This is a genomic window from Paenibacillus herberti (assembly GCF_002233675.1).
Taxonomy (GTDB): Bacteria; Bacillota; Bacilli; order Paenibacillales; family Paenibacillaceae; genus Paenibacillus_O; species Paenibacillus_O herberti.
In genome coordinates this window covers 2,077,406-2,191,937 of record NZ_NMUQ01000001.1, presented here as the reverse complement: position 1 = coordinate 2,191,937, position 114,532 = coordinate 2,077,406, and the positions used below count along the sequence as shown (strand labels likewise).

General features: G+C 51.9%; 109 protein-coding genes and 1 other RNA gene (1 of these 110 only partly in view). 79 read left to right on the top strand and 31 right to left on the bottom strand.

Annotated features, from left to right (window positions below; all coding sequences use genetic code 11):
• The 12 genes from CGZ75_RS25180 to CGZ75_RS10040 form a co-directional block, all read left to right on the top strand.
• Window positions 1–916, top strand: partial view of a discoidin domain-containing protein gene (locus tag CGZ75_RS25180; RefSeq protein ID WP_176444752.1) — the final stretch only. 3,893 nt of this gene lie to the left of the window's left edge; 916 of the gene's 4,809 nt are visible here — the last part of the coding sequence; the start codon falls outside the window, past its left edge; it ends in the stop codon at window positions 914–916.
• Between the two features lie 242 nt (window positions 917–1,158).
• Entirely contained in the window at window positions 1,159–5,052 is a 3,894-nt protein-coding gene (locus CGZ75_RS10090; protein ID WP_089524048.1) for a discoidin domain-containing protein, read from the top strand.
• Window positions 5,053–5,264: 212 nt separating this feature from the next.
• On the top strand, window positions 5,265–5,945 hold the full coding sequence (locus CGZ75_RS10085; protein WP_089524047.1) for a response regulator transcription factor: 681 nt from the start codon (window positions 5,265–5,267) through the stop codon (window positions 5,943–5,945).
• On the top strand, window positions 5,942–7,432 hold the full coding sequence (locus CGZ75_RS10080; protein ID WP_089524046.1) for a sensor histidine kinase: 1,491 nt from the start codon (window positions 5,942–5,944) through the stop codon (window positions 7,430–7,432). Before CGZ75_RS10085 ends, CGZ75_RS10080 begins: the two co-directional genes overlap by 4 nt.
• On the top strand, window positions 7,419–8,309 hold the full coding sequence (locus tag CGZ75_RS10075; RefSeq protein WP_089524045.1) for a carbohydrate ABC transporter permease: 891 nt from the start codon (window positions 7,419–7,421) through the stop codon (window positions 8,307–8,309). Before CGZ75_RS10080 ends, CGZ75_RS10075 begins: the two co-directional genes overlap by 14 nt.
• Window positions 8,310–8,348: 39 nt before the next feature.
• Complete coding sequence (locus CGZ75_RS10070) at window positions 8,349–9,275, top strand: carbohydrate ABC transporter permease (protein WP_217900051.1); 927 nt, start codon at window positions 8,349–8,351, stop codon at window positions 9,273–9,275.
• Between the two features lie 14 nt (window positions 9,276–9,289).
• Window positions 9,290–10,492 (top strand): efflux RND transporter periplasmic adaptor subunit, encoded by a 1,203-nt coding sequence (locus CGZ75_RS10065; protein ID WP_245850766.1) that lies wholly within the window; start codon window positions 9,290–9,292, stop codon window positions 10,490–10,492.
• A gap of 5 nt (window positions 10,493–10,497) precedes the next feature.
• Window positions 10,498–11,874: an ABC transporter permease gene (locus tag CGZ75_RS10060; protein ID WP_089524044.1), complete on the top strand. Its 1,377-nt coding sequence runs from the start codon at window positions 10,498–10,500 to the stop codon at window positions 11,872–11,874.
• Between the two features lie 34 nt (window positions 11,875–11,908).
• On the top strand, window positions 11,909–13,261 hold the full coding sequence (locus tag CGZ75_RS10055; protein ID WP_176444751.1) for an ABC transporter substrate-binding protein: 1,353 nt from the start codon (window positions 11,909–11,911) through the stop codon (window positions 13,259–13,261).
• Window positions 13,262–13,442: 181 nt separating this feature from the next.
• Complete coding sequence (locus CGZ75_RS10050; RefSeq protein ID WP_089524042.1) at window positions 13,443–14,822, top strand: ABC transporter substrate-binding protein; 1,380 nt, start codon at window positions 13,443–13,445, stop codon at window positions 14,820–14,822.
• 159 nt (window positions 14,823–14,981) lie between these two features.
• Window positions 14,982–17,705 (top strand): winged helix-turn-helix domain-containing protein, encoded by a 2,724-nt coding sequence (locus CGZ75_RS10045; RefSeq protein WP_089524041.1) that lies wholly within the window; start codon window positions 14,982–14,984, stop codon window positions 17,703–17,705.
• Between the two features lie 81 nt (window positions 17,706–17,786).
• On the top strand, window positions 17,787–18,701 hold the full coding sequence (locus CGZ75_RS10040) for an NAD(P)-dependent alcohol dehydrogenase (protein WP_089524040.1): 915 nt from the start codon (window positions 17,787–17,789) through the stop codon (window positions 18,699–18,701).
• Window positions 18,702–18,717: 16 nt separating this feature from the next.
• On the opposite strand, the gene CGZ75_RS10035 is transcribed toward CGZ75_RS10040, so the two are convergent.
• Window positions 18,718–19,518, bottom strand: coding sequence for an arylamine N-acetyltransferase family protein (locus CGZ75_RS10035; RefSeq protein ID WP_245850765.1), 801 nt, complete (start codon window positions 19,516–19,518; stop codon window positions 18,718–18,720).
• The gene (locus CGZ75_RS10030; protein ID WP_089524039.1) at window positions 19,518–20,501 is read right to left on the bottom strand and encodes a DMT family transporter; all 984 of its coding nucleotides are present in this window, start codon (window positions 20,499–20,501) and stop codon (window positions 19,518–19,520) included. The genes CGZ75_RS10035 and CGZ75_RS10030 overlap by 1 nt, the downstream gene beginning before the upstream one ends.
• Window positions 20,502–20,691: 190 nt before the next feature.
• Between CGZ75_RS10030 and CGZ75_RS10025 the strand changes: the two genes are divergently transcribed.
• Window positions 20,692–22,038 (top strand): aminotransferase-like domain-containing protein, encoded by a 1,347-nt coding sequence (locus tag CGZ75_RS10025; protein ID WP_089524038.1) that lies wholly within the window; start codon window positions 20,692–20,694, stop codon window positions 22,036–22,038.
• A gap of 126 nt (window positions 22,039–22,164) precedes the next feature.
• Here CGZ75_RS10025 and CGZ75_RS10020 read toward each other — a convergent pair whose 3' ends face one another.
• From CGZ75_RS10020 to CGZ75_RS09995, 6 genes are all read right to left on the bottom strand, one after another.
• Window positions 22,165–23,556: an aldehyde dehydrogenase gene (locus CGZ75_RS10020; protein ID WP_089524037.1), complete on the bottom strand. Its 1,392-nt coding sequence runs from the start codon at window positions 23,554–23,556 to the stop codon at window positions 22,165–22,167.
• On the bottom strand, window positions 23,553–23,894 hold the full coding sequence (locus CGZ75_RS10015; RefSeq protein WP_089524036.1) for an ArsR/SmtB family transcription factor: 342 nt from the start codon (window positions 23,892–23,894) through the stop codon (window positions 23,553–23,555). Before CGZ75_RS10015 ends, CGZ75_RS10020 begins: the two co-directional genes overlap by 4 nt.
• Before the next feature lie 138 nt (window positions 23,895–24,032).
• Window positions 24,033–25,106 (bottom strand): M42 family metallopeptidase, encoded by a 1,074-nt coding sequence (locus CGZ75_RS10010; RefSeq protein ID WP_089524035.1) that lies wholly within the window; start codon window positions 25,104–25,106, stop codon window positions 24,033–24,035.
• A gap of 130 nt (window positions 25,107–25,236) precedes the next feature.
• The gene (locus tag CGZ75_RS10005) at window positions 25,237–26,250 is read right to left on the bottom strand and encodes a FecCD family ABC transporter permease (RefSeq protein WP_176444750.1); all 1,014 of its coding nucleotides are present in this window, start codon (window positions 26,248–26,250) and stop codon (window positions 25,237–25,239) included.
• A complete protein-coding gene (locus CGZ75_RS10000; RefSeq protein WP_089524033.1) occupies window positions 26,250–27,266 on the bottom strand; it encodes a FecCD family ABC transporter permease in 1,017 nt (338 codons plus the stop codon). The genes CGZ75_RS10005 and CGZ75_RS10000 overlap by 1 nt, the downstream gene beginning before the upstream one ends.
• Before the next feature lie 85 nt (window positions 27,267–27,351).
• Window positions 27,352–28,329: an iron-hydroxamate ABC transporter substrate-binding protein gene (locus tag CGZ75_RS09995; protein ID WP_089524032.1), complete on the bottom strand. Its 978-nt coding sequence runs from the start codon at window positions 28,327–28,329 to the stop codon at window positions 27,352–27,354.
• Between the two features lie 240 nt (window positions 28,330–28,569).
• On the opposite strand from CGZ75_RS09995, the gene CGZ75_RS09990 reads away from it, so the two are divergent.
• Together CGZ75_RS09990 and CGZ75_RS09985 are read left to right on the top strand one after the other, a co-directional pair.
• Window positions 28,570–29,622 (top strand): NAD(P)/FAD-dependent oxidoreductase, encoded by a 1,053-nt coding sequence (locus CGZ75_RS09990; RefSeq protein WP_089524646.1) that lies wholly within the window; start codon window positions 28,570–28,572, stop codon window positions 29,620–29,622.
• A 216-nt stretch (window positions 29,623–29,838) separates the two neighbouring features.
• Window positions 29,839–31,617: a methyl-accepting chemotaxis protein gene (locus tag CGZ75_RS09985; protein ID WP_089524031.1), complete on the top strand. Its 1,779-nt coding sequence runs from the start codon at window positions 29,839–29,841 to the stop codon at window positions 31,615–31,617.
• 137 nt (window positions 31,618–31,754) lie between these two features.
• On the opposite strand, the gene CGZ75_RS09980 is transcribed toward CGZ75_RS09985, so the two are convergent.
• Window positions 31,755–31,931: a DUF6440 family protein gene (locus tag CGZ75_RS09980; RefSeq protein ID WP_176444749.1), complete on the bottom strand. Its 177-nt coding sequence runs from the start codon at window positions 31,929–31,931 to the stop codon at window positions 31,755–31,757.
• Window positions 31,932–32,279: 348 nt separating this feature from the next.
• Entirely contained in the window at window positions 32,280–33,467 is a 1,188-nt protein-coding gene (gene fabV / locus CGZ75_RS09975; protein ID WP_089524030.1) for an enoyl-ACP reductase FabV, read from the bottom strand.
• A 218-nt stretch (window positions 33,468–33,685) separates the two neighbouring features.
• Between fabV and CGZ75_RS25175 the strand changes: the two genes are divergently transcribed.
• From CGZ75_RS25175 to CGZ75_RS09955, 4 genes are all read left to right on the top strand, one after another.
• Window positions 33,686–33,832, top strand: a complete 147-nt coding sequence (locus CGZ75_RS25175; RefSeq protein ID WP_172832718.1) for a hypothetical protein — start codon at window positions 33,686–33,688, stop codon at window positions 33,830–33,832.
• A 206-nt stretch (window positions 33,833–34,038) separates the two neighbouring features.
• Window positions 34,039–34,794 (top strand): SDR family NAD(P)-dependent oxidoreductase, encoded by a 756-nt coding sequence (locus tag CGZ75_RS09970; RefSeq protein WP_089524029.1) that lies wholly within the window; start codon window positions 34,039–34,041, stop codon window positions 34,792–34,794.
• A 669-nt stretch (window positions 34,795–35,463) separates the two neighbouring features.
• Window positions 35,464–35,859: a phage holin family protein gene (locus CGZ75_RS09960; RefSeq protein ID WP_089524027.1), complete on the top strand. Its 396-nt coding sequence runs from the start codon at window positions 35,464–35,466 to the stop codon at window positions 35,857–35,859.
• Window positions 35,860–36,015: 156 nt separating this feature from the next.
• The gene (locus CGZ75_RS09955; RefSeq protein WP_089524026.1) at window positions 36,016–36,396 is read left to right on the top strand and encodes a cupredoxin domain-containing protein; all 381 of its coding nucleotides are present in this window, start codon (window positions 36,016–36,018) and stop codon (window positions 36,394–36,396) included.
• Between the two features lie 145 nt (window positions 36,397–36,541).
• Here CGZ75_RS09955 and CGZ75_RS09950 read toward each other — a convergent pair whose 3' ends face one another.
• Window positions 36,542–36,793, bottom strand: coding sequence for a hypothetical protein (locus CGZ75_RS09950; protein WP_089524025.1), 252 nt, complete (start codon window positions 36,791–36,793; stop codon window positions 36,542–36,544).
• A 151-nt stretch (window positions 36,794–36,944) separates the two neighbouring features.
• On the opposite strand from CGZ75_RS09950, the gene CGZ75_RS09945 reads away from it, so the two are divergent.
• The 5 genes from CGZ75_RS09945 to CGZ75_RS09930 all read left to right on the top strand — a co-directional run bounded on the left by CGZ75_RS09945 (window position 36,945) and on the right by CGZ75_RS09930 (window position 38,995).
• The gene (locus tag CGZ75_RS09945; protein WP_089524024.1) at window positions 36,945–37,232 is read left to right on the top strand and encodes a Dabb family protein; all 288 of its coding nucleotides are present in this window, start codon (window positions 36,945–36,947) and stop codon (window positions 37,230–37,232) included.
• A gap of 27 nt (window positions 37,233–37,259) precedes the next feature.
• The gene (locus CGZ75_RS26170) at window positions 37,260–37,385 is read left to right on the top strand and encodes a hypothetical protein (RefSeq protein ID WP_281255099.1); all 126 of its coding nucleotides are present in this window, start codon (window positions 37,260–37,262) and stop codon (window positions 37,383–37,385) included.
• 12 nt (window positions 37,386–37,397) lie between these two features.
• Window positions 37,398–37,817: a DUF86 domain-containing protein gene (locus CGZ75_RS09940; protein ID WP_089524023.1), complete on the top strand. Its 420-nt coding sequence runs from the start codon at window positions 37,398–37,400 to the stop codon at window positions 37,815–37,817.
• Window positions 37,818–38,024: 207 nt separating this feature from the next.
• Complete coding sequence (locus CGZ75_RS09935) at window positions 38,025–38,540, top strand: hypothetical protein (RefSeq protein WP_089524022.1); 516 nt, start codon at window positions 38,025–38,027, stop codon at window positions 38,538–38,540.
• Complete coding sequence (locus CGZ75_RS09930) at window positions 38,537–38,995, top strand: YtxH domain-containing protein (RefSeq protein ID WP_089524021.1); 459 nt, start codon at window positions 38,537–38,539, stop codon at window positions 38,993–38,995. Before CGZ75_RS09935 ends, CGZ75_RS09930 begins: the two co-directional genes overlap by 4 nt.
• Before the next feature lie 120 nt (window positions 38,996–39,115).
• Here the strand turns inward: CGZ75_RS09930 and CGZ75_RS09925 are convergent, their stop codons facing one another.
• The gene (locus CGZ75_RS09925; protein ID WP_245850764.1) at window positions 39,116–39,901 is read right to left on the bottom strand and encodes a helix-turn-helix transcriptional regulator; all 786 of its coding nucleotides are present in this window, start codon (window positions 39,899–39,901) and stop codon (window positions 39,116–39,118) included.
• A 138-nt stretch (window positions 39,902–40,039) separates the two neighbouring features.
• Between CGZ75_RS09925 and pyk the strand changes: the two genes are divergently transcribed.
• On the top strand, window positions 40,040–41,455 hold the full coding sequence (gene pyk, locus CGZ75_RS09920) for a pyruvate kinase (RefSeq protein ID WP_089524643.1): 1,416 nt from the start codon (window positions 40,040–40,042) through the stop codon (window positions 41,453–41,455).
• 141 nt (window positions 41,456–41,596) lie between these two features.
• Here the strand turns inward: pyk and CGZ75_RS09915 are convergent, their stop codons facing one another.
• Complete coding sequence (locus tag CGZ75_RS09915; protein ID WP_089524020.1) at window positions 41,597–42,481, bottom strand: AraC family transcriptional regulator; 885 nt, start codon at window positions 42,479–42,481, stop codon at window positions 41,597–41,599.
• Between the two features lie 68 nt (window positions 42,482–42,549).
• Between CGZ75_RS09915 and CGZ75_RS25170 the strand changes: the two genes are divergently transcribed.
• The 19 genes from CGZ75_RS25170 to CGZ75_RS09825 all read left to right on the top strand — a co-directional run bounded on the left by CGZ75_RS25170 (window position 42,550) and on the right by CGZ75_RS09825 (window position 61,972).
• Window positions 42,550–42,702 carry a hypothetical protein gene (locus tag CGZ75_RS25170; protein WP_176444748.1) on the top strand — a complete coding sequence of 51 codons (153 nt, stop codon included), beginning with the start codon at window positions 42,550–42,552 and terminating at the stop codon, window positions 42,700–42,702.
• 11 nt (window positions 42,703–42,713) lie between these two features.
• On the top strand, window positions 42,714–44,015 hold the full coding sequence (gene melA / locus CGZ75_RS09910) for an alpha-glucosidase/alpha-galactosidase (protein WP_089524019.1): 1,302 nt from the start codon (window positions 42,714–42,716) through the stop codon (window positions 44,013–44,015).
• Between the two features lie 243 nt (window positions 44,016–44,258).
• Window positions 44,259–45,806, top strand: a complete 1,548-nt coding sequence (locus tag CGZ75_RS09905) for a response regulator transcription factor (protein ID WP_089524018.1) — start codon at window positions 44,259–44,261, stop codon at window positions 45,804–45,806.
• Window positions 45,807–45,809: 3 nt separating this feature from the next.
• Window positions 45,810–47,522, top strand: coding sequence for a sensor histidine kinase (locus tag CGZ75_RS09900; RefSeq protein ID WP_089524017.1), 1,713 nt, complete (start codon window positions 45,810–45,812; stop codon window positions 47,520–47,522).
• A gap of 79 nt (window positions 47,523–47,601) precedes the next feature.
• Entirely contained in the window at window positions 47,602–48,534 is a 933-nt protein-coding gene (locus CGZ75_RS09895; RefSeq protein WP_089524016.1) for an ABC transporter permease, read from the top strand.
• Window positions 48,535–48,559: 25 nt separating this feature from the next.
• Window positions 48,560–49,444, top strand: a complete 885-nt coding sequence (locus CGZ75_RS09890; protein WP_089524015.1) for a carbohydrate ABC transporter permease — start codon at window positions 48,560–48,562, stop codon at window positions 49,442–49,444.
• Window positions 49,445–49,488: 44 nt separating this feature from the next.
• On the top strand, window positions 49,489–51,096 hold the full coding sequence (locus CGZ75_RS09885; protein WP_089524014.1) for a type 2 periplasmic-binding domain-containing protein: 1,608 nt from the start codon (window positions 49,489–49,491) through the stop codon (window positions 51,094–51,096).
• Window positions 51,097–51,115: 19 nt separating this feature from the next.
• Complete coding sequence (locus CGZ75_RS09880; RefSeq protein WP_089524013.1) at window positions 51,116–53,518, top strand: hypothetical protein; 2,403 nt, start codon at window positions 51,116–51,118, stop codon at window positions 53,516–53,518.
• Window positions 53,519–53,715: 197 nt separating this feature from the next.
• A complete protein-coding gene (locus tag CGZ75_RS09875; protein WP_089524012.1) occupies window positions 53,716–53,919 on the top strand; it encodes a zinc ribbon domain-containing protein in 204 nt (67 codons plus the stop codon).
• An 11-nt stretch (window positions 53,920–53,930) separates the two neighbouring features.
• Window positions 53,931–54,593: a hypothetical protein gene (locus CGZ75_RS09870; protein WP_089524011.1), complete on the top strand. Its 663-nt coding sequence runs from the start codon at window positions 53,931–53,933 to the stop codon at window positions 54,591–54,593.
• 192 nt (window positions 54,594–54,785) lie between these two features.
• Window positions 54,786–55,733 (top strand): ABC transporter ATP-binding protein, encoded by a 948-nt coding sequence (locus CGZ75_RS09865; RefSeq protein WP_089524010.1) that lies wholly within the window; start codon window positions 54,786–54,788, stop codon window positions 55,731–55,733.
• Window positions 55,730–56,524, top strand: a complete 795-nt coding sequence (locus CGZ75_RS09860) for an ABC transporter permease (protein WP_089524009.1) — start codon at window positions 55,730–55,732, stop codon at window positions 56,522–56,524. The genes CGZ75_RS09865 and CGZ75_RS09860 overlap by 4 nt, the downstream gene beginning before the upstream one ends.
• A gap of 77 nt (window positions 56,525–56,601) precedes the next feature.
• Window positions 56,602–57,276: a response regulator transcription factor gene (locus CGZ75_RS09855; protein WP_089524008.1), complete on the top strand. Its 675-nt coding sequence runs from the start codon at window positions 56,602–56,604 to the stop codon at window positions 57,274–57,276.
• Window positions 57,273–58,343, top strand: a complete 1,071-nt coding sequence (locus CGZ75_RS09850; protein ID WP_089524007.1) for a sensor histidine kinase — start codon at window positions 57,273–57,275, stop codon at window positions 58,341–58,343. The genes CGZ75_RS09855 and CGZ75_RS09850 overlap by 4 nt, the downstream gene beginning before the upstream one ends.
• A 124-nt stretch (window positions 58,344–58,467) precedes the next feature.
• Entirely contained in the window at window positions 58,468–59,277 is an 810-nt protein-coding gene (racE, locus tag CGZ75_RS09845) for a glutamate racemase (protein ID WP_089524642.1), read from the top strand.
• Window positions 59,278–59,451: 174 nt separating this feature from the next.
• Window positions 59,452–60,348, top strand: a complete 897-nt coding sequence (locus CGZ75_RS09840) for a M14 family metallopeptidase (protein WP_089524006.1) — start codon at window positions 59,452–59,454, stop codon at window positions 60,346–60,348.
• Window positions 60,349–61,071: 723 nt separating this feature from the next.
• Complete coding sequence (locus tag CGZ75_RS09835) at window positions 61,072–61,311, top strand: hypothetical protein (protein WP_245850763.1); 240 nt, start codon at window positions 61,072–61,074, stop codon at window positions 61,309–61,311.
• 96 nt (window positions 61,312–61,407) lie between these two features.
• Complete coding sequence (locus CGZ75_RS09830) at window positions 61,408–61,710, top strand: heme biosynthesis protein HemY (protein WP_089524004.1); 303 nt, start codon at window positions 61,408–61,410, stop codon at window positions 61,708–61,710.
• Window positions 61,711–61,714: 4 nt separating this feature from the next.
• Window positions 61,715–61,972: a YuzB family protein gene (locus CGZ75_RS09825; protein WP_089524641.1), complete on the top strand. Its 258-nt coding sequence runs from the start codon at window positions 61,715–61,717 to the stop codon at window positions 61,970–61,972.
• A 125-nt stretch (window positions 61,973–62,097) separates the two neighbouring features.
• Here the strand turns inward: CGZ75_RS09825 and CGZ75_RS09820 are convergent, their stop codons facing one another.
• Window positions 62,098–63,258 (bottom strand): THUMP domain-containing class I SAM-dependent RNA methyltransferase, encoded by a 1,161-nt coding sequence (locus CGZ75_RS09820; RefSeq protein ID WP_089524640.1) that lies wholly within the window; start codon window positions 63,256–63,258, stop codon window positions 62,098–62,100.
• Window positions 63,259–63,376: 118 nt separating this feature from the next.
• On the opposite strand from CGZ75_RS09820, the gene CGZ75_RS09815 reads away from it, so the two are divergent.
• Complete coding sequence (locus tag CGZ75_RS09815) at window positions 63,377–64,030, top strand: O-methyltransferase (protein ID WP_245850762.1); 654 nt, start codon at window positions 63,377–63,379, stop codon at window positions 64,028–64,030.
• 163 nt (window positions 64,031–64,193) lie between these two features.
• On the opposite strand, the gene CGZ75_RS09810 is transcribed toward CGZ75_RS09815, so the two are convergent.
• Window positions 64,194–65,276, bottom strand: a complete 1,083-nt coding sequence (locus CGZ75_RS09810) for a LacI family DNA-binding transcriptional regulator (RefSeq protein ID WP_089524003.1) — start codon at window positions 65,274–65,276, stop codon at window positions 64,194–64,196.
• Between the two features lie 107 nt (window positions 65,277–65,383).
• Between CGZ75_RS09810 and CGZ75_RS09805 the strand changes: the two genes are divergently transcribed.
• Window positions 65,384–68,512, top strand: coding sequence for a beta-galactosidase (locus CGZ75_RS09805; RefSeq protein WP_089524002.1), 3,129 nt, complete (start codon window positions 65,384–65,386; stop codon window positions 68,510–68,512).
• Between the two features lie 153 nt (window positions 68,513–68,665).
• Here the strand turns inward: CGZ75_RS09805 and CGZ75_RS09800 are convergent, their stop codons facing one another.
• Entirely contained in the window at window positions 68,666–68,995 is a 330-nt protein-coding gene (locus CGZ75_RS09800) for a helix-turn-helix domain-containing protein (RefSeq protein ID WP_089524001.1), read from the bottom strand.
• A gap of 162 nt (window positions 68,996–69,157) precedes the next feature.
• Window positions 69,158–72,220 (bottom strand): PAS domain S-box protein, encoded by a 3,063-nt coding sequence (locus CGZ75_RS09795; RefSeq protein ID WP_176444747.1) that lies wholly within the window; start codon window positions 72,218–72,220, stop codon window positions 69,158–69,160.
• 204 nt (window positions 72,221–72,424) lie between these two features.
• Between CGZ75_RS09795 and hemE the strand changes: the two genes are divergently transcribed.
• The 6 genes from hemE (at window position 72,425) to CGZ75_RS09765 (ending at window position 79,290) form a co-directional block, all read left to right on the top strand.
• Window positions 72,425–73,513: a uroporphyrinogen decarboxylase gene (hemE, locus tag CGZ75_RS09790; protein ID WP_089523999.1), complete on the top strand. Its 1,089-nt coding sequence runs from the start codon at window positions 72,425–72,427 to the stop codon at window positions 73,511–73,513.
• Window positions 73,506–74,444 carry a ferrochelatase gene (gene hemH, locus CGZ75_RS09785; RefSeq protein ID WP_089523998.1) on the top strand — a complete coding sequence of 313 codons (939 nt, stop codon included), beginning with the start codon at window positions 73,506–73,508 and terminating at the stop codon, window positions 74,442–74,444. The genes hemE and hemH overlap by 8 nt, the downstream gene beginning before the upstream one ends.
• Window positions 74,441–75,901: a protoporphyrinogen oxidase gene (hemG, locus tag CGZ75_RS09780; RefSeq protein WP_089523997.1), complete on the top strand. Its 1,461-nt coding sequence runs from the start codon at window positions 74,441–74,443 to the stop codon at window positions 75,899–75,901. The genes hemH and hemG overlap by 4 nt, the downstream gene beginning before the upstream one ends.
• Before the next feature lie 126 nt (window positions 75,902–76,027).
• Window positions 76,028–77,437: a CapA family protein gene (locus tag CGZ75_RS09775; RefSeq protein WP_089523996.1), complete on the top strand. Its 1,410-nt coding sequence runs from the start codon at window positions 76,028–76,030 to the stop codon at window positions 77,435–77,437.
• Window positions 77,434–78,219, top strand: coding sequence for a glycerophosphodiester phosphodiesterase (locus CGZ75_RS09770; RefSeq protein ID WP_089523995.1), 786 nt, complete (start codon window positions 77,434–77,436; stop codon window positions 78,217–78,219). The genes CGZ75_RS09775 and CGZ75_RS09770 overlap by 4 nt, the downstream gene beginning before the upstream one ends.
• Before the next feature lie 222 nt (window positions 78,220–78,441).
• The gene (locus tag CGZ75_RS09765; RefSeq protein ID WP_089524638.1) at window positions 78,442–79,290 is read left to right on the top strand and encodes a DUF92 domain-containing protein; all 849 of its coding nucleotides are present in this window, start codon (window positions 78,442–78,444) and stop codon (window positions 79,288–79,290) included.
• 130 nt (window positions 79,291–79,420) lie between these two features.
• Here CGZ75_RS09765 and pepF read toward each other — a convergent pair whose 3' ends face one another.
• From pepF to CGZ75_RS09750, 3 genes are all read right to left on the bottom strand, one after another.
• Entirely contained in the window at window positions 79,421–81,211 is a 1,791-nt protein-coding gene (gene pepF / locus CGZ75_RS09760) for an oligoendopeptidase F (RefSeq protein WP_089523994.1), read from the bottom strand.
• Window positions 81,212–81,433: 222 nt separating this feature from the next.
• Entirely contained in the window at window positions 81,434–81,613 is a 180-nt protein-coding gene (locus tag CGZ75_RS09755; RefSeq protein WP_089523993.1) for a hypothetical protein, read from the bottom strand.
• 87 nt (window positions 81,614–81,700) lie between these two features.
• Complete coding sequence (locus CGZ75_RS09750; RefSeq protein WP_089523992.1) at window positions 81,701–81,934, bottom strand: hypothetical protein; 234 nt, start codon at window positions 81,932–81,934, stop codon at window positions 81,701–81,703.
• Window positions 81,935–82,112: 178 nt separating this feature from the next.
• Here CGZ75_RS09750 and CGZ75_RS09745 point away from each other — a divergent pair, with 178 nt between their 5' ends.
• From CGZ75_RS09745 to CGZ75_RS09720, 6 genes are all read left to right on the top strand, one after another.
• Window positions 82,113–82,523 carry a methyltransferase domain-containing protein gene (locus CGZ75_RS09745; protein WP_089523991.1) on the top strand — a complete coding sequence of 137 codons (411 nt, stop codon included), beginning with the start codon at window positions 82,113–82,115 and terminating at the stop codon, window positions 82,521–82,523.
• A 115-nt stretch (window positions 82,524–82,638) separates the two neighbouring features.
• Window positions 82,639–82,836 carry a cold shock domain-containing protein gene (locus CGZ75_RS09740; RefSeq protein WP_089523990.1) on the top strand — a complete coding sequence of 66 codons (198 nt, stop codon included), beginning with the start codon at window positions 82,639–82,641 and terminating at the stop codon, window positions 82,834–82,836.
• Between the two features lie 277 nt (window positions 82,837–83,113).
• Window positions 83,114–83,431 (top strand): hypothetical protein, encoded by a 318-nt coding sequence (locus tag CGZ75_RS09735; RefSeq protein ID WP_089523989.1) that lies wholly within the window; start codon window positions 83,114–83,116, stop codon window positions 83,429–83,431.
• 23 nt (window positions 83,432–83,454) lie between these two features.
• Window positions 83,455–84,537: a tetraprenyl-beta-curcumene synthase family protein gene (locus tag CGZ75_RS09730; RefSeq protein WP_245850761.1), complete on the top strand. Its 1,083-nt coding sequence runs from the start codon at window positions 83,455–83,457 to the stop codon at window positions 84,535–84,537.
• Window positions 84,538–84,597: 60 nt separating this feature from the next.
• Window positions 84,598–85,566: a 6-phosphofructokinase gene (gene pfkA / locus CGZ75_RS09725; RefSeq protein ID WP_089523988.1), complete on the top strand. Its 969-nt coding sequence runs from the start codon at window positions 84,598–84,600 to the stop codon at window positions 85,564–85,566.
• A gap of 20 nt (window positions 85,567–85,586) precedes the next feature.
• A complete protein-coding gene (locus CGZ75_RS09720; RefSeq protein ID WP_089523987.1) occupies window positions 85,587–85,790 on the top strand; it encodes a DUF3906 family protein in 204 nt (67 codons plus the stop codon).
• 132 nt (window positions 85,791–85,922) lie between these two features.
• On the opposite strand, the gene CGZ75_RS09715 is transcribed toward CGZ75_RS09720, so the two are convergent.
• Together CGZ75_RS09715 and CGZ75_RS09705 are read right to left on the bottom strand one after the other, a co-directional pair.
• Complete coding sequence (locus CGZ75_RS09715) at window positions 85,923–87,113, bottom strand: putative glycoside hydrolase (RefSeq protein ID WP_089523986.1); 1,191 nt, start codon at window positions 87,111–87,113, stop codon at window positions 85,923–85,925.
• Between the two features lie 493 nt (window positions 87,114–87,606).
• Window positions 87,607–88,440 carry a YitT family protein gene (locus CGZ75_RS09705; protein ID WP_089523985.1) on the bottom strand — a complete coding sequence of 278 codons (834 nt, stop codon included), beginning with the start codon at window positions 88,438–88,440 and terminating at the stop codon, window positions 87,607–87,609.
• A 168-nt stretch (window positions 88,441–88,608) separates the two neighbouring features.
• Between CGZ75_RS09705 and cshA the strand changes: the two genes are divergently transcribed.
• Entirely contained in the window at window positions 88,609–90,261 is a 1,653-nt protein-coding gene (cshA, locus tag CGZ75_RS09700) for a degradosome RNA helicase CshA (RefSeq protein WP_089523984.1), read from the top strand.
• A 197-nt stretch (window positions 90,262–90,458) separates the two neighbouring features.
• Here cshA and CGZ75_RS09695 read toward each other — a convergent pair whose 3' ends face one another.
• Window positions 90,459–90,554: a sporulation protein YjcZ gene (locus CGZ75_RS09695; RefSeq protein ID WP_089523983.1), complete on the bottom strand. Its 96-nt coding sequence runs from the start codon at window positions 90,552–90,554 to the stop codon at window positions 90,459–90,461.
• A gap of 173 nt (window positions 90,555–90,727) precedes the next feature.
• On the opposite strand from CGZ75_RS09695, the gene CGZ75_RS09690 reads away from it, so the two are divergent.
• The 3 genes from CGZ75_RS09690 to CGZ75_RS09680 all read left to right on the top strand — a co-directional run bounded on the left by CGZ75_RS09690 (window position 90,728) and on the right by CGZ75_RS09680 (window position 92,266).
• Entirely contained in the window at window positions 90,728–91,507 is a 780-nt protein-coding gene (locus tag CGZ75_RS09690) for a YesL family protein (RefSeq protein ID WP_089523982.1), read from the top strand.
• Between the two features lie 77 nt (window positions 91,508–91,584).
• Window positions 91,585–91,770, top strand: a non-coding RNA gene (ssrS, locus tag CGZ75_RS09685) — 6S RNA.
• Between the two features lie 106 nt (window positions 91,771–91,876).
• Window positions 91,877–92,266 (top strand): DUF1499 domain-containing protein, encoded by a 390-nt coding sequence (locus CGZ75_RS09680; RefSeq protein WP_089523981.1) that lies wholly within the window; start codon window positions 91,877–91,879, stop codon window positions 92,264–92,266.
• A gap of 64 nt (window positions 92,267–92,330) precedes the next feature.
• Here CGZ75_RS09680 and tpx read toward each other — a convergent pair whose 3' ends face one another.
• Entirely contained in the window at window positions 92,331–92,843 is a 513-nt protein-coding gene (gene tpx, locus CGZ75_RS09675; RefSeq protein WP_089523980.1) for a thiol peroxidase, read from the bottom strand.
• A gap of 100 nt (window positions 92,844–92,943) precedes the next feature.
• On the opposite strand from tpx, the gene CGZ75_RS09670 reads away from it, so the two are divergent.
• Window positions 92,944–93,576 carry a rhomboid family intramembrane serine protease gene (locus tag CGZ75_RS09670; RefSeq protein ID WP_089523979.1) on the top strand — a complete coding sequence of 211 codons (633 nt, stop codon included), beginning with the start codon at window positions 92,944–92,946 and terminating at the stop codon, window positions 93,574–93,576.
• Between the two features lie 93 nt (window positions 93,577–93,669).
• On the opposite strand, the gene CGZ75_RS09665 is transcribed toward CGZ75_RS09670, so the two are convergent.
• Complete coding sequence (locus CGZ75_RS09665) at window positions 93,670–94,356, bottom strand: zinc metallopeptidase (protein ID WP_089523978.1); 687 nt, start codon at window positions 94,354–94,356, stop codon at window positions 93,670–93,672.
• A 31-nt stretch (window positions 94,357–94,387) separates the two neighbouring features.
• On the bottom strand, window positions 94,388–94,825 hold the full coding sequence (locus CGZ75_RS09660; RefSeq protein ID WP_089523977.1) for a MerR family transcriptional regulator: 438 nt from the start codon (window positions 94,823–94,825) through the stop codon (window positions 94,388–94,390).
• A gap of 409 nt (window positions 94,826–95,234) precedes the next feature.
• Between CGZ75_RS09660 and CGZ75_RS09655 the strand changes: the two genes are divergently transcribed.
• From CGZ75_RS09655 to CGZ75_RS09645, 3 genes are read left to right on the top strand one after another with little or no spacing between them, the layout of a single operon-like run.
• Window positions 95,235–96,593: an ammonium transporter gene (locus CGZ75_RS09655; protein ID WP_089523976.1), complete on the top strand. Its 1,359-nt coding sequence runs from the start codon at window positions 95,235–95,237 to the stop codon at window positions 96,591–96,593.
• A gap of 60 nt (window positions 96,594–96,653) precedes the next feature.
• Window positions 96,654–97,724: a DUF294 nucleotidyltransferase-like domain-containing protein gene (locus CGZ75_RS09650; RefSeq protein WP_089523975.1), complete on the top strand. Its 1,071-nt coding sequence runs from the start codon at window positions 96,654–96,656 to the stop codon at window positions 97,722–97,724.
• Between the two features lie 19 nt (window positions 97,725–97,743).
• A complete protein-coding gene (locus CGZ75_RS09645) occupies window positions 97,744–98,478 on the top strand; it encodes an exonuclease domain-containing protein (protein WP_089523974.1) in 735 nt (244 codons plus the stop codon).
• Here CGZ75_RS09645 and CGZ75_RS09640 read toward each other — a convergent pair.
• A complete protein-coding gene (locus CGZ75_RS09640; protein ID WP_089523973.1) occupies window positions 98,452–98,940 on the bottom strand; it encodes a M67 family metallopeptidase in 489 nt (162 codons plus the stop codon). The two genes, CGZ75_RS09645 and CGZ75_RS09640, sit on opposite strands and share 27 nt — an antisense overlap.
• Before the next feature lie 117 nt (window positions 98,941–99,057).
• Between CGZ75_RS09640 and CGZ75_RS09635 the strand changes: the two genes are divergently transcribed.
• Window positions 99,058–99,612, top strand: a complete 555-nt coding sequence (locus CGZ75_RS09635; protein WP_089523972.1) for a TlpA family protein disulfide reductase — start codon at window positions 99,058–99,060, stop codon at window positions 99,610–99,612.
• Between the two features lie 119 nt (window positions 99,613–99,731).
• Here the strand turns inward: CGZ75_RS09635 and cimA are convergent, their stop codons facing one another.
• Complete coding sequence (cimA, locus tag CGZ75_RS09630) at window positions 99,732–101,351, bottom strand: citramalate synthase (protein WP_089523971.1); 1,620 nt, start codon at window positions 101,349–101,351, stop codon at window positions 99,732–99,734.
• A 174-nt stretch (window positions 101,352–101,525) separates the two neighbouring features.
• On the opposite strand from cimA, the gene CGZ75_RS09625 reads away from it, so the two are divergent.
• The 3 genes from CGZ75_RS09625 to CGZ75_RS09615 all read left to right on the top strand — a co-directional run bounded on the left by CGZ75_RS09625 (window position 101,526) and on the right by CGZ75_RS09615 (window position 104,934).
• On the top strand, window positions 101,526–102,806 hold the full coding sequence (locus CGZ75_RS09625) for a DNA polymerase IV (protein ID WP_089523970.1): 1,281 nt from the start codon (window positions 101,526–101,528) through the stop codon (window positions 102,804–102,806).
• A gap of 88 nt (window positions 102,807–102,894) precedes the next feature.
• On the top strand, window positions 102,895–103,131 hold the full coding sequence (locus CGZ75_RS09620; RefSeq protein ID WP_089523969.1) for a ferredoxin: 237 nt from the start codon (window positions 102,895–102,897) through the stop codon (window positions 103,129–103,131).
• Window positions 103,132–103,287: 156 nt separating this feature from the next.
• A complete protein-coding gene (locus CGZ75_RS09615) occupies window positions 103,288–104,934 on the top strand; it encodes a L,D-transpeptidase (RefSeq protein WP_089523968.1) in 1,647 nt (548 codons plus the stop codon).
• Window positions 104,935–104,947: 13 nt separating this feature from the next.
• Here CGZ75_RS09615 and CGZ75_RS25165 read toward each other — a convergent pair whose 3' ends face one another.
• Window positions 104,948–105,088 (bottom strand): hypothetical protein, encoded by a 141-nt coding sequence (locus CGZ75_RS25165; RefSeq protein ID WP_176444746.1) that lies wholly within the window; start codon window positions 105,086–105,088, stop codon window positions 104,948–104,950.
• A gap of 186 nt (window positions 105,089–105,274) precedes the next feature.
• Here CGZ75_RS25165 and CGZ75_RS09610 point away from each other — a divergent pair, with 186 nt between their 5' ends.
• The 6 genes from CGZ75_RS09610 to CGZ75_RS09590 all read left to right on the top strand — a co-directional run bounded on the left by CGZ75_RS09610 (window position 105,275) and on the right by CGZ75_RS09590 (window position 110,434).
• The gene (locus CGZ75_RS09610; RefSeq protein WP_089523967.1) at window positions 105,275–106,372 is read left to right on the top strand and encodes a quinone-dependent dihydroorotate dehydrogenase; all 1,098 of its coding nucleotides are present in this window, start codon (window positions 105,275–105,277) and stop codon (window positions 106,370–106,372) included.
• 18 nt (window positions 106,373–106,390) lie between these two features.
• Window positions 106,391–107,209 (top strand): GTP diphosphokinase, encoded by an 819-nt coding sequence (gene yjbM / locus CGZ75_RS09605; protein ID WP_089523966.1) that lies wholly within the window; start codon window positions 106,391–106,393, stop codon window positions 107,207–107,209.
• Window positions 107,210–107,530: 321 nt separating this feature from the next.
• A complete protein-coding gene (locus tag CGZ75_RS09600; RefSeq protein ID WP_089523965.1) occupies window positions 107,531–108,664 on the top strand; it encodes an RNA-guided endonuclease InsQ/TnpB family protein in 1,134 nt (377 codons plus the stop codon).
• Window positions 108,665–108,743: 79 nt separating this feature from the next.
• Window positions 108,744–109,703, top strand: coding sequence for a pseudouridine synthase (locus tag CGZ75_RS09595; protein WP_089523964.1), 960 nt, complete (start codon window positions 108,744–108,746; stop codon window positions 109,701–109,703).
• Between the two features lie 286 nt (window positions 109,704–109,989).
• A complete protein-coding gene (locus tag CGZ75_RS25160; protein WP_176444745.1) occupies window positions 109,990–110,130 on the top strand; it encodes a hypothetical protein in 141 nt (46 codons plus the stop codon).
• Entirely contained in the window at window positions 110,093–110,434 is a 342-nt protein-coding gene (locus CGZ75_RS09590) for a CD3324 family protein (RefSeq protein ID WP_245850760.1), read from the top strand. The genes CGZ75_RS25160 and CGZ75_RS09590 overlap by 38 nt, the downstream gene beginning before the upstream one ends.
• 485 nt (window positions 110,435–110,919) lie before the next feature.
• Here the strand turns inward: CGZ75_RS09590 and yjcZ are convergent, their stop codons facing one another.
• Together yjcZ and CGZ75_RS09585 are read right to left on the bottom strand one after the other, a co-directional pair.
• The gene (yjcZ, locus tag CGZ75_RS24495; protein ID WP_141136709.1) at window positions 110,920–111,018 is read right to left on the bottom strand and encodes a sporulation protein YjcZ; all 99 of its coding nucleotides are present in this window, start codon (window positions 111,016–111,018) and stop codon (window positions 110,920–110,922) included.
• A 144-nt stretch (window positions 111,019–111,162) separates the two neighbouring features.
• Window positions 111,163–113,049 carry a DEAD/DEAH box helicase gene (locus CGZ75_RS09585; protein ID WP_089523963.1) on the bottom strand — a complete coding sequence of 629 codons (1,887 nt, stop codon included), beginning with the start codon at window positions 113,047–113,049 and terminating at the stop codon, window positions 111,163–111,165.
• 222 nt (window positions 113,050–113,271) lie between these two features.
• Between CGZ75_RS09585 and CGZ75_RS09580 the strand changes: the two genes are divergently transcribed.
• The 3 genes from CGZ75_RS09580 to CGZ75_RS09570 all read left to right on the top strand — a co-directional run bounded on the left by CGZ75_RS09580 (window position 113,272) and on the right by CGZ75_RS09570 (window position 114,515).
• Window positions 113,272–113,481, top strand: coding sequence for a YwbE family protein (locus CGZ75_RS09580; protein ID WP_089523962.1), 210 nt, complete (start codon window positions 113,272–113,274; stop codon window positions 113,479–113,481).
• Window positions 113,482–113,488: 7 nt separating this feature from the next.
• Complete coding sequence (locus tag CGZ75_RS09575; RefSeq protein ID WP_089523961.1) at window positions 113,489–113,800, top strand: hypothetical protein; 312 nt, start codon at window positions 113,489–113,491, stop codon at window positions 113,798–113,800.
• Between the two features lie 109 nt (window positions 113,801–113,909).
• Window positions 113,910–114,515 carry a nitroreductase family protein gene (locus CGZ75_RS09570; RefSeq protein ID WP_089523960.1) on the top strand — a complete coding sequence of 202 codons (606 nt, stop codon included), beginning with the start codon at window positions 113,910–113,912 and terminating at the stop codon, window positions 114,513–114,515.
• The last annotated feature ends 17 nt before the right edge of the window (window positions 114,516–114,532 follow it).

Here is a 114,532-nt window from a genome sequence, read left to right as displayed (position 1 = left end):
TGTAACAGTACCTGTTATCTCGGAAACTCCGACGACCACACCGACGCCAACACCGACAACGTCACCGACGCCAACGACGTCACCAACGCCAACACCAACGACGTCACCAACGCCAACACCGACGACGTCACCGACGCCAACGACGTCACCAACATCAGCACCGACAACGTCACCAACATCAGCGCCGACAACGTCACCGACGCCAACACCGACAACGTCACCAACGCCAGCACCGACAACAGCACCAACATCGGCGCCAACGCCAGCACCGACAACAGCACCAACATCGGCGCCAACGCCAACTCCAGCACCAACGTCGACACCAACCCCAACGCCAGCACCAACATCGGCGCCAACGGCAACCCCAACGCCGTGGACGGACTTGGATTCCGGGCATTGGGCAGCGAAGGACATTCAGAAAGCGGTTGAGCTAAACATCGTCAAGGGGTTTGCTGACGGTTCATTCAAGCCGGGGCTTGAAGCGACGAGGGGAGAGTTTGCAACCATGCTGGGCCGAGCACTTAAACTTGATGACGCATCAAACAGCTTCCCTTCATTCTCCGATCAAGCCAGCATACCGGAATGGGCCAAACCATTTGTATCTCAATTGGTTAATAAAGGGATCATTAGCGGATTCCAGGACAACACCTTCCGTACTGGACAATCAATGACTCGGGTCGAAATGATTGTCATGGTTACGAGGGCGCTGGGGATTCAGGTTGAACCAGATGCAGATTTAACGATGTTTACCGATGCCAAAGAAATACCAGAATGGGCCAAACCTTATGTCGCAGCAGCTTATAAGTCGGGTATTGTGCAAGGAAAAGAAAATGGGCAATTTGCTCCTGACGCAATTGCCACCCGAGCTGAGGCGGTCACCATGATTATGAGAATGTTGGAATTGATGAAAAAATAATCAAAAGGACGTTATACGCTAAAAGGGAGGGGACTGAGCCAAGCTCAGTTTCCTCCCTTTTTCATTAATCGGCCAGGGATTGGAAGCCCAGCCTTTAGCGCATCCCCCTAATTTTACCGAACTTTTGCCACCTTCCAAATAAAAGAGACCTAAACCGAATTTAATGTCCTTTTTTCCTTTTTGAAAGCCCTTACAATAGAGTTCGTAGCATCGCTACAACAAATTTAAGGGAGGGATCATTTATGAAAAAAAGAGCAGTGCTTTCTATGCTCTTGACGGTTGCGCTTGTGTTCGGCGCCGTCTCCCCGTTCGGGACGTCAAGGGCAGCGGCGGAAGAGCTTGCCGTCGTAACGGAGGGACAAACCAATCTTGCGCTCGGCAAGAGCGTGTCCGTATCGAGCAGTTATGTCGGCTCAGGTTGGAGCCCGGAGCGCGCCGTTGACGGCAAGCGAACTGGCATCAACACGGCAAGCGGCGACAAAGGCTGGACCAGCACACCTGCCAGCAATCCAGGAACAGAATGGCTAGCTCTCGATCTTGGAGCTTCCTACAGCATCGATAAAGTTGTGCTCTGGCCGCGCAACGACGAAGGGCAGAATATAGGGATGGGCTTCCCGGTCAGCTTTAATATTAAAGTTTCATCCGACAATACAAACTGGACAACGGTAGCGAATGCAACCAACTACCCTGCGCCTACTAGCGGCGGAGCGCAAACATTCAGCTTCAGCGCTGCCAACGCCCGTTATGTTAAGGTGGAAGGCACCGTACTATCCAAGGATGTCTACCAAATGTATGTTATGCAGCTGGCGGAAGTTGAGGTAAATCAGGTTCCGACGGTTCAGACCAATCTTGCGCTGAACAAAACGATCGAGGCGTCTTCCAGTTACATTGGTTCAGGTTGGAGACCGGAGCTTGCTGTTGACGGCGTCAAAATCGGCTCCAATACGGCAACTGGGGACAAGGGCTGGACGAGCCAGCCGAAATCAACCGCTCCCGCTTCCGAGTGGATTATGGTTGACCTTGGCTACGTGGACCGGATTGACAAAGTTGTTTTATGGCCGCGAAACGACGAAGGTCAGCATATCGGCAGCGGTTTTCCGCTTGATTTTACAGTTAAAACCTCTACGGACAAAACAACCTGGACAACTGTCGCAACAAAAACGGATTATCCGGCTCCAACACAAGGCGGAGGACAGGCAATCGGCTTTAATTCCGCTTACGCCCGTTATGTAAAAGTTGAGGCGACGGAGCTGTCCAAGGACGACTTCAATACTTATGCCATGCAGCTCGCTGAGTTCGAGGTGCTGCAGGCAATCAGCCAGTTGACCGATCAGGAAGCGGTCGACGCTGGACACCAGTGGCTGACGCTGACGGGTACGACCAATATTTATACGAATATGACTTTGCCAACATTCAGCATGGAAAATACACAGGTAACCTGGGCAAGCTCCCATCCTGCTTACTTGCGCGGCGACGGCAAACTGATGAACCGCCCGGCTTGGAATGCAGGAGCGCTTACGGTAACTTTGACTGCCACAGTGAAAAAAGGTACAGCCAGCAAAACGAAGGATTTCCCCGTGACGCTGAAGCCTTATCCGAATGTGGCTCCAGTAGCTCCGAACACGTTTAAGGTAGCTGTTTTCTGGCCTCCGACCAAAGATTACGTAAACGCGCAACAATATGACTATTTGCAAGAAGCAAACGTAAACTTCATTGAAGTGGTGGAAACGGGAGACCTCAGCTCTATCGAAATTAACGACAGAATGCTTGATTTGGCCGGAGAAAGAAATATGAAGGTCAGCGTCACGAATACAGAGGATCTTTCCAGCGTATCCGATCATGAGGTTGAGGAATTTGTGAATCACTTCAAGCCGCATCCTGCGACGGGGGGTTATTTCATCCGGGATGAACCTGTTGCGCTCAAGGATTTCCATGATTCAGCGCGGCTGTACAAAAAAGTGAAAGCGATGGACCCGACCCGCCTCGCACATTTGAATTTGCTGCCGGGTAGCGACCACTGGGCCACTTGGACAGGACTTGTCGGCGCGGAAAATATCGAGTACCTGACCTTTGATTCCTATCCGTTCGGAATTAACGGCATGGGTCAAGATTTCTACTACTTGTTGGATCGCATTCGTAAAATAGGCTTGAAAAACAATTACAAAACGGCAGGCTACCTGCAAAGCGTCGGCATCGAAAACAGACTGATTCGACCTACACCGGAAATTATCCGTTATGAAGTGTATTTGAACCTGGCTTATGGCCTGAAAAAGCTGACCTGGTTCACTTGGTGGACACCAACTGGCCGCGGCGAACCGTTCACAACGGCGATCATTACGGCGGATGGTCAAAAAACCGATCTGTTCGAGCCGGTCAAAGGGATGAACAGCGTCATGCTGAAGCTCGGCACAACGCTGCTGAACCTGGACGCAAAGGACGTATACCACTATGGCCAGATTCCAGAGAATACCGAGCAGCTTCCGTCCAGCTTCTACTTCCAGCCGGTGTCTGCTCCTAATTCCGGCGACGATATGGTGGTTTCAAACTTTGTGCACAAGGAGACCGGACGGCGTTATGTGATGGTTGTGAACAAATCAATGACCGCAAGCAAAAACTTTACATTTGCCATCAATCCTAACACCGACATTAATGCCGTTACCGAGGTGTCCAATCAAACGGGCGCCGAAGTAGCCACAAACTTCAATCCGGCCACTTCCCAGCTGTCGGCAAGCTTCCTTCCTGGCGAGGGCAGACTGTACGCTATGCCGGATACGTTTATCCGCCACTATCCTGCGCAAGCGGATGTGTCGCAGCTGACCAATCCTTCGCCGGATAATCTGGCTTTTGGCAAAAAGGCGGTTGGAAGCAGCGATACAGGTGTGGAGTGGGGCTGGAATGCGCCATTTGCCATCGACGGCAAGCGCAACTCTACACAGGCTTCCTACGGATGGAGCAATTCGCTGGATCTTGGCGTCAATCACACGGAGTGGATCTCGATCGACCTGGGCTCTACCGGGCAAATCGGCGCGGTCAGCCTGTTTCCGAGAATGGATCAAGGGCATGAAGGCACCGGTTTCCCCGTTGATTTCAACATTCAAGTATCAAACGACAATGTGAACTGGACGACCGTGCATACGACCCAGAACTACACAGAAAAACCGGCGACAAGACGGAATATTACGTTCCCATCCGTCAACGCCAGATATGTCAAGGTCGAAGCAACTGGATTGGGAAGGGATAATTACAATAACTTCCGTATCCAGTTCGCCGAGGTTGAAGTGTATAAGGATGCTGCAGGATTCTCCAATTTGAGAGCGAAGCAGCTGCCATCCGACCTATACGTCGGCGCGCAAAGCACGCTGACCCTGGGACGCCTGCAGACGGACGGAACTCTGCAAGCGATTAGCGGCCAAGCGACTTTCAGCAGCAGCAATGCTTCTGTTGCCACGGTTAACGCTCAAGGCGTAGTGACGGGAGTTGCCGCAGGAACCGCGACAATTGCCGTTACGGTGCCAGGTGTAAGCGGTGGAACGGAAACGAAAAACTTCCCGGTGACGGTGCGACAATCCGCAGCGCCTTGGAGCGTCAGCTTCATCGGAGGAGCCGATGGGAAAGCAGATGTGCAGCCAAACGGAAGTTACCGCATTGAGGCTACCGGCAGTGGTATCGGTCAATCAAGCGAGCAGTTTGTGTATGTGAACAAAGCGGTGAGCAATACAACGCCGGTAACGCTGACGTCTGGAATCCAGTCGCTGCGTTACGCAGGTACAGGCGCGGCGGGCTTAAGCGGAAAAACAGGAATTATGATACGCAGCGCCAGCACCACTCCTCAACCGGCTAGCGTATTATTATCCGTCAACGCCGAAGGCAGAACGGAGCTTTCGTATCGAAATGCTTCCGGCACCATTACGACAATCGCCGGCGATTATGTGAAGCTGCCTGTTGAGCTGAGGTTGGAGAAACAAGGAAATACAGTGACAGGGTATTATAAAAAAGGAACGGCATGGGTTCCGATCAAAAGCAATGCCGCGCAATCTTCTGTCACGGTGAGCTTTACAGGAACGCTGACGGGCGGTCTCGCTTCTTATTCCGGCGTTGCCGGCGCATTCAGCGACACGGTAGCATCCATATCGTAAGGTTAGCCATCCGGCTCCGGGAATCCCGGCGCCGGATTTTTTTGTATCGAAATGGACCTAACAGAGCATTGTTAATATCAATCCCGCAGCAGCAGGTGTTTATCCTTATAATGGGTTCATAAGCAATCACACAATTTCCCATAATGTTTTGATATTTTGGCTGGATTCGTTTGTTAGACTAATCCCAGGGAATGAAAAGGAGCTACATCCTCATGTATACCATCTATCTTGTTGAAGACGATTTGAACCTGAACCAAATTCTTGCTTACTATTTACAGCAAGAGGGCTGGGATGTCGTCGCGTTTATGAATGGAGAAGAAGCTAAGCAGGCTATCGACGATAAGCCGCAGCTGTGGATTCTTGATATTATGATGCCGGGAATGGACGGGTATCAGCTGCTCAAGGAAATTAAACATCACAACAGCAACATGCCGATTATTTTCATTTCGGCGCGGGACGCCGACTTGGATCGCATCGTCGGACTGGAGCTTGGCAGCGACGATTATTTGGCCAAGCCGTTTCTACCGCGTGAGCTCGTCATTCGGGCGCGCAAGCTGCTGGAGCGGATTTATGGCCAGCCCGGCCGGGATAACGCAACACTTAAAACATTTAAGGTGGCAACCTATTTAATTGAAGGGCAGGCACGAAGTGTCAAAAGCGAGCTTGGGGAAAATATTGACCTGACCGCAAGAGAATTCGACCTGCTTATGTATTTTGTACTTCATCCCGGGCAGCTGATTCAGCGGGAGCAGGTATTGAGGCAAATTTGGGGGGAGGATTTTTTTGGAACGGATCGAGTCGTCGACGACCTGATCCGGCGACTGCGCAAAAAGATGCCGGATCTTAGGCTGGAAACGGTATACGGCTCCGGTTACAGGCTGGTGAAGTCATGAAAAATTGGCCAATGGCAGTTAAGATTTGGGCGGTTTTTGCAGCGGTATTGTTATGTCTGTTCATAGCCGTGTCTTCTGTGCTGCCAACGATGCTGCGGGATTTTTTTACCAGCCAAATTTACGGCATGATTGAGGATTCGCAGCAGCCGTTCCAGAACTCAACGTTCGACCCGGTCAATGGGGTTTTAGTATCAAAAGAAGAGAACGGAAATGCTTCCATCATCGCGGCAATTCCGAGGCTGGATACGGGAACTACGAGTTCAACCCCCAACGCCGCACCGACCAGCGAAAGCCGGGCGGTGACCAAAGTGGTAGCAACCAAAATTGCGGGGCCGGACATTCGGCATCTCTATTTGAAAGAAAACACAATATATCCTTTGTTCTCCAATGAATTCGAGCTGTCCCAGGAGATCTACAACGGGATTGCGCAGAAGGCAGTTGCACAGAAAGAGGCTAAGGCGACCTACGAAGGCAGTTTCGAAGGGCAGACTCTTTTTTATGTCATTAGCAAAAATGACATCAACAGCTCCGAATGGCTCATTTCGTACACATGGGGGAGCTATCGGAACGAGCAGGCAGGAGCTTTATTCAAAAATCTGATCTGGCTGCTGATTGCGCTTATGCTGTTATGTTGGCTGCCATGCCTTTGGCTGTCCCGCTATTTGTCCAAACCGATCAACGAAATGGAAAGGCAAATGACCCGTATTGCCGACCGCGACTGGCATGAGTCGTTCGATCTGGAGCGGAGGGACGAGATCGGGCGTCTGGCCAAAGCGTTTGAAACGATGCGCCAGCGGCTCGTGCAGCAGGATCAGGCGCAGCAGTCGTATTTGCAGCATACATCCCATGAGCTGAAAACGCCCGTCATGGTCATCCACAGCTACGCCCATTCCATTAAAGAAGGGATTTATCCGAAGGGCTCCCTGGAGAGCAGCATTGAAACGATCATTTCGGAATCGGACCGGCTGGATGAGCAGATTCACAGCCTGCTGCGGCTCAACCGTCTCCAATACATCACGTCGACAACCCGCAAATCCGAGATGAAACCGCTGGAGATCAAGGAAGTACTGGAGGACGTGGTGCAGCGTCTGCGTTATAGAAGGGCGAATCTGGAATGGACGGTCGATTTACCGTCATGGACCATTCAGGGCAGCAGCGAGCAATGGAAGGTTGTATTCGAGAATATTATCGACAATGCCATTCGGTACGCTTCCAAGGAAATTAAAATTACCGCTGAAAAAGGCGCCGGCCCCCGGTCGATGACGGTTGAAATTTACAATGACGGCCCGCAGGTGGAAGAGTCGATGCTGACAAACATGTTCAACACTTTCCGCACAGGGCCGTACGGCAAATTCGGGCTTGGATTAGCCATCGTCAAACAAATTTTGAACAGCATCGGCGCGCAAATTGAAGTCGTCAATAAAAAGACCGGGGTTGCTTTCAGGATAGCGCTGCCGGAGGAGGAACCATCCGATGGAAAAGAGTAATTTCGGCCGCCGTCTCCTGCGGGTATTCCGCTCTGACGGATTGTATGCCGCCTTGTTTTTAATTCCGAGTTTGGCAGGAGTAGCCTTGTTTTTTTTCCTGCCATTCGGGATTGGCTTTTACTACTCGCTGGTGGATACGCCGATCGACGGAAAGTTGGTCGGCTTCCGCAACTATATTGATCTGCTGAGCAACAAATCCTTTAAAAGAGCGCTTTGGAATTCGTTCCTGTTCACCGCTCTATGCGTTCCGATCAATATGATCCTGTCCCTGCTGCTGGCTACCCTGCTGAACGGAAAGGTATACGGGCAGCGCTGGTTCCGCTTGGCCTTCATCTCGCCGCTCGTCATACCGGTCGCATCCGTCGTGCTGATCTGGCAAATTTTCTTCGAACGGAACGGGACGCTGAACGGCTGGCTGGAGGCTTGGGGCATGGCGCCGGTGGATTGGCTGGACAGCGGTTCGGCGTTGTATATTGCAATACTGATCTATATTTGGAAAAACGTCGGGTACAATATGCTGCTGTTTTTGGCCGGCTTGCAAAACGTCCCAGAACATCTCTATGAAGCGGCCCGGATCGACGGAGCTGGAAAATGGCGTCAATGGCGCTCGATTACGATTATTTATTTGACCCCCACCACGTTTTTTGTTTTCATCATGTCCATTATTAATTCCTTCAAGGTATTCCGCGAAACGTATATGCTTGCAGGACCTTATCCGCATCAGAGCTTGTACATGCTCCAGCATTTTATGAACAATATGTTCCAGCAGCTCGATTATCAAAAAATGACTTCCGCGGCGTTTCTAATGGCAAGCGCAATTGTTGTTATGGTTCTTGTCCTGTTTGGCGTAGAACGCCGTTTCAGCCGTTGGTTATAAACGGGCGATTCGAAGTTTGGGAAAGGAGAGTGGATCAAAATGAAATCCGGTGAAGGAATGCTGCGTGGGAAATTTGGCAGCAAACTATATAAAGGAGTGCTAACTGCTTGTTTAGCCCTGCTTGTCGTCATCTTTGTTTTTCCGATCGCGATGACAACGATCCATTCATTCAAAACGCCCGATGAAATAAAAACCGAGCTGAAGCCGGTTATTAAAAGCTCTGACGAAGAAGACCAAGAACAAAAGGATCAAATCGGGGAAGAGAGCAAGTATGTCGATTTAAAGCTAATTCCGTCCAAAGCGACGTTAAATGCCTACTATGACATTTTGCTTGCCCAGCCGCAATTTCTGCTCCTGTTCTGGAATTCGATGAAGCTGACGGTGCCGATTGTAGCCGGGCAGGTCGTCGTATCGGTGCTGGCGGCCTACGCTTTTTCACAGCTCCGATTCCGCTTGCGGGAGCCGCTATTTTTCGCTTATATCGTCGTCATGCTGATGCCCTTCCAAGTTACGCTGGTGCCGAACTACATCATGGCGAATTCGCTCGGTTTGCTTAACACGGAGTGGTCGATTATTTTGCCCGGCATATTCAGCGCATTCGGCGTGTTCCTCATGCGCCAGTTTATGCAGGTTGTCCCCTACAGCTACATTGAAGCGGCTCGCATAGACGGTGCGGGACATATGAAAATTCTGCTTATGATCGTGCTCCCTATGTGCCGCTCCGGCATGGCCGCACTTGCGGTGCTTGCCTTCATCGACAACTGGAACATGGTCGAGCAGCCGCTGATCTTTTTGAAGGATGCCATCAAACAGCCTTTATCCGTATATCTCGCTTATATTAGCGAGGATGATATCGGATTGGCGTTTGCAGCATCTGTCATCTACATGCTGCCTGCGATTCTGCTTATGCTCCATGCGGAGAAAGAGCTTGTCGAGGGCGTACAGCTATCAGGCGTTAAAGGATAGAAAGGAGAATCGATATGGAAGCAGCAGTCCCAACTGAAGAGAGATCCTCCGGCAAGTCAAAAAAGAGAAAAACAGGCGGAATCATTATCGCCTTTATTTTGATGATGCTGGTGCTGACGCTATTTTCCAATACCATTCTTGAATACTCTCTGCCTAGAGTTTCGGCCGAACGGCCGTCTTTCGGCGGCTTGACCTATAAAGTTAACGGTTCCGGCACGGTGGAAACGGCGGAAGAGGTCAAAGTGATGTCGGAATACGGTTCATGGCCTGTGGAAGAAGTGGAAGTGAAAGTAGACGACAAAGTCAAAAAGGGCCAGGTGCTCGTTCGCTTCGATACGTCGGATACGGAAGAGCAGATTGAGACGGAGCAGCTGAACTATAAGAAGCAGGGGATTGCTCTGGAAAAGCTGCAAACTAGCTACAAAGAAGCAAAGCTGATTTTTGACGACAAACTGGCTGCCGGAATTAGGCGCGACATGGAGAGTGCCCAGCTTGATCTGGACGCTCAAAAACGCAAAATCGACCGGCTGCGGGAGGAAATCAGCGAGTATTCGGTGCTGACCTCTTCCGAGGAAGGCACAGTCACCGAAGTTCTTGCCGCAGTCGGAGCAACTGTCGCTCCCGGCACGGCCGTTGTCAGTCTCAAAAAGGCGGCGACAAGCTTGGAATTCAAAGCGGATGTAACCAATGAACAAGCGAAGTATTTGAAAGTCGGAGACAGTATTAACATTAAGTTTCCAAGTCTGAATGATGCCAAAATCGAGGTTAAAATCAAGTCCATTGATACGAAAAAACCTGACAAACAGGGGGACGGGCAGAACTCACCAGGCGGAGGGCAGCAGGAAAACACCAACGGAAAAGAGATTGTCGCAGTCATTAAAGACAAGAGGCTTCAAGGAGGTGAGGCAGGGGATTTTGAATGGTCGAAAAAGGCAGAGTCGGAGGAGGACGCGAAAATCCTCGTTCCAAACAGCGCCATTCGGGAAAGCAATGAAGACGGCAAATTTGTCTATGTTGTCTCCGAAAAAGAAGGCTCGCTTGGCAAGGAGTACTACATTCGCAAAGTAAAGCTGACCATCGAGAGCTCTGATGCCGAATTTACGGAGGTCAAAGAAGGAGTCAGCCCGGCCGATTTTGTCGTCACCTCCAGCAATAAACCGGTCGAGGCGGGCAAAAGGGTATTGGTATCCAACGAAGAGGACAACGGATCGGAGTGAGGACAATGCGCTTAGCTACCTTTCTGGTGGCCATCGGCATGCTGCTGATGAGCTTCAGCAGCGTGTTTTCCGAAGCCGCCGTCATGGCATGGCAGCAGTCGGGCGGAACGGTCGGCTCCGAACGATTTTCTCTTAAAGCGGGTTCCGTCCCCGGCCCAAGCGGGACTGCCGGATTTACCGACAAAGAAGCAAACAAGTTGATTGAGGCCTGGAAAGGAAGCGCCGCCTATTCCATGAAAGGCAAACTTTCCTTAAAGGCTGGCAATCGGCAAATGGAGGTCGAGGCTGCTGGGATCGGGGGAAATTTCACCGATTTTACGTCCATTTTGCTGGACAGAGGCAGCATGATTTCGGAAGGTTCCATGGAAAGAAGGGATCAGGTCGTTGTCATAAGCGACAGGCTGGCCGAATACCTGTTCGGATCAACGGATGTGCTAGGCAAAGAAATATCCATTCAGAACACGAAGCTTCGGATCATCGGCATTTATCGTTCCGAGGACAGCTTGATGGAATGGATGACCAAAGGCGTTAAACCGGAGGCTCTCCTGCCATCAAGCATGTTTACCGCTTTAAGCCCGGAATCGCGGGTAGGAACGATTCTGCTCGAGGCGTCCGGGGATGCGCTGTTAATCGGTGAGTTGGAAGTAAATACAACGCTGAGGAATCTTAAGCTGCCTATGAATGAGTATAAGGTCGCCATAGGCGAAAAAAGCTTCCGGCTGATCCAGCAGCTGCCCCGCCTGCTTCCGGCACTTATGGGTTTAATCGTCCTTGTGCTGGGCTTGATGTGGATGCGCAGGGTAGCCGGCAGCACATACAGCCGGATGAAGTCAGCGCTGCAGGTCGGGGATTCCGACGAAGTAATGAAACGGGAAAGGCCGTATATGCTGAAGCAAGTACTGGCATTCATTGCAATTGGGGTCAGCACAGGCGGTCTGGTGCTGCTCGCCCGGTTCTCACCTTTTATCCCGGCTGAATTTATTCCTGACCGATGGATCGATTTAAGCTTTTTCAGACAGAAGTTGTTCCAGCATTGGCAGGAGCAGCCACCTTTCTTCTCGCAAATTCTTCCCTATCAATTGATGGAGAACAGGCTTAATTCTTATATTCCGATCGTTACAACGTCTGGTCTGCTGCTCGGTCTGCCCTTATTCCTGCTCGGAATTCGCGAATGGCGCATGATTGCGCTACCGCTGAGGGACCGCTTTATCCGTTTGTTCTACTGTATCGCCGTGTGTTATTTGGCGCTTGGTTTGGCGCTATTGCTTGTCGGACTGCCGCAGTTTATTTCTCCTAGTTTGTGGATCACGCTATTCGGATTTTGCTTGTTCGCAGCGGCTTATCCACAACCGAATCGAAAGGATGATTATTTTGAACATTAAAGCGAATAGAAAAAAAGGATTGGCCCTATGTTTTATGGCGAGTTTAATTGCTTTGTCGGCTTGCAGCTCCGGTGCAAACACACCGGCTTCCGGTTCCTCGAACAATGGCACAAGCGGAGAGCAGAACTCCGGCGGAAACGAATCGGGTTCAAAAGTCATTACCGTGTCGGTCGTCACATCCAACCGTTTTCTGGAGCTTGCGAAAGAGAAGTATGAAGCCGCTAATCCAGGCGTTAAAATCGAGCTGAAACAGTCCTACGTTCCTCCGCAACAACAAGCGGGATCGATGACGATGTACGCGTTCGGATACGATCCGGTAGCGGTTGAGAAACATGTGGCAACAGTAAACGCGGAGCTGATGAACGGGAACGCCTCTGACCTCATTATGGTGGACACGCTAGCCTATGCCAAATATGCGGATAAAAAGCTGCTCGCCAATCTGCAGGCCTATATGAATAAAGAAAAAGGTTTTAATGAAGAAGACTACTACATGAATATTTTCGATGCGCTCAAATACAAGGACGGCCTTTATGCCATTGCTCCAAACGTAGTGACGAACCAATGGTTTGGCAATACGGATCGCATCAAGGACTTAAAGCTTGATCCGAATTCATGGACCTGGGCGCAATTTTCCGAAAAGCTGGGCGAGCTTGCCAAAAAAGGCGGTGATCCTATCATGGGGTACACTCCGCCGGAGATGCTGCTTAGCGATCGAATCGGGGAAAACCTGGAACAGTATATTAATTGGAATGAAAAGAAAGCCGGCTTCGACACTCCTGAATTCATCGCTTTGTTGAATGAAATTAAAGCTTATTTTGACAACAAGATTATCCAGGAGCCCCAGCAGACAGCTGGAGGCGTGGGCAAAGCGATCAAAATGGGCGAAAGCATGAAAATGAAAGAAGCTTTTATTAATTTGAAGCTTCAGCGGTTTGATTCGCTTAACTTCGGTCAGATGGTGTTTGAAAAGCCGGAACTGTTTGTTCCACCTACCGAGGATGGCAGCAAGGGAAGCTCGTTTACAGCCGGCATGCTGCTCGCGATGAACGAAAAGTCGAAAAATAAAGATGGAGCCTGGGATTTCCTCCAATTCCTCCTGTCGGAGGAAATGCAGACCGCGCCGGATCTCGGAGGGCTGCCTGTCAACAAAAAAGCGGCGGAATCCCAAATCGACGCTATGACAAAGGCGGGAGAAAACCCGTTAACGCCGGAACTAGCCGAAAAAGCTAAAGAAATTGTGCCGAAGATGCAGCGTTTTGGCGGTATCGAGCCTAAGATCAACGATATTGTGAAGGAAGAAACGGCGTTGTTCTTTAAAGGTGAAAAATCTGCCGAGGACGTTGTCAAGTCTCTGCAAAACAAAGTGACTCTATACATGGAAGAATAGTTCTTATAGGAGAAAGCCGGCTGTGGACAATTGTTCGCGATCCGGTTTTTTCCATTTTGGCGCGGATCATGCATCACCACAATTTCCCACAATGCTTTCATCTTTATACCGTAATCATTCGCTAGAATAGCTCCAGGGACTCAATTGAATTTCAGTTAAAGAATGAAAGGATGGGGCATATATGAACGTAAAAACTTGGAGCAAAAGAGGTATATTCGTAGGTTCAAGTGCAGCGCTTCTTGCGCTTTCGGCATGTTCATCCAGCGTAGGATCCACCGGAGGGAACACGGCTGCCAATGAACAAAAAAACACGTCTGACCCCGGTTCCGGAGGGAAACAGGCCATCACGATGTCGGTCGTCTCAACGAACCGTTTCTTGCAGCAGGCCGAAGAGAAGTTCGAGGCGGCAAATCTGGACATTGACATTCAAATTAAAGAGTCGCATATCGTCCCTCAGGATGGTACGGGTAGAATGTCCATTCGCGGCGGCTACGACCCTGCCGCCATTGAGAAGCATGTAACAACCGTTAACGCGGAGCTAATGAACGGAAACGCCTCCGATATTATCGCGGTGGATACACTGGCCTATAGCAAATATGCGGATAAAGGCCTGTTGGCCGACTTGACGGACTATATGAGGAAGCTTAACGCAGAGGATTATTACATAAATGTGTTCGACAGTCTGAAATATAAGGATAAGCTGTACACAATCACGCCTGGCGTCTCCACCGGTCTTTGGTTCGGCAATAAAGAGCGGATTGAGGGGATGAACCTGGATCCAAAAGCTTGGACATGGGATCAGTTCGGGGAAAAGATGGGCGAGCTTGCGAAGGCGGGCGGAGACCCTGTCGTGCAGTGGATGCCTGTGGATATGCTTCTGCTCGACCGCGTTAGCGCCGAAGCGGAGAAGTTCATTAATTTGAGCGACAAAAAAGCAAGTTTTGAAGACAAGGCGTTTATTGACCTGCTGAACCAAATCAAATCATTCTATGACCAGAAAATATTCCAGGAGCCCGAGATGACAGGAGGCGTATCTAAGGCTGTGAAAATCGGCGAGAAATTGAGCCGTAAGGAAGCCTTTATCTCTTCTGCCTTTATGGATATTTCTTCGGTTTCGCTAGGACAAATGATGTTTGATCAATCGCAAATCTTTTCCCCGCCCAAAAGTGGCTCGGCCGAGGGAAATTCTTTTAAGCCAACTATTCTGCTTTCCATTAATAATAAGTCCGAAAAGAAAGAGGCTGCTTGGAAGTTCCTGCAGTTCTTGCTTTCGGAAGAAATGCAGTCGTCACGGGAGCTAGGCGGACTGCCAATCAATAAAAAAGCGGTAGACGGGCAAGTCAAAGCGTTGGAGCAGACGGAAGGCGCGTTCAAACCGACTGCTGAGGATGTTGAGATGACAAAAGGGCTTTTAGCGGATCTAAAACGCTCCGGCACCATTGATCCTAAAATTGAAACCATTATAAAGGAGGAAACGGCGCCGTTTTTTGAAGGCCAGAAGTCGGCTGAGGATGCCGCTAAATCCATTCAAAATAAAGTTACTCTGTATTTGGAGGAATAATCGAACTTATACCTGCTCAATCCGTGCTGCTTTATTAAGCCGGGTTGAGTTTTTTTGTGTGTGGATAATGCGGGGAAGGGAACGATGGTCGATCTGTCAAACTGTATAACATAGTTCACTATAAGCTGTCATGGACAGCGCAGAATGGTGGTCATCTATATGTCCGTCCCTCTAATACCAACGAAGTTATATATTCCTACGGTGCGGCCAAAAACAATTTCTCGTCCTCAGCTGTTCCAGAGACTGAGCGAGGGACTGGATGGCAAATTGACACTGATTACAGCTCCTGCGGGTTTTGGTAAAACAACGCTTGTAAGCGGATGGGTCGCCGATTACGGACTTCCGAGCGCATGGCTGTCGCTTGACGAAAGGGATAATGAACCTGCGCGTTTCCTCTCTTATATGTGTGCAGCGTTTCAATCGATTCCTGTGGAACTGAGTATAGGGGCGCTTCAAGCTGGTCAACCGCTGCCAATTGAGCCGATCATGTCCCTTATGATGCAAAAGCTTGCTGAAGTCCCGCATAAATTTTTGCTTGTCCTTGACGATTACCATCGGATTGATTCCGAAGAGATTGATGCCGTGATCGTTTTTTTGTTGACGCATATGCCGGCGCAGATGCATCTGATCATTGCCACCCGAGAGAAGCCGGGATTTCCGCTTGCTCGGCTGCGTGCAGGAAATCTATTGAATGAGCTTGGTGTGGAGCATTTGCGATTCACGAATGACGAGACGACCGTTTTTTTCAGGGAAGCGATGGGTTTGGAATCCGTTGCAGCGGAAGATATTACTCTGCTACAGCTTCGTACAGAAGGTTGGGTTGCTGCTTTGCAGCTAGCTGCGCTCTCCATGCAAGGGCAAACGGGCGTTTCTGGGTATATGCAATCTTTTACCGGAAGTCATCCCTACCTCGCCGATTATTTGCTTGAAGAGGTATTGAAGCAGCAATCCGAGTTTGTTCAGACTTTTTTGCTGCGTACATCGATTCTCGATCGGATATGCGGATCGTTATGTGAAGCGATCGTTCAGGATCAGCAAGGGGCTTTTCCTACGTCAGGGCAAGCAATGCTGGAGGAGCTGGAACGCGCCAATTTATTTCTGGTTCCGCTAGATAATGAGCGGCGCTGGTATCGTTATCATCATCTTTTTGCGGAAATGCTGCGACAACGGCTGCAGGCCAGAATGGGGGAAGGCGGTCGAGAAATAGCTGAACTCCACATCCTTGCCAGTCAATGGTACGAAAAAAACGGGCTGGAAGTAGAAGCGTTTCATCACGCGGTCCTTGCCGAGGATATAGAACGCGCTGCCCGCTTGGCGGAAGGCGAGGGCCTGTTTTTGCCCTTTCGCGGCGAAATAACCCCCGTTGTAAAGTGGTTGGAGTCACTTTCCAAAGTAGAGCTGGACCGCAGACCTGTTTTATGGGTGATGCATGCTTCCGCATTGCTCATGACGGGCGGCCTATCGGGTGTTGAATCAAAGTTGCAAGCTGCCGAGCGCGTTTTGCAGAGCAGCATGCAGGACGCGAAGGGCAGAGATCTGATTGGGCATTGTGCTTCTATACGAGCAACGCTGGCCGTTAGCAGACATCAAGCCTCAACGATTCTGACTGAGTCTCGTCGTGCCTTGCACTATCTATCCCCCGACAACCTGCCTGTTCGCACGGCGACAACTTGGACGATGGGATATGCTCATCAGCTTCAGGGAGATCGGGTGGAAGCCGGCAGAGCCTATGCCGAAGCGCTTTCCAGCAGTCAGAGGATCGGACATGCTGTAATCTCTGTTATGGCTATGCTTGGCTTAGGACAATTACAAGAAGGGGATAATCAGCCTTTTGAAGCGGCGGATACATACCGCTCGGTACTGGAGCTGGCAGGAACTCCGCCGCTACCGGCTGCGTGTGAAGCCTATTTTGGCTTGGCGCGGATTCACTATGAATGGAACGACTTGGATACCGCTATGCAGCATGCTGGGATGAGTATCCAGTTGGCTCGTCAGCTGGAGCACACCGACCGCGTCGTAGCGGCGGAGCTGCTGCTGGCAAGATTGAAGCTCGCTAAGGGGAAGATCATCGATGCGGCAGCCCTTGTAGCGAAAGCGGAGAATTCTGCACACCGACATCATTTTGCTCATCAATTGCCTGCTATTGCAAGTGTAAAAATTAGGGTGCTGCTGCAGCATGGCGATCTTGTTGCGGCTGCCATTCTCGCTAGCGAGCATGAGCTTCGGCTAAGCGAGGCTTGTGTTTATGTTGCGGCGGGAGATCATTTCGCAGCGGCGGAAATTCTAGTGGCATTGAGAAGCGAATTAGAAGCAAAGGAATTGCAGGATGAGCTTCTCAAGGTCAACGTGGCGCTGGCCGTTGTGTTGTATGTGCTGGGCGATAAGCCGAAGGCGTTGAAAGCGCTCCGAGCTTCGCTGATGTTGGGTGAGCCTGGCGGTTATAAACGTCTTTTTGTCGATGAAGGCGCTCCGATGCGCCAGCTGCTGCAAGAAGCCGCAGCTGGCGGAATGCAGTCGGATTATATCGAGGAGCTGCTAGGTGTATTTGATGCGGAGCAGCAGAGCGAGGACCGATTGGGAGCGCAGCCGACTCAGCAGCAGAGCGAGAGCAGAACGGAGAAGCAACTGACTCGGCAGCAGGGCGAGAGCTGGTTGGAGGCACAGTCGACTCATGTTGATGAGCTGCTGCTGGAGCCGTTAAGCGGGCGGGAGCTGGAAGTGCTGCGGCTCATCGCCCAAGGGCTTTCCAACCTTGAAATCAGCGAGCAGTTGTTCATTGCGTTGACTACGGTAAAAGGGCATAATCGGGTTATTTTTGAAAAGTTGCAGGTCAAACGGCGAACCGAAGCGGTGGCGCGCGCCCGCAAATATGGCCTGTTGTGAAGGTTAAACCATACTTTAGTAGCTGTAGAAAGGGAGCTCATGAAAGTTATACTGATTGCAAACTGAGGCTGGAGGAAACTCATGAAAGCAATCATATGTACGAAATACGGCTCACCGGATGTTCTGCAGCTGAAAGAGGTCGAAAAACCAACGCCGAAAAACAATGAAGTGCTGGTGAAGGTTCATGCAACAACCGTCAGTACAGGAGACTGCAGAGTTCGCGGTTGTAGAAGTCCTTTTTTATACTGGATTCCTATGCGATTGTTTCTAGGCATCAGAAAACCACGGAATCCCATTCTAGGCACGGAATTGGCGGGAGAGGTGGAGGCAGTCGGCAAGGACGTAAAGCGCTTCAAAAAAGGTGATTCCGTTTTTGCCTTGAATGGCATGCGTTTTGGCGCTCATGCCGAGTACAGCTGTCTGCCTGAGGACTCGGCATTGGCCTTGAAGCCGATGAATATGACGTATGAGGAAGCGGCAGCCATTCCTTTTGGCGGGACGACAGCCCTGTATTTTCTACGGAAAGGAAAGGTTCGCCACGGACATAAAGTGCTTATATATGGAGCTTCCGGGTCGGTAGGAACGTTAGCGGTGCAGCTGGCCAAGTATTACGGTGCTGAAGTTACCGGGGTATGCAGTGCTGCGAATGCTGAATTGGTGAAATCTCTGGGAGCGGATCAGGTTATTGACTACACAACAGAAGATTTTACGGATCAGAAGATGCGTTACGATCTTATTTTTGATGCCGTCGGAAAGACCACAAAAGCCAAATGCCAGAAAGCATTGGCTCCGAATGGTTCCTTCGTCTCGGTTGAAGGGCAAGGAATCGTAACAACGACCGCGCAGGATTTGATTTTTCTTAAGGAGCTAATAGAAGCGGGAGAGATCAATGCGGTTATCGATAATCGTTATTCATTGGAACAAGTTCGCGAGGCTCACAGGTACGTAGACGCAGGACATAAAAAAGGAAATGTAATCATCACTGTGAAGAAATAAGCACTGAATTTCGGGATTAAAGCCCGAACAAACTTAAACGTTCCCTGTATTCCGTCTCATTCAGCGGAGTCTTCTCCATTTGCCCATCGGTCCACTGAGTGAATGATTGTCGGGTTAGCGTCATGGTTCCGGTGCGGGTAAGCCTTGTTGCAAGCGGCTCCTTATTAAAAGGAGATTCTGGATGTTGCTCGATGATCTGCTGTACCTCGCGGGGCTCATCCAGGGTTGTCAGCTTCAACGTGGAGTCAAAGGCATAACCGAGTAGCCAGTCCTGATCTCTGCCCGCCAGCTTTTTCTCATATACGAAGTCGCCATAGTCAGTCTGTTCGCGGCGAAGCCGGAATTCGCCGTTCCAGGAGGAGACTTCTTCTCCTGTCAGAGGCACAGGGCGAAGCGCAAGATTTATGCCAAAGCCTGTGTCCACAATATACTGATTTCCTTCATGTATTAAAAGAACGGCGATATGCGTCCTGCCTGCAGGCGGATAACGGCCTGTTTGATGATTGTAGACAATCCCCCTTGTCATAAGGACGTCAAAGCCATTTTCGGCAAGGAAAAAGTACAGCATCGAATTGAGCTCATAACATAACCCGCCTTCTCCGCGCTTCAGCAGTTTATCAATGAGATTTTCCGTCGTAAGCGGCTCGCTTGACCGTGCAATTATGCGCAGATTCTCAAAAGGGAATGCCAGCGCTGTAGCCTCGAGCAAAGGGCCAAGATGTTCAAAGGTCAATGCACTCATATCGTCCCAGCCGATTCGTTTCCGGAAAAGCGAGTTTAGCGAATGAGTTGTTGTATTCATTGTAAATATATTCATTAGCTTTCAGCTCCTTTAGTTAATGCAGAATGTGGTCCAGCGGTGGTTGCTTTCACAGCAGTTGTTGCCGAAGCCGATGTTCGGCCAAGCAGAGCAACGCCTGCAGCTCCGGCGATAACAAGCGCAGAGCCTAGCAGCGAAGCGTCGGTCACCGGTTCTCCGAGCACGAATGTGCCAGCAGCAACAGAGACGACGGTAGCAAGATTCGAGAAGACGCTGACGACGGAGGCTTTAATTTTAGATAAGGCATAGACCGAAGTCAGCGAGGTGACCAATGAGGACAGCACCCCGAGATAGAGGATATCGATGACGAAGGAGCCGCTTGCGAGCGGCGCCGTAAATTGCGGCAGCGTGCCAGCCGCCATGTGGCGAAGCAAGGACCAACCCATGAAAAATACGAATCCTATACCTTGCAGGAGGAACAGAATTTCGGTTGTGGTGAAGCTGCGCAGCAGTGAGCGTGTCAGCACGCTGAAAAAGGCAATGGCGAGGACGGATACGAGAAGCAACAGTATACCTGTTGAACTGGAGAAGCTGACCCTGCCTTCCTTCATCATAAAAATGTACACAACTCCGGCAACAGACAGAAGGATAGACAGTTTTTGCAGGAGCGTAGTGGTTTCTTTCAGCATGAGGGACGCCAGAACAGCCGTCACAATCGGTCCGAGAGCAAACAGAACGCCGGCATCAGCTGAGGTGGACTGCTGCAACCCGAAGGTTTGAAAAATGAAAAAGCCGAGTGGATAGGATGTTGTCAACAGCAGGAGCTTGCCGACCGGCTTACCCCTATAGTTCAAGCGGAGCCAGCCAAGCGCAGCCGGAATGCATAACAAGCCGAACGAGGCGGCGAAGCGGAATGCGAGTGTATCCATTGGCGAGGCATGCAGCAGAGCCATTTTGGCGAACAGGAAGGAGAAGCCCACAAGCAGCGCGTTGACAATGGTTGAGGCGTAAGCCAGCCGAATCGGTGCAGCATCCTTCATGGTGATCCCTACTTTCAGTTACCCTGACTCATCTGTATGATGAACGGGTTGTTTTTTCTAGAATAAGGGAGAAAGGGAATGACGAAAAGCTTGATTTCAGCTTACTGTATCGGTACAGTTGAGGTATGGATTCCTGATTCCGTGGCGGAATCTGACTACAACAATAGCTTACTGATGCGGGGTGAGGCTCATGAGCAAATATGGGGAAATTTTAGCCGAATGGGAACAAAGGTTGGCTAACGGACTGGTCCGCCCCGGGCAAAAACTGCCCTCCGTGCGTAGTGCGGCGGAGCAGCATGAATGCAGCATCAGTACGGTGTTGCGCGCCTATTCGGAGCTTGAGAAGCGGCATCTGATTTATTCGATTCCTCAGAGCGGATATTATGCAGTGGGCAGGACTAGCGATGGTTCACATGAAAGCTCCACGGCTGGAGGAACGATCGACTTTGCCTCGGTGCTGCCGGATTCAGAGCTATTTCCATACCGGGATTTTCAGCATTGTCTGAATAAAGCGATCGACACCTACAGACATGGGCTGTTTCAATACGGCAGCACCAAGGGGCTAGATACGCTGCGGCGGACATTGGCTTCTCATCTTGCTTCAGACCAGGTTTACGTCGGTCCGGACCAGATTTTTGTGACAGCAGGTGTGCAGCCGACGCTTGATCTGTTAGCTCGTATGCCTTTTCCAAACGGCAAATCGACTGTGCTCGTGGAACAGCCGTCGTTCGATATCTACTTAAGATATTTGGAAGCTGAGGGTATTCCTGTTGTTGGTGTGCGGCGTGATGGGGCAGGATTAGACATGGAAGAGCTAGAGAGGCAGTTCAAGGAGGGAGATATCAAACTATTTTATACGATGTCCCGGTACCATAATCCGCTCGGAACATCGCTGAGTGGGGGGCAGAAGCGCGCTGTCGCCAAGCTGGCGGCCAAGCATGATGTTTATGTTGTGGAGGATGACTACATGGCCGATCTGGGCGAAGAGCGCAGCTTCAAGCCGATTCATGCCTGCGACCGCTCCCGGGTCATTTATTTGAAAAGCTTTTCCAAAGCCATTTTTCCGGGTCTGCGGCTTGGACTCGCGGCTTTCCCCGAACATCTGGTTGATTGGTTCGAGGAGCGCCAGCGCTATTCGGTGACCTCGCTGCTGTCGCAAGCGGCGCTTGATATCTTTTTTCGCAGCGGCATGTACGATCGCCATAAACTTCGCATTGGAAGCCGCTACGCAGCAAGGATGAAGGAAATGAACGAGGCCGTGTTGGAGCATCATGCTTCTGGAGTATTGCAGCATTCCAGCAGCGGCTCTGGAATTTACATCGCTCTGGGGCTTCCGCAAACCGTTAACCTGGAGAGGCTGACAGCACGGCTTGAGGCTAGTGGAATCGAAGCCCGCTCGGGCAAGGACTTTTACCTGCGGAGCTGGCTTGAACGGGATAAATTCCTTAGGCTCAGCATTTCCCGTGCCAATTCGTCGCAAATTCAGAACGGAGTTCGAGCGATCGTTGAAGCAGCAGTTAAGGCAAACCACTTGTGAGGGGGGAGCTTGCCTGACCGACGCTCGAGTCGGGCCAAAAGAAGCTCGATGCGCTGGAGCTGGCATCCGGAAAGAAAAAAAGCCTGAAGCGCCGGAGCTGGATCCGGGACGCCTCAGGCTTTTTGGCTAACCGAGGAAGCGCTTGATAAGCTTCAACTTCTCCGGTCCGTAAGGAGGGAACATGAAGCTGTTGCTGAGCTTGAAAGTGCGAAGCACGACACTTTTGCGATGGGAGAACAGCTCGTAGCTGTGGCGGCCGTGGTAGGCGCCGATGCCGGAATTACCAACGCCGCCAAAAGGCAGATTCGTATTGACGAGATGGGATAAGGTGTCATTGACGGAGCCGCCGCCGAAGGAGCAGCTCTCCAGCACTTTATCCGTGACATCCCCATTATCTGTGAACAAATAGAGCGCCAGCGGCTTCGGCCGGCTATTCACCAGCTTAATCGCCTCATCGATATTGTCCACCCCGATAATTGGCAATAGTGGACCAAACAATTCATCTTCCATCGATGCCGAGGAATGGAAGTCAGAATCCAGCAGCGTCGGCTCGATGTACAGCCCCTCGCGATCTCTTTTGCCGCCGAAAACGATTTGCTCTTGGTCACGAAGAAGGATGTCAGCCAGACGATCGAATTGACGCTCGTTGACGATCCGCCCGAACTCGGCCTTGGAGGGGTCTGTACCGTAAAAAGCGGTTATCGCCTCACCGAGGTGGCGGATCAGCTCTTGCTTGACACTTTTCTCCACGAGCACGTAATCTGGCGCGATGCAAGTTTGCCCGGCATTGATGAGCTTGCCCCAGATCATTCTTTGCGCGGTAATTTTCAGATCAGCCGAGCGTTCAACGATAGCCGGACTTTTTCCGCCCAGCTCCAGCGTGACTGGAACGAGATTTTTGGCCGCGGCCGCCATGACGATGCGCCCAACCGGTACGCTGCCAGTGAAGAAAATATAATCAAAGTTGGACTCGATTAGCGCCGTGACGGTTTCCTTTTCACCTTCAACAACTCGAATATAACTAGGCTCAAACGTATCCTCAATCATATCCCGCACAACGGCGGACACATGAGGCGTGTTCTCAGAAGGCTTCAGCACCGCGCAATTACCGGCGGCGATTGCACCGACGAGCGGTTCAACGAGCAGATGAAACGGATAATTAAACGGGCCGATAATAAGCACCGTGCCATATGGCTCACGGTAAATACGGCTTTTGGCCGGAAGATGGAAGAGGGATGAGCGAACCCGTTCAGGCTTAGCCCAGCGGCGCAGTTTTTTGGCCATTTCCTTGATGCTGCCCATCGTAAGACCAATTTCGGACATATAGGCTTCAGCCGGAGCTTTGTGCAAATCCTTGTACACCGCCTCGAGCAGAGGCTGTTCATATTTGCGGATGGCGTCGCCCAGCCGGTTCAGCTGAGTGATGCGGAAGTCGATGGAGCGGGTGCTGCCACTTTCAAAATAGCTTCGATGCTCTGCAAGCATCGTGTCGACATCGGCATGGGTAAGCGGGTTCATCTCTTGGCCTCCATAGGTGAAATTGAATCCGATTGGGGGGGACATTCTGCCTCAACTACGGATAACAGCTCCCTCAAAAGAGCGACAGGCTCCTCAAGGCTGAGGGAATAGTACCTCATCTTGCCACGCTGCTCACAAGTGATGAATCCCCCCTGAAGCAGCAGCTTGAGATGATGAGATACGGCGGGACGGCTGATGCTGAGCCGGGCGGTCAGCTCATTGACCGGCATAGCACCGTTCTCATGGAGCAGCAGGACAATATCCTGACGATGCGGATCGGAGAGGGTCTGGAATACCGGCAGGCATTCCCGAAACAGCTTCATCGCGAGCTTGCCCATGGGGATTCTCCTTTGCTGGATCTAAGGTCGATAGGTTTAAAAACTTAAACCTGTTCGTAATAAGCTGATTATAAGTAAATCTCAACAGAAACGCAAAAAACATCCCGCCTCCTAAGGTGGGGAGGGCGGGATGCCATATTAGGCTCTGAACAGCTGATCGACCGTCTCGCGGTCAAGCTTGCGAACGAGCGCAGTCAGCAGCTCGGCAGCTTTATCGAAGTCACTGCGGGACATGACAGCGTTATGGCTGTGAATATAACGGGTAGCGAAGCCGACGGATAATGTCGGGCAGCCAATGCCGCTTGTATGGAACTTGCCGCCGTCGGTTCCACCGCCTGTCATGGCGTCGAACTGGATTTTGATACCCAGCCCCTCGGCTGTATCGACAGCGAGACGACGCAAGCCGCTATGCGAAATCATGCTGGAGTCCATCAGCAGAATGAGCGGTCCATCGCCGACATTGCAAGTCATTCCCGATTCGCTGCCCGGTGTGTCATAGGCGATGCCGACATCGAGCGCAAACGCGATATCCGGCTGTACCAGATTGGCTGCCGTGCCGGCGCCGCGCAGGCCGACTTCTTCTTGTACGGTAGCACCAGCGTAAACGATATTTGGATGTGACCCTTCCTGCAGACGGGAAAGCACTTCTACAGCCAACGAGCAGCCGGCGCGGTTGTCGAGCGCTTTGCCTGCCCATAGTTCGCCGCTGCGCATCGTGAAGAAATCGCTGACCGGTACGATCCAGTCGCCGGGCCTGATACCCATTTCACGGGCATCCTCTTCATTTTTGGCGCCGATGTCTATGTACAGATCTTTGAGTTGGAGCACTTTACTCCGCTCGTTCGGCGTCAGTACATGGGGCGGTTTGGAGCCAATTAGGCCGATATGGTCACCTTTACGAGTTTTTACGAGCACTCGGTGTGACAGCAGATTATGCGGCCACCAGCCGCCGAGCTGAGTGAAACGCAGGAAACCTTTAGCGGTAATTTGCGTCACCATGAAGCCGATTTCGTCTAGATGGCCGGCGAGCATGATTTTCGGTCCTGCTTCAGCACCGGTCTTGATGCCAAACACACTTCCCAATCGGTCTGTTATAATTTGCTCGCTCAGCGGCTCTAAATAACTTTTCATAAGATCGCGAACCGCGCCTTCATGCCCAGGTACTCCATCGCATTCCGTCAGTTCTTTCAGTCTTTGCTCCATTTGATCCATAACTTTGCCCCATTCCTTTCTTTGTGCCAAGTCTAGTCTATTTCCATGGGTTCGTTTCTATCCTAGCGGGTTCCTGCCCGGAAAAAAAGGGCCCTCACGGGCCCTTTCATGCAAGGGAGCTGCACTAGGCCTAAGCTGTCCGCCTGAGCAGCAGGTAAACGAAATAGGGTGCGCCGATAAAGGCGGCGACAACTCCGGCGGGAACGCCGCTCGGGTCGGCCAGATTGCGGCCGATCGTGTCCGCCGCGAGCAGCAGCCAGCCGCCGATCAGCATCGCAATCGGCAGCGACAGCTGATTGCGAGGTCCGACGAGCGCCTTAGCGATATGCGGCGCCATCAATCCGATAAAGCTGATACCGCCGGTAACCGCTACTGAAGATGCGGCCAGCGCTACGGCGGTGATGAGCAGCCAGATGCGTTCTTTTTGCACGGGCAGGCCAATACCTACCGCGACCGGCTCGCTCAGCTCCAGCAGGTTCAGCTGGTTAGCTTTGTACAGAGTGAACGGGATAAGAATCAGCAGCCATGGCAGCAGAGCCCAGATAAAAATCCAGTCTGTTCCCCAGATGCTGCCAGCCAACCATTTGGCGATAAAATCGACCTTTTCCCGCTCCGCGACCGAGGAGATGATCACCGTCATGATGCCGGAGATCGATAGGGAGAAGCCGATGCCGATTAGTACGAGCCGTACCGGATTAATTCCCTCTCCTTTGCGGAAGGAGAATAAGTAGATGAAAAATGCGGTGAGCATTGCGCTCAAGAAAGCAACTGCTGTAAGTAAAAAGACGAAATTACCGGGTTCGATCGGCATGTACAGGAAGAAAACGGCGACCCCGAGGCCAGCGCCAGCATTAATACCGATGATGCCCGGATCTGCCAAATCATTGCGAGTAATGCGCTGCAAAATAGCACCCGAAAGAGCGAGGCCAACACCGGCCAGCATCGTGATGAAAATACGGGGCAGGCGAATCGTGAACAGGATAAAATCTTCTTTGCGCGAACCGTCCCCGAACAATACGGGCAAAAGTCGTTTATAACCGAGCGAAGAATAGCCCCATCCTGCACTGATGAACATGGTCACGAGGATGAGTAGGAACAGGACGACGAGTGCGATGCGCTGCTTGCGACGTGCGGAAGGGACCATTATTTAAGCGCACCTCCTTGGCGGTTGACGATCCAGAGGAAAAATGGCAAGCCGAGCATAGCGACTATTGCGGTCAGGGAAGTTTCATAAGGCGCATTAATTGTGCGTCCGAGTGTATCGGCGACCAGCATCAATGCTGCACCAGCCACGGCGGATACGGGCAGGACGAATCGGTAATCCGGCCCGGTCACAGTCCGTGCGATATGAGGGATTAACAGCCCGACAAAAGCCATATTGCCAACTAGTGCCACTGAAGCTCCAGCGAGCAAAATAACAACGATGAACAGCATTGTTTTGGCGCGTGCGGTGTTCTGGCCGAGGCCCGCGGAAACTTCTTCGCTCATGCTCAGCACGGTCAGTTGTCGCGACAGCAGCAGAGCGGCGATGATGCCGAGCCCAATGACAGGCGTAATAATAGCGAGTTGCTTCCAAGTCGTACCGATGACTCCACCGGCGTTCCACATATTGATCTCCTGCGAAATTTTAAAATGAAGACCGATCGCCTCAGCTGCTGCGAAGAGCAGAGCCGATATGGCCGCACCAGCCAGTACGATGCGCAGCGGAGAGAAGCGGTTCTGCTTGGAGGCGCTCACACCAAAGACGAGTAAAGCCGCTACACCTGCTCCGATAAAACAAGCTACCATTATGCCCATATAACCGGCCCCAGGGAAAAAGGCAATAGTGACGGCGAGCATCAAATTCGCACCGGCGGTCAAGCCGAGCAGGCCGGGATCGGCCAGCGGATTGCGAGTCATGCCTTGCATGACAGCTCCAGATACGGCAAGCCCAGCGCCTACGGCCATTGCTGCTAGTTCACGCGGCAGCCGCAGCTCGCGTATTGTCAGCACAGCTTTTTCGGAAGAGTTGGAGAACAGGGCGAGCCAAACATCCCGAAAAGTCGTATCTGCCGCTCCGAAAGTAAGCGAGATCAAGAAGCAAAGGGCCAGAATGGCGAGCGAAGCTGCCAGTTTCCAGCCAAAAAATTGTCCGCGACGCTTGTTAGTCGCCTCATGCATGGCATTCATCACCCTATCCGTCGTCATTTGAATAGTTAAAAGGAACTCTTGAGGGTCTCAAGAGTTCCTCTTCCCTGTACTTACCTTAATTACCGAGGAATTTCTCTTTGAAGAATTCCAATTGGAAGTCAAGTGTAATGGGGTCGTTGAAGTAGAATTCTTTGGCGTCGGCTTCAAACACTCGGCCGTTCTTAACAGCTGGCATGTTTTTGTAGGAGTCTGTTTGCTGGAAGCTGTTCTCCTGGTCAAAATACTTACTAATAATTAGGTAGTCACCGGCATACTGGGATAAAACCTCGGTGGACAGGGCGTAGTAACCGTCCTTAAGCGCCATTTCTTTGACTTTCTCCGGCATGTTCAGCTTCATTTCTTGATAAAGGATTTCTGTACCACGGCCCCAGTTGTCGCCGAACACGTACATTTGATTATCAAAGCTCTCCACGACGGATACCGTTTTGTCTCCGATTTTTGCGCGGATCTGCCCGCCTGCATCAGCGGCGCGCTTTTTAAAGTCATCAATCCACGCCTGGGCTTCCTTTTCCTTGTTGAGCAGTTTGCCGATTTCCAGATGCTGCGTTAGGTAATCAACTTTGCCGTAAGTATAGGTCACCGTAGGTGCAATCTCTTGCAGTTTGTCTAGGTTTTTAACGGTAGACAAGCCGATGATGAGATCTGGATCAAGCTCGATGATTTTCTCGACGTTCTCTTCGCTAACTTCTTCGACGGAAGCAATCTTGCCCTGGTAGCGCGGATTCGCCTTGGACCAGCTGTCTACACCAACGAGCGGTACATCCAGTGCCATAACGTTGCCAGCATAAGAGGATACAACGACGACGCGCTGCGGATTGGCAGGCACCTCAATTGGTCCCTTCTCGGACTGGTAAGTAATCGTGCCGCTTGCTGCTTCGCCGGAAGCAGCATTATTCGCTGCTGTATTAGAGGCAGCCGTATTCTCAGAGCCGGCACCTGCTGTGTTGCTGCTATTGTTTACATTGCCTTTACTTCCGCAAGCGGAAAGCACTAGCATGAAAATCAGAACAAGGGGAAACCAAATCTTTCTCATGATGACAGCTCCTCAGAAGTGATAATGATTATCAATACCGTTAATCACTATATAAGGCTCTGGCGGATCTGTCAACCTGTTATTTGTTCTAACCTATATAGAACATCATCAAGTTAAGCATTAAAGGGGAGGATTGCCAAAGTAGCAGAAAACAGGTAAAGTAATTGAGAATGATAATCATTTATTGTGGGGGTGCCAAATATGAGTGAAGCATCGCAGAAGCTCGAGCCTGGTGAGAACCTGGAGCAAGAAGAGATATTCGAGATAACAATTATCGGAGGCGGCCCGGCAGGGCTGTACTCCGCTTTTTATAGTGGACTACGGGGCATGAAAACGAAGATCATTGAGTACCAACCGATGCTTGGAGGCAAAATTCACGTGTACCCCGAGAAGATCATCTGGGATGTAGGCGGACTTACTCCCGTGCCCGGGGAGCAGCTGATTGAGCAACTCGTCAAGCAAGGACTAACCTTTAACCCGGATGTCGTACTGGGCGAGAAAGTGGAGCAGATTGTAAAAGGGGGGGATGGAATCTTCCTGCTAAAGGGGTCCTCCGGCCGCATTCATCGTTCCCGCACGGTAATTGCCGCAGTCGGCGGAGGCATTCTGAACCCGCAACGGCTGGATATCGAAGGCGCAGAGCGCTTCGAGGTGGCCAATCTCAACTATACGGTAAAATCGCTCAAGCAATTCAAGGACAAAATTGTGCTTATATCCGGTGGAGGCAACTCTGCGGTCGATTGGGCTAACGAGCTGCTCGCTGTTGCCAAGCAAGTTTATGTTGCCTACCGCAAGGAATCGCTTTCCGGTCATGAGGCCAGTGTGGACCAACTGCTCGGCAGCTCGGCGCAATGTCTTTTCAACACTTCCATTACTCGGCTTATCGCCGTGCCTAGCGGAGAGCGGATTGGTAAAGTAGAGCTAACCCATGCCGTTACGGGCGAAAAGACGGAGCTCGAAATTGACGAGGTTGTCATCAACCACGGTTATGAGCGGGAATCTTCACTGCTAGACGACAGTCCTTTGGAACTGGAACGAGTGGATGATTACTATATCAAAGGCAACGGCTCCGGTGAGTCTTCGGTACCCGGGTTTTATGCAGCTGGAGACATCCTTATGCAAGAGGGCAAGCTGCATCTGATTGCTGGAACATTCCAAGATGCGGCCAATGCGGTCAACAGAGCAAAACTGTTTGTTCAGCCTCAAGCGGATGAGACGGGCATGGTGTCCTCCCACAATGATAGGTTCAAAGAGCGCAACCGTGAGATTGTAAAACAGCTAATTAACAACTAATAAATAGAAGTGCTCAGTCCGCCCGGAATGTCCGGGTGGGCTTTTTGTGCTTGAGACAGTCGCTTTAACGATAGCTCTTTCCTGCCTACACTAGCATTTTACATTCTGTTAATAGATTACGACTCTGTTGTTAACCAAGCTTTTATACACTTGAACGGAACGGGTTGGGATTATGAAGCTTATAAGTTATTGAAGCGTACCAAGGGGGAATGGCAATTGCGGATCAGGGATAGAGGCGGATGGGGCGGCATGAAGTGGCGGCTGATCGTGAGCTTTGCCGCGATAACTCTGCTTTTCTTGGGTTCAGCCTTTTTTCAGTACGGTAAGATTGGTGAAGTCCGGCAGTCGATGAACTTGCAGAAACAGGGGATGGAGAAGCGGATCGCCGCTGTTAAAATCAATCAATTCCTCCAGGAGCTGAGCAGTATTGAGGATGAACTGGAACGGGAAAATGATGCGGAGCAAATAAAGCCGTTCCGGCAGATTCACGCTGCATTGACAAAGGAACTGGCCAAGCTTGATTTCAGTGGCAGCTCGGCTGCCCAGGAGGATCTGCAGGCTCTGCGAGCCAAATCGGCCGATTATGCCGCTGATGTTGAGGAAATGACAGCTCAGTTGCAGGATAAAAATGCTGATCCACTGATCGTGAAGGCACGGCTGGATGAGCTACATACATTGGTCACAGCGGATAATCAGAACATGCAGGACATAAGCAATCGGCTGAGCGTGGCAGCTGACCGTAAAGCTTCACAGGCTCAAGTGGGCTCGTTCAAGCTGCTTCAGGAAACGCTTGTCGTCTCGGAAATTGCGGCGGTTCTTGTCCTACTGATTACAGTAGTAGTAGCGTTCATTCTGATCCGTTCTTTTGTTTCCAGCATTGGACGGTTGCAGAAAGCGGTCGGGGCATTGGCCCAAGGTGATTTTCGCGAGCGGATTGGTTCGGATCGCAAGGACGAGCTTGGCCGCTTAAGTCAGCAATTCGATCTTATGGTGGACAAGGTTCACGGTATGCTGGAGCGAAGTCGGGGAATCGCTGTCTCGATGCTGGACAACTCTGGCGATTTCAGGGAAGCAGCGACGGTCACAGCTCGGGCGAATGAAGAAATTATCAAGTCAATCCACGGTATTGCGGATGGCGCCGAGAAGCAGAATGAGCTGTCGGATGAAACTCGCACACTGATTGAAGGACTTGTAACCGAGGTGGATGGAATCGGAAGACTAGCCGGCGTTATGATGGAGTTGAGGCAACAGGCAGAGGAAAACACCGGCCGTGGATTGGAGGCAGTAAGGGAGCTGCAACAGGTATCTCGGACAACGAGCGTCAAGGTGGACGTCATGTACCGGGAGCTGGATACGCTTAGCAGCCACTCCATGAAAATTTCCGGCATCACAAAATCGATGATCGAACTATCCTCACAGACCCAAGTATTAGCGCTTAATGCCTCTATTGAAGCTGCGCAGGCTGGCGTTTCGGGCAGAGGCTTTGCGGTCATCGCTGATGAGGTGCGCAAGCTGTCCATCCAGTCCAAGGAATCCTCTGTCGTCATTGGCACGCTGATCAAGCAGCTACAAGATGGGATGGAGGGGTTCAGAGCGGCAATGGAGGACAACCGGAGGCTTTTGCATGCCCAGAACGAGCAGACCGGGTTGACTATGGGCAGCTTCGAGGCGATAGGAGCTTCCATGGGGCAGATCAGCAGTGGAATCGAAACGTTGTATGGACAGGTGGACCGTACCCGCAGCAGTTGTGGCCAGTTGAGGAAATCTGCTGTGCAAGTATCGGATATAGCGGAAAGCACCTCCGCGGCCGCGCAGCAAGTGCTCGCCTCTGGAACGCTGCAGGATGAAGAGATACGTAAAATTGCCGGGCAAGCTTTGCAAATCCATGATATGTCGAGAAGTCTCTCCGGCGAGATCAGTCTGTTTCTTCTCCAGGAAGCGACCGATAACTCGTCAGAGCAGAAGTTAAACGGGACAACCGGTAAAGCAGCCTAAAAAAGGGCTACCCCAAAAAGCCTCTAAAACTAGCTGGTGACCAAAAATTAGAGCGGCAATAACAAAACGGGGCAAAGCTGAGCCATGCTTAGCTTCGTCCCGTTTGATTTCTTCTCCAACAGTCCCTTTTTTGCCGATTATTTTTTTAATAAAGGTTTTCCATCCTGATCAACCAATACGGTAAGTCCTGAACCTACATTTGGATATATAGCCAACAGATATTGCACTCCAGTTTCTTTATCCGTAATGACATTTGCCATTGTTGCACCTTTAGCAGCAACACTTTCGACTTCAAATCTGACTTCTTTTGACATAATAAGTCCCTCCATATCTCGTTTTCCGGTACTACTTAGGTACCTATATAGGTAACCGTTTTTCAAATCAAAGCATCGAGGCAATCAGAACAGAAAGAATTGTACCTAGACCATTTGCCAAGTTTTATTGGCATGATCTTAGTGTATCCTTGCCAAGTTTTATTGTCAATATTTGTGAGCGGAGTGTGTACAAGCATTCCTATAATGAACTCATGCGAACAACCATGCGAACGGCTTCTTTTCGTTTGTAAAAACAAAAAAAGGCTGCCCATAGTCATCTTCATGACGTATGGGACAGCCCTTGTGCATTTTAAACGTTGCATATTCGAAAACTCACAGCGTGTGGGTTTACCGTGCTGTAGGAATGTCAACTTGAGGATTGGTATCCCGCTCGTAGTCGACGCCGCTAGTCTCAAAGCCGAACAGCTGGAAGAATTCCTTACGGTAGCCTTCCAAGTCGGTCATGCTCTCGATGTTAGTGGTGTCAACCTCGCTCCAGATGCGAGCGACTTCTTGCTGCACATCATCACGAAGCTCCCAATCATCAATGCGGATGCGGCCCTTCTCGTCGATTGGGGTTCCGGTTTCCTGATACAGCTTCTCAAAAAGACGCTGTGATTGCTGAATCGTGTTCTCATGCAGTCCTTTTTCTTTCATGACCTTGTAGAGAGCCGATACATAGAGCGGAACAACGGGAATAGCTGAGCTGGACTGTGTCACAAGCGCTTTGCTGACGGTCACATAAGCCCGTCCACCGAGCGGGGACAACTGCTGCTGAAGCTGCAGCGCGGTATCCTCCAGGTCATCCTTCGCTTGGCCAATCGTTCCTTCGCGGTAAATGGCCTGAGTAATCGAGGAGCCGATATACGAATAAGAAATAGTAACCGCTCCTTCGGCAAGTACGCCGGCTTCTTGCAGACGCGTCATCCAGCGTTGCCAGTCGGTTCCGCCCATGACGGCCACCGTCTGAGCGATATCATCGCCTTCAGCGGGTTCAAGTGTGATGTCACTCACTTCGCCGGAGTGGAAGTTGACTGTTTTGTTCGTGTAAGGAGCTCCAATCGGCTTGAGCACCGAATTGTACGTCTCGCCGGTGTCCGGGTCGACGCGGCGGGGAGCCGCCACGCTATATACGACCAGATCAACCTGGCCGAGCTCCTCAAGGATCGCCTCGATGACGCGATCCTTAGTCTCGTCAGTGAAGGCATCGCCGGTAACGCTAAGCGATTTCAAGCCGGCTTCGGCTGCTTTGCTTTCAAAGGCAGCGGAATTGTACCAGCCGGCAGAAGCAGTCCGCTTCTCCGTCGCGCTGCCGGGACGGAAGACACCAATCGTCGATGCTCCAGCGCCGAAGGCGAGAGCGATGCGGGCTGACAAGCCGTATCCCGTTGATGCACCGAGGATAAGGGCACGTTTTGGTCCATGCCATTTGGGTTGGGTTTGTATGTAATCGATCTGCTCCTGGACTTGTTTGGCGCAACCCTCCGGGTGAGCCGTTGTGCAGATGAAGCCGCGTGTTCTTGGTTTGATGATCATGATCAGGCGTCCTTTCTCCAACTATAGATTAGGAATGGATGGTAATTTTCTTGGTGCTGCTGCTTTCATTTTACGGGATTATCGGCAAAAGGGAAACCAGACCCCATCTGCGCCTGATGGAGAGGCGGGCGATTGGACAAGCTAACGGGGCTGTTTCTCAGCCCAGCCGACGGTAAGGTCGGCGGCAATTCGCGGAAGCGCATGGAGGTGAGCGGAATATGGCAAAGGGCGGAAAACACTCCTTCGAACATAAACAAGCGGGCATGGCCCAGCGATCCAAGGAAGCGGAAAATCGCACAGCGGCGAGCACCAATGAAAACCGGAACCAAAAGGGACATGTGCCGAACAGTCCTTCAACAGGTTAACGATTAATTACAGCAAGTAGCATATTGGAGTATACCCTAAGCACAAGCTTTGCAGAAGCAGTTCGAAGCCCGCGTTGCCGAGGCGGCGGGCTGCTTTTGCTCGTAATGAGGTTGAAGTACGATCTACATAGGGTATAGGGTAGAATAATAATTCCTGAATTGTCTTTAGCAAGACATATGGAGAGAAGGCGAGGTCTTTAATTAGAATGGATACTGCTGCAAGCAAAGAAATCGTTGTTATTACAGGAGCCGGATCCGGTATCGGCAGAGGACTGGCGCTGGCCTATGTGGGTAAGGGAGACAAAGTAATCCTCGCCGACGTCAGCATAGAAGGGCTGGCGCAGACGCTTGAGCTCATCCGCAAAGCAGGCGGAGAAGCGTATCCTTACGAAATCGACCTAAGCCGTCCCGAGGACATACAAGAACTTTTCAAACGTGTGCGTGAAGAGCATGGTGAAGCCAGCGTGCTGATCAACAATGCCGGTATCAGCCCCTTTAAGTCGCTTTGGGAGCTGAAGGTGGAGGAATGGGACCAAGTGCTGAATACTAATCTGAGAGGAGCTTTCCTCTGTAGCCGCGAGGCGGCAACGGGGATGAAGGAGCGTGGCATCCGGGGCCGGATCGTTAATATTGCCTCGACCCGGGCTTTCATGTCCGAGCCGAATTCAGAGGCATATGCCGCTTCCAAAGGTGGAATGATCGCACTCACCCACGCGATGGCGATGTCGTTTGCTCCATATGGCATTCGCGTCAACTCCGTCAGCCCGGGCTGGATCGCAACCGGCGATACCGCCGCTCTTAGCCAAGAGGATCATGAGCAGCATCCGGCGGGAAGAGTCGGAAAACCGGACGATATATCTCGGGCCTGCTTCTACTTTACCGATGCGGCCAATGATTTTGTAACCGGTCAGAACATTACGGTTGACGGCGGCATGACTCGCAAAATGATTTACGCGGAATAATCAACAGTGGATAGCAGAGCGACAAAATGTGTTTTGTGCAAATGGGGCCCATCAGCGTGGTCTGGTTGGCCTTATTTGTGTTCGCTTTCTGGCAGTAGATTGGATAATGCTTCCCTATTATCTTGAATGTGGCCGGAAGGGACAGCTGGATGAGTCCGCTGCTAACCTGCCTAATCGGAATCCTCTGGATCAGCTTCCCCCTTTATGGCACGTTGAAACGGCTGAAGGAGCCTTCTGGACCATGGTCGAGCGGAAGCTCGGAAAGGCGGGCGCTTGGCTCATTAAACTGCCTATGCTTGTCATTTTGCGGGGCATAGCCTTTACTGCATTAATTGATTCCATCTCCTGGTCCAAAACAACCTACCTTCCTTGCTGCTTCATTTTGAGCCAGTCAAAGATGGCGGGAATCTATACGAGGCGTTGTTCAGCGGTCTCCAAAGTTTATGACCGAAATTCAATCATGCCTATTGGAAACAGTTGATGCAAAGCGGAACATGGACGCCTCAGGAAGGTGATCTGCAAATCAAGGTTGAGTTCGACCTGACCCATAGCGGGAAATTTAACTTAACTTAATTATTAAAGGTAGTGAATGAGCAGGCGGACAAACAGTCAAGCCTGATTCGGCGAGCATAAGATACTCTATCATAATGGGTAGAGGAGGTAGATGCGGTGAAGGAAAATATCGCTGTATCCTTGTTCGCCGTAATCGGCTCGATCGTAAGCTTCTCGTTCGGCATTTGGCAGGAATCGCTGACGCTGCTGTTAGTATGCATGATGGTGGATTATATCTCCGGAATTGCGGCATCCTTAAAAGAAGGGCGCGGACTTAGCAGCACGATCGGATTCTGGGGGATTGCTCGAAAAGGGCTGACGTTGCTCGTCATTTTAATTGCTCACCGCATCGATGAGCTTCTAGGCGGTGGGAGAGCGGTCATGAGTGCGGCAATCTATTTTTATACCGGCAACGAGCTGTTGTCGATTACAGAAAATTATGCGCGGATTGGGTTGGCACTCCCTGCAAAGCTGAAGGAATTCATTGAAGCTTTCAAACGCAAAGATAACTGACAGACACGGAATGTTCATGAATTTGCCATAAACGAGCCTTAATCTTATGAATGCAAGCGGTTAAAGCTTGTGAATTCCCCCTATATTTCGGTATATTAGCAATAGCTTTGGACAAAACTGGGTAATTATCAATGCACAAAGGGGAGCAATAACCTCATGAAATGGATCATGTCTATTCTGCTTATTATCACGGCTGCGCTCGGCATCTATATGCTGACGATCGGCTTGCCGAAGCCTCCTAAGGATGAGACAGCTGGGCTTCCAGAAGGTGTAGAGCTGCTCAAAATTGTTGGAACCGGTGACTTCAAATTCGACAAGCCAGAGTATGTTGTTAAGGCCGGACAGAAGTACAAAATGGTGCTGACCAATAAAGGTGGCATCCATGGCGTAGGCGTCAAAGAGTTCGGAATTGACCTGAAAGATGAAAAGATGGAGCAGGAAGTTGTCTTTGACAAGCCTGGACGTTACGAACTCCATTGCTCGGTTATGTGCGGCGTTGGTCACGCTGATATGAAGTCGGTTCTCGTCGTTGAATAGAAGGTTGCAGAGAGCGTTCCCTCGTGGGGCGCTCTTTTTTGTAGAAGAGGAAACAAGAAAACCCGGTCTAGACAGCGGTATCCTTAAACAGGATGGCGCTGCTTGAGCCGGGACTTATCATGCCTTGTCAGGTTATTGCTTGCCCTCAGGCGCGTCTGCGCTTGCGGTCTGCGGCAATCAATCGATCGCATACGTAGCCGATTACGGCATAACAAACGATCGTCAGCGCATACATGACCACGATCGGTGTAGCATGGATATCGTAGAAGACGTCGGAAATCCAGGCCGGTGGGCTGAACATGAAAAAGAACAAATTATGTGGATCATAGCCTGTTGAGTTGAACAGGCACAGGATAATGCTGAGTGCCACTGCTGCAATTGTAACTGGATAACGCATCGGTGAGGCTCCCTTCTGCCGGCATTGCCGAAACGTACGGCTTGCGTTATTATGGGTCAAAAGGGCGCCGGACATGCAGAAAGCTGGACAAGCATGGGACGCCCTGCAGCCCGACGAAGGGCATTGATCCGATTGGGGGAGCGTTTACAGTATGCTGACACATATCGTCTTTTTCCGTTTGAAGGACCGTACTCCGGAAAGTGTAGAGCGCACGGCAGCCGTGTTGCGCAACATGGAGGGCAAAATCGAGGTATTGCGTCATCTGGAAGTCGGCAAGGACATCGTTCACTCGGAACGTTCTTATGATATTGCTCTGGTGACCAAGTTTGATTCTTTGGAAGCGCTTGGAGAATATCAGGTTCATCCCGTTCATCAGGAAGTTATCCGTCATATGAATGAAGCTCGCGAATCGTCGATCGCCGTGGATTACGAGGCCTAGTTCGGGCAAGGGAGGAGCAGGCAGGCCATGGAGGAGCAGTCGCTCGGAGAAGATTTTTACATGATGATTACGTATTTATTTGTTGTTGTACTCAGCGGCATCATTATGATTGCTTGGCTGAAGCGTCGCGGCAAAAAAAAGAATAAGCGATAACGGAGGCGGCTCATGTATTATGTGAACGTGCAAGATATCCGCCTGCGACTGGATGCCATCCCGGAGCTTGTACAAGCGCTGGATCAGCTGACTTCGGAATGGAATGGCACGCTCCTGCAAGGGCTGGCGCAGGAACGATTGCTGCATTTGGCGATTGAAACCGTTACCGATGTCGGCAGCTGTCTGATCGATGGTTATCTGATGCGGGATGCCAGCAGTTACAGCGACATCATCGAGATTATCGGCGGAGAAGAAGTGATTGACGGGGAGCTAACTCGTCAGCTATGCCGATTGGCGGAGCTTAGGCGCCCGCTCGTGCAGGAATATTACAACTGGCCCCGCGAGCAGCTCCATCCTGACACGGCTCGCCTTGCGGCATGGCTGAGCAGCTTCAAGCTGCAAGTGGAGCAGTATTTGAAAAAAGAGCAGTAGAAAAGCCGTTCAATTGAATGATTAGATCAGCCGAATTGATCGGCCTGTTATGAGAGGTCAACCAGAATGCTCTGGTTGGCCTATTTTTTGTTTTTAGCCGATTGTTGGGTAATCTGTGTCAAGCCAAGCCCATGCTGCTTATACTGTCACCAGGAATGTGGGCGCCCGCCCGGTTCCAGAACAGGAACAGACGTGGAGGTGAGAAGCATGGAATGGTGGATTGCGGTGTGCGCCGTTGTGCTGAGCGCATCTGCAGCATGGACATCGTGGCAGGCCGCACGCCTGATGCGGCGGCTCGGCAGCCTCGTCGTAGAGCTCGAAGCGGGCTCAGCGGCGGCGCTCAAGGAAATTACCGGCCTAGCCGCGGATGCAAGAGGTGCGTTGGAGCCGATGCAGGACGCGGCTCTGCAGGCAAAGCGGCAGTTGGATGGGCTGGCATCGCTGGCGGAGGCGGCCGGTTCGCTGCGGGCTGCGGCGGACACGGCTGGAGCGACAGCGCTAAGGATTGTCGATGGGGCTGCTAGTACGGCTGATGCGGCGGCAGAACGGATGCGCCAGGCCGCTGGTAAGTACCGTCCTCAACTTGAGGAAGCGATCGGCATTGCCGATGCGGCTCTCGAGGGCTGGATGTACATTCGCAGTGCAGCCGCCAAGCTTAGAACGTCTGCATGTTCTGACCGTGAGATTGGGAACCCTATAGCTGAAAGGAGAGAACAAACATGATTAAATCAAGATCGAAGAAAAGCGGTGGCTTTTTGCTAGGAGCATTGGCGGGGGGCATCATCGGTTCGGTAACGGCGCTGTTGTTTGCTCCGAAGGCAGGCAGCGAGCTGCGTGCAGATATTGGCGATCGTGCTACCAGAGCGGCAGATCAAGCTAGTCAACTGGGCGAAAAGATCGGCAGCACAGCGACGCATGCAGCTAGACAAACGGTTGAAGGCGCAGCTGCGCTGAAGGAAAAAGCGCTTAATTCAGCCGACAGCCTGGCTTCCGGAATAAAATTCTGGGAACGCAAAGCGGATGCCGGATTAGAAGTTGTTGTGTCTTCAAGTGCTTCTGCGACCGGCGAAGCCGTGGAGTCTTTCCAAGAGCTCGCAGGAAGTCTGCCAGATCTGGATATCAGCAATGATGAGCCAGAGCTTATCATGAGTGAAGAAACTCGGGAAGAAAAGTTCTAAAAGCGAGAGTACGGCGCGGGCAGCGGGTTCGCTCTTTAGCGTCTGACCGCTCCAGATCAGCTCATTCATCCGGCATGTAACAAGCAAGTCGGATGAGAGGGCTGTACCGGTCAGCGCAGCTCATTCATGTCGGCTGGCATAATGCGAAGGCGGCATCCCGAATGAACGCCTGAAAATGCGCTGAAAATAAGAAACTTCCCCATAGCCGAGATAATCGGCTATTTCTTCTATTGTGAGAAGCGATTCGGTTAACATATATACAGCGGTTTTCATCCGCTGCGTATGTACATATCCGCTGATCGTCTGGCCGGTTCCCTGACGAAAAAGTGTAGCTGCGTAGTTGGGCGTACGCCCGATGCAGCGCCCAAGATCCTCCTTGGTTACCTTTTCCCGGTAGCGATCCTGGATAAATTCCTTCATGCGTTCCAGATGACGAGCTGTCGCCGGTGCAGCAGCTCCAGTTGAATTCTCGCGGCTCCAAAGCGCCAGCAGCTCAAGTACGATGCCCCAACCTCTAATCGTTGAATTGGACAAACGCTCCTTGTCTTCCTCAGCCAACGTCCGGAATCGCTCCAGCATCCAGTCGTATCGAATCGTTTTAAGGGATTGATGAGCTGCAGGCAGCTCCAACTGCCGGATTTCATCGCGATCAACCGTGAAACCTAGTACATAAAGCTCATATACTTTGCCTTCTTGTTGAACGACCGAGGGCTGGGAACCAGGAGGAAGATAGGCAAGCTCTCCCCGGCGGAGGGCGATAGGCTCGTCCTTACCGGCCAACTTTAACTGGATGCCGCCGTAGGTCATGAGTAGCAGCATTCCTGAATGATCTTGCAGCATTGGCCTCACCGCAGCTGAGTGCATGACTGGATGCCGTCCTTGAAATCGGCTTATCGTCCATTGCATCTCTCTTTTACCTCCTTACGGGTTAGCATGTATCCCTAAATCGTACTATAGGTTTTTAATTATACTATAGCATGTCGAATCCTGGCGAATGCGGAGGTACAATAGAAGCAGTATGTATAGGAGGCTATAACTGTGACTATTAGAAAAACAAAAATCATCTGTACGCTGGGACCTGCAAGCGAATCGCTGCCCGTCCTGATTCAAATGATCGAGGCCGGCATGAATGTAGCCCGCATCAATATGGCTCACGGAGAGCTCGAAGATCATGCAGGACGCATTCGCATCGTGCGCGAGGCTGCGGCAGCAGCTGGAGCAGTTGTGCCTGTACTGATGGACATCAAGGGACCGGAAGTTCGCATCGGCAAACTTCGTGAGCCTTATGTCACGCTCGTTCCTGGCGAAGAGCTTATCCTGACGACCGAGGAGCTGGAAGGAGACGCTTCCCGTATCGGAGTCAACTATCCTGGCCTGCCTGAGGATGTGTCGGAAGGCAGCACGATTTTGATCGATGACGGTCTTATCGAGCTGCAAGTGCTGCAATCCGGCGGCACGGAAATTCGCTGCCGTATCGTGAGCGGCGGCTTGCTCAAGCCTCGCAAAGGCGTCAATCTGCCAGGCGTGCGCACTCGCCTTCCAGGCGTGACGGAGCGCGACGTCAAACATATTCATTTTGGCATCAAGGAACAGGTTGACATCATCGCAGCTTCCTTCGTTCGTAAAGCAGAGGACATTATCGAAATTCGCCAGATTCTGGAGGAGAACGGTGCTGGACATATCCAAATCATCTCCAAAATCGAGAATGACGAGGGAGTAGAAAACCTGGACGCGATTATCGAAGTTTCTGACGGCATCATGGTCGCAAGGGGCGATCTCGGTGTGGAGATTCCGGTCGAGGATGTACCGGCGCTGCAGGAGCAAATGATTCATAAATGTAATCTGGCTGGAAAGCCGGTTATCGTCGCAACACATATGCTGGAATCGATGCAGGTTAACCCGCGTCCAACTCGTGCTGAAGTGAGTGACGTTGCTAATGCTGTTATTCAAGGCACGGACTGCATCATGCTGTCCGGAGAAACGGCTGCAGGCAAGTATCCTGTTGAATCGGTGCGTCGTATGGCCACGATCGCAGCCAAAACGGAATCGCTAGTCGACTATCGCCTGCAATTCCGTACTCGCCAGGTGCTGCACGCAACGACGACTACGGAAGTGATCAGTCAGGCAGCTGTAGGCTCCTCGCTGGATCTGGACGCTAAAGCGATCCTGACGCCGACGGAATCCGGTTTCACGGCGCGCATGGTCTCGAAGTACCGTCCAAAAGCTCCGATTATCGCAATCACTCCAGAGCCTAAGACGATCGCTAAGCTTTGCTTGCTGCGTGGTGTCATTCCGGTGCATGGCGAGAGAGCTAGCTCGACGGACGAGCTGTTGCAATCGGCGATTGTAGACGGTGGCAAAACCGGGCTGCTGAACGAAGGCGATTATGTTGTCATCTCCTCCGGTGTGCCAAGCGGCAAATCAGGAGCAACAAACCTGATCAAGATTCAGCAGGTTTAAGGTTTTAGGCTTCAACGTATAAACAAAACGATTAAGGGGCGGTTCCAAAAGTCATCTTTAGATGACTTAGGGGCTGCCCCTTAATTATTTAGGCAGCCAGTACCATATAGGCTGGGGCTGCAGATTTGACCATGAATTTACTCAGGAGCCAAGTTCATCGGCGATTTTCTGCCGATAGGCCGTAGGCGACAGGCCGGAGTTGCTCCGGAAATGCCGGGAGAAATAAAGCGGATCAGCATAACCGCAAGAGGAGGCGACCTGCTCGATCGTCAAATCAGTAGCAGCAAGCAGATCGGTTGCTCTTTTCATTCGAAGCTGCTGCAAGTATTGCATAGGAGAGAGCCCGGTAAATCGGCGGAACAGCTTGGACAGATGCGTTCGGTGATAACCGAGAGAGTGGGCAAGCTCCTGAATGGACACCGGCTCCGCAATATGCGTCTGCAACCAGCGCGCTGCCTGATCCACCTGCCGCTTTGCCGCCGCAGAGGAATGGGGCGCGGGTCTTGTACGATGCGGTTGCAGCCTTGCGAATTCGCCCAGAAGTAGTCTCAGCCAGCCGCTCGCCTCCATATCCGTTACGGCGGCGCTGGCTTCTCCGACGAGCGCTCCCTGGAGTCGATCATAAAAAATAAGTGCGCTATTCCCGTTAACTCCGGTTAATACCGGATGCTCGGGGGTCAGTCCGACCTCCGACATGAGCTGCAGCGCGGCATAACCGCGAAACGCGACCCATTTATACGTCCAGGGCTCAATACGATCCGCCTCATAAAGGAAAAGCTGACCTGGAAAAATGACGAATGTATCTCCGGCCGCTAATGCATGCTGGGCACCATCGCAGTTAAACATGCCTTGTCCGCTTATGATGGTATGAACGAGGACATAATCATGGATTCCAGGTCCAGTACGTTGGCCGATTACCGGGCTTCCTACTCCGCTGAACAACACGGTCAGCTCACTGGCTTCTGCAGGTTCACGGTTATCGCTGACTTTAAAAAAATAGTGATCCGATAGCGTGTAGGTTTCCATCCTCGCACCTTTCTCTGGCAGAAAGCCAGTTTGGATTTTTCCTTCAACGATATAGGAACAAACGACAAATGTCCATCCATAAGCTTCAAACTTCCATTGTGCCGCTACCGCGCATCTTTTATAGTCTAATTGTGGATTACGGCTTTGCAGAAGCGATCAATCGGTCGATTGAAAGCGATTGCCTGAGAAGCTTATTGAACGACATTAGTCACGGTAAATGAGGAGGATATAAGTGAATAAAATTACGTTTTTAGGTGCAGGCAGCACGGTGTTCGCTCGCAATGTATTGGGAGATGTGCTGCTGACCCCGGCACTCCAATCGTATGAGATCGCATTATTCGACATTAATCCAAATCGCGTTAGAGAATCAGAACAACTACTGAATGCCATCAAGAGGAATTGCGGCAGCACCTGTGCCATCAATGTATATGAGGACCGTAAGGAAGCGCTGCGTGGGGCTAAGTTTGTCATCAATGCGATTCAGGTCGGAGGTTACGAGCCTTGTACGGTGACTGACTTCGAGATTCCGAAAAAGTACGGACTCCGCCAGACGATTGCGGATACGCTTGGCATTGGCGGCATCTTCCGCAATTTGCGAACGATACCAGTTATGGAAGGCTTCGCACAAGATATTCGTGAGGTATGTCCCGATGCTTTGTTCATGAACTACACGAATCCGATGGCCGTTTTGACGAATTACATGAACACCTACGGCGGCGTGAATACAGTAGGTCTATGCCATAGTGTTCAAAGCTGTGTACCGCATCTGTTCCATGATCTTGGCTTGGATCACAGCGGAGTCAAGACCAAAATCGCCGGAATCAATCATATGGCCTGGCTGCTTGAAGCTACCCGGGACGGAGAGGATTTATACCCGGAGATCAAGCGCCGCGCTGCCGAAAAGCAGAAGGAAAAACATCATGACATGGTGCGATACGAGCTGATGTTCAAGTTCGGCCATTATGTCACCGAGTCCTCCGAGCATAGCGCCGAGTATCATCCTTATTTTATAAAGCGTAATTACCCGGAGCTCATTGAACGCTTCAATATTCCACTGGATGAATATCCGAGGCGCTGCGTGGGTCAAATCAATAGCTGGAACAGCCTTCGTGACGAACTGCTCGCCAACGCTGATCTCAGTCATACACGTTCTGAGGAATATGCCTCCTACATTATGGAAGCAATCGAGACGGATGTTCCGTTCAAAATCGGTGGTAATGTGATGAACACGGGCGGATTAATCACCAATTTGCCTCGCGAAGCCTGTGTTGAAGTCCCTTGCCTCGTTGATCGCGGTGGCATCCAGCCGGTTCATATCGGTGCGCTCCCGCCGCAGCTTGCAGCTCTCAATCGGACGAATATTAACACTCAACTGCTGACGCTGGAAGCGGCGGTCACACGTCGCAAAGAACATATTTACCAAGCGGCTATGCTGGACCCGCACACCGCTGCAGAGCTTTCCATGGACGACATCGTTTCCTTATGTGACGATCTGATCGAAGCGCATGGCGAGTGGCTGCCGGAATACCGTTAATAGTTTGTTTTGGAAGATGCATCAGCAAAACGGGAGGAGACTGAGCCAAGCTCAGTTTCCTCCCGTCTTCGTTTTTTTGCCGACGGTACTTCACGCGATCCCTTGAATCGATCTAAGCACATTCTTTCATATTCTTCTTGGGCATTTCTGCCTCTTGCCCTTAAAGCCTGTGCGTCCTCCGACCATTATGCTAAACTCCCTTTGTAAAATCTATTATGCCGAACGGTAAAGGCGGTGGACGTTATGCTAACCATGCTTATCGTCGACGACGACAAATTCGAACGAGAAGGTGTCCGGTACTTAGTCGATAAATTCGGTTTTAATCTGGAGATCCACGAGGCGGACAGCGGCGAGAGCGCGCTGGAGTTTCTGCAAAACGCCACGGTTGACATTATTTTGTCGGATGTCCGCATGACGGGAATGGACGGCTTGCAGTTGGTGGAGCATGTGAGAAGCCAGGGATTGCAGACTAAAACTATATTCATGAGCGCTTACGGCGAGTTCGAATACGCGCAGCGGGCAATTGATGTCAAAGCGATCCGCTATTTGCTCAAGCCGATCCAGGTGACGGAGTTTATTAAGGTGCTGTCGCTTGCCATTCAGCAGTGCGAGGAAGAAAGGCAAGAGCAGGCGCAGCTGGAGCGGATGGAGCAGGCCTACTTGCGGGAAACGCGTTACGAGAAAAACCGGCTGCTCGCAGACTTTATTCTCGGCAAAACGGAAGCGGTTTCCGGCTCCACTCCGCTCATCCCGCTGACCGAGCTTGGCGAACATCGCTGGCTGCGTATGTTCATGCTGGATGCGCGCAGCCGTTTTTTTGACCGCACCTCGCCAAATTTTGAGCAAGAATTGGCAGCAGCCACAGAACGACCCAGCGAGCTTGTGCATTTGAATGAGTTCCAGGCGCTGCTGCTGATGCATTCAACGCCGGATGAGTCGGCGGAGGAGCTGTCACAGCTTGCTGGCCGTTTGAGCGGCTGGTTCAAGGCCGGTTACGGACAAGACATCGCTATCGTTGTCAGCGGATTAATTGAGAACGCAGATCAGCTGTATCAGGAGTATCAAGCGATGGAGACGCTGCTGGGAAACAAGTTTTTCTGGGAGGAAGGAGCCGTAGTCCAGGCGAACCGGGCTATGGCTGCTGGTGAAGGCGATGTAACGACGGCCGTCAACGAGGTGCTGGAGGAGATCAAGCAGAATATCCGGCGCACTAGCTTCGACTATGCCCGTCTGCGCTTCGAGCAGCTGTTCGATACACTGCAGAGCAGCAGCAGGCTTTCGCCTGTTTACGTTAAGTATGTCTGTATGGAAGTGGTTAAGGCCAGCTTCGACGCTTCCGCCAAAAAAAACGCGGCGGCGTTCAATAAACAGCTGGAGCAGGTGCACAATACGGAAAGACTGGCCGATCTACGTCTCGTCATGGGGGCCATTCTAGAGGAGCAGGCGCAATCGGGCGCCGTGTTCCGCGAAGGGAAGTCCAAAGGCATCGAGGAGACGGTTCGCACGATCGAGCAGGATTATGGGAGCGATCTGTCGCTGGAGGCGCTCGCGGAACGGGTGTATTTGTCGCCGAGTTATCTCAGTTATTTGTTCAAAAAGGAAAAAGGCATCAGCATCAACAAATTCATCACGCTTTACCGGATGGAAAAGGCAAAGGAACTGCTGCTTTCCTCCAACCGGAAAGTCGTCGATATTGGTCCAAGCGTAGGCTACAGCAACATTCCCTATTTCATATCCCTGTTCAAAAGCCATTTTGGCAAAACGCCGGCGCAGTTCCGAGAGGAGTCCTGAGCGATGCGGCGGTTAATCGACCGGATGTTCAACCGGATGCGCTTCAAGCAGAAGCTGTTTCTATCCTACGTCGTTGTTGTCATCGTGCCGATCCTCATTCTTGGCTTCTACGCCTACAACCAGTCCAAAGCGATGCTGGAATATCAGACGATGGAGGGGATCGACAAAAATGTCGCAACGGTCACCGAAAGCATCGACAATTCCCTGGAAAATTACAATCATACCCTTCGTTCCGTCGTGTACAATGCGACCTTTCAAAAAATCGTCTCCAACGATTATCTCGATCTGGTCAATTTGTCGCGGGATCTGAACGGTTATTTGAGCCCCTATGTAAACATGATGAAAAATCTCGACAAGGGCATCGAAAGCATAACGATGTATACCCAGAACGACGTGCCGGAGTACGACACGCTGGTGCATTCCGCCACACGGGTGGAGCAGGAGTCATGGTACAAGGAGGCTGTATCGCCTCCGTACTCGGAGTACCGCTGGTTTTACGATGAAGACTTCATCGCCACCGCCCAATTTCCACGTCCTTACGGCAGCAAAAACACGAACCTCGTCACGATGCGCATCAAAGAGTCCCAGATTTTTAATACGGCGGACAAACAGTCGGACTACGGCCTTGTCATGGCGGATTCGCTCGGCCGGATTGTCTATACAAACGGAGCAGCGAATAAGCTGGCCGACTTTGACGCCACCGATATTTTGAACCGGCCGGAAGGTCTCGTTCAGCTCGGGGAGACGAAGCTCTTTCTGGCGAAAAAGCAGCTGGAGCAGGCGGACTGGACAATCTATCTATTCGTCCCGGCGGACAATGTATCTGCGGGGGCAGGCTCGATCATCCGGGCCACGCTGGGTATTACGGTTGTTTGCATTCTCATCCTATTGGTTATTATCTCGCTGTTCTCCCGCACAATGAACCGTCGCATCTCTACGCTAAATTCCACGATGAAGCGGGTGGAGATGGGGGATTTGAGCGTAAGGGTGCAAAGCGCCTCGCGCGACGAGATCGGGGAGCTGACGAACCGGTTCGGGAAAATGCTCGTCCGCGTCAACGAGCTGATTGAAGAGACTTATCAGAGTAAAATCGTGCAGAAGGAAGCGGAGCTTAAAGCGTTGCAGTGGCAAATTAATCCGCATTTTCTGTATAACACGCTCTCTTTCATCAACTGGAAAGCGTTGCGCAGCGACGCATATGAGATCAGCCATGTCGTGACTTCCCTGTCCCGGTTTTACCGGACGGCGCTCAATCGGGGCAACAACATCATCCCGGTGCGGGACGAGCTGGACAACATCCGTTCCTATATCGAGATTATTGGAGCGATGAACGATTACAGCTTCAACGTTGAGTTTGATATCGAAGAAGATGTATACGCTTACCATACGATCAATTTGATTCTTCAACCGCTTGTCGAGAACGCCATTCAGCATGGCGTCAACAAGCGGAAATCAGGAGGTGGCGTGCTGCATGTCAGCGCCTCTCTGAGGGGGGACGTCATCCTGTTTGCCGTGCGTGACAACGGGCCGGGAATGCCCTCCCATATCGCGGATGCCGCGGCGCTCACGCAGTTCGGAGGTTACGGCCTCAAAAACGTCGACGAGCGGATTAAGCTAAAGTTCGGAGCCGAATTCGGCATCTCCATCGAGAGCGTTCCAGAGCAGGGTTCATGCATTACCATCACCGTTCCGAGGTACATTTACCGAAGTGCGTAAAAAAGTGAAGCGTTTCCAAAATATTTGATAATTCCAGCTTCCGGTACCCTTGTTATAGTTGGGATAGGAGGCGAAAACGATGAAAGGGACAGGTGCACAACGCAGTCAGGGACAGCTAGGGAAGATCAAACAGTATCGTGCACTTCTGCTGATGCTGGTGCCGGCAATCGTTTATTATCTGGTGTTTCACTACGCGCCAATGTACGGCGTGCTCCTTGCTTTTAAAGATTTCAAAATTACGCAAGGGATATTTGGCAGCCCGTGGGCCGGGCTGGAGCATTTCCAGGCCATATTCTCCGACAGTTATTTCTACACCATTTTGAAAAATACGCTTGTCATCAGCCTGTACAAACTGGTCTTCGGATTTCCGATCCCTATCCTGTTCGCGCTGATGCTGAGCGAAATCGCCAGCATGAAATTTAAAAGGGCGGTGCAGACCGTGTCTTATCTGCCCCATTTCATTTCGTGGGTTGTGCTCGGCGGTATCTTTTTCACCCTATTCTCGCTCGAAGGCCCGGTCAACGCCATCGTCAAGCTATTCGGCGGAGATCCGGTGCTGTTCCTAGCCGACGACCGCTACTTCCGCTCCATTCTCGTCGCGACGAGCATTTTCCAAGGTTTTGGCTGGGGCTCAATTATTTATTTTGCTGCGATATCCAATATCGATCCGCAGCTGCACGAAGCTGCAATCATGGATGGAGCCGGACGGTTCCAGCGCATGTTCAAAATCTCGATTCCGATGCTCGCACCGGTCATCGCCATTATGCTGATTTTGTCCATGTCGGGCATTCTCGACGCCGGATTCGACCAGATTTTCAACATGTACAGCTCACAGGTATACAGCGTGTCGGACATCATCGATACGTACGTCTACCGCAAGGGCCTGATCGAGATGGATTACAGCTACGCTATCGCGGTCGGACTTTTCAAATCTGCTGTTGCGCTTGTCCTGATCGTAACCGTCAACACGGCGGTCAAACGGTTCGGCGGCCGCGACCACGCCCTGTGGTAATTTTAGCGCTGGAGGCGATAACCCGATGATCAACGTGAAAAAAACAAAAGCCGATCGGGCCGTCGACGCGGTGCTGTATGCCGTAATGGCGGTGGTCATGGTCGTGACGCTGTATCCGTTCTGGACCCAGGTTGTCATCTCGCTGGACGGCGGTGCTGCCAGTGGGGCTGGCCTGATTCTGTGGCCGGAACAGATCACGATGGAAAGCTACAAGCTGGCGTTTCAGTTCCGCGAGCTCTGGACCGGTTATGGAAATACGTTGCTGCGAACGCTGATTGGCGTTGCGCTGTCCGTATTTTTCACCGCGCTAACCGCATATCCGCTGGCCAAAAAAGATTTGCCGTACAACAAAGTATTCACCGGCTTCATTCTGTTCACGATGCTGTTCGCCGGCGGGATGATTCCGAGCTACCTCGTCATCAAAGAGCTTAACATGCTCAACACCGTATGGGCGCTCGTCATTCCCGGCATGATCGGCGCGTTTAACGTACTGATTATGCGGAACTTTTTCCGGGGTATTCCGGATGAAATCGAGGAATCGGCACGAGTGGACGGAGCGGGTTATACACGTATTTTTTTCCAGATTGTACTGCCTCTCTCCAAGCCGGTGCTGGCGACAATTGCCCTTTGGGTCGGAGTCGGGCACTGGAACGCCTGGTTCGATGCGATGATTTATATCTCGGACCCGGATAAACAGGTGCTGCAAATGGTGCTTCGAAAAATCGTTATTCAGAACGATATGTCCGACATTAGCAATGTGATGAACAGCATCGGCAAATCGACTGCTTTCTCGGGACGGCAGCTACAGGCGACCGTCATCATGTTCTCGATAATCCCGATGTTGATCGTCTATCCATTCATCCAGAAGTATTTTGTCAAAGGTGTCATGATCGGCGCTGTTAAAGGATAGTCGAAGCTTCACCCATCCAATTCATAGGGAGAGGGACGGTTCATATGGCAAAAAGAAACCGCTTAACTATCGCGATGTCGCTTATTCTGACAGCTGCTTTGGCAACGGCTTGCAGTGGAGGAAACGGAAATTCTGGGGCAGAGAACAAGCCGGGAGCCTCGCCTTCTGGCACCGCTGGACCGGAGGCGAAGACGGCGCTGACATTCTGGGATTTGGACGGCAACGCTAAGGCAGATTCCGTCGGAGTCGCCGCTTTGAAGGGAAAATTCAACATCGATGTGGACTTCATCTCGTCCACACGGGAAGCGATGAAGGAAAAGCTTAATTTGCTCATCGTGTCCAACGACATTCCGGACTGGTGGAAGGAGCCTTCTTTCCCGGATTACGACAAGCTGATTCAACAGGATGTTGCAGCGGCGATTCCGCAGGAGCTGGTGGAGCAGCATATGCCGAAATACGTGGAGTGGCTGAAGCGGTACTTGGGTGATGATCCGTTCAAGTATGTACGCCGCGATGACAAGATTTACGCGCTGCCGGTTATTTGGGATCTCGGTACTGAAGGGCTGCAGCTCGCCTTCCGCGAGGACTGGATGAAAAAGGTTGGCATAACAAAAACACCGGAGACAATCGAGGAAATGGAAGCGGCGCTCACGAAGTTCCGCAACGACGATCCGGACGGCAACAGCAAAAAAGACACCTATGGGATTACGGCGGCCTCCGGCGACATCGAGATTATGTTCAGCTCCGTCTTCGGCGCGTTTGACGCTTATCCGAACATTTTCCGGGAGAAGGATGGCAAGATCGTACGCGGTGAAATCCAGCCGGGAGCAAAACAGGCGCTGGAAGTACTGAACCGCTGGTACAAAAACGAGCTGATCGATCCCGAATTCGTCGTCAACAAAGCGAACAACGTCGAGGACAAGGTGTTGGGCGATAAAATTGGTTCAATCGAGTATTACTGGTGGGCGCTCATTCCTGGTAATGCCTTCATCGGTGGACAGCAGTGGTACGACAAGCTGAAAGCAAAACATGCTGACTTCTCATTCGCTACTGTTGGCGGGGTCAAAGGTCCAGAAGGACATTCCGGCATTTCGCAGTACAATCCGGCCTTCGCTTCCGGCATCATGTTCGGCAAACAGCTGGAGAAGGATCAAGAGAAGCTGATCAAGTACATGCAAGTATTTGAGGCGACTCAGTTCGATCCCGAATCCTACGAGAAGCTGCAGTTCGGCATCGAGGGCACTCACTGGAAGAAGAGCGACAAGGGTATGGTGGAATTCATCGCTCCGTACGACAACGAGGATGAGCGCAAAAAAGCCGGTATCGGCAATGTGTACTCCATGACGGGCTCCTTTAATGATTATGATTTCCAAACATCTTACACCTCGGATGAGAGCTTGCGTCAGCTCGCCACAGATACGAGGGCGAAGGGTTCGCGAGAGATGGATATTCTGGCGCCGTTCAGCAAGCCGGTTTACAACGAAACCCAGGATAAGCTGGAGCAGCTGACGACGACCACGTTTATTGACTTTATTACAGGACGCAAATCGCTAAACGAATTCGACAGCTTCGTGGAAGAGTGGAAGAAGATGGGCGGAGACAAAGTGCTGGAAGAAGCCCAGAAGGTATACGACGAAAATCTGAAGCCTTAACGCATAGGGAGGACGATTCATGTTTACGATTGGGACGGAGCATCTGACAGTTGAAATGAATAACGAGGGATCCATCAGCGCCTTGACGGGCGCTGACGGTGCCCGGTACGAGTCGAAGTCGCATCCATCTCCGCTTCTGAGGCTTGTCGTTAGCGGAGAGATGCACTCCCCGCTACAGGCGGCGTTTGACGCCCCATCGGGACGCATTACGCTTTCGTATGCGGACGGCATGGAAATTACCGTTTCGGCTGAGAACCGCGGGAGATACACGACATTTGAGGTGCTGAATGTGGCAGGCGGAAGTCCGGATGCGGTCATCTGGGGTCCTTTTCTGACGACGATCGGCGGCTCTATTGGAGAGTCTGTCGGCGTTGTACATGATGGCGAATTCGCCATCGGTGTCCAGTCGCTTAATGCAAAAACGGTCGGCGGCTGGCCGCTGGAGCTGGATCGGCATGAGTCGATGCCGGAGTCGTACAGTCAAGGCGGGAAGCCCAACCCCGACGGCCGTCAAATGACGGACAACAAGTTTGAGCATCATGTCTGTACGGCATGGCCGACGATGGACGGAGGAAGCGGCTTGCAGGCGTTTGCCCGCGACCGCTCCAAGCCTGCGACGCGTCCGGCGTGGAACCTGGCCGCTACAGATGTCATTCCGATTGAGGGCGAGGACGCCCGCATTGAGGGCACGCGGCTTGCGCTGTTCGGCTGTCCGGTAGATCAGGTACTTGACGTCATCGAAGAGATCGAGCTTGGCGAAGGTTTGCCGCATCCCATGATCGAGGGAGCGTGGGGCAAAAAATCACCAGCGGCGAACCAATCTTATCTCATCACCGATTTTACGGAATCGACGATGGCCGATGCGCTGGATTATGCCAAAAAAGCCGGTTTGAAGTATGTGTACCATCCTGATCCGTTCGTGCAGTGGGGGCATTTCAAGCTGAAGCCCGGCAGCTTTCCAAACGGCGACGAAGGCCTCAAAGTCTGCTCTGATCTGGCGGCGGCGGAAGGTATGCATGTTGGCATCCATACGCTCAGCAACTTCACGACGCTGAACGATCCTTATGTGGCGCCAAAGCCGGACGCCCGCTTGCAGCCTGTCGGCACTTCGACTTTGGCCGCAGCGCTCGGAACTGAAGATAACGAGGTTGAGATTGCCAATCCTGCGCCGTTCACCGCTGAGCTGTTCCGCAGAACGGCCCAGATCGGCGATGAGCTGATCGAGTTTGAATCCGTTTCAGAAAGCGCTCCTTGGAAGCTGCTCGGCGTTAAGCGCGGTGCAAACGGAACCGCCGTCTCGGCTGATGTCGAGGGAGCCGCGATAGCTCGTTTATGGGATCATCCTTATGACGTCGTGTTCCCAAACAATGAGCTGCAGGACGAATTCGCGGACCGGATTACCGAGCTGATGAATGGGGCGAACTTGAAACAAATCTCGTTTGACGGTTTGGAAGGCGTATACGCGACCGGTCAGGATGATTACGGCGTGGTCAGGTTCGTCGAGAGACAGTACCGGGATTGGCAGCAAGAGGTCATCAACGATGCAAGTATTGTCGTGCCCAATTACCTCTGGCATATTTGCACCCGTTTCAATTGGGGCGAGCCATGGGGAGCGGAAACAAGAGAAGGGCAGATGGAATGGCGGCTTAGCAATCAGCGGTACTTCAAGCGCAATTTCATTCCTCCGATGCTGGGCTGGTTCCTCGTCCGTTCGGCATCCGAACGGTTCGAGGCGACGGCGCTGGATGAAATCCAATGGGTCTTGTCCAAAGCTTCCGGCTTTACTTCGGGATTCGCGCTTGTGGCCGATTATGCCGTGCTGAAGCGAAACGGCAACATCGACCAGCTTCTGGCGGCGGTTTCCGTGTGGGAGGCTGCGCGCCGGGCGGGAGCGTTCAGTGACGAGCAGCGTGAGCGGATGGTCGATCCGAAAGGTGACTGGCATCTAGAGGCGGACGGACCGGGGCGGTGGAAGCTGTATCCGGTGCATATTCCCAAACCGTTTGTATGCAGTCCGACAGAGCTGCAGCCTGGCCAACCGGGAGGCTCGGACTGGGCGATATTCAATAAATACGAGGCGCAGCCGCTTCGCTTCACGATGCGTGTCCGCCCGGTTTACGGCAACGAGGACGCTTCGGTGAAACGCCCGACCTTTTACACCGACGGCTCTTATATGACCTTTGATACGGAAGTTAAAGCCAACGAATACTTGGTCTGCGACGGCGACCAGATCGGCCATATCTACGACATTAACTGGAACTTGCTGCGCACCGTTGAAGCGACGGCGGACGCACCAACTGTGCGTCACGGCGGACAGAACCTGTCGTTCAGCTGCAGATTCGAGGGCGATCCGAAGCCGGAAGTCAATGTGAAAGTGTTCCTGCGCGGCACCCCGGAAACGGCGGGTTGCGGAGAGGAATAGGCGCGGAGAATACAGCAGCAAACAAGCAACAGGCCCTTGCGCTAGCGCAGGGGTCCGTTGCTTGTTCGGTGTTCCATCCTGGAAAAGAGTTGTTTGGGCTTTTGTTTGATTTGCGATTATATTTTGTTCCAAATTAGCACAACCTTCCAAGGACTGGAAAAGTATAAAGTAACATCATAGACAAGGAGCGATGGAATATGGCTGAAAAGGGATGTATCAAATGTGGAAGCAAGGACGCTAAAACCAAAGAAGTGGCCATGACCGGCACGGGCCTTTCCAAGATGTTTGATGTTCAGCATAATCAATTTGTCGTTGTGTATTGCGAGAGCTGCGGGTATTCTGAGTTTTACAATAAACAATCGTCTACCGGTTCAAACATTATCGATCTCTTTTTTGGTTGAGGATGGTAAAGGTGAGAAAACCACGATGGCTTTGGAAAACATCGATAGCAATATTGTGTATTGTATTAATAGGATTTATCGTGTTCGCTTGGTTATTCCCGATGAAACTGACAAATCCGGCGGCTGACCCAGCCATTGATCAGACTTTGAGAGGGGTTATTACGGAAAGGTATCACACCTTAAACATTCCAGATTTTGAGATGGAGGATATCGTTCATAAAGAATGGACGAACGATGGTGTGATTGTATTTTATACAAGGAAATACGGTCAATTAGTTGAGAAATCCGCTGATTTGAACTTGGAATATTGGAAGAAGACCGTGTTAGGCTGGAAATGGGTTTCAGGTGGGAGTTATCAGTATAGCAGCCTTAACAAATTGAAGCAGGATAAGGGTTTGATCATTGAATATGTACCAGGAACTGAAACGGACAGGTCTGGGAAACTACCGATCGTCTATGGGGAATCATTTGATCCGGATGTTGTAACTATTGAATTGACTGATAAACAGACACTAAATAAGCAGGTTGCAAAAATGATCCAGATTCAAGATGGTCGAACGATCTGGTTTGTCCGATTTCCAAACTCCGATGGGATGAATATAGAAATTCAAGGCAAGGATGAAACCGGAAAAAATATAGTAAGAAGAATGCTCAAAACCGAAATCAATGCTTAATACCATACTCAAATATAATAAGAAGAAGCACAGTCTCTAAGCGGACTGTGCTTCTTTTGTTATGTTCCAACCGGCTCAACATCAATTCAAGACATATTCGGTTCATATTGATGGGATATGATGGTTCCATTCAGCCGCGAGCAGCGCGGGCGAGTGCTCTCGCAGGCTTCAGAAAACAAGGAGGCACAACAAATGGAATCCGTCATTGAAGTGAATCAATTAGTCAAAAAGTACCGCAAAGCCGAAAAGCCAGCCGTAGATGGGATTAGCTTTGAAGTCGGGAAAGGCGAGTTTTTCGCGCTTCTCGGGCCAAACGGAGCCGGGAAAACGACGACGATCAGCATTCTCACAACTACACTCACTAAGACCTCAGGAAGTGTACGCATCGCGGGTTGGGACATTGAGAAGGATGCGGCGCAGGTGCGGCGGAATGTCGGTATTATTTTTCAGAACCCGAGTCTGGATCTCGATTTGACCGCAGAGGAGAACATCCGGCTGCATGCCAGCATATACGGCGTGTTTCCGTATCGACCATTGTACCGGATGATGCCGGCGGCGTACCGCAAAAGAGTAGAAGAGCTCGCGGAGGTTGTTGGCCTGAGGGATAATCTGTTCCGCAAAACGAGAGGGTTTTCCGGCGGTATGAAGCGCAAGCTGGAAATTATGCGCAGTCTGATTCATAAACCGCAAATTCTGTTCCTGGACGAACCGACCCAAGGGCTTGATGCATCAGCGCGCCAATCGATATGGGCTTATCTGAAGCAACTTCGCCAAGAGGAAAATCTGACCGTGTTTCTGACTACGCACTATTTGGAGGAAGCGGAAGAAGCGGATCGCGTCTGCATGGTGACCGGCGGACGAATCGCCGTGCTCGGTACACCGGATAAAATCAAGCGGCAGCTTGCGGGGCCGGAGCGGATAATGCTGGGATCGGAGGAGCTGGAGAGCTTGAAATCCGAGCTGGATGGACTAGGCGTCGCTTACGAGCAGCAGCAGGACACGCTTGCCGTTTTCCCGGGGCAGCGCAGCGCTCAGCAGATCGTCTCCGGCATCCGCACTCCGCTCAGTCGTCTCGATATCCGCCAGCCAACGCTTGAAGAAGCTTATCTCAGCTTAATTCAAGGAGGCGAGGCCGTATGATCGCTGTCTGGAGAAGAGAGACAAATGCGACTGCCGCCATCGCGGCGCGTGACATTACAAAAAGCTTAAAAAACCCGACGTTGCTCATTGTATCCCTCATTATGCCCCTGCTGTTCATGGGAATATTGGGCGGCAGTCTGAACCAGAATATGGCAGGTGGGCTCGGTTTCAATTTTCTGCAGTTCATGATGATCGGCATGATCGTCAACAGTACTTTTACCGGGCTGATTACGGGGATGAGCTCGCTTATCGAGGAACGCGATCAGAATCTAACGCAGGAGCTGTTCGTCAGCCCCATCTCGCGGTATTCCATTATTATCGGAAAAATGATTGGCTCCAGCTTCACCAGCCTGATCGGGCTGATCGGCATTTTGATCGTCGCTGCGGTCATGGGCATTCCGCTTGGCGGCTGGCACATCGTGTACGTATTCCTATTGACCCCGCTTTTCTGCCTGGTTGGGGGATCACTCGGCATTCTGTTCATCGGCATCGTCAATGACAGCAAAACAGCCGACATCGGCTCCATGATGCTCATTATGCCGCAGATGTTCCTAGCCGGAGCGCTCACGCCGATCCAGCATTCTACCGGCATTTTGGCCTTCCTCGCGAAGCTGATGCGGATGACCTATTGCATTGATCTGGCGCGGGCGGTATTCTACGCGGGTACTCCGATGTATGATCAAATTGTATTAAACTCTCCGGCGCTCAATCTGACCGTGATGGCTGCTATATTTGTACTGTTCACAGTAGTCGGCACGATGTTGTTTGTTCGATCGGATAAAAACAGGTAATTTGGATTAATCAACAACGACGTTGTTCATCCAGCAGTTAAAAGAGAGCAGATTCAGTGGGAGAGGAGGAATAGGCGATGCCGCATATTCTCGTTGTTGATGACGACAGTCATATTCGGGAGTTAGTTGTTCATTTTATGGAAAAGGAAGGATTCGTTACGACAGAGGCGGCCAGTGGACGGGAAGCGCTGGATCGATTATCCGAGACGTCAGTTGATCTGGTCATTCTCGATGTAATGATGCCAGGCATGGACGGCTGGGAGCTGTGCCGCAGGCTGCGCGAGGAGAACGGGGAGTTGCCGCTGCTCATGTTAACAGCCAAGGGTGAATCCATGCACAAAATCAAAGGGTTTGAGCTTGGGACGGACGACTATGTAGTTAAACCTTTTGATCCACTGGAGCTCACCGCCCGTGTCAAGGCGCTTCTGAAGCGTAGCCGTATCGCGGCATCCCAGCAGGTCCGAATTGGTGAGTTGACCCTGGATCGCAAAACCTTTGAGTGCAGCATCGGCAAGCAGGAGCTGACCTTGCCACGCAAGGAGTTTGAGCTGCTGTTCCTGTTGGCCAGTTATCCCGGTAAAACGCTCGTCAGGGAGCAGCTGGTCGAGCAGGTATGGGGGTATGACTATGAGGGGGACGAGCGGACGCTTGATGTCCACATCAAACGCCTGCGTGATCGCCTGGAGAATGCCGAGCATGTAGAGATCCGCACGATTCGGGGACTTGGCTACCGGTTGGAGGAGAAACCATGAAACGGCCCTCAGGCAAAATTAGCGCCAGAATTCGCGGGTTGCTGGGGAGATTGGCCTTCATCACCTGGATCACCGCATGCTGGACGCTCGCTTTTTACTTGGTGGAGCTTTCGGGATGGCAGCCTGTTCCCCTTATCGAGCATCTCGTTACTACTTTGCTTGGTTTCTTCCTGTTTTGGCTCACGTTTCTCATCGTTGCGCGATTCGTGAGCAACCGAAGGCTGGAGGTGTTCCAGACCATTCATGACGCGCTGCGGCGGATTGCAAACGGGGACTTCAAAGTGGAAATCAGCTTGCCTGAACAATGGGATGACAGCGACCGCTTCAACCATTTGGTGCAGGGAATCAACGATATGGCAGCTGATCTGGGCAAAATGGAGATTATGCGTCAAGAGTTCATCTCCAATGTCTCGCATGAGATTCAGTCTCCTCTTACTTCCATCAGCGGATTCGCCAGCGCCTTGAAGGACCAGAGCCTTCCACCTGCTCAGAGGAAACATTACCTCGATATTATTGAAGAGGAGAGCCTGCGTCTGTCCCGCCTGTCGGAAAATATGCTGAAGCTGGCTTCGCTTGATTCCGATCAACATCCATTTTACCCCGAATCGGTCCGGTTGGACCGGCAGCTGCGGCATGCTGTACTATCGCTGGAACCGCTCTGGAGCCATAAAAATCAGGAGATTAGCGTCATCCTCGATCCGCTGGAGGCGGAGGTGGATGACGACTTGCTGCATCAGGTATGGATAAATTTACTGCATAATGCGGTTAAATTTACCCCGGAGGGCGGGTCGATCAGCGTCAAGCTGCATCGCAGCGGCGAAGAGGCAGTGATCGCCATTGAGAACTCAGGAGCTGGAATTCCGGAGGAAAGTTTGCCTTTTTTATTTGACCGGTTTTATAAGGTGGATCGGGCTCGAACTCGCGAAGGCGGAGGCAGCGGTCTTGGACTTTCGATCAGCCGTAAAATTATGCAAATACACGGCGGTCGTATCGAAGCGATCAGCATCGCAGGAGTAAGCACGGTTATGACAGTAACGATGCCGCTGCACCTTGCTGGTGGCGAATAAGAGGTCGGCGGCTTGAAGCGATTCTATTAATCCGCTAAGATGTAAGGTACGTTCGACAGTTGTATCTCATATGCTGTCTTAGCAAATGCTGACGTTAATCTTGTTCAAGGAAAGCGGTGTGTACGTGCAAAGACCGATAGCCATCCTAGATTCCGGAGTAGGGGGATTGACGGTTGTCCGCGAAGTGATGCGTCAACTGCCGCGCGAGAAGGTCATCTACTTCGGAGATACCGCACGAACGCCCTACGGACCTCGGCCGGCGGAAGAAGTCATCCGGTTCACGAGAGAGATCGTCTCCTATTTGATGCAGTTTAAGCCTAAAATGATTATTATCGCCTGCAATACGGCAACGGCAGTTGCTTTGGAGGAAATCCGCAGTTTCGTGGACGTACCGGTGGTCGGCGTCATCAATCCCGGTGCTCGTGCGGCTATCAACAGTACCAAATCCGGCGTTGTCGGAATCATTGGTACGGTTGGAACAGTCCGTAGCCGCGCTTATGAAGAAGCCCTCAAACGGCTCAACCCTAATATTCATGTAGCCAGTCTGGCCTGCCCGCAATTCGTGCCGCTGGTGGAGCAGGGTAATTTCCGCTCCGACGAGACGGATGAAACGGTACGGGATTCGCTGACTCCACTCAAAGACATTCCGCTCGACACGCTCATTCTCGGCTGCACGCATTACCCATTCCTGACCGAATCGATCGGCGCAGTGATGGGGCCAGGCGTGAAGCTGATTAGCTCCGATAGCGAGACGGCCCGTGAGATGAGCACGATTTTGCAGGAAACAGGCAAGCTTGCTTCACAGCCTGAGCTTCCTGTACATCAGTTCTTCTGCAGCGGTGATCCTCGTATATTTAAGCGCATTGCTCAGCAATGGCTGGGTAAACAAATCGTCCTTACGCCAGTTGTCTGGCAAATTCCACAAATCGGCTGATTGGTAGGCCGTTTGGCTGCGTGCATTGATCATCTGTTGATTTCCAGCTCAGCCGTAGGCTGAGATCGGAAGTTATCGGCGATCAGCATAGCAGCCTTTTTCTCATGCCGTTGGCGGGATACCTTGGTTAATGCTGGCATATAGATGCAGTAGGAGACAAGGGAGGCGGCGAATATGAACAGGGACAGGTCAGGGAAAATCGTACAGGCTTGCCGTTATGGTCCTGCTCAGCTGGCAGTTGATCTGGATACGCTTCAGAGTCGCTACCGGGACATGCATCGTCAGCCAGTTGGTACAAGCGTTATGGGCAAACGACTGGAGTCACTGCGCATCGGCAGCGGACCGAGGTACGTGTTTGTCAATGCGGCATTCCATGCTAACGAATGGATTACGAGCCTGCTGCTCATGATGTATGCGGAGGAGCTTTTGGAACGACAAGCTTCCGGTGAGGGCGTCATTAATGAGCTGACGGTGTGGCTGCTGCCCATGGTCAATCCTGATGGGGTCGAGCTGGCGCTTAACGGGGTTCCGCCGGAACATCCATATGGCAGACAGTTGTTGGAATGGAATGAGGGCAGCACGGACTTCAGCGCTTGGAAGGCGAATATCCGTGGTGTTGATCTCAATGATCAGTTCCCAGCTTGCTGGGAACTGGAAAAACAGCGCCGTGGCAAAGCCGGACCCGGGCCGCGCGACTATCCCGGCGACAACCCGCTGAGCGAGCCCGAATCGCGAGCAGTCGCCGCTCTGACAGAACGGGAATCGTTCGACATGGTGGCTGCGCTGCACACGCAAGGGGAAGAAATATACTGGAACTACCGGGGGCTTGAGCCGCCGGAGTCGGAGGCAATTGCGGAGCGGCTCAGTTATGCCAGCGGATATGCTGCGGTTGCACTGGCCGACAGTGACGCCGGCTACAAAGATTGGTTCATCCAAAAGTTCCGCCGCCCTGGCTTTACAATTGAGGCTGGCCTAGGGGAGAATCCTTTGCCCTTGGAGCAGTGGCCGGACATGTACGGTAAGGTTCAATCCCTGCTTGATGAACTGCTGCGAATCGCGAGATGCAGCTGACAGGAGCCTATTGGCTCCTCAGATTGTCGAGAAACCCTGCCGTCTTGTTTCAAGACGGCAGGGTTTCTCTTTGTATACAGAACTATTGATGCTCAAGCATCCAGGTTCATTATTGTATAAATTGGTGATATTATACAATAGGGATAAGTCACCAAACCGTAGATACCCAACGCTAATCCTTATCCTTATTTGCGATAAGATTCTTCTCTCACTTCCATTTTTAAACTGGGGGTAACAGTAAAATGAAACACAGAAAAAGAATGATCCTTATCCTATTATCTACAATTATTCTTTGTCTGTTTATTACTACTCTTTCACCTCTCTTACAATCCGTCGGGATCTAATATTCAAACTTCAACCGATAAATAGTTTGATTGTAAAGGTCAATGAGACCGATATTAAAAATAACAAAGAGGCCCAATACTTTACAGTAAATAAGGGTAAAGACCTTCAAACGAATAATAGTCTTAATGGGTATTACTTAAAGAAGTATGGATTCATTTGGGTTATTGATGGCATTGGAGCTCCTTGAGTAATATTTTCAACGTGAGAGTAGGGTTGAATACCCAATTCTCACGTTGAAAGACTTTCTCGACAACCAGCGGAGCCTATCGGTTCCTTTTTCTTATATGAATATTTGCAACCGTGAGAACGGATGTTTCGTATAACTCTTACCGGTGTTTAAAAGCAAAACAATCCGGATATCCTGTTCTCCTAGGAGGAATGACGATGCGCAAGCTACTCTCCCTGCGGCATTGGAAGCATGTTTTTACAAGAATATTCTGGCTTCTCCGTTCACCGAATGTGAAGCTCATTCATAAGCTGATGTTCCTGTTACCGGTTGGACTGTATTGGGTTCTTCCAGATGTAATGCCGTTCATGCCGGTTGATGATATTGCAGTGACGATGCTGGCTGCTGAAGGTTTTACCCGTTGGATGGAAAACAAGTACCGGGCGGGTTGAAGTTTTAGCCGAGTTTCTATAGAATAATATTGAATATTAACGCTAGTCCTCCTGCCTCGGGCAAGAGGGTTATGATAGTCATAGGAGGATAACGTCATGAACTGCAAGATTACTCGCAATGCGGCCAAGATTCTGAAGGCCGAGCTGGACAAGCCGGAGCACGAGGGCAAATATCTCCGCGTGTACATTACTCATTCCCACGGAGACCATGCCCATTACGGCCTTGGCATCGACGATCAGACGGAGAAGGATGAGCTTATCTCCACTGATAAGGAGATCGATGTGCTGCTGGAGAAGGACGTCGATCTGTTGGACGGAGTTATGATCGACTATCTATACACACCGGAGGAAGGTTTCGTTGTAACGAATCCTACCAAGGGCAATCACGGTGATCACTGAGGAAATGACCGCCACTCCAGGCGGTACATGTGAGCTCGCCTTGAACGATATTCGGATTTGCGACAAATGTAATTTCACCCGGGTCAAAACGATGCTGTCCAAGCTCCAGAAGCTTGACCCGGAAGCCGATATCAAGGTGGGCTGCAAGTCGTACTGCGGACCTTGCGCCAAGAGAGCTTTTGTATTCATCAATGGCCGTTATATAACGGCGCCGACTGAAGACGAAGTGCTGGAGAAGGTTAAGAAGTTTATCAAAAAATAAACCGGCTGCCGCCGGCGGGATTCCCCGCCGGCAACGCCGGTTTTATTTCGTTGTGGAGATGCTGCGCTATGTTGGCGCAGCATCTTTAGGGTTGAGCTGATTTAGCTAACTGAGCTGGCAACCTGTTATTCTTTAGGCTGCGAGTCCAGGCGTGGACGCGGAGGCAATGGTCCGAGATACTGGTACATCTGGCATTCAATGCGCCCGTTGTACAGCTTGCGCTTTTTGTCCGCGGAACGGCCATAACTCTGTTCGAAGGTTTTGGCTGGACTGAGGGCGAACACCGACCAGTCCTTCTTAACCGCACCGATGAAGCCGAGCTGACGGATGAGCTTGTCCGCTTCCTTTTCGGAGCCGAGCCGCTCTCCATAAGGCGGATTCGTAATGATGCAGCCGTACCTGCCCTCAGGCTGAACGCGGGCGATCGGCATTGTGTGCAGCTTGATCTCGCGTGCGAAGCCGGCTTTGCTAAGTGCAGCTTGGGCCACTTCGATTGCTTCCGGGTCCATGTCAGAGCCGCTAATTTCGAGCTTCACATCGTCCTTGACGGAATCAATCGCTTCTTCGCGAGCGAGATCCCAGCGTTTCTGGCCCATAATGTCCCAGTGGCTGCTGTTGAAGTCGCGGCGCATGCCCGGAGCGATGTTCCAGCCGATCATTGCGGCCTCGATCGGGATCGTGCCGGAGCCGCAAAAAGGATCGTACAGCGGGCGGTCTGGCCGCCAGCGGCTAAGCAGCACCATCGCCGCTGCCATCGTTTCCTTGATCGGAGCTTCCGTCACAAGTTTACGGTAGCCGCGCTTATGCAAGCTCGGTCCGGTCGTATCGAGCGTAATGAGCGCCATATCATTCATCAAACTGACCTCAATGACATAACGTGCGCCATCCTCGCGGAACCATTCCGTTCCATACTCGTCCTTCATCCGTTCAACGACGGCTTTTTTGACAATGGATTGGCAAGCAGGTACGCTGGAAAGCTGGGATTTTTGCGAGCGGCCGTTAACCGGGAATTCTCCGTCATCCGGAATCCAGTCCGGCCAGTTGATGGCGCGTGTTCCTTCAAATAGTTCTTCGAAGGTGACGGCGCGGAATTCAGCCATCTTCACGAGTACTCGGTCCGATGTACGGAGCCACAAATTCGTGCGTGCAATATCTTCCAGTCCACCGCGGAAGGTGACACGTCCGTTTTCGGTTTTAACGTCATTATAACCAAGGTCTTTAAGCTCCCTGGCGACAATCGCTTCAAGCCCCATAGGGGAGGTTGCAATAAGTTCAAGCTGTTGCATCTGGTTCATTTCACTCCATATCTGGTCAGGAGCATTTGTGTCTCCTGTCCTATCGTCATACAATCAAGTATAGGCGATCATACGGAACAAGTACAACGAGAAAGGTAGGAGATCGCAGATGAAAGAAATGATTTTTGGTCAAGAAGAGATGGAGGCCTACATAGAAACGCTGTTTCCGCCGGATTCGGACCTGCAGCGTACCCTTAATGGCATTCGCAGCAAAGGAATGCCGGAGATCTCCGTACCGACCGCCTATGGTCGGCTGCTCACACTGCTTGTCTCCATGAGCGGAGCGAGCCGCGTACTGGAGATTGGCGCTCTGGGAGGTTACAGCGGCATTTGCCTGGCTCGCGGAATGACGCCGGATGGGCGTTTGACCTCGCTTGAGCTGCTGCAGGATTACGCCGATACAGCTCAAGAGCATCTGACTGCAGCCGGGTTCGGCGCGCAGGTGGAGTATTTCATCGGAGACGCGTCTGACAGCTTGGCGAAGCTGAAGCAGGATGGGCGGCGTTTTGATTTCTTTTTCATCGATGCGGACAAAAAAAATTACCTCCGCTACCTGGAGGCGGCGCTTGAGCTGGCCGAACCGGGAGCAGTAATCGTAGCGGACAACACGCTGCTGCGCGGCCGCGTTGCTGATCCGGCACGAATAGGAACGACTTTAGATGCGATGAGGGAGGTCAACCGGCAGTTGGCCGAGAACCCTCGGTTGATGGGTACACTGCTGCCTGCCTATGACGGGCTGGCCGTCATGCGAGTGCGCTCCTAAAGAAAGGCTGCGTTGCGGGAATATTAGTTTGCCAAAGATGAAACGATACTTATAGTTGTGCGCATAAAAAAACAGAGGTAGCCCGGACTCCATGTTGGAGACTTGGACCGCCGCTGTTTCTTTTTTTTAGGTTCAGTTTAATGCTTAGTTTGAACAGAACGCTCTATGTGCTGCCGCGCAGTACGAGCTCTGGCACGAGCCCGACGCGCTCCACAGATGCGCTCGGCATATGCATCCGCCGCTCAAGCGCCTCAACGGCGCGTTGTCCTAGCACTTCCTTGCCGAGGTCCATCGTAGTGAGTGGCGGCCTCGTCCAGCTAGAGCCTTCGATATTATCGATGCCGGCGACGCGACAGCGGCCGGGAACCGCCACACCTCTTTGCTGTAAGGCTTTGAGCAATTGGATGGCGATATCGTCATTAGCGCAAAGGAAGGCGTCTGGCAGCTCTTCATCACTTGTTTTTTCCAACCTGCTCAGCATAGACTCTTCCCATTCCCGGGAGTAGGGGATGTTCCAGCGGCGCAGCGCACCGTCATGACGCTGGGCGAATGTTTGCTCCAGAGCGGAGCGGCAGCCGAGCCACCGTTCCCTGAAGCTAACCGAGAAGCGATCGCTGCCAACAAAAATAAAGCTGCGACAACCCTTGTCCAGCAGCATGCCGCAAATCATTCGCGCTGCTGCAATATTATCGTTAGCTACACTATCGAGGCCGGAAAATGGCTCCTGGTGATCAACTAGGACGACCGGCAACGCCGTTCTCTTCATAGCGGTCAGCTGTCGCAGCGGGAAGGAGCCGACAGCAAGTCCGCCGGCACAGCGGGAGCGATCCAGGTAAGGCGGCAAAATATCGGCTGTTTTGCCGTCATCCATCGGAGCTAACACGACGGTGCCCCAGCCGCGCTGGCGGCAGCCCTCCTGAATACCTCCGAGCACCCGCTGCCAATACATTTTCTCCTCTTGGTGGACGCGTGACATCCAAACGACGATAAAACCGCCCTCCGCATTGGCATTCCCGGCGCCTGAATGAGTTAACAAGTCGGGATGAACCAGCCTCGTTGGTAGCGCTCTAGGCTCCGTCCTTGTGGGCGGTGCTTCATAACCCATAGCTTGAGCTGTTTCCAGTACACGTTGGCGTGTAGCCTCGCTAATGCCGGATTTTCCGGACATCGCTTGCGATACGGTATATTTTGACACATGCAGCCGATCGGCAATCTGCTGCATCGTTACTTTTCCGCCTCTTGACATCGACCTTTGCACCCTCTAAAGTTTGGTTAAATTTCAGCTGTAATTAGCCTAACAAACCTAACAACCGAACGCAAGCGTAAATTTTTAATAAGTGAGGACGATTAGATATGAAAACATGGGTTGCTTTTTATGATTCAAGCTTTCCTTTTCCGGGACAGCGTCCCGCTGAGCAACAGCTTCTGCCGTTAGCCAACCGAATAACTGGGGCGGAAGAGTTGGCAAGCCGTCTTGATGAAGAACAGCCGGACTCGCTTCTCATGCTGCACGGCCCTTATTTTCCAAAAGCAGCCTGGCCAGCTGTTATGGCGCATTTGAAACGCGGAGGAGGCCTTGTCACTATTGGTGGCACCCCATTGCGCATTCCTGTCGGGCTTGGCGCGAACGGCTGGGAGCCGGAAGCCGAGCAGACGGCCTACCACCAAGCGATCGGCATCCATGAAGCGCTGCGTATTGATACGTCTAAAGTAACCGAATGGAAAGCGTCCGCGGCGATTCCGCTGCTTGCTGGAACGGAGCCGCTTTTCGACAATGCTTCGACGTACGGACTGGCTCTGCATGTGACCCGCTCCCATGACCATCCCCATGAAAATGGCTCCGGTGGACCGATGGATGCGCATCTTTACCCGCTGCTCACCGGCCTCGACAAGGATGAGCGTGAGCGCTGCGCGCCTGTCGTTCTCCTTGAGAATACAAAGGGAGATTTCGCAGGCGGTCGCTGGATTTTTGCTAACCGCGAGGCAGGCGCCTCGTTCTGGGACGGCGGCAAAGGGGCGGAAGCGCTCGCCGCTTGGGCGGAATTCACGGCTCGCGGCGTAACGGAGTGGTGGCTGAAGCCTAACTATGCCTGTTATGAGATCGGCGAGAAGCCGATGCTTACTTTTCAGCGGCAGCGGCTCAACGCGAATGGTGATAGCAGCTGGCAAGTGACATACAAAGTAAGCCGCATCAACGGCACGGAAGAAGCTGTTGTGACAGAGGGTAGCCTAACGCTTGGATCCCACGAGCTGACGGATTATGAGCGTGTGCCTCTGCCGATTGGGGCTGAGCCAGGTTATTATCGCGTTGACGCTGAGCTGATCGCTGTCAGCAGCGGTGAAATTCGCCGTTTGGTGCAGGGCTTCTGGGGACGTGACGAGGAATTGCTTCGCGAGGGCAGCATGGTCGAAGTGAACCGTGATTACTTCGTGAAGGACGGTAAGCCGTTGCCGATCGTCGGCATGACCTATATGACGAGCGATGTGGCGCGCAAATACATGCATTTGCCAAATGCGGCGGTATGGGATCGCGATATGGCTCAGATGGCAAAAGCCGGCATCAACATGATCCGGACTGGCATTTGGACCGCGCTGCGCAAAATGGCTTTCGTAGACGGACATGTAAGCGAAGAGATGATGCGCGCTGTCGACGCTATTTTCCTGACGGCGAAGCGGCATGGGCTGGAGGTTGTGTTCAACTTCTTCGCGTTTACGCCAGAGCTATGGGAAGGGGAGAACCCTTACCTGGACCCTCGCAGCGTCGAAGCTCAGAAGCGCTTCCTGACGGCGATTGCGACCCGTCATAAACATAGCTCCCATGTGCACTGGGATTTGATCAACGAGCCGACAATGTTCAACCCATTGCAGCTGTGGAGCGCGGCAAGCACGCTCGGCGACCGTTTCGAGCTGGCTGCGTACCGGGAATGGCTGCAGCAGCGTCATGGCAGCATTGTCAAGCTGCAAGAGGCATGGAATATGTCGCCGCTTGATTTGCCGACATTCAGCAGCATCAAGCCACCTCGCAAAGGGGACATCGGCTTCAGAACGACGGAGCTGACCGAGAAGCGCAGCGGCCAGTGGCTGGACTATCTGCTGTTCTCGCAGGATATGCATAACCGCTGGGCAGCTGAACTTCGGGACGCGCTCCAGGCCGTTCAGCCGAAGCAGCTTGTAACCGTTGGTCAGGACGAAGGACTGCAGGCGCAGCGTCCATCTCCGCTTTTCTACGAGGAAGCTGTCGATTACACGACCGTCCATTCCTGGTGGAAAAATGATCAGCTCGTACTGGACGGCATTTTCGCCAAAACGCCAAACAAGCCTAATGTCATTCAAGAGACAGGCATCATGTATGTAGAAACACCGGATGGCTTCGCTAAACGCACCGAGGAAGAGCTGCATGCCATGCTTGAGCGCAAGTACGCTTATTCCTTCTCAACTGGCGGCGCAGGGGCAATCCAGTGGATCTGGAACATCAACTACTACATGCATAACATCAATGAATCCCATATTGGGGCATTGCGTGCAGATGGAACCGAAAAGCCGGAGGCTGACGTGTCCTATGACTTCGGCCGTTTCATCAAGGAAGCGGGTCATCTGTTCGAGGATCGTAAGCTGGAGGAAGTAGCCGTTGTTTATCCGTATAGCAACGACTTCTCTAACCGTTCGTCGGCGGAGGAGATCACTTCACGCATGACACGTTCGCTTGCGCATCGGATGAATGTACCTTTCCGCTCGCTTAGTGAGTATGGGCTCGACATCTTGAAGGATGGGTCCTACGAATCGCCGAAGCTTATTGCCGTGCCATCGGCTCATGCGCTGAGCGACGAGGCGCTGCAAGCGCTGCTGGATTGGGCGTCCGCCACGGGCGGTACCTTGCTTGTTACCGGTCCGCTGAACCTTGATGCCTACTGGCATCGTACGGACCGGGCGGCTGCACTGACCGGCCCGTCGGTTCTCGCCAATGTACGCCGCGAGGAGGCGCTTGAGCTGGACGGAGAGCTGTTATCCGTTGGTTTCGCTGGCGAAGGCATCGCCCGCTTGAGCAAACAAGCTTTGCTTAACGAGGATGGTCGCCCTGCGAACGCCGCAGCGCAACTGCATCAATTTGAGCTTGGCGAAGGTTGTCTTCTCTGGTGCCCGCTGCCGCTTGAGATGGCTGAGAGCTATATGCCTCTTGAAGCGGTTTATGACCGTGCGCTGGAGACGGCAGGGGTTCTGCCTGAGCTGGAGTGGGAGAGAGGCGGCGAACTGGCGGGAGTGTACGGCCGCAAGCTGCAGTTCCGCGACGGCGCCGTATTCATCTTCGTTTCCGAATATGCGCTTGATGCCGATGTGAGTGTGAAGGACCCTGTAACTGGCACGCGTTATTCCTTCCAGTTGGAAGCGGAACGTTCCGTTCTGTTCGCAACCGACAAGGATGGCAAGCTGGTTAGCATTTACCGTCCGGACGAGGTAGAAGTGTTCGCAGCGAAGGCTCAATAACCAATAGCTGTTCCGTCTCCGGCCCGCCGCCTGTTGCGAGATGCGGTCAGCCGAGAGGCGAGACAGTGTAGATGCCAGGCAACGTAGATGCAAGGCAAACAAAAAAGCATTCCCGGCAGTCGAATCTGCCGTGGAATGCTTTTTGCTGTACAATCAATCCTTGTATTCGATAATCGGGCGGATAACCTGGGAGATGAGGCGGATTTTTTCAGGCGAGCAGCCTTCCAGCATCTCAATAATCTCATTGCGCAAAAAATCCTGCGCCGAGCTGTTAGCTCCGCTAAGCAAATATTCCGGCGTTTCCTCTAGCACGATGCAGAGCTCGGAAAGCCGATCCAGATTAAGCGGGGTCCGGCCTCGCTCAATTTTGCTAATATAAGCATTGGACACATCAAGCTGCTCTGCCAAAGCCTCTTGGGTCAGTCCCTTGTCCTCGCGAGCTTTGCGAATCCTTTTTCCGATCACGGAGTAGTCGTAAGCCATGTCATTGATCACCCTAATCCAAACTATAACAACCTTTATCTTCGCCTTACATGGACTATGATTCCAATTGAACCGGGGATTCAATTCATTGACTGAGACCGAATTTTATCTCTGAACAAGAAAAAAGCTTCGGCATGCCCACCTGGGCTTGCCGAAGCTTTTTTAATTATCGCTCGCTGTATCGTATGCACCAGAAACCAGGTTGCCGAGCACCCGCGTCACCTCGGAGGCGAACACGGGCTTGCTGATGAAATCTTCCATTCCAGCGGCGGCGCATTTATCTCGATCGGCCTGGCGAACGAAGGCTGTGACCGCTACGATAACGGGCTGGCGTTCTACCGGAATACGGGCGTGGATCGCACGGCTGGCCTGTAAACCGTCCATAACCGGCATCTGCAAGTCCATGAAGACGATATCGTATCGCTTTTTATCAAGCTGTTCAACGGCTTCCAACCCGTTGGAAGCCTGATCAACACCGCAGCCCATCTTGCCAAGCAAGGTTGCAAGCAGCATCCGGTTCACTTGATTATCATCTACGACGAGAGCGTGAAGTCCGCTGAACCGGGCGGATAAATTTTGAACAGCCTCTGGAACAAAGTTTACCTCCCGAGAAGGAGGCGGCGGAGCCGAAGCTGCTTCATACGGAAGGTTCAGCATAATGCTGAAAGTTGAGCCTTGATCAGGAGCGCTGTCGACGCTGATGGAGCCGTCCATAAGCTCCACTAGTTTACGGCTTATTGCCAGGCCGAGGCCTGTGCCTCCATATTTGCGGTTGAGAGCGGGATGCAGCTGGGAAAAGGACTGGAACAGCTGATCCTGCTTGTCCAGCGAAATCCCGATTCCGGTATCGCGCACAGACAACTCCAGCATGCAAGATGAGTCCTCGCGGGCAAGCTGTTTTATATGGAGAATTACGCTCCCTTGTTCGGTGAATTTAACGGCATTGCCGACGAGATTGACCAACACCTGGCGGATGCGGCCGGCATCTCCGACAACCATCGTGGGCAGATGCTCGTCCAGCTGAAGTTCCAGGTTTAGTCCTTTCTGTGAAGCAGCGATGCCAAACAGTTCAAGCACATCGGAAGCAAGGGAGGACAAGGAGAAGCTCTCCTTATCCAGGATCATTTTGCCGGCCTCTATTTTGCTTAAATCAAGAATTTCGTTGAGCAGGCGCAGCAGGGACTGGCTGCACTGGATAATAGTGTCGGCATAACTCACCTGTTCCTCGTCCAGCTCCGTGTCGCCCAGAAGATCGGCCATGCCAATAATTCCGTTCATCGGTGTACGAAGCTCATGGCTCATGACAGCGAGGAATTCCGACTTGGCGCGATCAGCCTCCTCAGCGGATTCCTTGGCGCGAATGATTTCTTTTTCATCTGTGATGTCTTGGAAAACGATTACCGCCCCTTGATGCATACCCCTGTCCGATATCGGCGTAACGTGGAATTCGGCCAGGAAGCTGGAACCGTCTTTGCGCCAAAGCACGGCTTCTTTGTTGCTGTAGGAGCGTCCGTCTCGAAGCGCCTGATTAATAGGCGACTCCTCCAGCCGATAGGGAGTGCCGTCCGAACGAGTTTGGTCAATATAATTGAGATAGGAACCGCCGATGGATTCAGTTGGCGAGAGGCCCAGCATCGAGGCGGCAGCCGGGTTAATGAACGTTGACCGACCCTTCGCGTCTAATCCCATGATTCCCTCAGACACCGAATTAAGGATAAGGGTGTACTGGTAGCTGAGCTTTTCAATTTGCTCCAAATACCTCATGTGATCCGTAATATCCATGCTAATTCCATACACGCCGACAACTTCTTGTTCAACGATAATTGGAATGTTGGCCGTATTGACTTCGATCTCGTAACCGCTCCTATGACGGAGCTTCAGATCATACGATTGCGGGACACCTTGGCAGGCCAATCCAAAATGTAACAGGGACTTGTCTGCAAATTGTGCTGCGACAAGCGAGCTCCAGTTCATCCCTGTCAGTTCCTTCACACTATACCCGGTCAGACTTTCAATCTTGGCGTTAGCGGTGAGGATCTCACCTTGCAAATTCATCGAGTATACAGCTTGCGGGCTATGCTCGAACAAGGATTTATACCTCTGCTCTCTATCCTGTAGCTTCTGCTGCAGCACGCGCTGCTCGGTAACATCGTGGACAATACCGATGTACTGATAAATTTCACCATAATGATTAAGCTTGGACTCACATTGTATTTCAAAAAACTTGTTAGTCCCGTCAGGCAGCCGCGTGCTGTATTCCCAGAACTTATGATCAGGTTTGTTTTGTGCGCCGAGCCGCAGAAACTGCTTCATCCCTTCGGAAACAACAGGTTCCAACTGGAGGGAATCGATCAGCTCATCGCATGCCGGTGAAGTGGAGGGCAGCATATAACCATACATTCGCCGGGCATCTTCGGAAAAGGTAATGATATTTGAAGCAATATCCCATTCCCAAGCGCCGATTTTTGCAATCCGGTGAACGGAGGCCAGCATTTCCTCGTATTTTTTCAGTGCGGTCACATCACGAGCAAAGGTGAGCACCCGCTGTTGTCCATCACTTAAAGTGAGCACCTTGAAGTAGGTTTCCATCCAAATAAAGCGGCCGTCCTTATGCCTAACCCGCCTGACAAAGCTATTCTCTGGGTCGAACATCCGGCTTTGCGCCATCTGATTCGCTTCTTCAACGTGGTAGAAAAAGCGACGGTTGCGGCCCAGCATTTCACTAGTGTCATAACCTAATATTTCTGTAATGGAAGGCGCTATATATAAAATGGTCCCTTCCGGAGTGCTATAGGAGATGAGATCCCTCGTATTGTTGATGATGAGCTCATTCAAGTTTTCCTCGGAAGAGGGATCAAGCACAATTTTCCCGGTTTCGACCGCCGTAATCATAATAGCTTGTTCTCCGGCTGTAACGACTAGAGCCAAGCTGACGCGTAGTTGAAGGATAAAACCTTCGGCATGTTTCAGGCCGATGCGGCGATGGAGTGTTGCCTGGGCCTGAAGCAGCTCCACTAGCTGATCTAGCGATTCGGAGGGCTCCGTGATGACTTGTTCAAGTGGGAGCTGCAAGGCTAGCGGATCGTCACTATCCCCCAGCATGACGCCGAAGGCGGCGTTCATTCCTAGCCACGTTCCATTCTGTGGGTTTGCAAAAGCAATGCCGAAAGGCGATTGATCGAATGCCATCGAGGCAAGCTCGGTATTAATCGCAGGTGAAGTCATAGGGCGAGGCCGTCTCCTTGTCATTGCCTGATTAAATTAAAAATCGGGACCGAGTTTTAGGATAGTATAATCCTTTTAGAGGTAAGATGAAACTCGTTTGTCATAGGATTGTCATAGCCTTGCCGGGGCGAAGCTTGTTAGCGTTTTTAAAAACGGGCATAATGGAAAGGATGGGAAATTTATAGAGAGTAAAGGGGAGCGGAAATGATTAAAAACGACTCCTTCCTCCGGGCTATCCGGAGGGAAAAAACCGACCACGTGCCGGTCTGGTATATGAGACAAGCAGGACGTTATGACCCGGATTACCGTAAAATCAAGGAATCCTACAGCTTGCTTGAAATTTGCCGGCAGCCAGAGCTGGCGGCCGAAGTGACGCTTATGCCGATTCGCAAGCTGGGCGTGGATGCGGCTATTTTATATTCCGATATTATGAATCCCGTCGCTTCGATAGGGATTGATTTTGATATTGTCGCCGGCACGGGGCCGGTTATCCACAATCCGATCCGCAGCGCGGAAGATGTACGGCGCCTGAAACCGATCGATGTCGAAGGAGATCTCGGCCATGTGCTGGAGACGATTCGCATTTTGGACCGGGAACTGACCGTGCCGCTGATTACTTTCGCGGGTGCTCCCTTCACGATTGCCAGCTACTTAATCGAGGGGCGGCCATCCCGCACTTATCTCAAAACCAAAGCGATGATGTACAGCGACCCCGATACATGGTTCCTGCTGATGGACAAACTTGGTGACATGGTTATCACTTATCTCAGAGCGCATGCCGCAAGTGGCGGCAAAGCGTATCAGCTATTCGACAGCTGGGTCGGCTCGCTTGCACCGCATGATTTCCGTAAATATGTGCTGCCGACGATTCAACGCATTTTCGCGGAGTTGTCCGATCTGGAGCAGCCGGGAATTTATTTCCCAGGAGTCAGCTCGGGTGAGCTGTTGCCGGAGCTGCGCGGCCTGCAGGCGGAAGCGATTGGCATCGACTGGCGTATCAGCATTCCGGAGGCTCGCAGACGACTTGGAGGCGGCTTTACGGTTCAGGGTAATCTTGACCCTGTCGTGTTAACCGCTCCGATTGAAGTAATTCGCGAACATGCCAAGGCGATCATTGATCAAGGAATCCAGGAGCCGGGTTATGTGTTCAATCTTGGTCATGGTCTGTTCCCGGAAGCATCGCTCGACAAGTTGAAGCTGCTCACCGATTACGTGCATGAGTACTCGGCGCAAGCTCTCGCGAGCGCAGCCGTGAAAGGTGATACAGCAAGAGAGGAGCTTCCCCATGTCTAACGATGCAATCGGCGTTCTGGTTATGTCCTATGGCACGCCGGAAAGCCTAGATTCTGTCGAGGAATATTACACGCATATTCGTCGTGGCAATGCACCTTCCCCTGAACAGCTCAAAGAGCTGGTAGACCGTTATGAGGAAATTGCCGGTGGAGTATTCCCCTTGCGCGAGAATACCGATCGCCAGGTCAGCAGCCTGCAGGATAAGCTGGATACCGTTGAAACGGGCCGCTATCGGTGTTACCAGGGTCTGAAACATGCTCGTCCTTACATTGAGGACGGCGTGCAACGGATGGCGCAGGATGGTATTAAGCGGGCTGTGGGCATTGTGCTTGCCCCTCATTTTTCTACGATGAGTGTCGCCAGTTACAACAAACGCGCTATGCAGGAAGCCGAGAAACATGGGATTGAGATGAGCTGCGTTGATTCCTATCATCTACATCCTAGCTTGATTCAGGCGCTGGCCGAGCGCGTCCGGGACGGGATCGATGCCGTATCGGCCAAAGCCGGCGGCGCCGAAGTGAAAGTGCTGTTCAGCGCTCATAGCCTTCCGGTACGAATTCGCCAAGTTGGCGATCCTTATGAAGAGCAGCTGCTGGAAACGTCGCGTGCCGTCGCAGAAGCGGCAAGGGCTGGGAGCTGGCAATTCACTTGGCAGAGCGCGGGACGTACAAACGAACCTTGGCTTGGTCCGGATATTATGGAGACGATGAGCTCACTTGCCGAAGGGGGCGAGAAGGCGCTGCTGGCTGCACCAGTCGGTTTTGTGTCCGATCACCTTGAGGTGCTCTACGACCTCGATATTGAGGCGATGGCGCATGCTGAGCGACTCGGTATATCTTTCGGCCGAATCCGCATGCTGAATTCCGATCCTCTCTATATGGAGACGCTCGCCGATTCCATTCGTGAAGCTGCGGCTAAGCTGCCATCATGACGGCGGGCAAAAAGCCCGTCATTGCCGTCGTTGGGGCCGGTCTGACCGGCCTTAGCACTGCTTTTTACCTGCAACAGCTGGCTAAGGAGCTGGGGAGGGAGGCCGATATCGTACTTCTGGAGGCGAGCGATCGGCTTGGCGGACGTATTGAGACGCTGCGTAAGGACGGATTTACGATTGAAAAAGGACCAGACTCCTTTTTGGCGCGCAAACATGCCATTCTAGAGCTGACGAAGGATCTCGGGCTGCTGGATGAGCTAGTTTCAACCAACCCGAGAGCAGCCAAGACCTACATTTATCAAGGAGGCCGCTTGCATCCGATGCCGCCCAGGCTGGGGCTTGGCGTGCCTGCTGATATGGCTTCTTTTTTGAAAACAGAGCTATTAGACATCGATGCGAAGTTCCGGGTATCCATGGACTTCATGAACCCGGTCCGTCCGAATGATGGAAGCGACGAGTCCGTAGGCGATTTCTTGGAGCGGCGCTTCGGTCCCGATATGGTAGACCGGATCAGCGAGCCGCTGCTTGCTGGCATATATGCCGGAGATTTGTACAAGCTGAGTCTGGCCGCTACGTTCCCGCAATTCAGAAAAGCGGAGCTGGAACACGGCAGCGTCATTCGTGGCTTGAGAGCGCCTAAGTCGGAAGCGGCTGTAGCTGCATCTGTGCTGCCTGACTATGTCCCTGCTGCGGCGCGCAACGGGATGTTCATGACGTACAGAGGAGGCCTCCGCACGTTGGTCGACGGCCTGGAGAGCTCGCTTGACGGCGTGGAGCGGCGAATGAATACGTTGATCCGTTCTATTCGTAAAGTGGAAGGCGAGCGTGCGACGGAGGCATATGTGCTTGAGCTGGATGGCGGCGGCTCGCTAGAGGTGGACGCGGTTGTGGTTACTGCACCGAGCGGAATTGCTGCAAATTTACTTGAGCCGCTGACCGATGTAACGGCTTTGCGTGCTGTGAATTATATATCGGTTGCTAACGTCGTCATGGCCTTCAAAGCTTCAGATATAGCGGGAATGGAGTTTGATGGTTCCGGATTCCTCGTGCCCAGATCAGAGGGACGAACGATTACGGCCTGCACCTGGACCTCGTCCAAGTGGTTGCACAGCAGCCCCGAGGACCATGTACTGCTGCGCTGTTATGTCGGCAGGTCCGGCGCCGAGGAAGGCGCAATGCTCCCGGACGCAGAGCTGCTGTCTGCCGTTCGCCGCGATGTTCGCGACACGATGGGTATTGAAGCAGAGCCGCTGTTCACGGAAATTACGCGGCTGCATCACTCCATGCCGCAGTATCCGGTCGGACATATGGGGGCAATTGCTGCACTGAGGGCGGATATGCGTCGCGATTGTCCGGGCATTTTTGCAACAGGAGCCGCATTCGACGGCGTTGGCCTGCCGGATTGCATCCGTCAGGGCCGCGAAGCGGCTAGGGAAATTTGGTCAATTATGGACTAATTTGGGACAGACCCTCTTTGCGGAGCGGTATGGAATGGTATAATGGCGAAAGGCCTGCCCAAGGGGGCGGCCTGCTGCTCGACAATTATCCATTCTTTACCTTAATGTGAGAGGGGCTGTCTTTTTTTGTATCGCAATCGTACTCAGGCCAGACAGCAGGAACGCAGAAAAAAGAAGCGTACCATGCGAAGGCTATTATTCCTTAACTTGACGCTGCTTGCCCTAATTATTGGTGCCGGTGGCATGTATATTTACGCCAACTGGTCGCCAGAAGAGGGGACAGTGGCCAGTAGTGAAACGAGCGCCAGCAACATGCCGCAAGCGGAGTCGAGTGCAGCTCCATCAACGCTGCCGTTGTCCTCGCCTTCACCTGAACCGACACCGTCTTTGATGCCGACTCCATCGCCGTCAGTGACTCCATCTCCATCGGCTGAAGCTATTGGGGAGCCATCTACGGAACCATCAGACTCACCTTCTCCTTCGGCCGCCCCGACTGCGACCCCTACGCCGTCTGCCAGCCCGGAAGTGGAGAGTCCAATTAATCCGCCGGATTCCGGCGAACAGGGCTGGAGCGGCCTGACTCCGCAGGATGGCTCAACGATTCAACTGGCTTTCACGGGAGATATTCTGTTGGCTTCCAAAGTAGCCGGCTTAATGGACAGTAAGGGGCTGGATTACCCGTTTGCGGGGGCGGCGCAGTATTTGTCCAAGCCTGATCTCACAGCAGGCAATCTAGAGACGCCGATTACGACAAAAGGTAAGCCCGCACAGGACAAACAGTTCGTATTCAAAGGCAAGCCTGACTACTTGAAGCCTTTGAAGAAAGCTGGCTTCGACGTCGTAACTCTCGCCAACAACCATACGCTTGATCAAGGTGAGGAAGGACTCCTCGACACGATGAAATATCTGGATGAAGCCGACGTTCCGCATGTAGGTGGCGGCCGCAATGACAAGGAGGCTTATGCTCCCGTCGTTTTGGAGAGAGGCGGCATCAAGGTCGCCTATGTCGGCGTCAGCCGGGTACTGCCTACCGTCGATTGGAAAGCTGGACCGAATAAAGCTGGTGTCGCAGAGGCGTATGACTCGGCTCGTGCCGAGGCAGCCATCCGGGCAGCGAGATCAAAAGCGGATCTCGTCGTGGTCATGGTCCATTGGGGCAAAGAACGCGCCGACCAGCCAGTCGACCATCAAAAGTTGCTGGCCCGAAACTTCATCGATGCAGGAGCTGATCTGATTATCGGATCGCATCCTCATGTGCTGCAAGGCTTCGAGCTGTACAAGGGCAAGTGGATTGCTTATAGCTTAGGCAATTTTATTTTTACTTCCAATTCTAATTCCAACACGAGTGAGAGCGGGGTACTAGACGCGGTATGCACCAAAGATGGACGCTGCGGGCTCAAATTCCGTCCGATGAAAATTGTCCAGTCCCGTCCTCAGCCTGTGCAAGGCAAGCAACTGGAGGCTCAGCTCAAAAGGCTTAACAGCATTAGCAAAGCGGCGTACATAGAGGCGGATGGGACGGTGAAAGCCCGTTGAGAAACCCATGCGTCGCTCATCGTGGATGGTCAGGGTTAGCCCCTGAAAATACGCTTGTAGCGCTGCGGATGGCCGCTGAAGCTCCGGACATCGGATGGGCCGAGATCGATGTACAACTGTCGGCGGATAACGTGCCCATATTGCTTCATGACCGCAAGCTGCGCCGCACGACGAATGGCGGGGGAGTGGAGCCCCGCCAGCGTACCGCTGAGCAGCTTAGCAGGCTGGATGCAGGGGGCTGGTTTTCCTCCAGTTATCGGGGGGAAAAGCTGCCCACACTCGAAGAAGCGCTTCGGGAAACCGGGGACCGGCTTCGCTTTAATATCGAACTCAAGCATTATGGAGCGACTCGGCCTTTGGAAGAAAAGGTGCTTGAGATCGTCTATCGTACAGGCATGGAGAGAAGAAGCATCTTCACTTCATTCAGCCGATCCGTGCTGAGGCGTTTGAAGGAGCTGGATGCTGCGGCGGACACCGGTTTTATTACCGATAGCTGGAGCAGCGGCCTGCCGAACGAGCTGCGCCAGCTTGGCTGCAGCTTATTGTCAATTGACCATCTCTCCCTGAATCGGGACCGGCTGAAGCTGCTGCGACAGGAGCGGATTCGGACGATGGCCTGGACGCTGAATGATTATCGACAAATCCGCCGGTATGCACTCATGGACCCGGAGCTGATGATCTGCACCAATTACCCCGAGCGCTGGCGAGATGCGCTGCGCAGCCTGCCTCAGCCGAATGAGGCCCCGCAAGGGCCTGATGGAGTAAGTCCGCCTTGGCCTTGACCGAACAAAGCACAGTCGGGACTAAATGCCGCAAGACCGTCCCTGGCGAAAAAAGCGCAGCCTTGGTGGAAATGCCGTAAGTCCGTCCTTGGCGAAAATAATGAAGCCGTGGTGGAAATGCCGCTATTTCATCCTTGCTGAACTGAATAGGTCCACTACCGCCTGTGGTTTGTCGGGATTGTGATAGAGAGAAAGGAATCGATATTGATGGATATGTGGAGCATGCTGGACACCAGTCCGCTTTTGCGGCTGGCTGTTGGAGTGGTGGGTAGCCTGGTAATCGCCGGAGCTGCCTGGAAGTTGCGAGCTCTGTCAGGCTCGGGGGCTGCAGCGGCCATTCTGCTTGGGACCGGTTATGTCTATTTTGGCGGCCCTCTTTGGTTCAGTCTGCTGATTGCCTTTTTTGTCAGTTCAACCCTATGGTCAAAGTGGAAAAAGCATCATCGGGCCAAAGCAAATGCGGAGCGCAGCTATGCCAAAGGCAGCCGTCGCGACGCGGGCCAGGTGCTGGCCAACGGCGGTTTTGGGCTGCTGCTGTGTGTAGCTTACAGCCTATGGCCGGAGCCCTGGCTGCTGCTCGCGTTCGTCGGCGTGATGGCTAGTGTGAACGCCGACACTTGGGCGACGGAGGTTGGCGCGCTCAGCCGCTCCGCGCCGATTTCCGTGCGCACGCTGCGCCGTGTGCCGCCAGGCACGAGCGGCGGAATCACGCCGCTTGGCACGTTCGCGGCGCTGCTAGGCGGCGCCTTCATCGGCGCAGCCGCCGCGCTGCTCGCGGAGCTGCCGCTCGCCTGGCGCGCGGCAGCCGCGCAGCCGGCTCCGTCGGCGACGACGCTGCTGCTCGCCGGCGCCGCAGCGGGCCTGGCCGGAGCCCTCGCCGATTCCTGGCTCGGCGCGACCGTCCAGGCCATGTATCGCTGCCCTAGCTGCGGCAGCGATACGGAGCGCGCCGAGCATTGCGGGCGCGCTACCCTCAAGATCCGCGGCTTCGCCTGGATGACGAATGACGCGGTTAACCTCGTCTCGTCACTGCTAGCTGGCGTGCTCGCCGCAGCTCTCGCCTTGAGCTAACAGCTGGCGTGCTCGCCGCAGCTCTCGCCTTGAGCTAACAGCTGGCGAATCCTTCGCCAATGAGCTCGTCTCCGGTCAAAAAAATCCCCGAGGGGACCGCGCCTAGCGCGTTCCCTTCGGGGATTCATTTTTATTCCACCAGCGCTTCCAGCTGGCTGATAACATCTTCGAACACGCTCATCGCTTGTTCGATTGGCTCCGGCGAGCTCATATCCACGCCAGCCTTTTTCAAAATTTCGATCGAGAAGTCGCTGCCGCCGCTCTTCAGGAAGCCAAGGTAGCGATCGACGGCTGGTTGGCCCTCGTCGAGAATCTGCTTGGCGAAGCTCGTCGCCGCAGAGAAGCCCGTTGCATATTTGTACACATAGAAGCTGTTGTAGAAATGCGGGATTCGCGCCCATTCCATCTCGATATCCTTGTCCACAGTCATGCCCTTGCCATAGTACAGCTCGTTGAGGCCGTAGTAGATTTTGGACAGTTCCTGCGGTGTCAAAGACTCGCCAGCTTCTGTTTTCTCATGAATGATCTTCTCGAACTCCGCAAACATCGTTTGGCGGAATACCGTTGTGCGGAACTGATCCGCATAGTAGGTGAGCAGATACATTTTTTCCTTGCGATCGGTCGATTTCTTGAGCAAATGGTCCATAAGCAGCGCCTCGTTGAGCGTGCTGGCGACCTCAGCCAGGAAGATCGTATACTGCGCATCGCGGTACTTTTGGTTGCCGTCCGAATAGTAGGAGTGCAGCGCGTGGCCCATCTCATGTGTCAGCGTGAACATGCTATTGAGATTATCCTTGTGGTTCAGCAGCACAAAAGGATGCGTGCCATAAGCGCCCCAGCTGTAAGCCCCGCTACGTTTGCCTTCGTTCTCGTACACGTCGATCCAGCTGTCCGTATACCCTGCTTGCAACGCTTTGCCGTAGTCCTCGCCGAGCGGCTTCAGACTTTCCGCCGTAATCTTTTTGGCTTCATCGAAAGTAATCTTCATATCGAATTCGTCAACGAGCGGCGCGAACAGATCGTACATATGAAGCTCATCAACGCCGAGCAACTTTTTGCGCAGCTCCATGTAACGGTACATGAGGGGCAGCGACTTATGCACGGTATCGATCAGGTTTGAGTACACCGAAGTCGGAATATTGTCGCCGTAAAGGGACATTTCCAGCACGGACGGATATTTGCGCGCTTTCGCGTAAAAGACGTTTTTGGTCACATTTGCGCTCAGAGTGGAAGCCAATGTGTTTTTAAGCTTGCCGTATGTATCGTACATCGTTGTGAATGCGTCCCGACGAACGTCGCGGTTGCGGCTTTCCAGGAATTCGATGTAGCGGCCATGCGAAAGCTCAACTTCCTCGCCCTTCTCATTTTTCACCTTAGGGAACTTGAGATCGGCGTTGTTCAGCATGCTGAAAATAGTCTGAGGCGAAGAGCTGATATTGCCGACTTGCGCCAGCAGTGATTCCTCGGACTTAGACAAGACATGAGCCTTCTGCCGCTTCATCTCTTCCAGTGTGTGGCGGTAGGGAGCGAGCTGTGGATCGACGATGAACGCCTCAAGCTTCTCTTCCGGCAATGCCAGCACTTCCGGTGTAAGGAAGCTGAGCGCTTCTCCGGCCTCGACGCTGAGCTTCTGGGACTTCTCGGACAGTGCCTGATATTTCGGCTCCGCCGTGTCCTCATGATGTTTCATATTAGCGTATACATACAGGCGCTCGACGTTGTAGCCGAGATCATCCTCCAGCTCAAAACAGTTCTTCAATTGAGCAGGGTCCGACAGCTTGCCCTGGAAACCGGCAGCAGCCTTCACCAGTCCTTTGGCATTGATGTATTCCTTGTCCCAAGCAGCCTGATCAGCGTAGATGTCTTCTAATTTCCAACGGTACTCCGGTGCGGTCTCGGAACGTTTTGGTACTTGGCTCATAGTAGACCTCCTTGTCGGGTTAGAGAGATGGGCTGCTTCTGCAGCCCGGGCGGAAGCCACAGGGCTGAGGCGGACTGGCGGCGACATCGGCTGACCGCTTGCCGGACCATACTTTTGGGACCCGGGAAGTAGGCTTAGCGAGAGCAGCAGGGGCAACCATTTCATGAGATAGGCCTCCAGAGAGAACAGAATTCCCTCTAGTATGGCTGCTGCAGGCTCTCCTTATGTTCCCAATGTAAAAAAGGACGCAACCAAAACGACAAAAGAAATCGACACCATAACGATGGCCGAGATGGCCAGCGGGCGTCTCAATCGCTCCGGCAGCTGGTCGCGCTTCATAAGGACGATTGCCGCCAGGCAGAAGCTGGCGATGATGAATATGACAGCGTTGGTCGTGTCCATCGGGGGTTATTTCCTCCATCTGTTCAATTCTATCCGCGTGATGCGAATACTTCGAGAAATATAGGTGTTACTCCTTCTTGAAGTGGCTTAAACGTCGCGCAAATTTTGCATGATCGTCTCAAGCTCTTCTTCGCGACCCTTAAAGTTCTCGGGTTTAAAATGGTTTCCCGCCCAGTGCATCAGCTCAGGCCGGCTGAGAAAGGTATGACATTCTTCTCCCCACTGATCGGAAATCTCTCTGGCGATGATGGTTTTGCCGTGTACCTCAACATTCAACATATTGTATTTGTCAGTCTTATAGATCAGGTTTTTCTTAATCACGATGATGCTCCTCCTCGGGTCTGGTTTGCTATCCCTTCATCATATCGCTAAAAAACATTGTAAAGCAACCGAAATGCGGTTTAAGATAATCATATTCTCTTTTCCAATGTGAAAATGGACTGGGAAGGGAATTCTGCCGGTGACGCGCGATCGTCGGGGAAGATGAGCTGAGGAGGATTTGGAGCGGCACAAGCGTAATCGCTTGGATTCGCTTGAGATTTGTCATGCTGACCGGAAGCGTGGGGCTGCTGAAGGGCGTTATGTAGCTGCTTCGCTGCCTAAGTTACCGATGCGGGATAGCGTTTTCGATTTAGTGTTATGCAGTCACTTTCTTTTTCTATATGCAGAGCAATTCGGAACCGAATTCCATCGAGATTCACTGCTGGAAATGATGCGGATATGCCGACCCGGGGGCCGTGTTCTTGTGTACCCGCTCCTATCGCTGCGCAGCGAAGAAATCAGTGGGATGGATGCGCTGATTGAAGCAATCCGCAGTGCGGGTGGGGAACCGACATTTTTCCGTTCCGGTCTGCCGTTCCTTCCAGAATCGGTGCAAGGTCTAGAAATTCGGATGCCTCGATTGGGATAAGCTTACAGGTAAAGAATGGATATAACGGAATTGAACTCATTGCAATTGATTCATTGCAGGTGTATAATGGGCTTATTCGCTGCTTCAAGCAGCGTCATTTTAGGAGGTTGTTCATTTGAAAGGAACAGTTAAGTGGTTTAACGCAGAAAAAGGTTACGGCTTCATTCAAGTTGAGAACGGCGAAGACGTATTCGTACATTTCTCTGCAATTCAATCCGAAGGCTTCAAGTCCCTGGACGAAGGCCAAGAAGTTGAATTTGACATCACGGACGGCAACCGCGGTCCTCAAGCAGCTAACGTAGTCAAATTATAAGAACCGTTTTGGCGGATTCGCTTATAATAGAGGAAGTAAGGTCCCTAGCCTAGGGACCTTATTTTTTTACATAGAATTATAAAACAGTACCATCTGACTGCAACAGCAGGCAATGAGCCATTTCCTGGTTCTAGCTAGCCACGGGCAAACGTCACCGTTTCAATTGCTGACACAGCCTGAAAGGTTTGTATTTGCGACCATAAGGATGGGCATCGTTTTCGGCTTCGACACTGGATTTTAGGGCATCAGGATGGTAAAGTATCAATGGAGGTTTACCATGAGGAACCGATATTTCCGAACGGATGTTAGACTCGGAATACCTCTGCCGATCCTCGACCGGGAGTGGGAGCAGTATGACGTCACGGAGCAGATGGGGATTGTGGAGCAATGGGAATTGATCCGCGGCCGTATTCCAGATGTCATTTTCGCGCTGGAGCGCGAGATCGTACTCAATCAGCAGATGCTGGATGACGAAGACGATTTTGTCCGCTCCTGCAAGCTCAATTCCGATATTGCTGAGTTGGCTAGTCGAATTAATGAACTGCATATTTGGTACCGCGTCAATCAGGAGATTGAACAGCGGCGCCATTCCTAAGACAGCCATAGGGGGCGCCAAGGATGAATGAACGGGCGATAGGGACAATTAAGGCCCCTTCCAAGCCGATTAGTATGATGTATCGCGTGTACCGTTATGTGCTTCCAGGTGTATCGGCCGAGTTGGAAGCGCTGAGGCAGCGTGCGTTAAGAATTCCAGATCCGGAGCTGCAGACCCAGGCACTGGCCAGTTTGGCAGACAAACGTTTCCATTGTCAGGGGGGCTCTGTTTACGCGATCCTGGATCCCAATAATCGCGATTTGCTGTTGCCGCTTATCGTAGCGCTCCAGACGATCAGCGATTATTTGGACAATCTCTGCGACCGCAGCACTTCGCTGGATGCCGATGATTTTCGCTTGCTGCATCGCTCCATGCTGGATGCGGTTGATCCTTTTGCAGAGCTGACGAATTACTACGCCTTGCGAAAGGAACAAGATGACGGAGGTTATCTCCATCATCTTGTGCGCACTTGTCAAAAACAGGTTCGCCAACTGCCCGGTTATGCTGCGGCGCAGCCAGAGGTAAGCCGCCTTGTGTCGCTTTACGGCGATCTGCAGGTGTATAAGCATATCCACAAGGACCTGCGCGAGGACAAGCTTTTAGACTGGTGGGAGCAGCATAAGGAAGAATACCCGGAGCTTCGCTGGAATGAATTCGCAGCGGCAACAGGCTCAACGCTCGGTATGTTTGCTCTATTCACTGCGGCTGCCGATCCTGGGCTGACACCTGAACGAGCTTCCGCAGTGCGCAAATGTTATTTTCCTTATGTGTGCAGCTTGCATATCCTTCTCGACTATCTCATTGACCAGGAGGAGGACCGCGTCGGCGGTGACCTTAACTTCTGCAATTACTATAGCGATACGGAAGAAGCGGCGCAGCGGATGGGTATGATTGTAGAGCGAGCTCGCGAAGACATCCGTCATTTGCCAGATCCCGGTTTTCATCGACTCATCGTGGAGGGGCTGCTCGCTCTCTACTTGTCTGATCCCAAAGTGGGCGAACAAGGAGATGTGAAGCGGGTTACGCGCTCCTTGATGAAGCACAGTACGCTGGCCCGTCTGTTTTTTAGAGTTAACAGCGTCTGGATCCGTCGAATTCGGGCATAACCCATGAATTTGTGTTATCCATTTTATTAAATAAATATAGCGTCATTGGAGGACCTACTTATGTCAGCAGTCAAATCAATCGCCGTCCTTACGAGCGGCGGAGATTCACAAGGTATGAACGCAGCTGTGCGCGCTGTTGTGCGGAGCGCATTGTATCACGGCTTGGAAGTATACGGAGTGCAGCGCGGTTATCAGGGACTGATCAACGATGATCTTCGCCCGATGGATCTGCGCAGTGTCGGTGACATCATTCAACGCGGCGGCACCATTCTGCAAACGGCACGTTGTAAGGATTTCTTGACGCCAGAGGGCCAGCAGAAAGGGGCAGATGTGCTTCGTGAGCGTGGCATCGACGGCTTGGTCGTCATTGGCGGCGACGGTTCCTATCAAGGTGCGAACAAGCTGAGCAAGCTCGGTATCAAAACGATGACTCTTCCGGGCACAATCGACAACGACATTGCGTTTACCGATTTCACGATCGGCTTTGATACCGCAGTCAGTATTGTCGTTGACGCCATCAACAAGCTTCGCGACACGATGACCTCGCATGAGCGCTCCTCGATCGTTGAAGTAATGGGGCGGCACTGCGGCGACATCGCTCTGTATGCTGGTCTAGCCAGCGGAGCGGAGACGATCCTCGTACCTGAGGTTCCTTACGATCTGGACGAAGTTTCCCGCCGTATGCAAGATAACTTCAAACATGGCAAACGTCATAGCATTATCATCGTCGCAGAAGGCGCTGGAAAAGGCCAAGATGTGGCGGATCATATTACCGGTTGCTGCAATATCGACCCGCGCGTTACGGTTTTGGGACATATCCAGCGCGGCGGTTCACCGACGCATAACGACCGGGTTCTAGCTAGCCAACTGGGCGATTTTGCAGTCCGTCAACTGATGGATGGCCAATCCGCCAAGTCTTGCGGCATCATCAAGGGCGAGCTGGTTGCTACCGATATTGATCTGGTTGTCAACACCAAAAAGCCATTTAACATGGATCTTTACAACCTGGCACTGCGTCTTTCCCAATAAGCTGCAGAGGAGATCAAGCCTTGTTCCTATACAAAATCGAGCTTCAGCTGCCTGAAGGCAAACAAGCTCATCTGATCGTACTGGCTGCTACCGATGAGAAAGCTTTCTCTTACGTCGAAAGCCATGTGCAGCGTCATTATCTTCATATGCCAGAGCTTCAGTCTATCGCAATTGTCGAAAAGAAACGCACAGATCCCGGCAGCGGCTACCTGATCGAGGGATAGTATCGTAGGCCAGCCCTGCGATCGCTGTTAATGGAACGCTCAGCTAACGACCTCACGCAAAAAGCTCCGCCCCCTTTGAAGGGGCGGAGCTTTTTGCAGTAAATCTATAAGTTTGAATAAGTGCCGAAATCTTTATTTATAATTTGCTTCCGTATAGTTGTTGCCGGCATTCCACAGTAGATATTCCTTCACGCCGGTATCATTTAACGCTTTGATCTGGGCTTCGACTTCATTTTTGCCGTACTTCATATAGTTGCCTTTGCCAAGCCAACTGGCCGTGAAGTCTTGAATCCAGGGACGAATGACCGGCTTGTGGTCGCCAATTGGATCCAGTTTTTTGTGTGTATCCACCATGGAGCCCTTGATAACCTGATAAGGCGCACGGTCAGGCGCCTTGGCACCGTACCAGCCTGTCGAGTAGTGGCTCGGATATATCATGGGGCTAATGACATCCACATACTTAGAAATCTTCACGAAGTCCTGTCCGATGCCCTCGGCAGCAGGTACGGAAGCTGCGTAACCGAAAATGTCGACGGATACCCGGACATCGAGATCAGCCAGCTGTTCGCGGGCGTATTTGACGAATCCGGCAACCGCATCAACACGACTAATATCCGTTTTGGTGTACTTCAAGGAGTCTGCTTTTTTCTCAAAACCTTCCGGGAAGCGGACATAGTCGAACTGGATTTCCTTAAAGCCGAATTTGACAGCATCCTTGGCGACGGCGATATTGTAATCCCAAACTTCTTTGGAATAGGGATTGACGAAGCTGTCTCCTTTGCCGTTTTTCCACACGCTTCCGTCCTTGCGAACGAAGCTGAGCTCGGGATTTTTCGCGGCAAGGATAGTATCCTTGAAGACGACGATGCGCGCGATCGGATAGACATCATTTTCCTTCAGTTTGGTCATGAGTGCCGGCATGTCTTTGATGTACTTTTTGGCCGTGCCCATCTTCAGCAGCTCAGCATTATCCGTAGGATAAGTGATGTAGCCAAAGTCATCCTTGACGTCGATGACCATGCTGTTGAGCTCAGTGCGGTTGAGCAAGGACAAAAGCTTCTCAAGCCTTGCTCCGCCAGCGCTGTGAGCAGTGACATAAACGCCCTTTACTTCCGGTGCATCGGGCTGTGGATCCCTTTTGACGAAGGTTCCGCCCCCGGCATCGGGAGGCTGAACTGCTGTCGTTGGTGCGTTGACAATCGTTTTGCCAGCGGTCCCATTTATATAGGATGCCATCATTTGGTGCGAGGCTCCGGATTCCGGTCCCGTTCCTCCAGAAAGCAGTTGCATAAGCAGCAACATTGTTGTGTACACCATTTCCATTCTGTTCTCTCCCTATGTAATCGTCTCTAGAAATTATAAAACAATTATGGCCCCACTGACACAGGAAATTTGAGATATAAAATAAATCTTCAAAATAAATAAGCCCGCCTCAAGGGCGGGCCCTGTCCATGCCATAGCGGCAGGACAATTAATGCAAAAGCGTAAGCTTCTGGTATTCACAAATGCTCTGTTGCACAATCTCCATGGCGTCAGCCGGTTCTAAAACCGAAAATCCGTCCCGGAGAACAATCTTGAGATCAAGCTCATGCGTTGTAAGGAAGGAATGAAGCTCGGGAGCCAGTTTTTCCACAATCCTCGAGAGTTTGACCGTTTCCATATCCACCTTGCATCACCCTTTCTCATGAGATATCAGGGCAAGAACGCTGGGCATGAAACAATGAACTACGGGATAAAACCAGTATACCCTATGCCGTTGGCAGAAGAAAGGGAGGCATCGATAAATCCGCGCTTACCCTTATACAGAGGGATGAAGCTAACCGGAGTTACGCCGGAAATCACCCATGACACCAACGGTCTCCACAATATTGACGAAAGCTTTGGGATCCAGTTTGCGAACCATCAGCTTCAGCTCTTCGAGCTCATAACGGGTTGTCACCGTCATAAGCATATCATGTTCCTGAGAAGAAAATGCTCCCCTCGTTCTTATGATGGTTACTCCTCGAGGACGAGCGAGCATTTGAGCAAGCAGTTCATCGGTTTTTTGGGTGATGATGAAGGCTGTAACTTTGTGATGGCGGATGTGGATAAGGTCAACGATCTTGCCCGCCGTAAAGATGGAGATAAGCGAGTACAGGGCTATATCCCAATTCCCGGTGAAAAAGACGAGAATGCCGATCACAAGGCCATTCAGAATGAAGATTAACATGCCTACCTGCAAATCCCTGTTGCGGCTGACGATGGAAGCGACGATGTCGAAACCTCCGGAAGAGCCTCCTGCACGAAGACAAAGTCCGGTTCCGAAGCCGAGCAGCAAACCGCCGAATACAGAAGCAAGCAGAATATCTTTTGCAAGCGGAATAACAGGTACCAGCTGCATGAAGATTGTGGCAGCTACTACGGAATAACTGCTCCACCCAACGAACCGCCGACCGAGCGAGAACCAGCCCCATACGAGTACAGGAATGTTGAGGACAAGATACAGCCAGCCGATATTGCTGCCGGTAAGATAACCGATCATCATGGATATCCCGGATAGGCCGCCGCTCAACAGTTGCTGAGGAATAAGCAGGACATTGAAGCCGATCGCAATCAGCAGCGAGCCTGCTGTAACGGCCAGCCAGGAGGTCAAGGATCGAAATGGCTTCATGGCTTCCTCCATCCTGGCCGCGGGGACATTTCCATCAACGGCCATCAACGATATACACGAATGTAGTATGGCTGTTTGCGTGCGACTGGTATTCATCCGGTTCTTTATGCTATACTTAACAGGATATTTTTGAAGCGAGCTTCACAAGAGAAGGAGTTAGGATAAGATTTGAAAACATTTGCTGAATTTGGCCTGGACGCGAAGGTGTTACAGGCAATTACGGAGCTTGGATTCGAGGAATCCACCCCAATTCAAGATAAGTCCATCCCGATTGCAATGAACGGTAGCGATCTGATTGGCCAAGCACAAACAGGTACAGGTAAGACCGCTGCATTCGGAATTCCGCTCATCAACAAAATTCCATCCAGCGAAGAACGCATCGTCGCTCTCATTATGACCCCAACCCGCGAGCTTGCGATCCAGGTTGCTGAAGAGATCGGCAAGCTTGCACGGTTCAAAGGTATACGTTCCCTCCCGATTTACGGCGGACAAGAAATCGGACGTCAGATCCGTGCCCTTAAAAAGCGCCCGCAAATCATCATTGGTACCCCAGGACGTCTGCTCGACCACATTAACCGCAAAACGATCAAGCTCGACGATGTTCAACATGTCGTACTTGACGAAGCGGACGAAATGCTCGACATGGGCTTCATGGAAGACATCACTTCCATCCTCAGCCTCGTGCCGGCAGAGCGTCAGACGATGTTGTTCTCGGCAACGATGCCTCCTAACATCCAACGTCTTGCTCAGCAGTTCCTGAGAAACCCTGAGCATGTTTCGGTCATTCCGAAACAAGTCAGCGCGCCTACGATTGACCAGTCCTACATTGAAGTGCATGAGCGCCAGAAGTTCGACGCTCTTAGCCGCTTGTTGGATATGGAGAGCCCTGATTTGGCCATCATCTTTGGCCGCACGAAGCGTCGGGTTGACGAGCTGAGCGAAGCGCTGCAAAAGCGTGGATACTCCGCAGACGGCCTGCATGGCGACCTTAGCCAAAATCAGCGCGATAACGTAATGCGCAAGTTCCGCGATGGCAGCATCGATGTGCTTGTAGCAACTGACGTTGCTGCGCGCGGTCTTGATGTATCCGGCGTAACGCATGTTATCAACTTTGACCTTCCGCAAGATCCGGAGAGCTACGTGCATCGGATTGGCCGTACAGGCCGTGCAGGCAAAGAAGGAACGGCATGGAGCTTCGTGACGCCTCGTGAGACGGATCACCTTCACTTCATCGAGAAGGTGACACGCCAGCGTATTGCGAAGAAACCTGTTCCTTCCTTGGCTGAAGCTATCGAAGGTAAACAACGTATTACGGCAGAGCGCATTCTCGAAGTCGTTCAAGGCGAGAACTTCGTTGAATATAAAGGCGTTGCCATCCAACTGCTCGAGCAATACGACTCCGTTAATCTGCTTGCATCGGCTATTGCGCTGATTACGGGCGAGAAGAAGGATGTCAGCATCGAGCTTACGCCTGAAGATCCGATTCGCGCTAAAAAGCGTCGTCCGGATGTTCGCTCCAGCGGACGCCGTTTCACGGGCAGCGGCTACGGCGGCGGCAACCGTACCGGTTCCGGCAGCAGTAGCAGCAGCAGCAGCAGCAGCGCTCCTCGTGGTCGCAGCGGCTATGGCGGCGGTAGCGGCAGTGGATATGCCGGCAACCGTGGTAGCAGCAGCAGTAGCAGCAGCCGTGACGGCTATAAGCCTAGAGAAGGTGGCCGCAGCTACGAAGGACGCGGTAACAGCAGCAGCAGCAGCTATGAGAACCGCAGTGGCGAGCAACGTCGTTCGAAGCCAGCTTCCGATGACTTTGTGAACAACTAATCCGCTTGCGCCTAGCGCAAACAAAAAAGCCGGGTCAACCGTATAAAACGGTTGTTTCCCGGCTTTCTTTGTACTCATACTACATTGGTTGGTATTGTTTCATGCCTGCCCTGTATTAGTTTTTACATCCGGTAGCAGCAGCGGAATTCTTTTCATTGAAAAGCACTCCCGTAGTCCGCGCTGGCCGGTTTTAACTATTACCAGCAGAATGCACTCACGATAATAACCAAAAGAATGAACAGGACAAGAATAGCTCCAGTGCTGCTGCTACCTCCAAAACCTCCGTAACCCATATCGACACCTCCTAATACTGATGATTGGGTGAAGCTAATAACAATATATGTAGGAGACCCTCCGAGGGACAGGACTAATGCCTTGATAAGGAATAGTTGGGCTTCTGCCCTCAGACGAGTTATAATAGAAATGTCAATCGTAACCGCTATCAGCAGGGGGGATCAGCAGTATTATGGAAATGAAAGGTGTAATGGGAGGCTTTTACCGCATATCCGAATGGATCATGAGGCTTGCGGTCATCAATCTTCTCTGGATTATCTGTTCCATACCGTTTGCTTTTTTAGTACTTACCGCATTTCTATCCACAGGTGTTGAAGGCGTCGATGTAACCCAGAGCTTTTTTAGTTGGATATTCTTAGCAATCCTTGCTTCTCCGTTTACATTGTTTCCGGCGACGACGGCTATGTTCGGCGTAGCGCGCAAATGGGTGATGGGAGATGTAGACGTACCTTTGTTCAAGACGTATTTCCGCAACTATAAGGAGAATTATCTTCAAAGCATGATTGGTGGCATTCTTTACGCTCTTTTGTTCGCCATCATGATCGTGGACTACCGCGTGTACATGAACAATCCAAGTTTACAAATTGTATCCTATATTTTCATCGGTTTGATGCTGCTGCTGTCGATATCCGTCTTCAATTTTTTCTCGATGGTTGTACACTATCACATGAAGACGTTCCAGCTGCTCAAAAATGCAATTCTGATCACGATTGGAAGGCCGTTCCGTTCCTTCTCTACGGCCATCGTAAGCGGATTCGTTTTTTATATCAGCTTTACGAAGTTTACATTTCTGATTCCGTTTTTCATGGGCAGCATCATCGCCTATTTCGCCTTCTGGAACTTCTATCTCGTTTATCAGAAGGTACAGGACCAAATGGAGGCGAAGAAACGCCAGGCAGAAGAAGAAGCGGATCTCGTAGACAACGAGCTTGAGAAAGGCACCAAAAAGTAATTTTTCCACTCGTTTCCAAGATGCGAAATTTGGAGCTTGGGATTTTACTTTTGAGCCGCTAACGCTTATAATAACAATACATCCTGCGGTGCTCGTTACGGCTTTAAATTGTTTTGAACCAATGGCTGTTTCCCGGGAGTTCAACATCGACCAGCGGCTGGCATGCCTTCATTTTATGGAGGACCCCAAATGCTGTTCTGAGGACACCCACCTGCGAGAGCGGGTTCAGGAACAAGCGAGTCGGACGGCATTGCGGGACTTTAATTTAGAGTTTTTCACGACTCTGACACTCGTCAGAGCCTTTTTTTTGAATTTGTAGCACCTGTTTCACTGCTTGTATATACATAGACGTCGGAGGGGGAATCACCATTGCTGAAACGGACGCTTCTGGGTCTGCTGCGCAGCTTCGAACAGTCAGGCGACAAGGCAAAGAATCCGCTGCTGAAATCCCATTATTACAAGCTTTCCAAGGACAAGGCTTTTGATGAGGTATTGTCCACGCTAAAAAAGTTGCAAGGATATAAGGTACTTCATGATGTACCTTCTGTTGGGGAGATTGTGCTTGAGAAAAGAACTGTAACGGGTAGGACGATGGACATCACCGTATCTGTGATCGGGACTGGCCCCGTAACTTCTGCGGTTGATATTTACTCAGCCTCGCGTGGCTCGCTAGGCGATCTAGGCGCTAACTACAGGGTTATTCTCGACATTTATCGTACCTTGGACAAGAAGCTGGCCTCTTATAAGACAACTTCCTGAATAAGCAAAAAGCGAGTGAAGGACAACCATCCTTCCTCGCTTTTCTGTTCTTAGAAAGCTGATCTTATTGAAGGGCGCGTACGGCTTCAACAGCTGCTTCATAATTTGGATGTTCGGTCATTTCGCCGAGAACTTCAACATATTGAATCGTGTCGTTGGCATCAATGACGAAGATTGCGCGCATATCAAGTCTTAATTCCTTAATCAGGACACCATAAGCTTGTCCAAATTCGTTGCTTTTGTAATCGGAGAGAAGGACAACATTATCGATTCCAGCGGCGCCGCACCAGCGAGCTTGTGCGAACGGTAGATCGACGCTGACGGTGAGAACGGCTACGTTTTCACCAAGCTTGGCTGCTTCTTCGTTGAAGCGGCGAGTTTGAGCGTCACATACGCCGGTGTCAATCGAAGGAACGACACTAATCAGCTTGATTTTACCCCCATAATCAGCAAGGCTGACTGTGTCGACTAGAGATTTGTTGAGGGTGAAGTCTGGAGCTTTATCCCCTACTTGAAGCTGTGGACCAACCAGAGTAATTGGGTTGCCCTTTAAGCTTGCTTGACGTTCCTGTGTCATATGGAATATCCTCCTTCAGCCTGTTTAAGTATTAGGAAATGCTTATCAATTATAATCTTTTGTTTACCCCGTTGTCCAATCGGTAAAGGAGGGACGCTGTATGATTTTTTTGCGCTATGAAAGCTTTCGCGGTTACCTGAAGGCTTATCCAGTAACATCGGTTTTGATTGCACTGAACCTGATCTTGTTCGCAGGACAGATATTGACCAATGATCGGCTTTCCCAGCAGTTTTTGTTCCTGCAATGGAGTAACTTGCCTGGATATGCTGACAATTCTTATGGGCTGCAGGAGCCATGGCGTTATGTAACCTCGATGTTTGTGCATGGCAGTATGCAGCATCTGTTTTTCAATATGTTTGCCTTACTTGTATTCGCACCTCCATTGGAGCGATTGATTGGAAGCTGGCGATATACGCTGCTGTATCTATTGAGTGGCATTGCCGGTAATATTCTTAGCGCAGTCGCTATCACTGGCGTACAACAGTCTCTTGGCGCTTCAGGAGCGATTTACGGCGTATATGGCGCTTATCTATTCATGGCGTTGCATCGCAAAGGCATGATGGATGAAAGCTCGGCCAAAACCGTCTATATGATATTGGGACTTGGCGTCGTTTCCTTGCTTTTCTATTCCAATATCAACTGGTGGGCGCATCTGGGCGGCCTAATCGGAGGATATCTGATCTATGCAGCAATGGACAATAAGGAAAAATATCGTCGGGGCAGATACCGTTGAATGAAATGAGTCAGAGAAAGGCGGCGGCCATTCTCTTGCAATAGAAAAAAGAAGACCCTCGAGACATCTCGAGGGTCTTCTTTAATTTGGTGATTAATCGCGATTCGATGAGAAGAAAATCATAACGTACTTGATCAACTCAAGCAGTGAGACCAACGCCGCAGCGACGTAGGTAAGAGCAGCAGCATTAAGAACTTTGGATACACCGCGCTCTTCTTCGTTCGTAATGAAACCTTCAGAAACCATCAGCTCCCGCGCTCTGCTGCTGGCATTGAACTCAACCGGCAGCGTGATGAGCTGGAAGGCGACTGCAACGGAGAAGAATACGATACCGACACCGATCAGTCCTGTAGCCTGAAAAAGGAAGCCTGCAATGAGCAGGAAGGGTGCTACGCCGGAAGCGAAGTTCACGACTGGGAAAATCCGGTGGCGAAGCGTCAGCATCGGATAGCTAACCTTGTGCTGGATCGCATGGCCTACTTCATGGCAGGCAACGGAGACAGCTGAGATGGAGCTTTCGTAGTAAACCGGCTCTGACAATCGTACGACGCGATGGATCGGATCGTAATGATCGGACAGGCGACCGGGAACTGGCTCAATCGGAACATCGTACAGACCGTTGGCATCAAGCAAACGACGTGCCGCTTCATAGCCTGTTATACCGCTCATCACCTGAACATCAGACCAGCGATTGAAGGTACCCTTTACCCTGAATTGAGCCCAGATCGAGAGAGCAAAGGCAATCAGGATGAGAAAGTCCATTGGATGAAAAAAAAGCATGCTATCCCTCCATCTTCAATTACTTCGTTGGTTACATGAAATTACCCTTGTTCAGAATCAGCATAAGCGCCTCAATACAAGCCGCAGTTTGCGGAATGAGTCGCTTAACGGCTTTATTGGCTTGCTTCGGCTTAAGATTCTGAATGACGGGCTCAAGCTCTTTCACTTCTCGCTCAAGTTGACTTAGATGAAGTTGAAGATCGCTAAGCCTTTGAGTGACCTGGGACACAGATGAAACATCGTTCCAGCTATCGAGAGCTTGCTTGATTTCGTCCAACGTATATTTTTCTTTCTTCAACTGTTCTATACGTCTTAGCCGTTCCAAAGTTTCAGTGCTATAAAGACGATAATTGCCTTCACTGCGGCTCTCTGGATGAATCAGGCCAAGCTTCGTATAGTAATCGATTGTTCTTGAGCTGACCTGAGCCTGCTTGGATAATTCTCCGATCTTGAGCAGATTATCAGCCATTGTTACTCCACCATCCTTAATTAAACCCTGCAATATCTATGAAAACAATTTTAATCGCTAAGCCTTCATGCCGTCAAACAAATTACATCCCAGCTAGTGCTCGTACAGTAGACAGCATTCGACAGTTCGAAAACCTGACATGGATAATTCTCCGGTTTTATAATGGGAGAAGCGCAAGGTTTGTCAGCTTATTTCAATGAAAGGCGAACGATATAGTGTAGTATTTGATTCGAATTGAGAAAATCCTCTTTAAATCTTAACATTATATATGAATTTTAGAATCAACGTTTGACATTTATTGTCCCGCTGAAAAATTACGTGTTGTCAAAACGGAACCTTCTGACTATAATGTCATTAAGTCTTTCTTTTCGTGTTAGATAAAGTGACGTTAAATGGGGGAGTGGTTGTAATGATCAAAAAAATGTTGATATCCATTAGTGCAATGTTGGTGCTGTTCCCAACGATGGCGTTTGCGGAGGATCCTTCGAGCGCAACGCTCAACATGGGCCTCAACTCGCTGTGGGTTATGCTTTCAGCGATTCTGGTTCTGCTTATGCAAGGAGGATTCATCCTGCTTGAAACTGGCTCCACCCGTATGAAAAATGCGGGTCATGTAGCAGGCAAAACGATTTTCACCGTAGGATTATGTTCCCTTATCTATTGGGCGGTAGGTTATGGAGTTGCGTTCGGCGCTTCAGGTAATGATTTCTTCGGCTGGGGAGACTTCCTATTCGATCCATCCAAGGTTTCGGTTGATAATGCTTTGCCCCCAACAATTTTCTTCTTGTTCCAGCTTGCTTTTGCTGCTGTATCCCTATCCATTGCTTGGGGCGGCTTCGCAGAGCGCGCTAAGTTCTCCGTTTATCTAATCTTCACCATTTTGTTTACAGCCCTTATTTATCCGGTTGTTGCCCATTGGATTTGGGGCGGCGGTTTCCTCTTCCAAGACGGTGCACAAGACTTTGCAGGCTCCACCGTTGTTCACTTGACCGGTGCAATGGCTGCTCTTGCAGGCACAATCTTGTTAAAGCCTCGGATCGGCAAGTTCAACAAGGACGGGTCTGCCAATGAGATTCTCGGACATAACCAAGTGTTCACGGCGCTGTCCGTGTTAATCTTGTGGGTTGGCTGGTTCGGCTTCAATGCCGGCAGTACGCTTGCTATAGGCGATGGATTTTTCGGTTATGTAGCTTTTAACACTCAACTTGGTGCAGCTGGCGGCGCTGTAGCAGCGATGCTGATTTCCTGGGCTGTTCTTGGCAAAACGGATATTGGCACAACGCTAAATGGCGCTCTGGCCGGACTTGTCGCTATTACCGCATCTTGTGCGTTTGTTGATCCATGGGCTGCCGTTGTAATCGGTCTTGTTGCTGGCGTCCTTGTATTCTATAGCACTCGTTTCTTCGAAAAGATCAGAATCGACGATCCGATCTTCGCTCTGTCTGTACATGGCGCTGCGGGCATTTGGGGTACGCTGGCTAACGGTATCTTTGCAACCGAAGAATTGGCCACCAAGCTCAATACCGGCAAGGGCGGCCTTATCGACACGGGATCTTGGGATCAGCTGTGGGTACAGCTGGAGAGTGTCGCCGTCAGTGGGGCGTATGCCTTCGCTGTTAGCTTCATCATTCTGGCCGTTATGAAGAAGGTTATGGGCCTACGTGTAACGGAAGAGCAAGAGATTGCTGGCCTCGACTTGAGCGAGCATGGCAACTACGGCTACCCAGAGCAGCTCAAAAAATCCTCCACTCCTAACATCGGAGCTTGACAACTTTTTGACCCGCAATCATCATGAGCTTGAGATGGGCAAAAGGGGAGGAAACGCCGAATGACAGATCCAGGATGGCAGCAGCTGCTGCATGGAATCGCCCATGCTGATGATTCCGCCAGCCTGCATCGCCTCCGCGAACTTGTCCACGACCGAATGGTCGCACGGCTGCCCCTGCAAGGGACCGAACAATTCTATGGGGAGCTGAATGACGCGCATGACGCTTTTGTTCAGCGCGCCATTCAGCTTGCACAATTTGAACTGGCACGGCTCGGGAGGGGTGTTCCCCCCGTGCCTTTTGCTTATTTGTTGTTCGGAAGCGGCGGGCGCAGGGAGCAGACCTTGCTTAGCGATCAGGACAGCGGCATCATTTATGCCGACTCGCTGAGCCAAGCGGAGCAGGAAAAAAGCAGCCAGTATTTTACCGCCTTGGCGGATCGGATTGTCCAACTGCTGCTTGAAACGGGATATCCGCTCTGTGAAGGGAATGTACTGAGCAGCAACCCGGAATGGTGCCGCTCACTTTCCAGTTGGCGTGTTAAGCTGAACGGCTGGTTCCAGGAGCCGGCATGGGAAGCGGTTCGTTACCTGCTTATTGTGGCGGACAGCCGCTGTGTATATGGTGAGACTGGGCTTCATGATGAGCTTAAGGATGATTTTTATGGTGATGTAATCCGGCAACCAATTATCGTTAAGCGCATGCTGGAGAACACGATGAAACATAAGGTGCTGCTCAATATTTTTGGACAGTTGCTTCGAGAACAGTATGGGGAAGATGCAGGCAGCATTGATATTAAGTATGGTGCGTATATTCCAATGGTTAATGCAATTCGGCTGCTCGCGATTGAAGCCAACCTGAGGGAAGCATCTACCCTTGACCGAATTCGCAGCCTGGAGAAGCTTGGTTTGGTTCAGCCAGGGGAGGCAGCGGAGTGCATCGAGATATTCCTGCTGTTCCTTCGGCTTCGCATGATGACCACCGAGAAGATCGAGAACGGCCAGTACACGACCAATGGCAAGCTGTCATCGAGCAAGCTCAGCAAAGAGATGGCCGAGAAACTGAAAAACGGCCTAAAGCTAGGGAAAAAGCTGCAGCGCAAGGTGTACCGCCATACGATGAGCAGGCTGTGAGGGATCGAAAGGAGTCAACATGAAAGATAGCAGAGGCGTCAGCCGAATGTGGCAGCTATACAAAATGGGGGGCGTAACGCCAGCCATCGCGTCCATGTTGGGAGCGCAGAATGCGCAGCAGATGGCATTCATGCGCGCGGTGAACCGTGATTTGCGCAAGCAGTCCTTGCTGGACACTCCTTTTGCTGAGCTGGAGACGGTCGTATTCGATCTTGAAACGACAGGATTCTATCCTTACAACGGAGATGAGATTATTAGCTTCGGCGCGGTGCTTCTTCGAGGCGGAGTTATAGTTGAAGACAAAACTTTCTACAGTCTTGTTAATCCTAAACGTAAAGTTCCCCTGCATATTACCGAGCTGACGGAAATTACCAGTTCGATGGCAGAGGATGCGCCGGAGCTTATGGATGTACTTCATCAATTCATGGAGTTTTGCGGCAAACGATTGCTTATTGCTCATGGTAGCGGACATGACAAGCAGTTTTTGAACGCTGCGTTATGGAAAACGTTCAAATGCAATCTGACCCATCGCGTGTTGGATACGATGATGGTAGCCAAATGGCTTAATCCCGGACGGGAAGCTTACGGTCTGGATGAGCTGTTAGAAGAGGAAGGCATTCCGATTACTCGCCGCCATCATGCGTTGGAGGATTGTTTTATGCAAACCAAGCTATGGCAGACTTATTTAGAACGGATTCGTTCCCGCAATATTCATACTCTCAGCGATCTATACGCTTATCTCAGTCAGCACTAATCGTCTCATTCCATTCGAGGATGAGGTGAAGACGCTTATCTCGGTTGTGGCTGGATCAGCCAGCGATACAATCCACATCTGCAACATTTGCAGCCCTTCAGCCCCGCTGAAGGGTTCTTTTACGCTAACAGATGAACTCCACAGGGGATGAGTGAGGTCCTCGTTGGAAGGGAATGGCGGACCGGAAGGATGGGAATGATAGAAGCCAGTGAGGCTGTATCGGGATTGAGATAGATGGAATAGCGTCCGGACCCACTCTGCAGGATCGAACTTGAAATGATGTTCCGGCTCGGGATGAGTATTGTTCATAGGCAGAATAGCTGACGCGACTCGCTCGGAATCATCGATTCGGCAGGCGATCAGACCGCATGCTTCCCTTGGCAGCTCTTGATGGCAAAGTAGTTTCAGTTTCTGTATGGCTTCGGATGTAATAACAGCTGTATATGACGTAGGCGAGGGCATATTGGATCTCCTTCTAAATAGTTAAGTTATGGAATGGAAGGGCTTCCTTGAGTGACCAGCCTCATCCATGATAACATGTCCGTATAAGAGAAGAGCAGAAGCGAAGGAAGGTATGGCATGAAACGATTCACTACAACAGGAATTCTACTGGTGGCTGTTTTGCTTGGAGTATGGATTTGGATGGATCGCGCTGACATGCCGCTTGGAGGAATCGCTGCGATTACCGGTAATGGCGAGGCCAAGCCCAAAACGGGTTATGACGCGCCTGCGTTTAGCTTAACGGGTCTCGATGAACAGACATATGCGGTGCAAGGAGCCAGGAAAAAGCCGGTTTTTGTTAATTTTTGGGCTTCCTGGTGCGGGCCATGTGATCTTGAGGCGCCTGATTTGCAGGAGCTTTACCTCAAATATGGCGACCAGATAGATTTTTATGGCGTCAATTCCACGAGTTACGACCGCGAACGCGATGCACGTAAGTTTGTCGATGAGAAAAAGCTAACCTTCCCGATTCCGATGGACCGGAGTGGCGACGTAACCAAGCTGTATAAAGTCAGCAATTTCCCGACTACAGTGCTGATCGGTACAGACGGCAAGGTGAAGGATCGCATCACTGGCGTTATTCCAATAGATCAATGGAAACAGAAGCTGGATGATCTGCTGAAGAGTCCTTAAGCTCTAACCTAATTCAAAATAGCCTGGCTGCCTGCGGAATGTCCGCTTGCTGCCGGGCTGTTTGATTTTACGGTGGTGTTTACATCGTGATCAATGGTGGCCTTTTTGAACAACCTTTATTAGTGATTAATGACTCCTGTGCGGCTGCGAAGAGAATCTTCTCCCGTTCCGGATTCCATTCGATCCATGCCGAGCAGCGCATAGCGGATGCTGTCCAGCAAAGCTTCCCAGCTCGCTTCGATCACATTGCCGGATACACCGACGGTATTCCAGCTGCTGGCGAAGTCGCTGGACTCAATCAGCACGCGAACTTTGGCTGCTGTAGCGTCCTTCTCGTCCAACACACGTACCTTGTAATCCGCCAGATGGATATCATTAATGCGCGGATAAAACGGCAGCAATGCCTTACGCAGCGCATTGTCGAGTGCGTTGACAGGGCCATTGCCTTCGGCTGCGGTATAAACGGATTCTTCACCGACACGCAGCTTAACTATCGCCTCCGTAGACATTCCGTGAACCGTCTTCTCGAGGAGGATTTTGAACGTCTCTACGGCAAATACTTCGTTCAGGCCGCCAAAGGCATCACGCAGCAACAGCTCCAGACTGGCATCCGCCGCCTCGAACTGATATCCCTGATGCTCAAGGTCCTTGATTCGCTCGATAATGGATTTGGTGTTGTCGTTATTGCTGTTAATATCCAGTCCAAGCTCCTGCGCCTTGGAGATAACGTTGCTCTGTCCAGCCAGCTCGGAAACGAGGATACGCTGTTTGTTGCCGACTAGATCAGGCTCGATATGCTCGTATGTTTTGGAGTCTTTAAGAATGGCCGAGACATGGATGCCACCCTTATGGGCAAAAGCAGCATTGCCGACATACGGCTGGCCGACAGGCATGCTCACATTAGCGATCTCGCTAATATAACGTGCTGTTGAGGTGAGCAGGCGGAGCTTGTCGGTACCTACAGTGTTGTAACCAAGCTTCAGCTCAAGGCTTGGCAGGATGGAGCAAAGATTGGCATTGCCGCAACGCTCGCCGTATCCGTTGATTGTTCCCTGCACCTGCGTTGCTCCCGCTTGCACAGCAGCCAGCGTGTTGGCAACGGCCAGCTCGCAGTCATTATGGGTATGAATGCCTAGCGGTGCGTTGATCTCGGAGCTTACTCGGCGAACAATATCGGAGATTTCTCCTGGCATCGTGCCGCCATTCGTATCGCACATCACGAGCCAATCCGCGCCTGCAGCGCGAGCGCGTTTCAGCACAGCGACAGCGTATTCCGGGTTGTTTTTGAACCCGTCAAAGAAATGCTCCGCGTCGAAAATCGCTTCAAGACCACGCTGTTTGAGATAGGCGATGGAGTCGAAGATCATGGACAGATTCTCTTCCAGCGTCGTCCCAAGCGCCTTGTGAACGTGGAAATCCCATGACTTGCCGACCAGCGTGGCGGCCTGCACGCCCGACTCGGCGATTCGGATCAGGCTGGTATCCTGCTCAGCCAAGCTGTTCTTGCGCCGTGTGCTGCCAAAGGCGGTAATTTTGGCCCGCAGCCCAAGCTTTTGCACCCTTTGGAAAAATTCGATGTCCTTGCTGTTGCTGCCCGGATTGCCGCCTTCAATATAATGAACTCCCAGTTCATCGAGCTTCTGGGCAATCTTGAGCTTGTCGTCCGCAGACAGGCTGATCCCTTCGCCTTGGGTGCCGTCCCTCAGGGTAGTATCGAAGATGGAGATGGCCTGGGTCATAAACTGAGAGTCCCCCTTTAATGTCTTAACTCAGCAATGCGTAAAAGCAATGCACTAAATATTATCTTATTATAGCACCGAGCCTATGCCAGATAGAAGAGAAAGCTCGATTTTTCATCAGTTGATTCTCTTCTAAGGTAGAGATATGCTGATAGTAGGAAGGGGGAAACGGGTATGAGTGGAAAGAGCGACGGTGCGGCGAAAAAAGGCAGAGTCATCCTTCATCTGGATATGAACGCTTTTTATTGCTCGGTACATGAAGCGGAGCAGCCTGGACTTTATACGGGTAAGTCAACTGCAGTTGCCGGCAGCGTTGAGCAACGCAAGGGCATCATCGTCACCTGCTCCTATCCGGCCCGTGCAAGGGGCGTCCGCACTGGCATGACCGTTCGCCAGGGGCTTAAGCTTTGTCCAGACCTGATTCTTATCTCTCCTGACTTCGATTTGTACCGCCGCTACTCCAGAGGTTTCATGGAGATTGCCGGTATGTACAGTCCTTTGCTAGAGGCGGTATCGATCGACGAATGTTATCTCGATATTACCGGTTCTTCGCTGTTCGGCTCACCGTTGGACATAGCGGAGACGATTCAGACGCGCATTGGGATTGAATTAAAGCTGCCTTGCTCCGTGGGGATAGGGCCTAACAAGCTGCTGGCCAAAATGGGTTCGGATATGAAAAAGCCTGACGGGCTTACGGTGCTGCGCATACGTGACGTTCCCCGTCTGCTTTGGGACAAACCTTGCGATCAGTTATTCGGCGTCGGCCGCAAAACAGCAGACAAGCTGAGGCGGCTAAATATCCGCACGATAGGACAGCTTGCTCAGGCTGACGCGGCGCTTTTGACCGGCCAGTTCGGTGTGTATGGAGCATCGATGAAGGAAGCGGCCAACGGCATTGACCACTCGCTGGTGCGCGAGGTGAGAGAGGCAAGCAAGTCGGTTGGACATACAACGACTCTTCCTGAAAATGTAGGAACCCGGCAAGAGGTTCATCGTGTGTTCCTCAATTTGGCCGACCAGACCGCCCGTCGCATGAGGCGCAAGGGCTTCGTAGCCGGCGGTGTGCAAATTACCGTTCGTTTGCCGGATATGACGACGTATACACGTTCCCGGACGCTGGACAAACCGGTGGAGGATGCGTCAACGATCCATCATGAGGCTTGTCGTCTTTTTGACGGTCATTGGCCTAAAATGATTCCCGTGCGGCTTCTCGGCATCACGCTGCATAGCTTGCAGCCTAAAAGCAGTATTGCTGTGCAGCTGGATCTGTTCAGCTATGAGAGCGACCCGAAGCGGGAGGCATTGACCAAAGCGATGGATGCGATGCGCGACAAATACGGTGAAAGCGCAATTTTGACAGCTGGGATGTTAGGTGATGATCCTTCGACATTGATTCGCAACCGTAAGATTAGGGGTACATCCTTGCAAATCGATGAGGATTTTGTTATAAATTGATGTGTAATAACGAGTTGAATCCGGGTAATAATAACTTTACCTGGTTATTTTTTTGCGGTAGGCTTCACTTATCGAGGAGGGAAACATCATGTCTAAATACTCATGGGTCGACAAAGATACTTGCATCGCATGCGGAGCTTGCGGCGCAACGGCTCCTGACATCTACGATTACGACGACGAGGGTCTTGCCGAAACGATCTACGACGGCGATGGCAATCACGGCATCAAAGCTATCCCGGACGATCTGTTCGACGATCTGCAGGATGCTTGCGACGGCTGTCCGACGGACTCCATCAAGATCGCGGATGAACCGTTTAATATGTAATCATACCTGTTTATGTGCCTGTCCGGCTTGCCGGGCAGGTTTTTTGTTTTTTTAGGCCTAAAGGGACATAAAACTTTCCATCAACTGCCAAACGCTGCAGTAGCTAGATGCCGATAATACAAATTAAAGACCAGTTCCGGGAAGGGAAGGAAACGCATGGAAGGGAAGAATAAAAGGCCGGAAGCGGCGGAGCAGACGGCAAAGCCTGCTGCGAATGGCGAGCTGAAGCCGCTGCCGAATGAACTCGGCAAGGGGGAGGGGCGACTGAGGAGCGACACTGGGGCTGCGTCAGGCGTGACTGGTGAAGCCGCTTATGAGGCAGGCGTTGCTGGGCCCACGGAAGCGCTGCAAGAAGCGGCGTTGGAGCGCCGACTTGAAGAGCTAAAGAAGTATGTGACGGCTCATTCGCATAACAAAATGGCTTGGTTCCTACTCGGTAAAACGTATGCTCGTCTCGGCAAGGAAGCCAAGGCTAATTATTGTTATCTTCGATCCGGACCTATATATGAAGCATACGAAAACTCTCCTCACCCTTATGAAAACAGCTTGATTCCTGCTGAAGAGTTGCTTTCTTCCTGGAATGAAGAACCGCGCCGCGGCCGGATAGCTGCACGCATCGGGCTTGCCGTTTTGGCTGGACTGCTGTTGATCCCGGCAGCTTCTTCCGCACCTGGAAATCGGCCCGTACAGGAAGCTGCGACAGTTAAGGGTCGTGGGGAGGAGCCGCAGCCTGGCGTTGTGGATCAACAACGGGAAAACAAGCCATCAGCAGTAGTCCGCAGCACAACCGAGCAAGGTATGGTGTGGGTAGACGGTCCGGCTTTCGCATCTGGGGCTGTCTCGGCTGCAGAGTCACTTCGCCTCACGAATAAATGGAATCAAGTGGCAGCTTTGACACTGCCACGTGCGGGTAAACATTATCGCTGGGAGCTTCCAGCGGTTGGAGCGGCATCAGCTTCCCGCACGGAACGAGCGGGATCGTATTTGCTGCAGGAACCGGTTTCGCAGGATATGTGCAACTGCGAAAGCGGTCTTTCCGAGTCGGTGGATAATGTTGTAAAGGCAGAAAGGCTCCTTCAGGAGCAGCGTTGGTCCGTCATTAGCGGAATTCGAAGTTATTACCGGATCAATGGGAAGTGGCCAAAGTCGCTCGCCGATCTGACGCGTCCGTATCCGAACAATATTCTTGCGGGTAAGGCAGACGGAATGGAGAGACTGTTTGCGGAAATGTTGGTTACTGCTCATGGCTCGGAGACGAGCAAGGGCGGTGGAACCAAGGTAGCTTCGCAGGAGAATGGATCATCTGAGAAAGTGCAGCGGGGCAAACTTGCATCTGCAATGTCAGAGAGCCTTCGTATCGTTGTCGATGTCAAAACGCATCGCTTGGCGCTGCTAAGCGGATCTGTCGTGGTGCGGGTTTATCCGGTTGGACTGGGCGGAGCCAAAACACCTCTCGGCCAATACGCAATTAGCGAGAAGGTCCGCAATCCTAACGGAACTACAAAGGGGCCGTTCAGTAGCCGCGGCATGACTTTATCGGATACAAGATATGCCATTCACGCTACCAATGATTTAGATTCCATTAGCAAAGACGAATCACTTGGGTGTGTGAGAATAGGGCGTCAAGATGCGGAGGAGTTGTACGATCTGGTGCCAATCGGTACGCCAGTCACCATCCAGGCTGGAGGTCTGGAGCATTTGAAACCTCAGGAAGCATCGCAGGGAGCGACGAAGAGCCGCTACAAAGTGCGGCCCGTATCGACTGAAGAGAATCCAAATAAAGTGTACAACTGGTTGTTATAAAGTCTGACCCAGGTCAGTTATAAATTACGAGTAGGACGATCATGAGGATGGCCAGCAAGCCAAAAACAGTCGAGAAGATAGCGATTGCTTTGCGGTTAGGTTCGTCTTTCCTTGTTTGTTTGCGGGTGGGGGGTTTGCGTTTGGCAGAGCTCATCGTTCTATCCCCTTTCAGGTCGGTTTCTATAGCTTTTCTATTGTAATCGCTTGCGGCGGGGTTGGGCAATAGCCCGTTAGTTTTTCCAATATGGAAACGCTACCTTTGTGCTGCGCTCTTTTCTTTTGGGGCTGAACGCGATAAACTGAAGGGCGGAGCATTTATAGTAGGAACGGAGTGAAGAGGTTGCTGTACCAATCATTTGCCAAGCCAGTATTTTTCCGCATGGACCCGGAGAAAGCGCATCATCTTGTCATTGATGGCCTGCATCAGGCGGCACGAGTGCCTGGTATGACCTCTGTGCTCGGGAGCATGTACGGAGTGCCTGACATGCCGGAGTTACGTACCGAGCTGTTTGATCTGAGCTTTCGTCATCCCGTCGGGCTGGCAGCAGGTTTAGACAAAAACGCAAAGTCCGTTGAGGGCTTTTCCAGCGTCGGATTCAGCTTCATGGAGGTCGGCACGGTGACTCCGAAGGCTCAGTCTGGCAATGAGTTGCCAAGACTATTCCGATTGCCCTCTGACGAGGCGCTCATCAATCGGATGGGATTCAACAATGACGGCACTGCGGCCATGGCGGCCAAGCTCGGCGCTTTGCGCCAGCGCAAAATACCGGTGTTCGTCAATATCGGGAAAAATAAAGCGACGCCGAACGAGCTCGCTCACGAAGACTACATAACTTGTATTCGGGACTTGTATGCTCATGCTGATCTTTTTGTAGTCAACATCAGCTCTCCCAATACCCCGGACCTTCGCGCGCTGCAGCATGGCGATGAGCTGCGTGTCTTGCTGGCTGCTGTAACGGAAGAAATAAGAGCACAGGGCCGCAAAGCAGGAGCGCCAGCCAAGCCGGTGCTGGTCAAGATTGCGCCTGATATGACCGGTGAACAGCTCGGGCTCACGGCGGAGACGATTGCCAACAGCGGTATAAACGGAATTATCGCAACGAACACGACGCTTAGCCGGGAAGGCTTGACCCATGTCAATGAGCGGGAGACCGGCGGGCTGAGCGGACGTCCGCTTCGGGAGCGGTCTACAGAGGTCATTTCCGAGTTGTACCGGTTGACTGGAGGCAAGCTGCCGATCATCGGGTCAGGCGGCATTTTCACAGCAGAGGATGCCTATGCCAAGATTCGCGCAGGTGCTTCGCTGGTGGAGATATACACATCGATGATTTACCGGGGACCGGGGGTCGTCAAGGAAATTGCGATCGGGCTGAGAGAGCTTCTGCGCAAGGACGGTTTTACAAGGATTACCGAAGCAATCGGCGCCGATCATCAATGACAGACAGGAGGCGGACGGATGGACGGCCGGGATTGGAATCTTTTTTTGCAGCCTTATGAACAGGCAGTTGAGGAAATGAAGGTCAAATTCAAGACGCTCCGCTCGGAGCTGAAGGTCAGGGAATCCTACGCTCCTATTGAGTTTGTAACCGGCAGAGTGAAGAGAATTTCCAGCGTTCTGGATAAAGCCAGGCGCCTTAGCGTGCCGATGGAGCAGTTGGAAACCGGCATCGAGGACATCGCCGGAATTCGGATTATGTGCCAGTTCGTGGACGATATTACCCGCGTAGCAGCGATTCTTCGTTCCAGGCAGGATCTCAAGCTTGTATATGAGAAGGACTATGTAACGAATTATAAAGATAGCGGATACCGCAGCTACCATATGATTGTTGAGTATCCCGTGCAGACGGCGCTTGGTTTCAAAAAGGTGCTGGCTGAAATCCAAATCCGCACGCTGGCCATGAACTTCTGGGCGACGATTGAGCATTCGCTGAATTACAAGTTCAAGGAAAGCTTGCCGGATGAGGTGAAACTTCGGCTACGTAAGGCGGCTGAGGCAGCATTTAATTTGGACAATGAGATGTCCAGCATTCGCCGGGAAATTTTGGACGCCCAAATCGGCTTTGAGGAAGGCTCCAATATTGTAGGCAAAGTGCTGAGCGATATACAGGATCTGTACTTTTACCGCAGAGTGCGGGAAGCTGTCCAGTTCCAATTGAAGTTCAACGAGCTGTGGGAGCAGGGCGATACGTTCGGCTTGAAGCAGCTGGCCGGAGACATCCAAATCTCACTGCTTAAGGCTCGCAGAGGCGCGCCGCAGCAAGGAGACGGGGAGTAGTGGAGCAGGATCGAGAAGCCGGTGCTGGGCACGGTATTGTGAGAGAACGGGCTCGGCAGAGGGATCGCGAGGAGCTTAACGAACAGCGGCATGCTGTGCTCATATGAAGAAGGTGCAGCGGTAGCTGTGCTGATATGAAAAGTTGCGGAGCGGGGCTTTCGAGCCTCGCTTCTTTTCAATACTCTTAGTGTCAGGATTCTCCCGTCCTCTATAGGCGGGGGATGAAAGACATGCTTGTAGGATAAGCTCATCTTCCTTTGACTTCATGCCTATTTGGTCACCCATTTCGTGCTAAAATAGGTATGAAGGAGGTGAAGAAAAATGCTGATTACAACGAAAATTAAGCTTATGTTGGAGCAAGAACATCATGATAAATTGTTGGAAACCATGAAACAGTATAATGCTGCTTGCAACTATATCAGTGGGTTCGCTTTTGAACAGTCCCAATACAACCGCATCAAACTACAGAAGCTCGTTTACTATGACGTCCGCGATAAATTCCATTTATCTTCTCAGATGACTATTCTGGCTGTACGCAAAGTAGCGGATGCTTATATTGCAGGTAAGGCTAAAAAGAAAAAGGAATATAAGAAGCCCAAAAGCAAGAAAAACGTGGAGAAAACGCTGATTTCATTTCGTGAAACAGGTGCAATGAGCTATGACGCGAGAACGTTATCGTTTACTGGATTAGAGCTTGCTTCGATCTTGACGCTGGATGGACGCATTAAGGTGCCAATGAAGATCAGCCCATATCATCAGGGTGTCATGCAAGGCAAGAATATCCGAGGGCAAGCTGACCTTATTTGGCATGATGGTGTTTTTTATCTGCTGCTTGTAGTTGAGCTGCCAGAAAACGAGCCCTACATTCCGATTGACGCTTTAGGGGTCGATCTGGGCATAAAAAATATTGCTGCCGATAGCATGGGAGAATCCCACTCCGGTGATGCGGTTAATGCGGTAAGGCATCGGAATGCCAAACTTCGTGCAAAACTCCAAGCAAAAGGAACAAAGTCCGCCAAACGTCTACTTGCCCGTCGCAGACGCAAAGAAGCCCGTTTCTCCAGGGACGTGAATCACTGCATATCCAAGCATATGGTTGAGAAAGCCAAAAGGCACCGTTCGCTGCTTGCATTAGAAGACTTAACAGGCATTCGTGAACGGATAACGGTTCGTAAGGCTCAGCGTCGAAACCAGCATGCTTGGGCATTTGCACAGCTTCGCTCGTATATCGAATACAAAGCCTTGATTGCAGGCGTGCCTGTCGTTCTCGTTGATCCACGCAACACAAGCCGAGAATGTCCACAGTGCGGGCATATTGCCAAAGAGAACCGCAAAACGAGAGATTGGTTCTGTTGTCAGGCTTGCGAGTACGCTGCTCCAGCCGACAATGTTGCTGCTCTGAATATTCGGAGCAGGGCACTCGTCAGCGTGCCGAACGTAGGAGTCGCTATCTAAGGACTACTTACAAGCACCCACCTCTAAGCGTAGCGAAGGTGGCGTGTAGTTGACTAATGGGATAGAGGAGAGTGCACGGATGAGTAAAAGAATAAGGCTGGACAAGCTGTTGTCGAGCATGGGACATGGTTCCAGGGCAGAGATCAAAAGGGTCATCAAAGCAGGTCGGGCCACCGTGGACGGGAAGCCAGAGAAGGATAGCGGACGAATTATCAATCCGGATCTCCAAGTTGTAGCGCTTGATGGTGAAACGGTGATGTATAGAGAAAAAATCTACTTGATGTTACACAAGCCTCCAGGTGTAATCTCGGCAACGGAGGATAGCCGTGAGCGCACAGTGATTGACTTGCTGGCACCTGAGGACCGGGTGCTTGAACCTTTTCCCGTGGGGAGATTGGATAAGGATACGGAAGGACTGCTGTTGCTCACCAATGATGGACAGCTGGCGCATGAGCTGCTTTCTCCGCGCAAACATGTGACGAAAACGTACGAAGCACTTGTCCGCGGACCGGAGGCGGTGGGTGAATGGGAAAGAGAGCGATTCCGTCAAGGAGTGGAGCTGGATGATGGTTATGTGACTCTTCCAGCGGAGCTGGAGATTTTGTCCTGGAAGCCGCAGGAGCCGGATGTGGAAGCAGGCGAAGGCGAGGGCATCAGCTTGGATAAGGCCGCTGAAGTGGATAAGAATGGAGTAGACGTGGCTAACAGCGATTCGAACCGGGGCGGAGCGGGAGATGCTCTCTTTGCGGATGAGGAGGAGAATGCGAAGAACGGCGGAGTGGATGATGGTCTCAATACGGATGCAGAGGATGGCGGAGCTGCAATCATCTCCTCAATTCGTTTGACGATCCACGAAGGGAAGTTCCATCAAGTGAAACGCATGTTCCAGGCTGTTGGCGGTAAGGTGATCTATTTGAAGCGAATTTCTATGGGTCCGCTTGTCCTGGATGAGGAATTGCCGATTGGCAGCTACCGGGAGCTGACGGAAGATGAGTTGAGCCAACTTCAGCCAGAAGCGCTGAAGGAAGCCAAGCGGTAAAAAATGATTATAGTCATGTTGTTTCTTGCCTAATGGTGGAAAAATATGCGTTAATAAGGTTGTCGGGCCGACACATCCTCTACTGGAAGGAGGCTGATAGAAATGGATCAGGCATACGAGGTGGTCTCCGCCTAGCGGAGATCCTTGCCATAAGGGAGGCCTTTCGGCCTCCCTTACTTCTTTTTCTTTTGGTAAGCAGGAAATGAACAGCCCGCATGCGAATACAATGAAGATGGCTAACCGCCAACCCCAATGAGGGTCAAATTTCGAAAGGAGGAACAGCAAAATGAACAACGTAAAGTTTTCAGTCGCTGCAGGAGTTAAAGGCATGATCACCGTAAGCCGCCGTTTGGTCGCAATGGGTTATACAATTGAGGAGGTAGGAAATCTTGAATTACAAAAATGGAAAAGACGTGCTTCCCCCTAGCTTACTGAAAGAGCTGCAACAGTATATCAACGGGGAATTAATTTATATCCCGAAGCAGCAGGAGCGCCGTGCTGCATGGGGTGAGCTGAGCGGATCCCGCAAACTCATCCAGCGCCGCAACGAGGACATCTATCGCAACTATCTGAAGGGACTTTCACTGGCAGATCTGGAGGGCAAATTCCATCTGTCCATCGAGAGCCTCCGCAAAATCGTCGTGAAGATGCGCGCTGCCGGTGTCCGACTCGAAACGGCTGCCGGTTCATCGGCAATCCGCCACGAAGGAACAACTGGAGCCCGCTCCTAAGCTGCCGCCGCGACGGCGGCTTGCGGGGCTGCTGAGGGATGCAATACAAGTTTTGGGGACATAACGAGTTCCCTTTTGAATTGAAAGCGTCTAACAGCGATAAACCTGACATCTAAACCGACCACGGTTTGGATGTCAGGTTTTTTGGTGAGCGTTCATTAGTCAGAGCCAGTTAGTTAAGGGTGGGCGTCGGCTGCCTTATGGAGTGATACACGTAAATGTCAGTTTAGAACTGCCGAGGCTAGGCTATGTGCCAGTTATAACTATGCGGAACAATCTATGCGCAGGGACCACAACTAATTGAATTTTGAGCACAAGATGGAACGAGGTTCTTTGCGTGGATAAAATTCAGGGCTGATTATGTAACAAAAAGACCGTTCTTCTCGTGGAAGAACGGTCTTTTTGTATAGCCCGGTGCAAAGCGATAAGCTTGGAGCCGGGAGTTATTTCTCAGCCGAAAGGGTGAGTGAGGGAGAATCATTGGGTTAGAAATAAAAAACTTGAGTAATGATGACTAGCAAGATGAACAGCACGAGAATCATGGCTGTGCTACTGACGCCTCCACCAATACCTGCAACTGACATGGGATTCCCTCCTCTTAACGAGTCCGGCAGCAATTGGCTGCTTTGTACTCCAGTCTATGCCTAATCGCATGATTGGTCCGGGCAATCGCCCGGTTACCAGCGAAATAGGCTTGGCCGAGAGAGAAGGGAAGCTAAGAGCTAGGCTTAGCGGGTACGGCGACCTTGACCGCCGCTGGATTTGCCGCCGGAGCGGCCACTCTGCGAAGGCCTGGAGCCGCGACTGGATGACGGCGAGCTACTGCGGCCAGCGCCGCCGGAACGGCCGCCTGAGGCAGAGCCGCCGCGCGGGCTAAAGCCGCCGCTGTCGCGGCCGCCGGAGCGCTCAGCGCCGCCGGAACGGCCGCCTGAGGCAGAGCCGCCGCGCGGGCTAAAGCCGCCGCTGTCGCGGCCGCCGGAGCGCTCAGCGCCGCCGGAACGGCCGCCTGAGGCAGAGCCGCCGCGCGGGCTAAAGCCGCCGCTGTCGCGGCCGCCGGAGCGCTCAGCGCCGCCGGAACGGCCGCCTGAGGCAGAGCCGCCGCGCGGGCTAAAGCCGCCGCTATCGCGGCCGCTGGAGCGCTCAGCGCCGCCGGAACGGCCGCCTGAGGCAGAGCCGCCACGCGGGCTAAAGCCGCTGCTACCGCGCGGCTCGTCGCTCCAGTTGGCGGCTGCGCCCGCCGTGCGCGCTCCAGCACCGCCGCCGGAGCGGCTAGCTGCGCCGCGTGCCGCTGGGCGCTCACGCCCGCCGGCGCGGTCAGCCTCGCGCCCAAAACCGCCGCGATCAGCCTCGCGGCCCAAGCCGCCGCGTATACCACCGCGCGCGCCACCTCTTCCGCCGCCGGCGCCGCCTTTGGAGCCGCCGCGTGCAGGGGAGCCGCTGCGCTTCGGCTTGCGAGCTTCCGAGTCCGACTGCTCCTCGGACGAGTCATGTCCGACTCCAAACTTGGAGCCTGGTGCATGTTTCAGCTTGGCGCGGATTTTTTGCTCGATTGTCTCAAGGTTCATCCGGTCGCGCTGCGTAGCAAGCGTAATTGCTCTGCCGGACTCTCCGGCGCGGCCTGTACGACCGATGCGGTGGATATACGAATCTCCATCGGTAGGAGCATCATAGTTGAATACATGCGTGACACCTTCAACATCCAAACCGCGAGCAGCGACGTCAGTTGCTACGAGCACTTGCAGCTTGGCTCTGCGGAATCGTTTCATAACCGTCTCGCGTTTGGCTTGCGTGAGGTCGCCGTGGAGCTCGTCCGCTGGAACGCCAGCCTCTTGCAACGCTTCGGTCAGCTTTTTGGCCCGCAGCTTGGTGCGGCAAAATACAACGGCCAAATAAGGATTCTCCGAATCAAGCAGCGAGAGCAACAGCGCTTGTTTGTTGCGGTCTGTTGTATCGATGACCAGTTGGTCGATCGCATCGAGTGTTACCGCAGCGCTACGAATGCGGATGTCCTCAGGAGAATCCATGTAGCGAGTTGCAAGCTGCTTGACTGGAGCCGGCATTGTCGCCGAGAAAAGCATCGTCTGGCGTTTGAGCGAGCATTGGTCGATGATCGCTTCCACTTCTTTTAAGAAGCCCATGTGCAGCATCTGATCGGCTTCATCGAGCACGAGCATGCGGATGGAGCTGAGCGTTACCGTCTCCCGACGCAGGTGGTCAAGCAGCCGTCCTGGAGTCGCGATAATAACATGAGGTGCATTTTTGAGCTTACGGATCTGCGACTCCACGTCTTGACCACCGTATGCGGCCAGCACCGAGACGCCGAGCGGTGGAGCAAGCTTGGACAATTCTCCGGTAATCTGAATAGCCAGCTCACGCGTAGGCGTCAGAATGAGCGCTTGAGTGTAGCTTTTATTGGAATGGATGCCCTCCAGAATTGGAAGCGCGAAGGCCAGCGTCTTGCCGGTGCCTGTTTGCGCTTGAACGATGGCGTCCTTGCCCTTCAGCAGGACGGGAATTGCAGTCTCCTGTACCGGAGTGGGCGTAATAATGCCTTCCTGGATGAGCAGGTCGACGAGCTCGCTCCGGATGCTAAGGGCTTGGAATGATGATGACATAATGGAAATTCCTCATTTCTGAATTGTGCAGGTTGGCCCGGCGTTATGCTGTAGCCGTCCGCTGCTTCTGGCTTCAGTATACCAGTTGCAGCGGTCGGATGCACATTAGATACGACGCAAGAGGTCGTTTTTTTGCCATCGGCTAAAGGGTGTGATAGTCTGTGACGCATGCGGCCCGCGAACCGGGTCAATCAAGCAGAGTAGAAAGCGAGGGAAAGCGGCATGACCATCAATCAAAGAAGCAGCATTCGGCCGGGTCTAACCGTAGATATTGTGCTTAAACAGGATCAGCGCACAGGCAAGCTCACACGCGGTATTATCCAAAATATTCTTACCAATTCGCCGTCTCACCCCCATGGGATAAAAGTAAAATTGGAAGACGGCCAAGTCGGCCGCGTCAAAGCTATCGTCGAATATACGGGGGAGCTGTGATTCGGCAATGGCATTCGGAATCGGGCGCGAGGAGCTCGGTAGTTGGAAAAGGGCTGTAGATGGAGGAGAAATCGCGTTTTTAACGCATTTCTGGATCGATGAACGTTTCCCTGGCGTCACAAGTGTGACCAAGGTCGGTTGCTCCAATCTTGCCCGGCTAGAGGAATGGTGCAGGAGTCGGGACATCCCCCCGAAATACATCCATCGCCGTGATCGATATCCGCATATGGACTTATTTGGCGAAGTGCAGGAAAGAATTTTAAGAGAGCAAGGATTGAATGATCATTTAATCCGGTTCAAAATTGGTCAACAGGGGTAAACTTTTGCAGTCGCTTGATGTGGAGACGAAAAATAAGTTGTAAAATAATCTATATTAAGTTACACTAAAAAAGTTCGTAACTCATAAAACTATTTTGGAGGGATTTTGAATGTCTTCTCAAGCTTTCTTTGATGCAATCCGCAATCGCCGCTCCCTATATGCCATCAGCAAAGAACAGGTTGTTCCTGTCGATAAAGTTCAATCGATCATCGAGGAAGCGGTTAAGCATTCTCCGTCTGCCTTCAATTCCCAGAGCGGCCGTGTCGTCATTCTGTTTAACGAGCAGTCCGACAAACTGTGGGATCTCACGCTTGAGACGCTGCGTGTTGTAACTGGCGGAGGCGAAGGCTTCAGCGCGACAGAAGAGAAGATGGCTGCCTTCAAGGCTGGTTACGGAACCGTATTGTTCTTTGAAGATGAAAATGTCGTTCGCGGCTTGCAGGAGCAATTCCCGGCCTACCAGCAAAACTTCCCTATCTGGAGCAGTCAATCCTCCGGCATGCTGCAATTGGTCGTCTGGACCGCACTTGAGGCAGAAGGCCTCGGCGCTACGCTGCAGCATTACAACCCGATTATTGATGAGCAGGTTCAAAAGGAATTCAATGTGCCAGCAAGCTGGAAGCTGGTTTCACAAATGCCTTTCGGCAAGCCTGTAGCTCCGGCTGGCGAAAAGCAGTTCCAACCGATCGAAGATCGCGTGAAGGTATTCTCCTAATCCATATGTTTATAGAG

What these genes read in the sequence shown, in the direction of transcription:
- CGZ75_RS10090 (WP_089524048.1), top strand. Translation starts at nt 1,159, where the DNA reads ATGAAAAAAAGAGCAGTGCTTTCTATGCTCTTGACGGTTGCGCTTGTG.
- CGZ75_RS10085 (WP_089524047.1), top strand. Translation starts at nt 5,265, where the DNA reads ATGTATACCATCTATCTTGTTGAAGACGATTTGAACCTGAACCAAATT.
- CGZ75_RS10080 (WP_089524046.1), top strand. Translation starts at nt 5,942, where the DNA reads ATGAAAAATTGGCCAATGGCAGTTAAGATTTGGGCGGTTTTTGCAGCG.
- CGZ75_RS10075 (WP_089524045.1), top strand. Translation starts at nt 7,419, where the DNA reads ATGGAAAAGAGTAATTTCGGCCGCCGTCTCCTGCGGGTATTCCGCTCT.
- CGZ75_RS10070 (WP_217900051.1), top strand. Translation starts at nt 8,349, where the DNA reads ATGAAATCCGGTGAAGGAATGCTGCGTGGGAAATTTGGCAGCAAACTA.
- CGZ75_RS10065 (WP_245850766.1), top strand. Translation starts at nt 9,290, where the DNA reads ATGGAAGCAGCAGTCCCAACTGAAGAGAGATCCTCCGGCAAGTCAAAA.
- CGZ75_RS10060 (WP_089524044.1), top strand. Translation starts at nt 10,498, where the DNA reads ATGCGCTTAGCTACCTTTCTGGTGGCCATCGGCATGCTGCTGATGAGC.
- CGZ75_RS10055 (WP_176444751.1), top strand. Translation starts at nt 11,909, where the DNA reads ATGGCGAGTTTAATTGCTTTGTCGGCTTGCAGCTCCGGTGCAAACACA.
- CGZ75_RS10050 (WP_089524042.1), top strand. Translation starts at nt 13,443, where the DNA reads ATGAACGTAAAAACTTGGAGCAAAAGAGGTATATTCGTAGGTTCAAGT.
- CGZ75_RS10045 (WP_089524041.1), top strand. Translation starts at nt 14,982, where the DNA reads ATGTCCGTCCCTCTAATACCAACGAAGTTATATATTCCTACGGTGCGG.
- CGZ75_RS10040 (WP_089524040.1), top strand. Translation starts at nt 17,787, where the DNA reads ATGAAAGCAATCATATGTACGAAATACGGCTCACCGGATGTTCTGCAG.
- CGZ75_RS10035 (WP_245850765.1), bottom strand. Translation starts at nt 19,518, where the DNA reads ATGAATATATTTACAATGAATACAACAACTCATTCGCTAAACTCGCTT.
- CGZ75_RS10030 (WP_089524039.1), bottom strand. Translation starts at nt 20,501, where the DNA reads ATGAAGGATGCTGCACCGATTCGGCTGGCTTACGCCTCAACCATTGTC.
- CGZ75_RS10025 (WP_089524038.1), top strand. Translation starts at nt 20,692, where the DNA reads ATGAGCAAATATGGGGAAATTTTAGCCGAATGGGAACAAAGGTTGGCT.
- CGZ75_RS10020 (WP_089524037.1), bottom strand. Translation starts at nt 23,556, where the DNA reads ATGAACCCGCTTACCCATGCCGATGTCGACACGATGCTTGCAGAGCAT.
- CGZ75_RS10015 (WP_089524036.1), bottom strand. Translation starts at nt 23,894, where the DNA reads ATGGGCAAGCTCGCGATGAAGCTGTTTCGGGAATGCCTGCCGGTATTC.
- CGZ75_RS10010 (WP_089524035.1), bottom strand. Translation starts at nt 25,106, where the DNA reads ATGGATCAAATGGAGCAAAGACTGAAAGAACTGACGGAATGCGATGGA.
- CGZ75_RS10005 (WP_176444750.1), bottom strand. Translation starts at nt 26,250, where the DNA reads ATGGTCCCTTCCGCACGTCGCAAGCAGCGCATCGCACTCGTCGTCCTG.
- CGZ75_RS10000 (WP_089524033.1), bottom strand. Translation starts at nt 27,266, where the DNA reads ATGCATGAGGCGACTAACAAGCGTCGCGGACAATTTTTTGGCTGGAAA.
- CGZ75_RS09995 (WP_089524032.1), bottom strand. Translation starts at nt 28,329, where the DNA reads ATGAGAAAGATTTGGTTTCCCCTTGTTCTGATTTTCATGCTAGTGCTT.
- CGZ75_RS09980 (WP_176444749.1), bottom strand. Translation starts at nt 31,931, where the DNA reads ATGTCAAAAGAAGTCAGATTTGAAGTCGAAAGTGTTGCTGCTAAAGGT.
- fabV (WP_089524030.1), bottom strand. Translation starts at nt 33,467, where the DNA reads ATGATCATCAAACCAAGAACACGCGGCTTCATCTGCACAACGGCTCAC.
- CGZ75_RS25175 (WP_172832718.1), top strand. Translation starts at nt 33,686, where the DNA reads ATGGCAAAGGGCGGAAAACACTCCTTCGAACATAAACAAGCGGGCATG.
- CGZ75_RS09970 (WP_089524029.1), top strand. Translation starts at nt 34,039, where the DNA reads ATGGATACTGCTGCAAGCAAAGAAATCGTTGTTATTACAGGAGCCGGA.
- CGZ75_RS09955 (WP_089524026.1), top strand. Translation starts at nt 36,016, where the DNA reads ATGAAATGGATCATGTCTATTCTGCTTATTATCACGGCTGCGCTCGGC.
- CGZ75_RS09950 (WP_089524025.1), bottom strand. Translation starts at nt 36,793, where the DNA reads ATGCGTTATCCAGTTACAATTGCAGCAGTGGCACTCAGCATTATCCTG.
- CGZ75_RS09945 (WP_089524024.1), top strand. Translation starts at nt 36,945, where the DNA reads ATGCTGACACATATCGTCTTTTTCCGTTTGAAGGACCGTACTCCGGAA.
- CGZ75_RS26170 (WP_281255099.1), top strand. Translation starts at nt 37,260, where the DNA reads ATGGAGGAGCAGTCGCTCGGAGAAGATTTTTACATGATGATTACGTAT.
- CGZ75_RS09940 (WP_089524023.1), top strand. Translation starts at nt 37,398, where the DNA reads ATGTATTATGTGAACGTGCAAGATATCCGCCTGCGACTGGATGCCATC.
- CGZ75_RS09935 (WP_089524022.1), top strand. Translation starts at nt 38,025, where the DNA reads ATGGAATGGTGGATTGCGGTGTGCGCCGTTGTGCTGAGCGCATCTGCA.
- CGZ75_RS09930 (WP_089524021.1), top strand. Translation starts at nt 38,537, where the DNA reads ATGATTAAATCAAGATCGAAGAAAAGCGGTGGCTTTTTGCTAGGAGCA.
- CGZ75_RS09925 (WP_245850764.1), bottom strand. Translation starts at nt 39,901, where the DNA reads ATGCAATGGACGATAAGCCGATTTCAAGGACGGCATCCAGTCATGCAC.
- CGZ75_RS09915 (WP_089524020.1), bottom strand. Translation starts at nt 42,481, where the DNA reads ATGGAAACCTACACGCTATCGGATCACTATTTTTTTAAAGTCAGCGAT.
- CGZ75_RS25170 (WP_176444748.1), top strand. Translation starts at nt 42,550, where the DNA reads ATGTCCATCCATAAGCTTCAAACTTCCATTGTGCCGCTACCGCGCATC.
- CGZ75_RS09905 (WP_089524018.1), top strand. Translation starts at nt 44,259, where the DNA reads ATGCTAACCATGCTTATCGTCGACGACGACAAATTCGAACGAGAAGGT.
- CGZ75_RS09900 (WP_089524017.1), top strand. Translation starts at nt 45,810, where the DNA reads ATGCGGCGGTTAATCGACCGGATGTTCAACCGGATGCGCTTCAAGCAG.
- CGZ75_RS09895 (WP_089524016.1), top strand. Translation starts at nt 47,602, where the DNA reads ATGAAAGGGACAGGTGCACAACGCAGTCAGGGACAGCTAGGGAAGATC.
- CGZ75_RS09890 (WP_089524015.1), top strand. Translation starts at nt 48,560, where the DNA reads ATGATCAACGTGAAAAAAACAAAAGCCGATCGGGCCGTCGACGCGGTG.
- CGZ75_RS09885 (WP_089524014.1), top strand. Translation starts at nt 49,489, where the DNA reads ATGGCAAAAAGAAACCGCTTAACTATCGCGATGTCGCTTATTCTGACA.
- CGZ75_RS09880 (WP_089524013.1), top strand. Translation starts at nt 51,116, where the DNA reads ATGTTTACGATTGGGACGGAGCATCTGACAGTTGAAATGAATAACGAG.
- CGZ75_RS09875 (WP_089524012.1), top strand. Translation starts at nt 53,716, where the DNA reads ATGGCTGAAAAGGGATGTATCAAATGTGGAAGCAAGGACGCTAAAACC.
- CGZ75_RS09865 (WP_089524010.1), top strand. Translation starts at nt 54,786, where the DNA reads ATGGAATCCGTCATTGAAGTGAATCAATTAGTCAAAAAGTACCGCAAA.
- CGZ75_RS09860 (WP_089524009.1), top strand. Translation starts at nt 55,730, where the DNA reads ATGATCGCTGTCTGGAGAAGAGAGACAAATGCGACTGCCGCCATCGCG.
- CGZ75_RS09855 (WP_089524008.1), top strand. Translation starts at nt 56,602, where the DNA reads ATGCCGCATATTCTCGTTGTTGATGACGACAGTCATATTCGGGAGTTA.
- CGZ75_RS09850 (WP_089524007.1), top strand. Translation starts at nt 57,273, where the DNA reads ATGAAACGGCCCTCAGGCAAAATTAGCGCCAGAATTCGCGGGTTGCTG.
- CGZ75_RS09840 (WP_089524006.1), top strand. Translation starts at nt 59,452, where the DNA reads ATGAACAGGGACAGGTCAGGGAAAATCGTACAGGCTTGCCGTTATGGT.
- CGZ75_RS09835 (WP_245850763.1), top strand. Translation starts at nt 61,072, where the DNA reads ATGACGATGCGCAAGCTACTCTCCCTGCGGCATTGGAAGCATGTTTTT.
- CGZ75_RS09830 (WP_089524004.1), top strand. Translation starts at nt 61,408, where the DNA reads ATGAACTGCAAGATTACTCGCAATGCGGCCAAGATTCTGAAGGCCGAG.
- CGZ75_RS09825 (WP_089524641.1), top strand. Translation starts at nt 61,715, where the DNA reads ATGACCGCCACTCCAGGCGGTACATGTGAGCTCGCCTTGAACGATATT.
- CGZ75_RS09820 (WP_089524640.1), bottom strand. Translation starts at nt 63,258, where the DNA reads ATGCAACAGCTTGAACTTATTGCAACCTCCCCTATGGGGCTTGAAGCG.
- CGZ75_RS09815 (WP_245850762.1), top strand. Translation starts at nt 63,377, where the DNA reads ATGAAAGAAATGATTTTTGGTCAAGAAGAGATGGAGGCCTACATAGAA.
- CGZ75_RS09810 (WP_089524003.1), bottom strand. Translation starts at nt 65,276, where the DNA reads ATGTCAAGAGGCGGAAAAGTAACGATGCAGCAGATTGCCGATCGGCTG.
- CGZ75_RS09805 (WP_089524002.1), top strand. Translation starts at nt 65,384, where the DNA reads ATGAAAACATGGGTTGCTTTTTATGATTCAAGCTTTCCTTTTCCGGGA.
- CGZ75_RS09800 (WP_089524001.1), bottom strand. Translation starts at nt 68,995, where the DNA reads ATGGCTTACGACTACTCCGTGATCGGAAAAAGGATTCGCAAAGCTCGC.
- CGZ75_RS09795 (WP_176444747.1), bottom strand. Translation starts at nt 72,220, where the DNA reads ATGACTTCACCTGCGATTAATACCGAGCTTGCCTCGATGGCATTCGAT.
- hemE (WP_089523999.1), top strand. Translation starts at nt 72,425, where the DNA reads ATGATTAAAAACGACTCCTTCCTCCGGGCTATCCGGAGGGAAAAAACC.
- hemH (WP_089523998.1), top strand. Translation starts at nt 73,506, where the DNA reads ATGTCTAACGATGCAATCGGCGTTCTGGTTATGTCCTATGGCACGCCG.
- hemG (WP_089523997.1), top strand. Translation starts at nt 74,441, where the DNA reads ATGACGGCGGGCAAAAAGCCCGTCATTGCCGTCGTTGGGGCCGGTCTG.
- CGZ75_RS09765 (WP_089524638.1), top strand. Translation starts at nt 78,442, where the DNA reads ATGCTGGACACCAGTCCGCTTTTGCGGCTGGCTGTTGGAGTGGTGGGT.
- pepF (WP_089523994.1), bottom strand. Translation starts at nt 81,211, where the DNA reads ATGAGCCAAGTACCAAAACGTTCCGAGACCGCACCGGAGTACCGTTGG.
- CGZ75_RS09755 (WP_089523993.1), bottom strand. Translation starts at nt 81,613, where the DNA reads ATGGACACGACCAACGCTGTCATATTCATCATCGCCAGCTTCTGCCTG.
- CGZ75_RS09735 (WP_089523989.1), top strand. Translation starts at nt 83,114, where the DNA reads ATGAGGAACCGATATTTCCGAACGGATGTTAGACTCGGAATACCTCTG.
- CGZ75_RS09730 (WP_245850761.1), top strand. Translation starts at nt 83,455, where the DNA reads ATGAATGAACGGGCGATAGGGACAATTAAGGCCCCTTCCAAGCCGATT.
- pfkA (WP_089523988.1), top strand. Translation starts at nt 84,598, where the DNA reads ATGTCAGCAGTCAAATCAATCGCCGTCCTTACGAGCGGCGGAGATTCA.
- CGZ75_RS09715 (WP_089523986.1), bottom strand. Translation starts at nt 87,113, where the DNA reads ATGGAAATGGTGTACACAACAATGTTGCTGCTTATGCAACTGCTTTCT.
- CGZ75_RS09705 (WP_089523985.1), bottom strand. Translation starts at nt 88,440, where the DNA reads ATGAAGCCATTTCGATCCTTGACCTCCTGGCTGGCCGTTACAGCAGGC.
- CGZ75_RS09695 (WP_089523983.1), bottom strand. Translation starts at nt 90,554, where the DNA reads ATGGGTTACGGAGGTTTTGGAGGTAGCAGCAGCACTGGAGCTATTCTT.
- CGZ75_RS09690 (WP_089523982.1), top strand. Translation starts at nt 90,728, where the DNA reads ATGGAAATGAAAGGTGTAATGGGAGGCTTTTACCGCATATCCGAATGG.
- tpx (WP_089523980.1), bottom strand. Translation starts at nt 92,843, where the DNA reads ATGACACAGGAACGTCAAGCAAGCTTAAAGGGCAACCCAATTACTCTG.
- CGZ75_RS09670 (WP_089523979.1), top strand. Translation starts at nt 92,944, where the DNA reads ATGATTTTTTTGCGCTATGAAAGCTTTCGCGGTTACCTGAAGGCTTAT.
- CGZ75_RS09665 (WP_089523978.1), bottom strand. Translation starts at nt 94,356, where the DNA reads ATGCTTTTTTTTCATCCAATGGACTTTCTCATCCTGATTGCCTTTGCT.
- CGZ75_RS09660 (WP_089523977.1), bottom strand. Translation starts at nt 94,825, where the DNA reads ATGGCTGATAATCTGCTCAAGATCGGAGAATTATCCAAGCAGGCTCAG.
- CGZ75_RS09655 (WP_089523976.1), top strand. Translation starts at nt 95,235, where the DNA reads ATGATCAAAAAAATGTTGATATCCATTAGTGCAATGTTGGTGCTGTTC.
- CGZ75_RS09650 (WP_089523975.1), top strand. Translation starts at nt 96,654, where the DNA reads ATGACAGATCCAGGATGGCAGCAGCTGCTGCATGGAATCGCCCATGCT.
- CGZ75_RS09645 (WP_089523974.1), top strand. Translation starts at nt 97,744, where the DNA reads ATGAAAGATAGCAGAGGCGTCAGCCGAATGTGGCAGCTATACAAAATG.
- CGZ75_RS09640 (WP_089523973.1), bottom strand. Translation starts at nt 98,940, where the DNA reads ATGCCCTCGCCTACGTCATATACAGCTGTTATTACATCCGAAGCCATA.
- CGZ75_RS09635 (WP_089523972.1), top strand. Translation starts at nt 99,058, where the DNA reads ATGAAACGATTCACTACAACAGGAATTCTACTGGTGGCTGTTTTGCTT.
- cimA (WP_089523971.1), bottom strand. Translation starts at nt 101,351, where the DNA reads ATGACCCAGGCCATCTCCATCTTCGATACTACCCTGAGGGACGGCACC.
- CGZ75_RS09625 (WP_089523970.1), top strand. Translation starts at nt 101,526, where the DNA reads ATGAGTGGAAAGAGCGACGGTGCGGCGAAAAAAGGCAGAGTCATCCTT.
- CGZ75_RS09620 (WP_089523969.1), top strand. Translation starts at nt 102,895, where the DNA reads ATGTCTAAATACTCATGGGTCGACAAAGATACTTGCATCGCATGCGGA.
- CGZ75_RS09615 (WP_089523968.1), top strand. Translation starts at nt 103,288, where the DNA reads ATGGAAGGGAAGAATAAAAGGCCGGAAGCGGCGGAGCAGACGGCAAAG.
- CGZ75_RS25165 (WP_176444746.1), bottom strand. Translation starts at nt 105,088, where the DNA reads ATGAGCTCTGCCAAACGCAAACCCCCCACCCGCAAACAAACAAGGAAA.
- yjbM (WP_089523966.1), top strand. Translation starts at nt 106,391, where the DNA reads ATGGACGGCCGGGATTGGAATCTTTTTTTGCAGCCTTATGAACAGGCA.
- CGZ75_RS09600 (WP_089523965.1), top strand. Translation starts at nt 107,531, where the DNA reads ATGCTGATTACAACGAAAATTAAGCTTATGTTGGAGCAAGAACATCAT.
- CGZ75_RS09595 (WP_089523964.1), top strand. Translation starts at nt 108,744, where the DNA reads ATGAGTAAAAGAATAAGGCTGGACAAGCTGTTGTCGAGCATGGGACAT.
- CGZ75_RS25160 (WP_176444745.1), top strand. Translation starts at nt 109,990, where the DNA reads ATGAACAACGTAAAGTTTTCAGTCGCTGCAGGAGTTAAAGGCATGATC.
- yjcZ (WP_141136709.1), bottom strand. Translation starts at nt 111,018, where the DNA reads ATGTCAGTTGCAGGTATTGGTGGAGGCGTCAGTAGCACAGCCATGATT.
- CGZ75_RS09585 (WP_089523963.1), bottom strand. Translation starts at nt 113,049, where the DNA reads ATGTCATCATCATTCCAAGCCCTTAGCATCCGGAGCGAGCTCGTCGAC.
- CGZ75_RS09580 (WP_089523962.1), top strand. Translation starts at nt 113,272, where the DNA reads ATGACCATCAATCAAAGAAGCAGCATTCGGCCGGGTCTAACCGTAGAT.
- CGZ75_RS09575 (WP_089523961.1), top strand. Translation starts at nt 113,489, where the DNA reads ATGGCATTCGGAATCGGGCGCGAGGAGCTCGGTAGTTGGAAAAGGGCT.
- CGZ75_RS09570 (WP_089523960.1), top strand. Translation starts at nt 113,910, where the DNA reads ATGTCTTCTCAAGCTTTCTTTGATGCAATCCGCAATCGCCGCTCCCTA.